A 115,343-nucleotide genomic window follows, 5' to 3' on the forward strand; every position below is an offset into this window, starting at 1 on the left:
CTGGACGGTAGCGACTTCACCGTCGAAGGCTATGAAAATGGCAACTGGGTTGGCCCAACCATGTTTACCAATGTGACCACAGACATGAGCATCTACAAGGAAGAGATCTTCGGCCCTGTGCTCTGCTGCATGGAAGTCGAGTCGCTGGAAGAGGCGATCGAACTGGTGAACAACAGCCCATATGGTAACGGCACCTCTATCTTTACCGCTTGCGGCGCCGCGGCCCGTAAGTATCAGCACAACATCGAAGTGGGTCAGGTAGGGATCAACGTGCCAATTCCTGTGCCACTGCCATTCTTCTCGTTCACTGGTTGGAAGGGCAGCTTCTACGGCGATCAACACGCCTATGGTAAGCAGGCGGTGCGTTTCTACACAGAGACCAAGACGATTACCGCTCGTTGGTTCGAGACAGATATCGTCGAGGCGGAGCACCATGCGCCTAACATGACGATTGCCCTGAAATAAGGGATAGCAAGAGACCTTGCAAGGTAAAAGCGATAAGGCCGGGGCCGAATCGCTTTTATCATTACTAGCCTTCAACAAGTTAAGCGCCGCCATAAATAAGCCGGGTACTGGAGTCAAATAAAAAGGGCCAAGGCAAATACAAAGGCGCGAAAGGAGAGATCAGATGGATTTTAATCTGAATGAAGACCAACGTCAGTTCGCCGAACTGGCCACTCAATTTGCCCAGGAAGAGCTGGCACCCTTTGCCGCCAAGTGGGACGAAGAACATCATTTCCCTAAAGACGTGATCCAAAAAGCCGGTGAGCTGGGTTTCTGCTCACTCTACTCGCCCGAGTCGGAAGGCGGCATGGGCCTGTCACGTCTGGATTCATCCATTATTTTCGAGCAGCTCGCTATGGGCTGTACCGCTACCACAGCCATGCTGACCATTCACAACATGGCCACCTGGATGGTGACCAGCTTTGGCTCTCAGACCCTGCGCGATGAGTGGTCTGAGGCGCTGACCACAGGTAACAAGCTGGCCTCATACTGTCTGACCGAGGCGGGTGCGGGTAGTGACGCGGCGTCACTCAAGACCAAGGCGGTACGTGAAGGCGATGAGTATGTGATCTCAGGCGCCAAGATGTTTATCTCGGGTGCAGGCTCTACCGAGCTGTTAGTGGTGATGTGCCGCACAGGCGACGCCGGCCCTAAGGGGATCTCGGCCATCGCCATCCCGGCCGATGCCGCAGGGATCACTTATGGTAAGGCGGAAGACAAGATGGGCTGGAACGCCCAGCCGACCCGCGAGATCACCTTTGACAAGGTGCGTGTGCCTGTGACTAACCTACTGGGTGAAGAGGGCCAGGGTTTTACCTTCGCCATGAAGGGCCTGGACGGCGGTCGTATCAACATCGCCACCTGCTCAGTGGGTACCGCCCAGGCGGCGCTGGAACGCGCCCAGCAATATATGAACGAGCGTCAGCAGTTTGGTAAGCCGATTGCCGCCTTCCAGGCGCTGCAATTCAAGCTGGCCGACATGGCGACAGAATTGGTGGCCGCCCGTCAGATGGTGCGTCTGGCTGCCTTTAAACTCGACTCTGGCGACCCAGAGGCGACCGCCTACTGCGCCATGGCGAAACGCTTTGCTACCGACGTGGGCTTTAACGTGTGTGACAGCGCGCTGCAGCTACACGGCGGCTATGGTTATATCCGCGAATATCCTTTGGAGCGCCACTTCCGCGACGTACGCGTGCACCAAATCCTAGAGGGCACCAACGAGATCATGCGTCTCATCATTGCCCGTCGTCTACTCGACGAAAACGCCAGCCAAATCTTATAGTCAGGGAGAAGAGAGATGACAGCGATAGTTGAACAGATCATCGGCCATACTGCCGTACTGACCATGAACAACCCACCGGCCAACACTTGGACGGCCGACAGCCTGGCGCTGCTTAAGCAGAAGGTGACCGAGCTGAACGCGAACAAGGAGATCTACGCCCTGGTGCTGACCGGCGAAGGCGAGAAATTTTTCAGCGCCGGCGCCGACCTCAAGCTATTTGCCGATGGCGACAAGGGTAACGCCGCCACCATGGCAAAACACTTTGGCGAGGCCTTCGAGGCCCTGAGCGGTTTTCGCGGCGTCTCTATCGCCGCCATCAACGGCTACGCCATGGGCGGTGGCCTGGAAGTTGCGCTGGCCTGTGATATCCGTATCGCCGAGGCCCAGGCCGTGATGGCACTGCCAGAAGCCACAGTCGGCCTGCTGCCATGTGCCGGCGGCACCCAGAACCTGACGGCCCTGGTGGGCGAGGGCTGGGCTAAGCGCATGATCCTCTGCGGCGAGCGTGTAGGCGCCGACAAGGCGCTGAGTATTGGTCTTATCGAAGAGGTGGTCGACAAGGGAGCAGCCCTTGATGCCGCCATGGCGCTGGCCGAGAAGGTGGCTAACCAGAGCCCAAGCAGCGTGACCGTGTGTAAGCAGCTGATCCAATCGGGCCGCGCCATGCCGCGCACTCAGGCGCTGCCACTAGAGCGTGAGCTGTTTGTGGGCCTGTTCGATACCGAAGATCAGGCCGAAGGGGTTAACGCCTTCCTGGAGAAGCGCAAAGCAAACTGGAAGAACCGCTAATGACTGAGCAGACTAATTGTGTGGTCTTTCAGACCCTAGGCACGCTATCGGGTAAGCTGGTGGGCGTTGCAACCCTCAACATGGAGAAGGCACTTAACGCCCTCAACATGGAGATGGTGCGTGCGCTGACTGCTCAGCTCACCGCCTGGGCGGACGATGACGCCATCGCCATTGTGGTACTGGACGGCGCGGGCGAGAAGGCCTTCTGCGCCGGCGGTGACGTACGCGCCCTCTATCAGGCGGCCCGCGAGTTGCCGGGCGAGATCCCCGAGGTGACTCAGGACTTCTTCACCCGAGAATATTTTCTCGATCACCTACTGCACACCTTCGACAAGCCAGTGCTTGTGTGGGGTGATGGCATCGTAATGGGCGGCGGTCTCGGCCTGATGGCCGGCGCCAGCCACCGCGTGGTGACCGAGCGTTCACGTATCGCCATGCCAGAGGTGACTATCGGCCTCTATCCCGATGTGGGTGGCAGCTATTTCCTCAACCGTATGCCGGGCCATGTCGGCCGTTTTCTGGGCATGACCGCCTATAATATGGATGGCGTCGACGCCTTCTATGTGGGCCTGGGTAATCACTACCTGAATTCAAGTGACAAGCAGCCGCTGTTCGATGCGCTTTCAAGCATCGATTGGGAAAGCGATGTCTGCGCTAACCACGGCAAGCTCAATGCGCTGCTTGAGGCGATGTCGAGCCGCTGCGCCCAGCCAATGGGCGAGAGTATCCTAGAGCAGCATCAGGCACAGATCGATGCCCTGATGGACGGTGACCTCAATGAGATAATGACCAGAGTGAAGGCGGTTGAAGACGCCGAGCCTTGGCTTTCGCGCGCCCTAAGCACCATGCTAGCCGGCAGCCCGTTGAGCCTGCACCTGGTCTATCAGCAGTCGCTGCTAGGCACCGAGCTGAGCCTGAGTCAGGTATTCCAGCTGGAGCTGGGACTGAGCTGTAACTGCTGCTCAATCGGTGATTTTGCCGAAGGGGTGAGGGCACTGCTTATCGATAAGGACCGTCAGCCCAAGTGGCTGTATGAGACCGTCGAAGCGGTTCCACAAGAGATGGTCAAGTCACTGATGACCTCGCCATGGGATCCGCAAAACGATCCACTGCGTACCTTAGGCCAATAATTTTTCAGGCAAAGCCTGAGGAAAAGGAGCAAAACATGAATACAGTTGCATTTATCGGATTAGGTAACATGGGTGGCCCGATGGCGGTCAACCTGGTGAAGGCTGGCTACACGGTTAAGGCCTTCGATCTCTCGCAGGCGGCCCTGAGCCATGTGGTCGAGGAGGGCGCCATGCAGGCGCCGAGTGCCTGCGCGGCAGCGGCGGCGGCCGATGTGGTGATCACCATGTTGCCTGCGGGCAAGCATGTGCGCAGTCTCTATCTGGGAGACGAGCAGAACAAAGGCATCATAGATGTGGTGGCCGACGGCACCCTGCTCATCGACTGTTCTACCATAGACGCCGAGAGCGCGCGCTTTGTCGCCGAGCAGGCCAAGGCCAAGGGGCTCGAGTTTATCGACGCGCCGGTATCGGGCGGCACAGCCGGTGCGGCGGCTGGTACCCTGACCTTCATCTGTGGCGGCAGCGATACCGCATTCGAGCAGGCCCAGGGCGTGCTGAATGTGATGGGGGCCAATATCTTCCACGCTGGTGGTCCGGGCGCCGGTCAGGTGGCCAAGATCTGTAACAACATGCTGCTGTCTGTTTTGATGGTTGGCACCAGCGAGTCGATTCAGATGGGGATCGACCACGGACTGGATCCTAAGGTGCTCTCAGAGATCATGAAGGTCAGTAGTGGTGGTAATTGGACGCTAGATAAATATAATCCTTGTCCAGATGTGATGGAAAACGTGCCATCATCAAATGGTTACCAGGGTGGATTCATGGTTGATCTTATGGTGAAAGACTTAGGTCTGTCGCAGGAGGCGGCCTTGCTCTCTAACTCGAGCACCCCAATGGGCGCCTTGGCCCGTAGCCTGTACGTGAATCATGCCCGCCAGGGCAATGGTAAACGTGATTTCTCCAGTATTTTTGAGCAGTTTAATAAAAAAGGGTAAGTTGATGGATTTAAAAGATAAGGTTGTTGTCATCACAGGTGGTGCCGGTGGTTTAGGTTTTGCGATGGCCCAAGAACTTGCCGCTGCTGGTGCCAAGCTGGCACTTATCGATGTGGATCAGGAGAAGCTAGAGCGCGCCTGTGCCGATATCGGCGATACCACTGAGGTGCAAGGTTACGCCTTCGATATTACCGATGAAGAAGATGTGGTGGCCGGTTTCGGTTATATCCTCGAAGATTTCGGCCAGGTCAACGTGCTGGTCAACAACGCGGGTATTTTGCTCGACGGCATGCTGGTGAAGGCCAAAGAGGGTGAGGTAACAGATCGTATGTCGCTGGCGCAGTTCCAGGCGGTGATCAATGTTAACCTGACCGGCTCTTTCCTCTGCGGACGCGAAGCCGCCGCGGCGATGATCACCTCTAAGCAGCAAGGTGTTATCGTTAACATCTCTAGCCTGGCGAAGGCCGGTAACATTGGCCAGACCAACTACGCGGCCTCTAAGGCGGGCGTTGCCGCCATGTCTGTGGGCTGGGCGAAAGAGCTGGCACGCTACAATATCCGTAGCGCGGCGGTGGCGCCGGGTGTTATCGAGACTGAGATGACGGCGGCCATGAAGCCTGAGGCACTTGAGCGTCTCGAGAAGATGGTGCCGGTTGGACGCTTAGGCCAAGCAAGCGAAATCGCCGCTACCGTTAAGTTCATCATCGAAAACGACTATGTTAACGGTCGCGTGTTCGAAATAGACGGTGGTATCCGCATCTAAGTCGTTCATTCTAGTTGTGCGAAACGGGCCCAGTGCCCGTTTTTTTATGGCGACGCCTATCCTTGGTAAAGGCGCCATGTTCTAAGGCGTGCCACTTGATGTAATCTAAGGAAGGTGCGAATAAGTCCCGTGCTTGCTCTGCGTGTGCTTAAAGTGGATAGATGCAAGGCACAGTTTGCAGCGAATGGCCCTAGTCCTTCGCAAGAACTGTAACGCAGAAAATACCGCTGTAAGCCTCGCCCTGCGGGGCTTTGATAGCAACACCATTTCGGCGTTATTCAACTTCAGCAGGCCTCGGCATGCCCTCAGTTGAATGCCTTGAACTGTCGCTGCTATCAAAGCCAGAGCTGTGCGACGACTTGTTCGCACCTTCCCTAATACCAATCAGGGTAAGTATGTGATCAGAAATAGCGCGGGAAAAACGGTCGATAACAAGGCAGGATTTTCGATAAGTAGTTATTCTACAATCAAAAAGCGTAACGCCGTTATCGGAGGTTTTAACAAGCTAGCATGATCAGTTATTTACCACGATTGGTATAACCTTATGAGTAATAAAAGAAAGATGATATGGTTTGAACAAGCAACCAAGACGCTGATGCTAATCGTGGGTGTCATTGGGGTGGTGGTGATCTATGCTGGTTTCTTCTTTCTGCTGATAACCCAGTCTACGGCCAGCTTCTTGCCCTGGTATATTCTGATCTCCCCCTGGCTCTGCATCTACTTTGGCCTGAGCGGTGAGAAGCAGAGGCTCACTCTCCTGTGGTTGCGACGTAAGTTATTCTTTTGGCGTAAATTCAAGTGAAGTAAGACTATGGCGCGACGGTTCAAAAACCTGACTCTGGTGCTGATCATGGTGGCCGTGGCCGCCGTGCTCTCGATGCGCCTTTTTCAGGTCGAGCCTCCCGAGCAGCCCCGCGACAAGCGTAGTGGTCGGCTGATCGCCGACTACGGCAGCTGGCACTCGGTGCTCTCCGCTAAGCAGGTCTACGCCCCCTCGGATAGCTTCGGCGTCCTCAGGCCCATGGGGGGCGGGCTCTATTTCACCCAGGCCGATGCAGAACGCGGCGGCAAGGTGGGGGTCAATAAGATCACACCAAAGGGTGAGGTGGCGAGCATCATAGATCCCGAATTCGATGTGAAGAGCCGGGTGCACGAGTATGGCGGCGCCCCCGTGCTGGCCATAGGTAACAGCCTGTTTGCGGTGAAAAGTGACGATCAGCGCTTCTACCGTATCGCCCCCAATCAGGCCCCCGTGGCCCTAACGCCAGCAGATACGCGTCATGCCGATTGCGTCTCTTACCCTAAAGGTTCGCGTATTATCTGTGTGCGCGAAGATCACCGCCTGGCAGGGGATCCCACCGCCAGTATAGTGGCGTTAAACCTTAATTTTGAAAACGAAGGTGAGACTTTGGTCAGCGGTAGTGATTTTTACGCCGCGCCCCGCGTCTCACCAGATAATCGCCAGCTGGCCTGGATAAGCTGGCAGCAACCTAACATGCCCTGGGACAATACTGAGCTCTGGGTGGCCGATCTCGATCCCAAGGGCGGCATTAAGAATCCAAGGCGCCTGCTAGCCAATCTTCAAGGCGCCATCACTCAGCCGCTCTACAGCCCCGGCGGTGAGCTCTATGTGGTGGCCGATTTCAACAACTGGTGGAACCTCTATCGCATCACGCCTGAGGGCGATGCTCAGCCTGTGCTCGAATTGGCGGGTGAGTTTGCCCGGCCCGACTGGTTGCTGGGCAACCACAGCTATGCCTTCGAGTCTGAGGAGCAGCTGATCGCCAGCGTGCAGACAGAGGGCAGGACATACCTGCTTAGGCTGCATACCCAGCTTGGGATCAGTGAGTCGATTGCCGCCGAGTTTGCCGAGGTTAAACAGGTGGTTAAGGGACCGGACGGCGTCTATTTCATCGGCAGTAAGATAACTCCGGAGAAGGGGATCTATCGCATTCGGGGTCGGGGCGTCGAGTGGGTATATGGGCCCAGGGTGACGCCCCTCGACCCTCGCTACATCTCACGTGCCGAGCCTATCCAGTTCACCTCCGACATCAGTGGGCTGCCCGTCTATGGCTACTTCTACGGCCCCATGAACCCAGATTATATCGCGCCGGACGATCAACGCCCGCCGCTGATCGTCATGCTACATGGCGGGCCTACCTGGCGAGCCAGCCTGAGTTTTCGCCGGGACATCCAGTTTTGGACCAGTCGCGGTTTCGCCGTGCTGGATGTCAACTATCGTGGTAGCTCAGGCTTTGGTCGTGACTATCGTCAGAGCCTCTATGGCCTGTGGGGCAGGGCCGAGGTGGAAGATGCCATCGAGGCGGCCGATTATGTGATGGACAAAGGCTGGGTCGACGCCGACAAGGTAGCCATTCGCGGCATGAGCGCCGGCGGCTTCAGTGTGCTCTCGGCGATGGCCTTCTATCACACCTTCAAGGCCGGCGTGGTCTACTCGGGGATCAGCGATCTCGAGGCCCTTGATCGAGAGACCCATAGATTCGAACAGGGCTATCTGCATCACTTGGTCGGCGAGCTCAAACCTAACTCGCCCCTCTACCGTCAGCGCTCGCCACTGTATCACTTAGACGATCTCAAGGCGCCGCTGCTGCTGGTGCAGGGGGCCAAGGATCCTATCGTGCCCGCGAGGCAGTCAGAAGCCATCTACGCCGCGCTGAAACGCCGGGGCGTACCCGTGGCCTACTTGCAATTTGACGATGAGGGCCACGGGGTGAAGAAGCCGTTGAATCGCATTGCCGCGCTTAACGCCGAATTATCCTTTTATGGTCAGGTGTTTGGCTTTACGCCAGCCGATAAGCTGAGTCCACTTGCCATAGATAACGCGCTCGCCCTGGGCCATTAAAGACTACACAGAATCTAGACGGAAAAGCGGCGGAAAATCGCCCGCTTAAGTTGCTAAAATCCCCCAAAGTGGCTATAGTAGCGCGCTTTAAAATATCCCTTTAGCGCAGTTTTTCATCAGCTTGTCATCGGCAGCCGATAGGGTGTTTGTTGAGTAAGCTACTAGACTCAAACAGGCGTCACTTCGCTTAACTACTATTTTCGGAATTTCACATTGATCACGACAGCTAACATTACCATGCAGTTTGGCTCTAAGCCGCTGTTTGAAAACATCTCAGTAAAATTTGGCGGCGGTAACCGTTACGGCCTTATCGGTGCCAACGGTTGTGGTAAATCAACCTTCATGAAGATCCTCGGCGGCGAACTCGAGCCAACATCGGGCAACGTCTCTCTGGATGTGAACGAGCGTCTGGGTAAGCTGAGCCAGAACCAGTTTGGTTACGAAGAGTTTAACGTGGTCGATACCGTGATCATGGGCCACACCGAGCTGTGGAAGGTGAAACAAGAACGTGACCGCATCTATTCGCTACCTGAGATGAGCGAAGAAGATGGCATCAAGGTGGCCGAGCTGGAGATGGAATTTGCCGAGATGGACGGTTACACCGCAGAAAGCCGCGCCGGCGAGCTGCTGCTGGGGGTGGGTATTCCACTGGAGCAACACTTCGGTCTGATGAGCGAAATCGCTCCAGGTTTCAAGCTGCGTGTGCTGCTGGCCCAGGCGCTGTTTAGCGATCCAGATGTACTGTTGCTCGACGAACCCACCAACAACTTGGATATCGACACCATCCGCTGGTTGCAAGAGATGCTTAACCAGCGTAACAGCACAATGATCATCATCTCACACGACAGATACTTCCTCAACTCTGTCTGTACCCATATGGCGGATCTCGACTATGGTGAGCTGCGTGTTTATCCGGGTAACTATGATGAATACATGACGGCAGCGAGCCAGGCGCGTGAGCGTCTACTGTCTGATAACGCCAAGAAGAAGGCGCAGATCGCCGAGCTACAAGGCTTCGTGGCGCGTTTCTCGGCCAACGCCTCTAAGGCGAAGCAGGCGACCTCTCGTGCCAAGCAGATCGAGAAGATCAAGCTGGAAGAGGTTAAGGCCTCAAGCCGCGTCAACCCCTTCATCCGTTTCGAGCAGGAGAAGAAGCTGTTCCGTAACGCCTTGGTGGTTGAGGAGCTGTCTAAGGGTTATGACGACGGCCCACTGTTCAAAGACTTTAACCTGATCGCCGAAGTGGGCGAGCGCATTGCGGTACTGGGTGAGAACGGTGTGGGTAAGACCACCATGCTGCGTACCCTGATCCACGATATCCCGCAAGATACAGGGACTATCCAGTGGTCTGAAAACTCGGCCATCGGCTACTACGCACAGGATCATGAATCAGATTTCGAAAACGACATGACACTGTTTGATTGGATGAGTCAGTGGCGTAAACCTGAAGATGACGATCAGAGCGTGCGTGGTTACCTCGGTCGTATGCTGTTCAGCTCTGACGACATCAAAAAGTCGGTACGTGTACTCTCGGGTGGTGAGAAGGGCCGTATGCTGTTTGGTAAGCTGATCATGCAAAAGCCTAACATTCTGGTGATGGATGAGCCGACCAACCACTTGGATATGGAATCTATTGAGTCGCTCAACAACGCGCTGGAGATGTATGAAGGCACCCTGATCTTCGTCAGTCACGACCGCGCCTTCGTATCGTCACTGGCCACCCGCATCATAGAGATCACCCCACAGGGTGTGAATGACTTCAAGGGCACCTATGATGAATTCCTACGCAGCAAAGGCGTAGAGGAATAAGCGATTAGGTATCTTGCCTAATAAAAAGCCCAAGTGTTTAAACACTTGGGCTTTTTTTATCGCCTGACTTTTTTATCGCCTGACTTTTTTAACGTCTAACTCTCGTTTAACGAAACCGCCGTTACTTGGCGAAGCGATTTGCCAGATAGTCGAACACGGCGCGAATGCCGAAGGCTTCGCCGCCGATAGGGCGACCCGGTAGCTTGCGGGTATTCCAGGCCATGACGTCGAAGTGGGTCCAGCTGATCTCCTCATCGACGAAGGCTTCCAGATAGAGGGCCGCCGTGATGGCGCCGCCGAAGGGCACCTTGCCACAGTTGGCTAAGTCGGCGATATCGCTGCCGGTCAGGTCAAAGTAAGGCTTGTGCAGTGGCATGCGCCACACGGGATCTTCAACGTTCAGGCCAGAAGCCGTGATGCCCGCGGCAACTTCGTCGTCGTTGCTGAAGAAGCCTGGCAGCTCAGTGCCCAGGGCGATGCGCATGGCACCTGTAAGGGTAGCGAAATCGATCAGCAGCTCAGGCTTGTCGCTGTTGGCTTCGGCCAAGGCATCACACAGCACCAGACGGCCTTCGGCGTCCGTGTTGTCAATCTCAACCGTGAGGCCCTTGCGGGTGGTGATCACATCACCCGGGCGGAAGGCATTGGCCGAAACGGCGTTTTCCACCGCTGGCACCAATACGCGCAGGCGTACCGGCAGCTCGGCGGCCATGATCTGATGGGCCAGGCCGATAACATGAGCGGCGCCGCCCATATCTTTCTTCATCAGGCGCATGCCGGCGCCAGGCTTAAGATCCAGTCCGCCCGAGTCGAAACAGACCCCTTTACCCACCAGGGTGACCTTAGGCGCGTCTTCATCGCCCCAGGTGAGATCGATCAGGCGCGGCGCATTATGGCTGGCGCGGCCAACCATGTGAATAGTGGGGTAGTTGTGGGTCAGCAGGTCGTCACCGACGATCTGAGTGACCTTGGCGCCGAATTCTACTGCCAGTGACTCCATGGTCTCGCCCAAGTGCTGAGGCATCATGTCAGCGGCAGGGGTGTTGACCAGATCGCGCACGATAGAGACAGAGCGCGCCATCTTGAGAGTCTGCTCAACCAGCTCGGCATCGCGGAGCACCAGCTGAGGGTAGACCTTGTCATTGGCCTTATAACGGTCAAACTTGTAGGCACCTAAGGCCCAGCTAAAGGCCGCCAGCTTACAGGTCTGGGCATCGGCCTCCAGCAGGTATTGGCCGGCCGGTAGTTCGTTAACCAGATCGCCACACACCCAGTGGGAGTCTTTGTCGTCGCTCACATAAAGCACCTGGCTGAGGCTGCCGTCAGTGCCTGGGATCAGGCTGAGGCCCTTGCCCTTGTATTGGGTGCTGCCTAGCCAGTTTTGAACCGGTTTATCCTGGCCGTTTAGCCAATCGTTATAGTCATTTGCCGCGAGTAGCGTCAGTGGGATCCCTTCGGAACCAGAGAGGAGTAGTTGAGTCATTGGGCATCATCTTGTTGAGGTCAAAATTCAACTTAGATTAGCATGTCAGCCCCTCGGGGTGAAAGCGGCGCATCATTCATTGCTGGCTTTTTCGACAGCGTCCAGGGCGCGCTTATTGGCACGGGCTTCACGGCTCAGCTGGGCCTTGCGCTCGGAGAGATTATTGAAGGAGCTGGGCAGCACCTCGACGCCGACCAACTTACCCAGTTTCACCACCACAGGAATGGTGATGGGGGCAAAGGGCAGCACGGCAAACACCCCAAGGCCCAGGCCTTTGATCAGATCCGCCAGCTGCTGGTTTGCCAGCCGTAGCTCTTCCTTGCTGGCCTGCTTGCGGGTGTAACGACCATAGGCGACCAGCATATCCTTGGTCTCCTGTTTCTCCTGGGCCAGGGCATCTTTGAGCACCAACATGTCACGTTTTAAACGTAGACCGAAGCGGCGACGACTGATGCGCAGCACCCTGAAGGGGGCCTTATGTAATTTACGATAAATTTTCATGGCGCGATTGTCTCATAAGCCCAGCGCAAGACCTATCTTTTCCTGATACTCTTTTTGCCTTAGATGAGGCTGGGTGCAAGACGTTGCAGCAGGGTCTGGCTGCGAAGGGCGGCGCCCTTATCCTGGCTCACCATGGCCGAAACGATGGCGCCCTCTTTCATCAGGCAGATAAGGTCTAACAGGGCTTCGTTTGGCTGATGGAGGTGCTTGCCAATCAAGTCTCGAACCGCCTGTTTATGGAACTTGGCGAAGCGCGATACTTGACAGCGGCAGTCGCCACATTCGATGGCGGAGTTGATAAACAGGCAACCGTGAAACTGACTCAGCTCGGGTACCCGGTCGTTAAACCAGTCATCCAGCGCGCTAAACAGTGCATCGATCACGCCGAGATCGTCCTGAGCTGGCTTAAGGCGCTCCTCCAGCCAGTGGATGAAGATCTGGTGACGGGTTTCGAGCACCGCCACTATCAGGGCTTCCTTGCTGCTGAAGTGATGATACAGGGTCTTCTTGGCGACTCCGGAGACCTTAAGCACCTCGTTGATCCCCACAAGATTGATGCCCCGCTCGGTAAAGAGGGAGAGGGCGGTATCGATTAGCAACTGTCTCTTATCTGTCATCTTAGCCTCGCTTTTTTTATATCTTGACATCGGTAGACCAAGTTGTCTACTCTTGCGGGTAGACAGACTTGTCTACACAAGGCTTGCCAACATCAGGCTTGTCTATAAAAGGGAGTTAAGAGATCAAGATGAATAAACTGGCATTTGCGTTAATCTCTGGCCTGGGGGCCGCCTTGGCCATCGGCCTGTTATCCTTTGCAGAAACCCTGCAGTCGGACATAGTGCTGCTCATGGTGCCTTTCGGCGCTACCGCGGTATTGGTGTTTGGGGTCCCGGACAGCCCCTTGGCCCAGCCGAAGAACGTGATCTTCGGTCATCTGCTGACCTGCGCGATCGGCCTCTATTTCGTTCACTATGTCGGGGTGAGCCCGTTGACCCTGGCGATTGCGACCGGGCTCGCGGTCAGCGGCATGCTGCTCACCAAGACGACCCATCCACCGGCGGGCGCCACTCCGCTGTTGGTGATGTTAACGGGGCAGGATTGGAGTTTTCTGGTTTCCCCCGTGTTGTCCGGCGCCCTGATCATAGTGCTTGTGGGTAAACTGATCGCCCTGATGCACAAACGCCTGGAGCGGCAGCAGCGCGCGGCGCTGGATTAGATCATCCTTTATGGCTAGGGCAAGATACAACTTTTGTGCGTAATTTCAGTAGGCTAGATTGGTATAGGCTATACTTTTGATTTGGTCACGGGTGAGCGATTTGGCATAAAGGTCTATAGCTGGACTTTAACTGGACTTGGTTGAAGTCGCCCCTTACCCATGGGCTCGTCAGCGCAGGCCGCTCGGCAAAAGGATGAAGAGTGAATGCACCACCCATTTAAGCCGTTCAAAATCTATAGTCTGGCCATCTTATATGTCGTCTTTCTGGTGGGGGCCTTCTCTATCCTGATGGCCAGCATAGATCAGTCTCAGCGCGACTGGAAACGCCATACCTATGAGGCGCTGGAGAAGACCGCCTATTTCAACGACGCCATGGTAGCCCTAGGTTACGGCGGCTTTATCCACGACTTTAAGAATGCGGTGATCCGCCAGGATTTGAGCTATCTCAGGCGGGCGGAAACCGAGATAGAGCTGGGGTTGGACTCGCTGCAGAAATACCTGCAACGAGCGCCCGAACATACCGCCGAGGTGCGTGCGATCCAGTCTGTGGTCAGCCAATATCGCCATAACCTGCCTAAGCTTAGGCAGATGCTGGAGGAGAAGCAGTCGGTGGCGGATATCGACCGGGTGGTTCGCGTCGATGATACCCCAGCCATCGAGGCGATAGAGGCCATACTTTCAAGCCATGCCCAGAGCCCTAACAGCCTGTTCGAGCAGGCAGGCAGCGCCCATCAGCGGGTGAATCATATGCTGCTGGTGATCCTCTGCGCCCTGGTGCTGGTCAGCATCTTAGTATTTAGCTTTATCCGTTATGTGAATAAGCGCCTGGCGATCAAGCTTAAGGATCTCGAGGTGATCTTCCGCTGCGCCCCCAACGCCATCTTCTCGGTGAACGAACACGGCACCATCATCTCCGCCAATCGTGAGACCATGCGCCTATTTGGCTTCTCCGAGCGGGCGCTCAACAAGATCAATGTCGACGACCTGGTGCCCAGCGCCACCAAGGAGAAGCACAAGAAGCTGCGCCTCGAGTTTCAAAAATCCGATCGGGTGCAGCCCATGTCTCAGCGCAACACCATCTTCTATGGCAAGAAGCTTAACGGCGACGTGTTTCCCGCCAGCATCTCTATTGCCACCTATGGGGTGGGGGATGAGAAGCACAGCATAGTGGTGATCAAAGATCTCAGCGACGAGATGCAGTACAAGTCCCAGGCCAATACCGATCCCCTGACAAAGGTCGCCAACCGGCGCGCCATCAACCGCCAGCTGGCGGCGGCCATCAGCCGCAGCAATCGTCAGCAGACCCCGCTTGCGGTGTGTATCTTCGATATCGATCACTTCAAGGCGGTCAACGATAAACATGGCCATCTGGTGGGCGACGATGTGTTGCAGCGGGTGGCTAAGATCTTCAGCGACGCCATACGTAAGACAGACTTCGTTGGCCGCTGGGGAGGCGAGGAGTTTGTGATCATCCTGGAAGATACAGACAAAGAGGGCGCCAAGCATTTTGCCGACAAGCTGAGGCAAGAGGTGAAGCGCCGCAGCCAAGGGATAGATTTCCCCGTGGCCATAACTTTAAGCGCCGGTGTGTCAGTCTATTGTCAGGACGACAAGCAAGATTGCCTGTTCAACCACGCCGATCAGGCCCTCTACCGCGCCAAGGAGAGCGGCCGCGACTGCGTGATAGTGATTTAACGCGGCTAATCTAACTCTCTGTATAAAAGTGATGGTAAAAGTTTATCCTGCCCGCATCGCCAACAGGGCAGGAACATCCAACGGCTGCTGATAGCGGCTAAAGCGGGTTTCCTTGCTCTCTATGGTGTAGATAGACATGCGATCGGCCAGCTCGTTGCCCTCAATTCCAACATGCGCCGCCACATGGCTGAGTTTTAGCTTATCCTTCAGGCTATCGTACAGCTCATGGGCCTCCTGGATCACGCTTAAGTTCGCTATCTCCCCCGTCTTACGGCGCCAGCCATTAGCCTTCCATCCATAGGACCATAGGGAGATACACTTGATGGCATATTGGGAGTCGCTGTGAATATGCACGCTAAGCCCCTGCTCAAGGTATTGCCCCGCCATCAAGAGCGCCTGATGTAGGGCATTTAACTCGGCTGTGTTGTTGGTGCCATTGGGGTTGTAGAGCCCGTACCAGAGCTCGGCCAACTCGCCTCTTTTATAGAGCGCCAGGCCAGAACCCGCCTCACCTGGGTTAGGCTCGCAGCCGCCATCGGTATAGATATCGATATCGCTGTCTGGCTGCTCACTAACGGCGGGCTTGTTTGGCTTCGATGGCGCCGGCTTAGCCTTGCTGCTAGCGATTTTGCCTGTTTTGCCAGCGCCAAAGGCGGCCTCGGCTTCGGCCTGGGTCTTAAACGATTTATAACGCGCGCCGGCAAAGCCATCGACCAGAGCCTTGGTCTGGGGCCAACTGGTAAAGATGCCGGTCTCGCGTCCTGCCCACACCACATAATATTTGCTTGCCATCTGTCTCTCCCTCTTGTTTTTTGCGCTTGGGTCAGTCGTCTTGCTTGCAGTTTTGCAACAGCTTGACGAAGAAGGCCTCACCCTTACGCTCGGCAAAGGCGATGTTGCGCTCGGGGATCGACTCGGGATCCTCATAGTCGGTTAAGGCGCGCTCCATGCTTGCTTCACGTATGATGTGCAAGGTGGGATAGGGGGCGCGATTGGTGTAGTTGGCGGCGCTGTCTTGTGGCTCGCCCTCGAAGCAGTAGTCGGGGTGGAAGCTGGCCAGTTGAAACACCCCCTCAAAGCCTTGATCGATCAGCAGCGCGTTGGCGATATCCACCAGATCCAGATAGTGATAAAAGCCTTCGAAACCTCGCGGCAGGATAAACAGGGTAGTCTCGGTTTGCGGGTGCTCCTCGAGGTAGTGGCACTCGTCGATCAGCGCGTTTAATACGGCTTCCAACTGATGTTGCTCCACCACCCTGTAGCGTATGCTGTTGCGCTCCACTTCCCGGCGGGCGAAGGGGCAGATGTTGTACTTCATGATCACCTTCTCGACCCAATTCTGGGTGGCTAAGGCGATGCCTCTTTCTTCGGCGTTGTGATTGCGCTCAGTCGCTGCCACGGCTGCTCCCTATGATGCGGTTTTTGTGTGGGTTATTGAGGAGCGATCATAGGGATGATGGAGGCCACAAGCAAGAGCGCCATGGCGATGTTAAAGGCTTTTTGCTGACCCTGATGCTTAAGTAGCCGCTTGAGCGCCACGCCGAAGCCGAGCCACACTAGGGCGCAGGGCAGGGCGACGCTGAAGAAGACGCTGGCGATGGTGAGCACCTGAGGCGTTAGCGGCTTGTCCATCACGGTAAAGGTGGCAATGGCGCCGACGGCCATGATCCAGCCCTTAGGGTTGACCCACTGAAAGGCCGCGGCCTGTAGGAAGGAGAGAGGTTTTGCCGTCTGTTTGCCCTCCATGCGGCTGCTGCTGTTGGCAATCAACCAGGCCAGGTAGAGCAGGTAGGCGATGCCGACATACTTGATGATAAGGTGCAGCAGGGGATAGGCCTGAAACACGGCGCTCAGCCCAAGTCCTATCGCCAGTACCATGCAGGGAAAGCCGATACAGATCCCTGCCAGATGGGGCAGGCTCAGGCGGATGCCAAAGTTTACCCCAGAGGTCATCAACATGATGTTGTTGGGCCCGGGGGTGATCCCCGAGGAAAAGGCAAATAGGGCGATGGCGAAAACCAGTTCCATGAACGGCGTGTCTCTAAGGTGTTTAGTCGAGGTGCTATGATCTCAAGGCTTGTCTCTGCTGACCAGCAAATTTTTTCATTTCCAAAACTTCGCTATAACTTACTGTAAAAATTAATTTTGTTAGATTATCTCTGTGGTAATTTGCACATTCCTAATGTAAATCTCCTGCCGAGCACTTGCAATAATATATTGTATAAAATATAACAGTGTTGCCATAAATTGTTAACTCTGGGTTAACAAGGATGTGCTAAACGCTCGATATAACGCCTCAGAGAAGGCGAACCGGGCTAATTCAACCTGAGTAATGAGCGGCCTTTAATGGTCGTTCGGTCTGGAGACCAATATGACAAATAAAACATTAGGCGGCGCTCGCCGCTTCACCCCAACAGTGCTGGCCCTGGCCTGCTCGCTACTGGCCACTCCGCTGGTGCTGCACGCTCAAGCTGTTCAGGCACAAGGCATGCCGGCAAAGGATGTAAAGGGCCCACTCTCGCTAAAAGCCGCGCCGCCAACCCAGCTGGCACCTGCCCAGAAGATGAAGCCGTCTGCCGACAAGGCCGCAGCGAGTTCTCGATTCGACAAGTCTGCGCGCAAGCCCATAGGGGCACGTGATGCGCAAGAGGGCGAAGGCGTGAGGCCTGAGAAGCGTGGTAGCAAATTGGAGAAGGGGAGCAAGGGGCAATCGGCGCTGCCGGGCATGAAGGGCAATCAAGGTGCGACCGGGCCTGCGGCCGAGGCGGATGCCTGTAACGGTTACAGCCAGTTCGACAGCCTCAGTGGCCAGGCGCTGTACGATTTCGTTCGCCAGGCTGAGTTTTCCTGTATCTCCGAGCTCTATTCTCGCAACGATGCCACCGCGGTCAAGGTGTATCAGGCCGACAACGTGGTGGCCGTGGCGAATCTGGCCAAGGCAACGGCTGCAAGTTACGACAGCAGTACCGGCGGCGAGCTGTTTAACCTGTTCTACTTCCTGCGCGGCGCCTTCTACATAGAGTATTACAACGATGATCTCAGCTATGGTGACAGCCGTGCCAGCGATGCCATGCGTGAGCTGCTACTGGAATATGCCAAGAACCCGACCTTTAACAGCCTGAGCGACATGCAGGGCAACACACTGCAGGAGTATTTCATCGCCTGGGACAGCTCCTACAACTACTATGATTCGGTGGCCGTGATAACCGATTATCTGAATCAGTTTAGCGAGCAGCATCTGTCCTCCTGGTACCACAGAAGTGCGCTGACCAAGGCGCTGACCACCCTGTATCGCGGCAACTGGGATGAAAAATATACCAAGGCGTCGATGGAGTATGATGCCCTGCGCGCCGCCTTGCTTAAGGTGGCGACCTCGGACTACATCATCAACTCAGAGTATGCCTTCGAGTCCTCGGATGCCTTTCACGAGTTTGGCCGTTTCTACGAGTATCAGGCCTACTGGAAATTGCCGGACAGCCTGAAAACGGCCCTCAACGGCGGCGTGCAGCAATATATGGCCAAGTTTAACCGTCTGTCTAAGCAGTGGGTGGATGCGGCCGGTTATCTGGATTACTACAACCCTGGCCAGTGCGACAGCTTCGGCATCTGCGGCTGGGAAGATGAGGTGGAAGCCAGCGTGCTTGCTATTCACTACAGCTGCTCGGACACCATAAAGATCCGCGCTCAGCAGCTGACGGATCAGGAGCTGCAGGCCTCTTGCGATCTCATGGGTGAGGAAGAGGGGCTGTTCCATCAGATACTGGCAACCGGCGGCGAGCCAGTGGCGGACGACTACAACGAAGATCTGCAGGTCAATATCTTCGATAGCTATGACGACTATGACGTCTACGCCGGTATCATCTTCGGTATCAACACAGACAACGGCGGCATGTACCTGGAAGGCACGCCGTCGGCTCCCGACAACCAGGCACGTTTCATCGCCCACGAGGCCACTTGGACCGACGACATCCTGGTGTGGAACCTGAGACACGAATATGTGCACTACTTAGATGGTCGCTTCAATCTTTACGGCGCCTTTAACTACTTCGATGTCGACACGGGTAAGTCTGTGTGGTGGGCCGAGGGCCTCGCCGAATATATCTCCCATCAGAATCGCTACGATGAGGCGGTCGATATCGGCCGCAGCCAGGAATTTAGCCTGAGCGAGATCTTGTCTAACACCTATGACAGCGGTACCGACAGGGTCTATCGCTGGGGCTATCTGGCGGTGCGCTTCCTGTTCGAGCAGCACAGAAGCGATGTGGACGCGCTGTTAGTTCACGCCCGCGCCGGTGATACCTCGGCCTGGCTCAGCTATATAAATAACACTATCGGCACAAACTATGACGCAGAGTGGAACAGCTGGCTGCTGACGGTGAGTAGTAACGATACGCCGCTCGATGGTGGCATAGTCACCCCGGTCGACAGCGATGGCGACGGCGTGATCGACAGCGAAGATGCCTTCCCCAACGATCCGACCGAGTGGGCGGACGAGAATGGTAACGGTATCGGCGATAACGCCGATGCGGCCAATGGTGGTGGGCAGACGGGGAACTGCGGCGCCGCAACCATCAGCGACGGCAATATAACCCAGGAGCAGGCCGAGTGTGTGGCAGGCACGGGGCTGAACTACTACTACACCTATGTCGAGCAGGACAATACTCAGCTCTATATCACCACTACGGGCGGTGAGGGCGATCTGGATATCTACTTTAACCAGCAGACTTGGGCGAGCCCGAGCGACTATGAGGTGAAGTCGCAAAACAGCGGTAACGAGGAGTCAATCAGCGTGGTCGCCAACCGCGGTTGGGTCTATCTCTCGACGGTAGCCGTGACGCCATTTGAGGGCGTGAGCCTCAAGATCAGCCAGAGCGCCGGCACTGCGCCGGATAACGGTTCGCCTCAGGTAGCGGATGCCTGCCTAAGCCAAAGCCCTTATAGCTATGGCGGGGTGGAGTTTGGTCAGGCGGTGTGTGTGGCCGACGGCCATTCCAGCTACTACTTCTATGTGCCGGCCAATACAGCGGCCATAGAGATCAACACGGCCCATGGTAGCGGTGACCTGAATCTCTACGCCAACGCGGTGACTTGGGCGAGCCCGACGGCTTATCAGTTCAAGTCGGAAAACGTCGGTAACGGTGAGCAGATCCGCGTCGTTTCACCTGCCGAAGGCTGGTTCTATGTCAGCGCCGATGGCGCGCCCTCAAGCAGTGGCGCCAGTTTGGTGGTTACCCTGGAGAGCAACTAGGCACTTAGCGTTTTACTAAGTTGTACTAAGTTGCCCTCAGTGTCTTTAAGCTAAAAACGTCGGTATCTTGCCGGCGTTTTTTTATCTGTCTCGCTCAGGTTCTTATTCGCTCATCTTCTCTCATCATCTCTCATCTTTTCTTATGGCTGCGGGCTTTGGTCATTGGTTTTGGCCGTCGTCGTATCACCTAGCAAGATGATTGTTAAGGTTTTGTCAGGCTAGGTTCATGATCTTTCGCTTATACTTTGTCCAATCCGATACTTGGTCCAATCCGACTATCTCTGTGAAGGACGATTCCTAATAAGGACGAGGAGCCGTAATGAAATCTAGCTTGTTAAAACTGAGGCTGAACTTGGGCCTGAACTTGGGGCTAAAAATGGGCTTGGGCCTGTTGCTGTTAACCAGCGTGACCGCCTGCAGCGTGACTCAGGAGGAGCCGCTGCAACTGTCGATGGCGCCCGAGGATCGTCTGACCCTGGTGGCCAGCGGTGATTTAAGCTTCATCCAGGGGCAAGCTACCCAAGATGGACAGGCGTTTGCCCTGCACCCAGATTTCGAGCTACTCAATGTGGGGGAAGAGGTGAAGCCTGAACAGCTAAAATCCCGCATGCGCGGCGCAATCACCGCCGTGATGCAGGCCAAGGGCTATCGACAGGTGCCTGCATCGGATTCGCCAGATCTCTTGATCGGCTATGGCGTGGCCCTCGGCGATACCATGAGCGATGGTGAGATCCTGCAGAAAGTCGGGCTAGTGCCGGGTGTCTCGGCCCAAGGGGTGGACATGCGCCGCTTCGAGAAAGGCTCTGTGTTGCTTCTGGTGTTCGACCCTAGATTGATTGAGCCTAGCTGGCGGGTGTTAGCCCAGGGATTTACCCCGTTAAATCAAGACAGCACCCTGGCGGCGCAGCAGGCCGACGAGAGGCTTACTCGGGTGATCAATAAGATGCTCAGCGAGTTGCCGCAAACCCCTTAATCAGTCTTAGCCAGAATCTTGTTAGCCAGAAGCTCGTTAGGCAGTGTTCGCACACCCTTATAGTCATCTGATTGGCCGAAGCCGATAGGATTTACTAAGGTTTTTTAGGGTTAATGGGGCTTAGTAGGAAGGATTAAGCTTTACTAGAAGATTAAGCTTTACTAGAAGATTAAGCTTTACCCGAAGTTAGTTGGATTATTACCGGCCTGCGTGTTCACTAAATCGAGTGCAGTAAACGTGAACGCACCAAGCAGCGGTGAAGTTGGTCCCAGGCCTCATAGCAGGTCATTTATCAGATAAGGAGTATCGCCATGTCGTCATCTTTTAAACATCATCTCTCACGGGTTATCGGCAGTAAGCCGTTGCCCTTGCTAGGCTCGCTCTTGATGGGCCTGGTGCTGCTAACGCCGCTGACGGCCAACCGGGCGCTGGCGTCCGAGTGGCGTGAGTTAGCCCAGAAGACGGTCGATTATAAGGCCGAGGTGGATAAGGTGAAGCTGGGGCGCAAGGAGCAGAACCTAGCCAGTATCAAGCTCAGGTGCGATCAGGGCACGGTTAACCTAAAACAGATCGAGCTCTTCATGAGCGATGGCGAGTCGAAGAAGGTGGATAATCTCGGTGTCTTGACCAAAGGACTGTCGAGCCGCGCCATCACAGTGCCTAAGAGCGAGGGGCATCTTGAGCGTATCGAGCTGGCTTATGACAGTGTTGGCAGTCAAGCGCTGGGGTTGGCCGGGGTTGCCAAGAAGGGCAAGATCACTGTGCTAGGCAAGGAAAAAGCGAGCGATAAAGAGCAAGCGAGCGACAAAGACTAGTGTTGTGAGCAAGCTAAGCTACTAACACTAAGCTACTAACACGTAAGGAAATACAGACATTAGCGTACGCTCTCATATGTTCACTAACACACTCTTGCTAACACATTCTTACTAACTCTCTAACGCACGAGTCGGAAAAAAGCGCCGCCGGGTAACTGGGCGGCGCTCTTGTATCGGTTAGAAACGTGTCTTCACGCCAAGGTTGATGGTGGTGCCAAGGCCCTTGGTGTTGTAGCCCGCATAGGTAAAGGCCTGTGAACGCGCCGAGTAGTAATCTTCATTCAACAGGTTCTCGACCCCTAGGCTGAACTGCCAGTTATCCAATTGATAGCTGCTGCTGAGGTTCACCAGGTTGTAGTGACTCACCGGCCCTTGGGCGCCCACATACTGGCCATCGACCGTCTCGAAGCGCTTACGATCGCCCACATACAGGTAGTTGATGGCGATGTTGGCATCGTCGATCGGCTGCCAGTTGATAGAGGCGGTAAACTTAGGCGCCGAGATCACCTGGCCATCCAGGTAGATATCCTTCTCAGTGTCTTTACCCTCGACCCAGCTGTAGCTCATGTCTGTGGCCAGATTATCCTGCCATTGGTAGGCCAGCTGCGCCTCATAGCCCCAGATCTTCTGCGGCGCGCGCACCGGCATGTAAACCCCGGTCGCGGCGTCATAGGCGTTGCTGGTGCCTAGCTCTGAGGTGCTGCGATACGCCGCCAGCTCATAGCTTAGCTTGTCATAGTGGCCCGAGAAGCCCACCTCATAGTTGTCGACGATCGACGCCTCTGTCTGGATCAGCGAGATATCATTAACCGTGGCGGTACGCAGCAGGCGGCCAAGATCTGAGATGTCTGCCCCCTGCGAGAAGCTGGCAAACGGGCTAAAGGCTTCATCTAGCTGATAGCGCAGGCCCAGGTTATAGGTGGTGGAGGTGAAGTTAAGCTCGCCGCCCTTAACGTCGAACGGCACAGAGCAGGTGTCGGCGCTGCGGCACACCTTGAGGGTCTTGTAATCGTCTATGGCGATATCGACTCTGTCGTGGCGCACGCCGGCTTTGACAATCCAGTCATCATGAATGGTCAACTTGGTTTGTAGATAACCCGCCAGGTTGCTCATGTCCATCTCGGGCACCCAGATGCGGCCATCGTTTAGCGGCTGCGAGCTGACATCGTTCAGGGCATCGATACCATAGATGAAGCTGGCCGACACATTGTCCCAATCGGCGTAGCTGTTGAGGTTAACTCGCAGGCCGCGCTTCTCTGAGCGGATCAGCGATTGGCCGCCATCATAGCCTTCGCTGGGGTTGGCCAGCGCGGCAGAGTAGAAGAACATGTTTTCGATCTTCTGGTAGTAGGCGTCCAAGGTGAGCTGCGTCTGGTTGAAGATCTCCTGATCTGTGTATTTCAGCATCAGGTTGTGGTTGCCTCGCGGCCCCTGTGGTACGCCCGGCTTAGGCTCGCTGCTCTTGATGGCGTAGGTTTTCTCGCCGCTGTTGACGCTGCCGGTAACATCCATGAGATCTGCGTTTTGTTGCGCCTCATAGTAGTTGTAGGTCAGCTGCACCTGCTTCTCGCTGTCAAACTCATAGGCCAGCTTAGTGAACAGGTTTTGCGACTTGGTTTCCGACAGGCCGTAGATCAAGCCTATGATATCGCCCTCGGCGTCATATTCGAGCCCTGTCTCCTCCTCGGCGGCGCTGACCACATAGCTGAACTTATCCAGGGTACCGTCCACGCTGGCGTGGTAGCGGTAACCTGCGCTGTCTTCAAATTTGACCGCACTGAATTTACTCGAGGCGCCCAGCTCTACGCTGGCCTTGGCATCGCTGCTTGGGGTCTTGGTGATGTAGTTGATGATCCCGCCCGAGGCGCCGTTGCCATAGATAGAAGTTGCACCCTTGATCACCTCGATACGCTCAATCGCGCTGGGATCGATAGAGCGAATGCCCAGGCTGCCGTTTCTCAGCGGGGTAGACTGAGGTACGGCGTCGATCATCACCAGCGCCTTTCGGCCACGCAGTGTCTGACCGGCATTACTCGAGGTGCCTGTGCTGGGGGCCATGCCCGGCACGCGAAACGCCAGCATGTTCTGCAGTTCAGAGGTGATCAACATATCCTGCGCCAGGGTCTTGTTGTCGATCAGGGTCACCGAAGAGGGTACTTCCTCTATGCTTTCGGCGCTGCGGCTACCCGTGACAATAATGCGTTCTATGCTGGCATCGGCGGCAACGGCCGTTTGACTCATCAGCCCTAGACAGAAGAGGCTGGTGTAGAGGGCCAAAGGTGATCTCTTTAAAGGAAGGTGAGCGGGCATCAAATTATCCTAAGGTTAAGTACGAAAAAAGGCTGAACAATAATTTGATGCGAATGATATAGATTATCATTTAAGTTTGCTCGGGATTTACATATGTTACATTTTTGTGTCGGCTAGGCTCGTGTTTGGAATCACGTTTGCCGTCGCGATTTGATTTGGCTGTTTGCTGTTGCTTTGGCGGAAGTGTTAGCTGTGGGAAAGGGGACGGCAGTGCTCAAAATGACTTTGTTTCAAGCGGCGCTTTAACCCCCTGAATTTGCGTGAAGAAACTGCATTACAGCTTATAGCAAAATTTACATTAGTTGGCGATGAAAATGCCTGCATAACTTAGATATGCAGGCGAGGATATGCTGGCGCGGGCATCTTAGTCACGAAATCTCAGGTCATTCGGCCTCGAAGCTGACCTCGTAGGCGGTAAATTTACGCAGGTTGATCACTCCTGTGTCGAAGATCAGGTATTGTCCCTTGATCCCCAAGAGGGTGCCGCTTACAACCGGATCCTTATCGAAGTTGTGAGAGGCTATCTTGGTGGGGAACTCGCTCACCGGATAGTCGATGGCGACTATCTCTTCATTCAACCGCTCGATGGCGTATTCGCCATGGGCCATCGCCAGGCTGTGAATGTGCTGCTCAATCTGCGGCAGCAGTTCTTGGGCGTGTTGCTTGAGCGGTAAAGGCTCGGCATTACCTTTCAGCATGGCGCGCCAGTTGGTCTTATCGGCGATCATCTTGGCCAGCTCTACCTCGATAAGGCCTGAGAGTTGACGGCTGGAGACCTTAAGGATAGGCAGGCCTTGGGTGGCGCCCTGATCTATCCAGCGGGTCGGCAGCTGGGTATGACGGGTGATCCCCACCTTGAGTCCCGAGGTGTTGGAGAGGTAGACATAATGGGGCACGAAACAGTTGGCCTCGCCCCACTCTGGCTCGCGGCAGGTGCCCTCGGCAAAATGGCAGGTCTCGGGTTTCATGATGCACATGTCACAGCTCGCTAGCTTCTTCATACAGACGAAGCAGTGGCCCTGGGAGTAGCTCTTCTTGGTCTTCTTGCCGCAATTACAGCAGAAAATATTACCGGTATGGACCAGTTTGATACTGCTACCGATTAAAGGGTTAAGTTCGACTTCATTGTCGCCCACTAGCAGGTGATAACTGGCCAGGCCCTGCTCATCGAGCCTGGTGCGCATTTTTCTCAAGGTTCCTTGCATGACACTCTCAATTGCGTTGGAGTCATACGCCGCAGCGCCGACTCTTCGTGAATTTGTGACGAGTGTATCAGTTAACGGGGGGAAGATAAAAAGGGAGGGGCTTAACTGAATGCCCGTTAATCAAGGTTGTTGTCAGATGTGATAGAGCGACCAACGGTGCAGATTCTAAATAGTTATGATTCCAACCTAGGAATGAGTTTGATAGGTTGTTGATGGTCAATCCATTACTGTTACTAATAGCCTGCGGCTCGCTTATGTGCAGATACATCTGCTACACGCAGTGCATCCGTCCGTGGAGGCTCGACGATGGCATCCCTGCCATCGACGTCCGCAGATGCATCTACACCCGTATCGATGTCTCTTCGATTTGGCCGTGTTTGGTGTTGCAGAGGGAATGAAAAAGCTGATTTGATTTTGCCCCATCGCGCGTTTGTACACCTGATGTTTCATATAACTTATTTTTATCAATCAGTTATGTATTCACGATTTGAGATAATAGGTTTGGAAAACGCGCATGCGCGTTTTTCTAGATGGTATATTTAGCAAAATGCTGATAAGTTCATTGTATACAGATAGTTAACTGTGCGCGTTTTCACTGGTCCAACGAGGTAAATGCGCATGCGCACTAATAAAATGTTATGAGTCACCAAGAAATGAATGACGAAGAATTCCAAACATATATCGACACCTGCTTCGATGAGCTAGAAAGAAAGCAGCAGCACCTTATCGATACATTTGGCTTCGGCTCTTTCGACAAGTTCGAGCACGACTTCGAGAAAGAAGAGTTATATCTCATAAAGAACGATAAGGTATTGGTAAAAGCCAAGATTATCCCGATTGGTAGCTTTAACACTGAAAACGGAACGTGGATGTGGGGCTGGGCCAACGAAGCTTTTCCTCAAGGCCTTAGAGGTAAAGCCGCAAAGTTAAAAGAATTAGAAGCTATCACTGGCTTCGAAATGTTCGGCAATGATATGGCCGAAATTGATGAAGATATGGCTTGGGAAATTTCTGGGATGTCGCTTAACCTCCTTGGCTTCGAGGGTGTCTATCGCGGTCCCGCAAATAAAACCCACTATTTCTATGCAATGGAGCAAGTCGCAAGTGTCAACTCATAACAAGCGCATGTTGCATCAGCCACTGCGTGGCTTGGACGGTTTTTCCGCTCGTACCTCGCTACAAAACCGCCGCAAATGCGGGCGTTATAAGTCTCTGAGGGAACTATGACCACTACATACTATGAGCACGATTTTGATAATCTTATTTTGATGTATGACGAAGTTTGTAATTGGTTTAGTGGGTTAGGATTTGAATATTCAAAAAACAGATATGGTATTTATAAGAGATGTTTTCAAAAGTTTATTGACGTAGCAGAAGGGAAAATAGTTGAAAATGATCTTGTTGGCTTTAAAAGGTCCTTTGATAATGCATATATTGAAGTGAATGAAATAATTAGAATTAAAAACTGTCTAAGCAATGTTGAGGTATCAGAGTTTCTTGATCAGGTTAAAAAAGTAACTTCAGGGCAAGAGTTCAGAGGTAATACTGACAACGACCAAGCGAGAGACTTTCTCTTCGAATTATCTATTGCTAGTAGGTTTATTCATGCAGGTTACTCCGTAACTCTCAATGGAATTTGTGATGTTGTAGTTGATTTGGTTGATGATGGAATGCTTTTTGTTGAGTGCAAGCGAGTTAAGTCTGAAGCTCAGATAGAGAAGAATGTAAAAAGGGCTAACAAACAAGTTTTGAAAAGAATTAGCTCAGAAAAATCAAGCAAAGTTCATGGGTTGGTGGCGGTGAACATCACTGATTTACTACCTAAAACAAATATGCTTTATCCTGACTCACAATTCGCAGCGACAGCAATCCATAGGGGGGTCTCAAACAATTATGTGAAAGCCAGGTTGGATCGGTTTAGTGCGGGGTCGAAAAAGAAGTGTTTTGGTGTAATGGTTGAAAGCGCAATAATGAACTATTTATCGGATAAATCAATAAAAAATGGATTTGTTTATTCTAGGCATACTGAGTATTTGCCGTACACTGAAAATTCTGTATTTAAGCGGCTGGCTCCAAAGCTCAGCAATCAAGATATAATAAGGTAACATATAACAAAGCATTGCAGCGAACAAGCCGTTGAATGCGGCGTTATGCGTAAAAGGAAGTCATGAATATTATTCAAGAAATCAAAGAATCTTGGGGTTGGGTTGGTATCGATCCTATTGAGGTCGTAGGTGAAAATGACTTCGGTAACCTAATGATCAAAGATTCTTCTGGTTGTTATTGGCGCCTATGCCCTGAAGATGTTTACTGCGAAATTGTCGCAACAAATCGCGAAGAACTAGATAACCTATCTACCGATCAAGAGTTCCTAGAAGATTGGTACATGCAAGCTTTAGTTGAGCAAGCAAGTGAGCATCTTGGGCCATTAACCGAAGATCAAAAATACTGTTTAGTCACCCCTAGTGCTCTTGGTGGTGAGTACGCAAATTCAAATATTAATACCGCACCGTTGCATGAGCTTATTAGGTTTTCGGGTCATGTTGCAAAACAAATCAAGGACCTACCTGATGGTGCACAAGTTCAACTGCGAGTCACCGAGTAAACTCGCATAACAAGGCGCTCAAGCAAGGACGCAGCAGAGCTTGGCGTTATGTTCACAAGGAGATGCCGATGGGCACGTTTTACGAAGACGACGAAACCCAAATAACTCTACACGCAGCAGAAAGGTACCCAACTCACAAAGACGATCTGCGCGCAATGACCTTAGCGGGCTTGCGAATCATTCAAAATTCAAGGCAGTTGGATAACAGAGCGATGAGAACGGATGCGTTTAAATTCTTGCTCAGCCCGACGGCATTGAGTTATTGGAAGAAACAAGGATGGCTCGAGCCGAGAGGTCGGACAGAAACTGTACGCCTAACTGAAAGTGGTCTATCCAATTGCTCAGGTAGCATGCATAACGAGGCCGCTACTAACACTTCAGAGTCGCTGATCACAGAATGGGAGCAGCGGTTACTGGAGGGTGATTCCCTCGCCACTCAAGAGGCCACTTTTGAACTGCCGCTCTCAAGAACATAACAAAGGTTTCAAGTCGTTCGCTTCGCTCACTGGGACATCCCACCGCTGCGTGGCGTGCCGCCCCTTAAACCGGCGTTATACAGCATGGAGAGTTATGGAGGAAGTATGACAGAATCTGAATTTAGAGAGTCTATAAAAGATAAAGATCTAATAGGAATAGACTCTGAATTTACATATTCAACTCGAAAGTTAGTTCGTGATTTTAATGCTGACGGAGCGCATTTAAATAAATGGTGGGTAATGACGCCTGTAGGCTGGCAATGTCCTTGCTGTAAACGTAGTAAGGGTGAAATCGTTCGACTTAATAAAAATAACTATTTAACTTGTCAGCTTCATGAACATCATGATCATATGAAAGATGTAGTGAAAGAGCTCTTCGAGAGCTTTTCAATCAAGCAAAACATCATCGTTGCAGATGAGCTATCAGAAAAATTTGCCGTTAAAACAGCGTTTTCACTTTCGGCCTATGACAACACAGTTGTGTGCTTTGATTGCAATAAAGCTGATGCCGAAGCAAAGAAAATTGTAAATGCCCATAAGAGTTTTTCTTTCTCTCCAAAACAGATCAGTGAATTTTTAATAGTTACTGCGAACAAAGAGCACCAGATTGACGTACTTAAAGCACAGTGTACGTGGCAGGAGGCCAAGCCCATTTTTGAGCTACGTATGCAAATGGCTGAAAATTTTGCTCGGATTGCGGCCGAAAAAAAAGATTGGTATCAGCCATCTGACAATACTGCGAGAAATATAGAAAGAAAGGCGCGGTGGCAGTTTGGAGTGAACGGGGTTACAGAAATTAATAAATATGACCCAGAAAGAGTGCTATATACTCCAGAACCTTTCAAAGGAAAGAACTCTTCTTGGCGTGAAAAAGTTAATCCACATACTCGTACAAGGCCGTCGAACAAGCAATTAGAGCATCTTGCTTCGACTAGAGGTAAATATTGGAACAGGTATGATGAAAATTGGCGTTGTCCTTGCTGTTCAAGAGATAAATTAACTTGTGTCCGTCCTTCTAAAAAGAACCCGTGGGTTCTCGAAGTAAAATCGGGCTCTATGTTTCAAGAAGCTACTTTTGAAGTAAATCATCAGGCCGAACCTATGTGTGCAGATTGTCTTGATACAGCACTAAACTGGGGTAGAGAGATCATAAAAGAAACTGGAATCGAAATATCTTTCCCAAGTTCAGTTATTAGTCTCGAAGAGTTAAAGGGTATAATTATCACACGTCCACACTCAAAGCATAATCATCTCAACGATAAAATTAATGCGATGATGCCTTACCTTATGCAGCGAGCGAAAAAAATAGCATCTTTAGAAAAAGCTAAACATGAAGCAATGATGGAAGATGCTCGTAAACAATATGAAGAGTTCCAACGTTTGCGCAGTAAAAATGCTGTATAACAAGTGACTGTGGTGTTTAGTCAATATATTTATCCGTTTTTTGCGCACCACAGCTCCTCGCTTTTAAGCATGGTATTCAAGATCACGATGAGCTTTCGCATGCAGGCGATCAGTGCTACTTTCGGCATTTTGCCAGCCGCTTTGAGATGCTGGTAATAGCGCTTAAAGACAGGATTACACTGTATGGCTGACATCATCGCCATAAACATGACTGTACGTATCCTGTGGCGACCACCACGGATCCTGCGTTTACCCTTGTAAGAACCACTTTCGCGGTTCATGGGAGCGACACCAACTAGGGCGGCAATTTCTTTTCGGTTTAGTTTTCCTAACTCTGGCATTTCACTAAGCAGAGTGTAGGAAAGCACTTTCCCCACCCCAGGAACACTCGTCAATATTTCCGATTTGACGCGCCATTCTTTGACCTGGGCTACGAGCTTATCGAGTTTTTCCGTAAGTTTATCTATTTGCAGGTTAAGTGATTTAAGCAAAGTATTAATTGATTTATGAAGCTCTTTAGGCATGATTTGGAGACGATTTTTTTCCATCGTTGCCATTTCAAGTAGCTGAGTTCGTCTGATTAGTAAGTCTTTGATTATTTGTGACTGTTCATCCGGAAGCTGCTTTATCTCAGGTTTAATGATTGCCGCAAATTGAGCGATGACTGAAGCATCAATTCTGTCTGTTTTCGCCATAACACCGATAGCTTGGGCAAAGCGACGAACTTTGATTGGATTGACGATAACAACGGGTAAATTAGCTTTATCGCAGGCAAAGACAAAGGCATGCTCATAACGACCTGTCGCCTCAGTGACGATACGTTTTACCGGATGCTTCTTAAGTACCTGAATGACTTTCTGGATATGTTCAGGGTCATTTGGGATAGATAAATGTAGGTCGAGTGGATGTAGAACGATATCGAGCTGTGACTTACCGACATCAACGCCGACATTGATTTCAGTTTGGTTTTTATGGTTGTTCATTATAAGCTTACTCTGCCTTGCTATACGGGCTCGAGGCCCCAATGACTGTTCGAGTTATTGCTAGGAGTTATGCAGCGCTACCCACTTGTTACCGGTCTCTCGTAAGAGGAGCCGCCATTCAATCGAGCTACTGCATAAAGACCCTCAACGGCCATTGAGGGTGGGCCTCCAATTTACCCTAAAATGGAACAGGATTAACCATACAAGCCAATTAAGTGCGGGACTGCTAAAGCTTGGCTCAGTTTCGCTCCGCTACACGAGTTTAGCCAAGCATTATCAGCCCCTTATTGGGGCGTTAACTCTCTTGACAAAGTAAGGTGTAATTTCTAAATGGATTTTATTCTCGCAACCCTTTATGTATTAATCCCATTAGCTCTAGCAAGATCATCATTAGGGCTCAAACCTCAGTACCAAGAAAAAATTCTGATTGTTGATGAATCATTTAGCAAACAATTTGTGAAATTGACCAGATTGAAAACAATCGATGGGGTTGATTACTTAGCAAACCTTTTAGGGATAACGGCTGTCATATTACTCGCAGCCACAATTATTTCGAAATACGTATTTAGCTATGAATTGGCTCAGAACATTATGTTTGCTAAAGCTTTTATTTATTCATTTATAGGGTTTTTCTCAATAAAATGGTACACAAAACCACATAAATTTTCCTTGTCATTCCTAAAGGATATGGCTCAAATATCAGCTTTAGCCTTGGCTATGCCATTAATTGATATTTTTCTTGGCATTGATTATACCGCCTTGCCTTATCAATACATTTATATGCACTCATCACTGATGGGTTTTCCACTACCAGAAAGTCCTCACGTGATCATTATGGGTGTAATCATTAGTGTTTATATGCTCATTGCTATGACGATATTTTGGGCAGTCACAAGTTTGTTAATGGCATTATATTTTATTCCTGTTTTTTCAGTTTCTTATGGCGTTCTTAAATTTTGTAATGCATTAGAAAAAATGTGGGGTAAAAATACGTTAAATGCTGTGCTAATTCTACTGGTTGTAGTCACTCAATATTATTCGTGGTACAAGAGTTAACAAGTTGCTCAAGCGGACAAAAAACAGCTGGATTTTGCTCGTTCCTCGCTAAGTTTAGCCAGCTATTTTATTGCCGTTTAGCAAAGCGTTATCCCATAGAAATTTTTATCCGAAACTGACAGGTTAGAGTTAAGGCTTTAACTCGAAAATGTCCAAAAACGAGTTCGGTTGAGGGTGGTTCTTTACCATTAAGTTGTCATTCGATTGGTGTAAGCTGATGAGGTGTTTAACGCTGCTCTATCTCATGTCATGTCGATTTTGAGACGTTAGCGTCAGTCATCTGCCTAGTTTGGATGCGAGACTTGATTGCTGTCGATGCAGATAAAAAAAGCCGCGGCGGGCGCCGCGGCAATGACCTCATCCAGGGGCGTTTGCCCGGGACTTTCTTCTTACCTCAATCGATAGCCTTAGAAGCTATAACGTGCGCCGATGGAGTAACGGGCGGCGTTTTGCTGTGCTAGCAGCATCTGCTCTTCGTAACGACCGTAGACGCGTTTCTCCTCACCCAGAATATTGATGCCTTCGGCGAAGATAGACAGGTTGTCGGTGAGCTGATAGCTCACGCTCATGTCTAGCTGACCATAAGCTTCGGTGAACTGAGGGGCTGGGCCACCGGCTTCGGCCTGACCCATACCAGAGAGGAAGGTGTCACGCCAGTTGTAAGCCAGACGTGCCTGCACGCCGTAGTTCTCATAGAATACCGAGAAGTTGGCCGAGTCCGATAGTCCGGGTAGAGCGAACTGCTCATCGACGCGCTCCACGTCGTATTCTGTATCACCGTCAACCAGAGTGTAGTTGGCGGCAAAGCCAAAGCCTGTGTCCCAGAACCAGTGCTGCCACGCAAACTCAAAGCCGTTGATGTTGAGATCTTCGACGTTGTTGGGCTTGCTGATGTTCCACTCGGCCACAGGATCGCTGCCTGACTGAGGCACGCGGCCGTTGGCATCGCCATAACCGTTGTCGATCAGCCACTGGAACACGGCCTCATCGCTTGGGGTCTCATTATTGGCAATGAGCTCTGCACGGGCTTGCTCTGCGGCGGCACCAATGTATGGGTCGCGCAGATGATCGTATTCCACCGTCTCTATGGTGTTCATCAGGAAGTTTTCCACTTCCTTGTTGAAGTAACCCACAGACACATAGCTGGCATCGTCATAGTAGTATTCCAGTGACAGATCGATGTTTTGCGAGCTGAACGGCTTAAGCGACGTGTTACCGGCAAAACCGGTACGCGAACCTACCTTAGGAATAGGCGTCAAGGCTGTGGTTGCGCGCATCGAGGCCAGGGTAGGACGTGTGATGGTGCGGCTGTAACTGAAGCGCGCGATCACGTTTTCCACCATCTCCAGGTTGATATCCAGGTTTGGCAGAAACTCTTTGTAGTCATGGGATTCATGGCTGTAAGAGAAGTCGTCGGCATAGACGGTCTGCCACTCGGTTGGGTTGAGCCACACCAGCTGCTGCGCCTCTTGCTGCATCGAACTGGCGGTGACATCGGTTTGCTCGTAGCGTAGACCCGCCACGATATTCAGCGGCATGTTGTTAAATTCGCTGTCGATGTTGATCTGGATATACGCAGCTGTGGTGTCTTCCTTGATCAGGTGGTCATCTTGCCACGGCGCTGACACATACTCCACATCGTACAGTTCCTGTGCCTTATCCATGGCTGCCTGCTGATCATAGCTGTAGTAGTAGGGGATCAACATATCGCTGCCGCCACCGCTAAAGTCAGACAGGAAGTCTGAGCCCAGGCCGACGTAGCTGACATCGTCTTTCCACAGCCCCATGTTGCCATACCAGCCGGCGCTGATCGGGCCTGTGTAAGAGCCCTGGGCGTGGGTTTCCATCGAGGTGAAAGAGACACCAAAGTCAATGGAGGATAGGGCGTCGTTGTTCTCATTTACCCATCGGCCGTCAAACTGATACTGATTGACGTCGGTTTCATTGCGACCGGCGCGTACTCCGGCAAACAAGGAGGCATAGTGCTCGGGCAGCAGGTGCGGCTCGCCGTTAGGATTCAGCGTGCCGTAGTTGGCGCCAAGCAGCGGGATCTCTGTGCTGGTGGCATCATAGGTCTTATCGGCGATGTTTAGCGCGCCCAGGATGAAGAACTTGTTATCGGCGTTGTCACCCAGGGTGCCTTCGGCGGTGGCGTTAGAGTCGTGGGCATCGAAGCTCAGCGTCAGGTTGTCGCTCGCTTGCCACTTGATGTTGAAGCCCAGGGACTTGTTGATGTTGTCCGAGGCGTTTTGCTGCATGGTGCCAGAGTAGTCGCCGCCCACTTCGGTCACATAGTCGAAGGTGCCGTTTTCATTGATATGGGCGTAGGTGGCATTGCCTGGACCCGAGAACCACAGACCCCAAGTGTCGGCATTGGAGACATCTGAGAGCTTGGAGTAGGTGTAATCCAGCGTCATCTCTATGTCATCGCTCGGGGCGTACTGGAATACCAACTGGGCATTGGTACGCTCTCGCTCGGTATCCTGGCTGGCAAAGCCTATGTTACGGGCATAGAAGGTGTTGCCGTAGGGATTTTGGTTTTCGTTAACGACCACGGCGTTAGGGTTCAGCTCGCCATCTATGTTCTGACGCCAGCCATCTATGGTGGCGCGTTTGGTGTTGCTGTCACGCTTCTGATAAGAGGCCGTTAAGCCCAGGCCCAGGGAGTCATCCATAAAGGTGTTGCTGAAAATGCCTGAGATCTCAGGGGTGACAGAGCTGCCATCTTCCACACTGGTGTCATGATGGGCTTTAACCCCAACGCTGGCCACCAGATCCCGCGTATCGAAGGGGCGGGCGGTGCGGATGTTAATAGTCGAGCCAATGCCACCCGAGCTGATGTCGGCTTTGCCAGTCTTGTAGATCTCTACGCTGCTTACCGCATCGGAGGCAAGGTTGGCAAATTCGAATGAACGGGTAGACTCACCGGCCACCTGAGCGGTGGGCATGGTGCGATTGTTTAGCAACACCAGGTTAAAGTCGGGGCCAAAGCCGCGTACCGTTACCTTGCTGCCTTCGCCGTTGACACGGTCGATAGACACACCCGTGATACGTTGCAGCGATTCGGCCAGGTTAGTGTCGGGGAATTTACCGATATCTTCGGCGGAGATGGCATCCACAACACCGGCGGATTGACGTTTAAGTTCCATGGCCTTGGCCTGTGAACCGCGTACGCCGGTGACTTGGATAACTTCAATATCGCCGTCAACCGCAGGGGCTTCTTCGGCAATGGCGGGTAGGGCAGACAGCAAGCCCAGCACCAGGGATACACTGGTGGCTAGCTTTGATTTTTTGAATTCTAATTGTTGCATCAGGTTCCTCTCCCAGAGACCCTCGGCTGCGATGCAGCTCGGGACGCTATTGTTGTAAAGCTTACAGGTTTGCATACCACTTCGCCTGCAAGTATAAATGTAAGCGCTTACATAAATTAAGATGATGACGTTTTCATGTCAACCATTTGTGGGGTAAATGTTTAAAAAATGTTTACATTGGCGGTTTGAGATGCTTTGAATGGAGGATTTTAACTCTCTGTATTTTAATCAAAATCTTTCATTTTTGGCGGTTGTTAAGATTTACTAAAAATAATGTAAGCGCTTTCATTGTTGTTACCGTTAAGGCGTTTTTTCGGTGTGTTTGTTTGGCGCTAATTTAGAGTGTGTCGACTTGAGGACCAATCTTTCGAGTGGGATTAGCCTTTAGGCTTACCTTAGTGAGGTAAGCCTTCTGAGGAGAGTTCTGTGTGTTGGGTTTTATCTGGTTAAGCTATCAATTCGCTAACGACGTAAATCTATCTTGTCTCTAGGCGCTGAACAGATTCACGCACAACCAATTCGGGTTCGAAACGGTGGCTGAAGCTGACCTCGCGATTGTCATACACCTCTTTTAACACCCAATTGGCGGCCATGCGACCCATGTCCTGTATCGGGTTGCACACTGTGGTGAGCTTGGGGGAGATGTAACGGGGGAAGGGGATATTATCGAATCCCACGAAGGAGATATCCTGCGGTACCCTTAATCCGCGCTCCAGACAGAGGGCGATGGCTCCCGATGCCATCTGATCGTTGGCGCACACCACGGCGCTGAATGAGCTGCCACGTTCGAGCAGTGCCGCCATTCCCTCGTAGCCGCCTTCTTCGGTAAAGTCGCCCTCGAAAAACAGGCTATCGTCGAAGCTCAGCCCTTGCTCTGCCAGCGCCTGCTTATGGCCCTCGAGGCGCTCCCTGGCATCGAGCTTAAATAGTGGGCCCGAGATGTAGGCGATCTGTTTATGGCCATGTTCGACCACATGACGACTGGCGAGCAGCCCGCCCTGGAGGTTATTCAGGTGTACGCAGCGATCTTCGATGCCGTCCACATGGCGGTTGATCAGCACCACTGGAGTCGAACCGCGGCAGAGCTCCTGCAGGTACTCATTAGAGAGGATCTCGGCGTCCACGATCAGGGCATCACAGCCACGGGAGAGCAGAAACTCAACCGCGTCTTTTTCCTGGGCGGCGTCGCTGTGGCCGGCGGCAATGATCACATGCTTGTTGGCCGAGCGCAGCGCCGATTCGACTTCCCGCATCATGGGACCATAGAAGGGACCATCGAGCTGAGACACTAGCACTCCGACGCTGTTAGAGCGATTAGATGCCAGTGACTGGGCGATGCTGTTTGGGCGGTAGCCCAGCTGCGCCATGGCATCGTGGACTTTCTGACAGGTCTTCTCGCTAACCTTGCCTGTGTTGTTGACTACCCGGGAGACGGTCGCTAGTGACACGCCTGCCAGGATGGAAACGTCATAAATTGTGGCCATAAGAGCTGGCTTTCCTTGAACTGCTATGTGCCTGAATGTTTTTGTTCCAGCGCCAGACTGATCTGTGCAACCCGGTGACTGTCTAGTGTATAGCGTCGCATGATAAAGGCAACCGCGATCGACGCCAGCGCCGGATACAGGGTAAAGCAGAGCACCATGCCATCCAGGGTCTCCTGGGATTGAACGGCATCGGCCTGATAACCGTAGGCGGCCAGCAGCCAACCGGCTAAGGCGCCGCCTATGGCCAGCCCCAGCTTGATAAAGAAGATCACCGAGGAGTAGACCAAGCCCGTGGTGCGTACTCCAGTCTTATACTGGCCATAATCCACGGTATCGGCCATCTTGGCCCACAGCAGCGGCGTGCCCATGTTGATGGTGAAGTTCCAGGCGATATAGAGCACCAGCGCCAGCAGGTACTGATCGCTGGGCACAAACCAGGCGAGCAGACACAGCGCCGCAGCAATCAGCTGCAGCCGGATATAGGCCTTGACCTTACACACCCTGTCGGCGAGCTTCTTGGCCAGCCCAACCCCGAAGATGTTGCCTATCACGCCACTGGTGACGAACAGGCTGATCATCTCTTCGCGGCCGAGCACATATTTCACGTAGTAGATGGCGAGGGTGGATTTCAGCACCAAGCCGGTTAACAGGAAGATGGCGGCGGCGGAGAGCACCCGCCACTGATCGTTGGCCCATAGCGCCTTGGTAGCGGCCTTTAGGTTGTCGCGGTTGTCATCTGTGGTGAAATCACGCTCCTTGGTGCCTGCAAAACAGAGTAAGAACATCAGGGTACCTAGAATGCTCATGGCCAGTATGGTGAGCTGATAGCCCTTGGCCTTATCGCCCGCGCCAAAAAAGTCCACCAGAGGCAGGGTGAGGGCGCTGACCATGAGTCCACCCAACATGGCGAACACGAAGCGATAGGATTGTACCGACACCCGTTCGGCCGGATTGGTGGTCATCGCCGCGCCCAGTGCGCAGTAGGGGATATTGATGGCGGTGTAGGCCAGCATCAACAGGGCATAGGTGATGAGGGCGTAGATCTCCTTGCCACTCTCGCTCAGATCAGGTGTGGTGAAAGCCAACACGCTGATGGCGGCGAAGGGAAAGGCAAACCATAACAAATAGGGGCGGTAGCGCCCCCAGCGGGTGTTGGTGCGATCCGCCAGATAGCCCATCAGGGGATCGGTCACCGCATCCATGATACGCACGGCCAAAAACATGGTGCCGACGAAGGCGGCGGAGATCCCAAATATGTCGGTGTAGAAAAACGTCAAAAACAGCATGACGGTTTGAAATACGATGTTGCTGGCGGTATCGCCGAGCCCATAGGCAATTTTTTCTCTGACGCTCAACATGGCGACCTCCTTTATTATTTTTGGCTCATCGCGCGCCTGTGTGCAAGCATTCTCTGATATGCCTTGGCACTGGATTTGAGGGTGCGCTGCTGGGTGTCGTAGTCCACATATACCAGACCGAAGCGTTTGCGGTAGCCTTCGGCCCACTCAAAATTATCCATCAGACTCCAGGCAAAATAGCCTCTAACGTCTGCGCCGTCGTCGATGGCCTTGTGTACCGCCAGCAGGTGAGACTGCAGGTAATCGAGTCGCATCGGGTCGTGCACCTCGCCATCGCGAAGGCAATCGTCCTCGGCGGCGCCATTTTCTGTGATGTAGATGGGCGGTAGGGCGAATTCGCGCGACAGGTCTTTCAGGAGCTCGGTAAAGGCGCCGGGGCAGATCTCCCAGTCCATGGCGGTACGGGGCACGTTGGCAATGCGCACATCCTCAAAGCCCAGCTCACCGCCGGCCTGATAGACGTTACGGGTGTAATAGTTGATGCCCAGGTAATCCATGCTGGCCTGAATGATCGCCATGTCACCGTCTTGTACGGGGGGGTGTTCGTCGCCATCCAGCGCGGCCAGAATATCGGGATAACGCCCCTGCATCAGTGGCATCAGATACCAGAGGTTGTGATACTCATGGGCTAGTTGCGCGGCGCGCACGTCCGCTTCGCTCGGGCTGTTGGCGTAGGCGGGACTGAAGTTCAGCACTATGCCGGCTTTAGCACGCGGCGCCCCTTGGCGGATCTCCGCCATGGCCAGGCCATGGGCCAGCAACAAGTGATGAGCGGCTGCCCGGCCTTGCTTGCGGCTGTTATGCCCCGGGGCGTGAATGCCAGCCTCATAGCCAAGATAGGCGCTGCAAAATGGCTCGTTCAGGGTCGAGTAGGCATAGACACGCTCGCCGAATGCCTGCACCACCACCCGGGTGTAATCGGCGAAGGCGAGGGCGGTCTCCCGGTTGAGCCAGCCACCTTTGTCTTCGAGGTGTTGGGGAAGATCCCAGTGATACAGGGTCACAAATACCTTGATGTTGCGAAGGTTTAGCGCGTCGATTAGGCCAGTGTAGAAGGCGATGCCTTCACGATTGACGCTGCCATTTGGGTGCAGCACCCGACCCCAGGAGATAGAGAGGCGATAGGCATCCACGCCGAGAGAGGCGATCAGGCTGACATCTTCGCGCCAAAGGTTGACATGATCGCAGGCCACCTCGCCATTGGACCCATCGGCAATCTTACCCGGCTGGGCACAGAAGGTGTCCCAGATACAGGGCTGACGGTGGGCGATGTCGCCCTCAATTTGAAAAGAAGCGGTTGCTACCCCGAACAAAAAATCCTGCTGCATCATGGCGGAATCACCGGGCAGGGTGAAAGCTGGTATCTGTGTCATTGTTGTTCTTGTCCTGAATCTACCCCTTGTTTTTACCGTCTTGCCCGCCATCGATGTCAGTGCATTCAATGATTGAGAGGGCAAAATAGGTTGACAAGGGTTAACGTAATGTTAAAAATGAAAGCGCTTACATTAATCTAGTGGCAGAACCCAAAAAGGTCAACAACCAATCAGGTTCACACTGCTCAAAGCAAGAATTTAGAGGGGAGAGAAGATGGCAACCACACCTAGCCAAAGCGTTGCGGCCACGGGGACCGACGGTGGAGCGGCAAATTACCGTTTCGCTCTGGGTTCATTAACCACCTTGTTTTTTATGTGGGGCTTTATTACCTGCCTAAATGACATTTTGATCCCGCATCTCAAGGCGGTCTTTAGTCTAAATTACACCCAGGCGATGCTGATCCAGTTCTGCTTCTTCGGCGCCTACTTCTTGGTGTCTGTGCCCGCGGGAGTCTTGGTGAAACGCCTGGGTTATCAAAAGGGAATAGTCGTTGGGCTGCTGACGGCGGCGCTCGGCTGCGGTCTCTTTTATCCCGCGGCAGTCTCGGCAAGTTATGGGGTATTTCTTGGTGCACTCTTTGTGCTTGCCAGTGGCATTACCCTGTTGCAGGTGGCGGCAAATCCTTATGTCACGGCCCTCGGCGCTGCCGAGACAGCGTCGAGCCGTCTGACCTTGACTCAGGCGTTTAACTCTCTGGGTACCACAGTCGCGCCAGCCTTTGGCGCCATGCTGATCCTGTCGGTTGCAGCCGGCGCCTCGGTAGAAGCCGAGGCGGAAGCGGTGAAACTGCCTTATCTGCTGCTTTGTGGCATGTTGCTGCTACTGGCAGTGGTGTTTGCGCTGCTGAAGCTGCCTCATATTCATGACCAGGAAGATGAAGCACTTGGGGGAGATGCAAAGCCAGCCTCTGCTCTTCATCATCGTCATCTGGTGCTGGGCGCCATAGGGATCTTCGTCTATGTGGGCGGCGAGGTGGCCATCGGCAGTCTGTTGGTGAGTTTTCTTGGGCAAACTCATGTGGCAGGCATGGCCGAAGCCGAGGCGGCCCACTATATCGCCTTCTACTGGGGCGGTGCCATGGTCGGGCGCTTCATCGGCGCGGCCGTGATGCAGAAGGTGCCGGCGGGTAAGGTGTTAGGTTTTAATGCGGCCATGGCGGCGATATTGGTCGTGGTGGCCGTGATGAGTCAGGGCGCCTTGGCCATGTGGGCGATTCTGGCGGTGGGGCTATTTAATTCCATCATGTTCCCGACCATCTTTAGCCTGGCGCTGAAAAATCTTGGCCCTGTGACGGCTCAGGGGAGCGGTATTCTGTGTCTCGCCATCGTGGGCGGCGCCGTGGTGCCACTGGCCCAGGGGGCGATCGCCGATGTTGCTGGCCTGTCTATCTCCTTCCTGCTGCCCGTGCTCTGCTACGCCTACATTCTTTTCTATGGCCTGAGTGGCTCTAATCCTTCTAAGGAGCGCCCATGAAACTGAGGTTATCACGCACCGCGGCTCTTATCTGTGGTGTGCTGGGGTTGAGTAGTGTTGCTACCCCAAATTTGCTCGCCTCCACAAACAATCAAGCTGAAACTGCGGGCAATAAGGCATCAGCGGCAACAAGAAACATAAGCCTTTGGCCACAGGGCGTGTATCGAGCGCCCGTGGATGCCGCACTGGAGGCCAGGGTCGATGCGCTGCTGGCCAAGATGAGTCTTGAGCAGAAGGTGGCGCAGGTGATTCAGCCCGAGATCCGCGATTTTAATGTCGAGGATATGCGTCGGGTCGGCTTTGGTTCCTACTTAAATGGCGGCGGCTCTTTTCCCGCCAATAACAGCCATGCGACAGCGGGGGATTGGGTAGCACTTGCCGATGCCATGTATCAGGCGGCCATGGATACCCAATTAGATGGCATTGCTATCCCGCCACTGTGGGGCACTGATGCGGTGCACGGCCATGGCAATGTGTTGGGGGCTACCCTGTTTCCCCACAATATCGGCTTAGGTGCGACCCACAATCCGGCGCTCATCAAAGCGATTGCCGCGGCGACCGCCAAAGAGGTGCGCGCCACAGGTATAGACTGGGTGTTTGCCCCTACGGTGGCACTGGTGGACAATCTGCGCTGGGGCCGTAGCTATGAAGGCTATGCCAGGGACCCAGAATTGATCGAGCGCTATGCCCAGGCGTTTGTTGCGGGCATGCAGGGGGAGGGTGATGCCTGGCTTGATGGCGCCCATACCCTGGCAACCGCTAAACACTTCATTGGCGATGGCGGCACAGAAAATGGCGATGACAGGGGCGATACCAAGGTGGATGAACAGACCCTGATCACGCGTCACGCCCAAGGCTATGTGGGCGCGCTGGCTGAAGGAGTACAGACGGTGATGGCCTCTTTCAACAGCTGGAAGGGGGAAAAGCTTCATGGCAGTCACTACCTCCTCACAGAGGTTTTGAAACAACGCCTTGGTTTCGATGGTGTGGTGGTCGGCGATTGGCTGGGCCATGGCTTCGTGCCCGGATGCAGCTATGAGCAATGCGCCGCGGCCATCAACGCCGGGGTGGATATTTTGATGGCGCCCGGTGACAGCTGGAAGGCGCTCTATCCCAACACCATCGCCGACGTTAAATCGGGCGCCCTGCCGCAGAGCCGTCTCGATGATGCGGTGAAACGTATTTTGCGGGTGAAGCTGCGTGCAGGGCTGTTTGACGGCATATCACCGTCGAAGAGGCCACTCGCCGGCGATGCCAGCTGGATTGGCCATCCGGATCACAGGGCCCTTGCCAGAAAGGCGGTGGCCGAGTCTTTGGTGCTGCTGAAGAACAATCCCGTAGATGGCAAGCCTTTGCTCCCCATCAAGGCATCGGCCAAGCTGCTGGTGATAGGCGAGGGCGCCGACGATATCTCCATGCAGGCCGGCGGCTGGAGCATGACCTGGCAGGGCACGGAAGTCACCAATGCCGACTTCCCCGGCGCCACCACTATTTTTGCCGGCATCGCCAGCGCCCTCAAAGCAGCCGGCGGTGAGGCGCGCCTCAGTGTCGATGGCCATGTCCCCGATGATTTCGAGCCGGATCTTGTTTTGGCAGTATATGGTGAGTCGCCCTACGCCGAGGGCAATGGCGATCTGGACAATCTCGAGTATCAGCGCGGTGATAAGCAGGACCTGGCCATGCTTAAAAGGGTTAAGGCCGCGGGGCTACCTCTGGTGTCTGTGTTTCTGTCGGGGAGACCGCTGTGGACCAATCCTGAGCTGAACGCATCGGATGCCTTCGTCGCCGCCTGGTTGCCGGGTAGCGAGGGGGCTGGCGTGGCGGATGTGCTGATAGGCGATACGAATGCCAAACCCAGGCAGGATTTTGTGGGTCGGCTGCCATTTCCTTGGCCGGCTGCGCCTGGCGATGACGGCTGGCCGCTCGCTAACGACGGTGAGAATGGCGCCGTAGGTCAGTCAAAAACGCCGCTGTTTGCACTCTGGCAAGGCATGAGTTACCAGCGCATCGAGGCGCTTGCCAAGCTCGATGAGTCCATTGGTCTGGATGACGCTCCCCTGAGCCTGGCGATTTTCGATAAGGCGATCAAGGCGCCCTGGCACCTGGCGGTTGGCGATGAGACCGGCATGCACAGGGTTGGGGCGGGTCTGTGGCAAGCGGGCGCCTGGTCGGTGAGAAGCATTAACCGTGAGGTGCAGGAAGATGCACGCCGCTTCAGTTTCGGCGCGCCGGGGAGTTTAAGTTTTCGCGACGACTTCTCTATGGATCTTCGCCGGTTTAACCACAAGAGCGCCGTGATAGGGTTTGACGTCGCGCTGGAGAAGAAACCAGCGAAAGCCGAGCTGTCGATGCAGTGCGAGGGGGCCTGTGGTAAGACATTGAACCTTGCCGACACTCTGGTGGCCGATGGTCAGTGGCGGCGTTATCAGGTGCCTATTGCCTGTTTTGCACTGGATGTGAACGCCCTTGGGCGTGTGTTTAGTCCCATGGTGCTCGCCATGGGCGCTGGCGATAGCCTGGAGCTGTCCAACGTGGCCATCGAAGAGGTTCAGGAGCGAGGCAGCGACCTTGCGCCATCATCCATTTTACTGTCTGACTGCGGTCAGGATGCATTCTAACTAAGTTATCTGTATTGGGAGAGCGGTATGTATCGCAGCGGAATCGATCTGGGGGGCACCAAGATAGAGTTGGTGACCCTGAACGAAAATGGCGAAGAGGTGTTTCGACAGCGCGTCCCCACGCCCAAGGACTATCTGGCTACCTTGGAGGCGGTCGCCGCTCTGGTTCACGCCTCTGAAATCGAGACGGGCCAGGTATCTAGCATAGGTATAGGCATTCCGGGTGTGGTCTCCTCGGTTACTGGTCGGGTAAAAAACTCTAACGCCGTGTGGCTCAACGGTCAGCCTATGGATAAGGATCTGGGGGCCATGCTACAGCGTGAGGTGCGTATCGCCAACGATGCTAACTGTTTTGCGCTCTCCGAGGCGGTAGATGGCGGCGGCGTCGGTAAGGCGGTGGTGTTTGGCGTCATTCTCGGCACCGGCTGCGGTGGCGGGATAGCCATCCACCACAAGGTACACGGCGGCGGTAATGGCATAGGCGGTGAGTGGGGCCACAACCCCTTACCCTGGATGACGCCAGAGGAGTTCAACTCCACTCAATGCTTCTGCGGCAATGCCGACTGTATCGAGACCTTCGTCTCCGGCACCGGCTTTGTGCGGGATTTTCGCGCCCATGGCGGTGAGGCGACTAGCGGTATCGAAATTGTCTCCTTGATGGCGCAGGGCGATCCGGCCGCCGAGGCGGCCTTTGGTCGTTTCATCGATCGTTTGGCTCGGGCACTGGCGCATATGATCAACGCCTTAGATCCCGATGTGATCGTGCTGGGGGGCGGTGTGTCGAATATTGACCTTATCTATGAGTACCTGCCAGCGCTACTACCCAAGTATGTGCTCGGCGGCGAGTGCGCCACGCCCGTGGTGAAAAACCGCCATGGCGCCTCATCTGGGGTTCGGGGCGCCGCCTGGTTGTGGGCGCCGGGTGAAGATACTCGCTTGCCCTCGTTGGCGGCGAGCTGAAAGCGGCTTTGTCTGTGTAAGGTTAGTACTACGTAACTGACCATCATTTTTCTGTCTGTCTCACCTCAAGGATGAGGGGCTTTTGTACTTGTGTTTTTGGCGCTCAGTCTGATTGTGGCGCCTTTTTTTTATGCCTCATGAATCCACTTTTCTATTATCTGCACCGCTTGCTAATCGTGGCTTGACGGCCCACTTTCCTTTCTAGCGTCTTGACTGTTCTGTTTTTTATGTTGAACGAAGCGTTGTAAATGTTTAGGCCGCTCGGCAGAATAACGGATTGCCTTTGGCGTAATGGAATGGGGGATGTGTGGCAAATTTGATGTTATTGGTGGCGGCAGCCATTTGGGGCCTAGGCTTTGTCGCGCAGCGTTTGGGGATGGATCATATCGAGCCATTTGCCTTCAACGGCCTGCGCTTCGTGATTGGCGCGCTGAGTCTGCTGCCACTCATCTGGATGATTAAACGTAAGGGCAGATTAAAGGGCGTTGCCGATAAAGATTTTTTACGCCGGGTCCTGATTGGCTCCCTCGCTTGTGGTGGCATCTTGTTTATCGCCGCTTCCTTTCAGCAGGTGGGCTTGCTGCACACCACGGCGGCTAACGCGGGTTTTATTACCGGGCTCTATATCGTGTTGGTGCCTGTGCTCGGCCTGCTGCTGAAACACAGCACTGGCACCAATACCTGGGTTGGCTGCGCCGTGGCGGCGGTAGGACTCTATTTCCTGAGTGTGGGCGATGATTTCAGCATCTCTTATGGCGATGGCTTACAGCTGATTGGCGCCATCTTTTGGGCCATGCATATCCTGGCGGTGGACCATTTCACCAATAAAGTCGCGCCAGTAGTGCTGGCCTGTGGTCAGTTTTTGGTGTGCGCCCTGGCAAGCTTTGTGGTGTCGCTGGCGCTGGAAACCACCACAGTGGCAGGCGTTCAGCAGGCTTGGGCGGCGCTGGCCTACTCGGGGCTGGTCTCGGTCGGCGTAGCCTATACCCTGCAGGTGCTGGCGCAAAAGCACGCCCATCCAGCCCATGCGGCCATCATCTTGAGTCTAGAGACGGTGTTTGCCGCCATAGGTGGCATGATGTTTCTGGGGGAGAGCCTCTCCGGCCGGGCGCTGTTTGGCTGTGGCTTGATGCTGCTGGGCATGCTAATCAGCCAGTTGCCGCTGCGCTATCTGGTGAAATCCAGGCACGAAAAAGCGGCATGACTGCCGCTTTTTTCTTGAACTATTCTTACACTAATAACAATTACACTCTGACTAATCGACGATATCCAGCACCACGTCGTCACCTATGGTGTAGAGGGCTTGGGTGAGGCGCTGCTCGGCGGCCTCATCTTTAACGCTCAGACTAAAGTTGGCGCGAAACAGGGCAACACCCGTGTGACTGGCCGTCTCGTAATGGGTGGACAGACGCTCGATGTTGGCGCCCAGTTCATTGATCTTGTTAGAGATATCATGTACCAGGCCGGGTCTGTCGTAGGCGACCAGAGAGTAGCGACGTATGGTCTGCGGCGCCTGAGTCTTACGGGTCTTGGCGTAGGTGAGGGTGAGGCCTTCGATGCATTCCAGATTTTCCAGCAGTGTGTCCCAGTTGGCGGCGGGGACTTCCAGTAGCAAGATGGCGGCGAAGATGCCGTCGATGTGGCGCAGCTCAGAGTCGAGCCAGTTACCGCCGTGGCGGCTGACGCTGTGGGCTATCTGTTCGACCAATCCTGGTTTATCGGCGACTTGCAGGGTGACTAAATATCGTAACATTTCGCATAGGCTCCATCAGTTGGTTGAGTGCGGTATCGCCACGCACCCCGAACAGGGCGCGGTTGAATCAATTTCCGGCATTAACAATATGAAAAGCGGCTGAAAAAGTTTAACAAGCTCCTATAATGATGACATTTTCTGGCTGTAACATTAGTGTCATCTTTGCGTCATATAATCCCGACTGTCAGAAAAGGGCTTGCCTCGATTCACTATAGTTAACATAGCAGAAACGACAATCCCAGCGAAAACTCTACTGAACAAAAATTAACGAGGTTCTTAATGGAAACTCAGGTCATTCAACCTGGTTCTACTGCAACAGATTTGTTGATGGGCAAGGGCTCCAGCAAGCGAGCATTTAAGGATAAGCTCACCCAGATAGGGGTGACGATGGGCGGCACCATGGTCTTTGTGGCGCTCTTGCTGATCTTTTTCTACCTACTCTATGTTGTAAAGCCGATTTTCGATGGGGCAGATGTCACGCCAGTGATAAATGTCGAACTGCAAGATGCCAAATCGCCAGCACTTATGGTGGGCAGCGACGAGCAAAATGAGATCCTCTACCGCGTGTCGCAGGATGGCGGGGTCAGCTTCTATAGCGCCCTGAGTGCCAGCCTGGTCAAGCAGGAGCAGATAAATGTGCCTCAGGACGCAGAGATCGTCAGCAGCGTCGCCGGTGTACCGAGCGAGCAGCGCTTTGCCTTCGGCCTCTCTAACGGTCAGGTGATCATAGGTGGCGTTAACTTCGCCGTGACCTATCCTGGCAACAAGCGTCTGATCACCCCAAGCCTGCGTTATCCGCTGGGCGCATCGCCGCTACAGGTATCCGAGTCGGGCACGCCGCTTTATCAGCTGGCCTTCGCCTCGGCTTCTGACAAGCTCAGCTTCGCCTACCATGATGCCAATGGTCGCTGGTTCCTGACCCGCCACAACGGTGAAGAGAACATGATGACCGAAGAGGTGGAGTGGGAAGCCACTACCAGTCAGATCCAGGAGGCGCCTGCTCAGGTCGATCAGCAGTTGATGACCCCAGATCAGCGCCAGCTGCTGCTGCGCTCTGGCAATCGCCTGTACGTTTACGATATCCGCTATGTGGATGAGATAGCCCTGAGTCAGGTGATCGAGCTTGAACGTGCCAAGACCAAGGTGACAGACGTTGCCCTGCTGGCCGGCGCCAGTTCTCTGCTGGTGAGCTATGACAATGGCCAAATCTTCCAATATTTCCAGGTGAATGGCGATAAGGGTCGTCAGTATCAGGAGATCCGCGACTTTAAGAACAAGGCGGGCGTGAAGCGCATCGCCGGTGAGTTCTACCGTAAGAGCTTCGCCACCGTGAGCGAGTCTGGCGAGCTGGACCTGCTTTATACCACGAGTCAACGCAAACTCTTCACCGAAACCTTCGATCTGGCCCATGCCACTCAGATGGGCTTTAGCCCACGCGCCAACGCCCTGGTGGTCGAGGCGGGCAACAAGCTTCACCTGTTTGCGGTGGAAAACAGCCACCCAGAGGTCTCTTGGAGCGCAATGTGGAGCAAAGTATGGTACGAAGGTTACCCTGAGCCGCAATATGTGTGGCAGTCGACCTCAGGGTCGGATGACTTCGAAGCCAAGCTCAGCCTGATGCCGCTGGCCTTCGGCACTATGAAGGCTGCGCTGTACGCCATGCTATTCGCGACGCCTTTGGCGATTGCTGGCGCCGTCTATACCGCCTACTTCATGTCGCCAAAAGTGCGCGCCGTGGTGAAGCCGACCATCGAGATCATGGAAGCCTTGCCGACGGTTATTCTCGGCTTCTTGGCCGGTCTCTGGTTGGCGCCTCTGATTGAGGATCACCTGCCGGGGATCATCATGTTGCTGGTGCTCCTGCCTATCAGTATTTTGTTGACGGCGCTGGGCTGGTACAAACTGCCGGGTCGCTGGAAGCAGCGCCTGCCTGAGACTTACCAAGAGCTGATGCTGGTACCTGTTATCTGTTTCGTGGGCTGGTTTGCCTTCTATATCAGCCCGAGTATCGAAGTGGCCTTCTTCGGCGGCGATACCCGCCTGTTTATCACCAACGAGTTGGGGATCACCTTCGACCAACGTAACGCGCTGGTAGTGGGCATCGCCATGGGCTTTGCGGTTATTCCGACCATCTTCTCTATCGCCGAAGACGCCGTGTTCTCAGTACCGCGTCACCTGTCCAACGGCAGCCTGGCGTTGGGCGCAACTAACTGGCAGACGCTAACCCGCGTGGTACTGCTTACCGCGAGCCCGGGGATCTTCTCTGCCGTCATGATGGGCCTTGGCCGCGCCGTGGGTGAGACTATGATCGTGCTTATGGCTACCGGTAACACCGCCATCATGGAGTGGAGCGTGTTCGAGGGGATGCGTACCCTGGCGGCCAACATCGCCGTGGAGATGCCTGAATCGGCTATCGGCAGCTCGCACTACCGCGTGCTGTTCTTGGCGGCCTTCGTACTGTTTATCTTCACCTTCCTGTTTAACACCATCGCCGAGGTGGTGAGACAGCGTCTGCGTGAACGCTACAGTTCACTCTAAGGGAGGCTGGCATGTTATCGATTTTTAATTTTTCGCCTGTGACGTTAAGAGGCCAATGTAATGGGTAAGTGGTTTAAGTCGGGCTCCCCCTGGATCTGGATGACAGGTGGCGCCGTGAGTATCAGTTTGATCGCCGTGTTGGGCTTGTTGCTGTTGATCGCCTGGCGAGGATTGAGCTACTTCTGGCCAGCAGATATCTACCAGTGGGAAGTGGTGGATCAGCATGGCAAGCGCTCAACCATTATCGGTGAGATCTACGATAAGGAAGAGGTGCCAACCGAGCGCCTGATCTCTGCCGGACACAAGTTTAGTGAAGACCCAGGTGAGCTGGTGACCCGCTACCTTATTAAGACGGGTAACCGTGAGTTCGTCGGCCTGGATTTTCGCTGGGTGCTGGAGACAGACATACTGTCACGCACCATGCCAACCGATCTGGCAAAGCTTGAGCGTAGCAAGAACGGTGACTTCTTCGGCTATCCTATCGCCATCATAGAAGACGGTAAGCGCCTGGCGCTGGACGATGTGGAAGCCTCGTTTGAAGAACATATCGAGCGCGCAGTCGCCCTGAGCGACAAGGCCACTACGCTGCAAAAGCGTGAAATTGGCGCGGTGAACTATGCGCTGGAAAACCTGCGTCTGAAAGAGCGTCGCTATGAGCTGGACAACGCCCTGACCGACAGCCGCAAGGCAGAGCTGGCGGCGGAGCGTGACAAGCTGCAAGCCGAGTACAAGGTACTCGAAAAATCCTTCTTCGATCTGCGTGAAGAGGCGGGCCGCGATGCGGTGATCGTCCGTGACATGCGCGGCGAAGAGGTGACCCTTAAGCTCGATAGCATCTTAGGTGTTACTTACTCTAATCGCCTTGGCATCATGGGTAAGATTGGCCACTGGTTTAGCGGCGTGGGTAACTTCGTCAGCGCCGATCCCCGTGAGGCCAACACAGAGGGTGGTGTGTTCCCGGCAATCTTCGGTACCGTCTTCATGGTGCTACTGATGGCGGTGATTGTGACCCCATTTGGCGTGGTCGCGGCTATCTATCTGCATGAATATGCGAAGAAAGGCCCAATTACTAAGATGATCCGCATCGCGGTGATCAACCTAGCGGGTGTACCGTCAATCGTGTACGGCGTATTTGGTCTTGGCTTCTTCGTCTACATGCTGGGTGGCTCAATCGACCAACTCTTCTTCCCAGAAGCATTGCCGGCACCGACATTTGGTTCGCCCGGGGTGATCTGGTCGGCATTGACCCTGGCAATTCTGACCCTGCCTGTGGTGATCGTTTCGACCGAAGAGGGCCTGAGCCGCATTCCTAGCTCTGTCCGTCAAGGCAGCTTGGCACTGGGCGCGACCAAGGCAGAGACCCTGTGGCGCATCATCATCCCTATGGCGAGCCCGGCGATCATGACAGGTCTTATCCTGGCGGTTGCCCGCGCGGCCGGTGAGGTAGCGCCTCTGATGCTGGTGGGTGTGGTGAAGCTGGCACCGACCCTGCCGATCGATATGAACTTCCCCTTCGTGCACCTGGAACGTAAGTTCATGCACCTAGGTTTCCATATTTATGATGTGGGCTTCCAGAGCCCCAACGTTGAGGCGGCGCGTCCATTGGTTTATGCGACCTCCTTCCTGTTAGTGTCTGTGATCGTGAGTCTTAACCTGACCGCCATCGCCGTGCGTAATCACCTGCGTGAGAAGTATCGCTCGCTGGAACACTAACCTAAAACCCGAATTAATCGCGCCTGGGCTAGGCTAGGGCGCGAATAACCTTTATCCTGAAGTGATTAGGAACAGATATGATTTCGATAGATCAGTCGGTAATGAAAACAGAGACTTTAGACTTAAATAATTTAAGCAGCGAGCAGACCGCACTTGAGATCCGTAACTTAGATCTAAAATATGGCGACAAGCAGGCCCTGTTTGACGTATCGATGAAGATCCCTAAGAAGAAGGTGACCGCCTTCATCGGCCCCAGTGGTTGTGGTAAGTCAACCTTGCTGCGCTGCATCAACCGCATGAACGACCTGGTCGATAACTGTAATATCGACGGTGAGATCTTGCTGCACGGCCAAAACATCTACGACAAGAAGGTAGATGTGGCATCCTTGCGCCGCAACGTCGGCATGGTGTTCCAGCGTCCAAACCCTTTCCCTAAGTCAATCTATGAGAACGTGGTTTACGGTCTGCGCCTGCAGGGCATCAACAACCGTCGTCAATTGGATGAAGCCGCCGAGCGCTCGCTACGCGGCGCCGCGATTTGGGATGAAGTGAAAGATCGTCTGCATGACAACGCCTTCGGCCTGTCAGGTGGTCAGCAACAGCGTCTGGTGATTGCCCGCGCCATCGCCATCGAACCCGAAGTCTTGCTGCTCGATGAGCCGACCTCGGCACTGGATCCTATCTCGACCCTGACCATCGAAGAGCTGATCACTGAGCTAAAGTCTAAATATACTGTGGTGATCGTGACCCACAACATGCAACAGGCGGCGCGTGTGTCGGATCAGACCGCCTTCATGTACATGGGCGAGCTGGTGGAATATGCCGACACTAACACCATCTTCACCACGCCGAAGAAGAAAAAGACCGAAGATTACATCACGGGTCGTTACGGTTAATTGGGCCGCTGCCAACTGAATTGCAAGAATTGATAAGGTTGAATGTCAATGGAAAACATGAACTTAAATAAACATATCTCGGGTCAGTTTAATGCCGAGCTCGACGATATTCGTAACCGCGTATTGGCGATGGGTGGCCTGGTTGAGCGTCAACTGGAGCAGGCACTGGACGCCTTAGGTAACCTGGATGCCGATCTGGCACAGAAGGTGATTGACGGTGACCACAGCGTCAATGGTATGGAGGTCTCTATCGATGAAGAGTGTACCCGTATCATCGCCAAGCGTCAGCCTGCCGCCAGCGACTTGCGTCTGATCATCGCCATCTCTAAGACGATTGCCGACCTTGAACGTATCGGTGATGCTTGTGTGAAGATCGCCGCCGCGGCGCTGGACAAGCGTCTTAAGAACCAGCAGCCTCTGCTGGTGAGCATAGAGCATATGGGCCGTCACGCGACCCGCACTCTGCACTCGACCCTGGATGCGCTGGCACGTATGGACGCCGACGTGGCCATCGAGCTGCATAAAGAAGATAGCAAGCTAGATAGCGAATACGAGGGTATTATCCGCCAGCTGATGACCTACATGATGGAAGATCCTCGCTCTATCCCAGAAGTGCTCGACGTACTCTGGGCAGCGCGAGCGGTCGAGCGCGTGGGCGACAGATGCCAGAACATCTGCGAATACATCATCTACTATGTTAAGGGTAAGGACGTACGTCACACCTCTTATGAAGAGATGAAGCAGATCTAAGCTCTGTACTGAGTCTTAATTAAAGAAAAGCAGCCTAAGGGCTGCTTTTTTTGTGTCTGGTGATCACCTGTTTCTCTATCAACTAATTGAGTCAATTTTCACTCAAGCTTACAAAGCAGTGGGGGCATTGGCTCATGGCGGCGATTGGAATGGCGCCATCTCTTTGGCGAGGGATCTTGTTGCATGCAGGGCAACGGCTCCAGTAATTGATACCAATAAGCCCCACGAGAAAACCGACAAGACCAGCTCCTAACACGACGAAGAACCAAGGCTCTGTTCTTAGTTCGGATATAAATGCTAATGACGCTATGGAGATGACAAATAGCAGCAATCCGGAATAACCATATGTACGCCTAAGTGTTAGTTGATGTTTATACTGCTGCTTCAGATCTCGCTGTTTGTTCATTGTGTCTCACTCTAGACGTTATTTATTCGCTCGGTTTCGCGATAATTGCAGACTCTCATCTTATCGCAGCTTATCGCCGCTTATCGCATAGTATCGATTCTACTATCAATTTAACCGATTTTGTCTAAGCACGTTTGGTCGTTGCTACATCGGGGGAGTGGTGTCGGTTGCTCACCCCTCGAATATCGCTTCACGGCTTATTTTTGCGGGGATTCGTAAGAAGAATAAGGCAATGTCTCTAGATAAGACATTGCCTCGTAAATCTCTCAGCCATGAATGTGAAAGCCCTATCTCGAAGCGCAACAGAGTCTCGATTTCGGTGGCCTTGTTAGTGTCTTGCTTTAAGCCTATTTAGTGGAAGTGATAGCGCTTTTATCGTAACTGCTTGATGCGCTTTCTTATTTGCGTTAGTGTCCTTAGCCAGAACGGATTTCGAACGAGAGAAAGGCGCCGATGAATAGAGCGAAAGGCGTTTAAGCGGTTATGGCATGGACCTGTCATCAATGCGGCTGGAAAGATAAATCCAGTCAGCACAAATATTATGCGTCGAAAGGCTTGGCCCGGCCCAGCTGTGAAGTGTGCAATCCCTCATTTAAGCAGAGACTTCCAGGCCTATGGCGAGACCTTATTATCGGCTCATTTTCAAATACTTATATGGGCTATGGCCCCTTGGCCTCCTTACCCTATATTCCCCTGGTGATGCTGTTGCCGGTCACCGTTCTCTTTTGGGTTCACGGGACTGCGGCCATAGTGTTAAGCCTGCTTTTATTCATCGCAGGATGGCTTAGCAATGCTTATATCGCCACCAAGGTCGGGGAATTGATTCGCCAACGCCTGCAGCGAGGTAGGTCTATTTATGGCCTTGTGCTTGGCTATTACGCGCCTTTGCTGCTGGTGCTGGTAGCGGCGCTGATATTGGCGCTATTTTTTATTTAACAGGGAGATGTTATGGATATATACGATATTTTTCAAAACTTCAGAATCAACGATTTAGCAAGGGAAGCGGGGCAGGCGAAGTCTCACGCCAGAGCCAATGAGGTCAGCTTGCAGGGCCTTCAAGATCAGATCGATCACCTCTCCATGGTTTGTCTGGCCATGTCTGAGTTACTGGAGGAGATAGGCTTTAACAAGGAGATGCTGGTTGCCAAGATCCAGGAGATCGATCTGCGCGATGGTAAGCTCGATGGAAAATTTACCCCGGCCATTCATTGCTCAGGTTGTGGTAGAAAACTGGCGCCGCGCCATGTTACCTGTCTCTATTGCGGCGCCAAGGTGAAGAGTGACTCGGTGGTGCAATCACAACATGGTCGTTAATTTTTTATTGAGAACAAACGTCTTGGAAGCTTAGACGATGGCTAGCAACTTAAGCGCTAGCAATTTAAGCACTAGAAACTAGGCGCTATCAAACTAAGCGTTAGCGAGGAGAGAACACGATGAAACGAGTCGGTAACACCGAGATTTTGCCTGTGCACAAGGCGAGTTGTCATTGCGGCGCGGTGGAGTTGGCCTTGAGTCTACCCAATGGCATACAGAAGCCCAGGCGCTGTGATTGCTCTATCTGTCGCCGCAAGGGGGCTATCGTAGTCTCGGTGACGCTAGACGGACTAAGCGTCGTTAAGGGGCAAGAGCAGCTTAAGCTGTACCAGTTTAATATCCATACCGCGAAGCATTATTTCTGCGGGATTTGCGGCATCTATACCCATCATCAGCGCCGTTCTAACCCGAATGAGTATGGTGTTAATTTGGGATGTCTCGAAGGCGTGAATCCTTATGATATCGGCGAGGTGGTTACTAGTGACGGGGTGAACCATCCTGCCGATAACTAGCCGACTCTGGAAGCTAGCCGGCGCTGTCAAGGTCTCCTTATCCTGCAGTGGCCTCGCCTCGATTATCTAGGCCGTTCCCAGAGCAGGTATCTCATTGGGGCCTAGTTTGTTGATGAGTTCCATTATTTTTCAGTTAGTTAGCTTTCAATCTTTCTAGGTGAGATCTACACTAGGGCGTCTCTAATTTGGCAGGCAATATTTAGCGGGTTATGTCTAGCTGGCAATGTCTGGCTGGCTCAGTTATGACTGTGGATACTTTGCGCCTGCGACCGAATATCGATTTATGAGAGGGATTTTGAGTGCTTGGGATATTAAAAAAGGGCGAAGGCAATAAGATGAGGGCGGGCCTTGGCCTATTGATTTTGTTGCTCTTGGGGTTAACCCTTGCCAAGGGGGGTTATCTGTATCTCAAGGATATTGCCCTGACCAAACCGTTTTTTACTTTTACCAACCCCGCGTGGGGGCTCTGGCTGATCCTGGTATTGGGTGTCCGCCCCAGTGTGAATCTGCTGGTGAGTGTGATAATGCTCTTTTCCCTGCCACTCTATGCGGCGTGTTTGCTCTTTGTTGGTTATTGGCCTGTTGTCACCTATCTCATAGGTGGTCAGGTGCCCAGCCTGTTAGAGCTGAGTAATTGGTTGTTAAGCATAGCTTATGGCCCATTCGCGGCGCAGATGGACTTTTTTACCATTGCCAATCGCTTGGCTCAGTTTTCCGATCTGCGTTATTTCATCATGCTGGTTACTCTCTCTGGTGGTCTGGCGATGGCGGTTATCTTACCTATGGCGCATCTACCTATTGCCGGGGGAGTCGCTAATCGGCGGGGGCTAGATCTCGATGCTGGAGCTGAAACACCCATTTGGCTTAGCCTACTCGGGCGACTCCTATTGGGGATTCTTTTTTACAATGTCGCCTATCCCTTGTTGGCCTTTGCCAGCATCTTGCCCCTTGGGCTTAACTATCTTGCGGTATGGACGGTGCTGTTGATGCCTATTTTAGGTTTTGGGCTGGCGTTGATTAATTGGCATCGGCCACATGATGAGAAGTTGGGCGCCGGGTTAATTCGTTACTTTTCCCTCGCGCTGTTGGCGTTGCTGGCAGGTTATATCTGGCATAATTTCGACGATCTATTTGGGGCGCTTCTTAAGGTTACACAAGGTGATCTGACCCAGGCGCTGGTATTTCTATTTCTGTTATCCGGCTTATTTGTTCTATTTATGCTGGCGAGCCTGGTAAGAGCATGCGAGGGTAGCAAACGTTAGTGGAGGGCCAACCTTGCAAGGTTAGCGCGAGACTATCTTGTGACGCGTTAGTTGATTTGTCTCTCTTGCATTTGTTTATTAGCCCATCAGCCCAATTAAAGAGGAGAGAAGAGATGGCGCGCAGCATAGTGGTGATCGACCATCAGATGAGTTGGCACCAGGCGTTTAAGGTTGAGAAGGCGCAGCTGCTAACGGCGCTGGGGAAGTGTGTCGTCAGCCTAGAGCATATCGGTAGTACCTCTGTGCCTGGGCTGGCGGCCAAGCCGATAATCGATATGTTGCTAGAGGTCGACAGCTTGGCGGCGCTGGATGCACAGGGCGAGCATCTAAGGGCCTTAAGCTATATCGCCCGTGGTGAAAATGGCATTATCGGGCGGCGCTACTTTTGCAAAAGCGAAGAAAGTAAAAGCGAAGAAGATAAGAGTGATGAAGGTAAGAGTGAAGAAGGGAAAAGGGATGAATACAAAGTTGGCCCGCAACGCACCCATCATCTGCATGCTTTTCAAAGCGGCAGCCAGCAACTGATCGCCCACCGCGCCTTTCGTGACTATTTGATAGCGCATCCAGATAAGGCGGATGAATATGCCGAGTTAAAGCGTATTGCGGCGAAAGCCTGCCATCATGACAGCGAGGCTTATATGGCGGCAAAGGCCGGGTTTATGAAAGAGACTCTGGCCTTGGCACTTTGCTGGTATGGCAAGGTCTAATCTTTATTCAAGCTGTTCTTTACTTCAAATTGATATATACGATGTAAAGCAACACATCTTAGTACGATTTGTGCCTTAGATTCCCTTTTGCGGCGACTATGGGTATATTGCCAGTAAATCGAGTCGCCCCATGGGGGCAAGAACAGAGACGAGCTTATGTCTACCCATCAAGGTCAAAGTAAATTAGATAAAGTGCTGGCAGAGGCCCGCGAATATAAGGCCAAGCGTGAGTCTGGCTATCGCGAAAAGGCGCTTAAACTTTATCCCTGGATCTGCGGACGTTGTACCCGCGAATTTACCCACTCCAATCTCAGGGAACTGACGGTCCATCACAGGGATCATAATCATGACAATAACCCCAGCGACGGTTCCAACTGGGAGCTACTCTGCCTCTATTGCCATGACAACGAACATGCCAAGTATGAAGAGTTGATCCAGTACGGACCGACGAGTGAGACTCAGGTTGAAGCGGCGACCTACAATCCCTTCGCCGATCTTAAGAATATGATGAACAAGAAGTAAGTCTTAGGATCTACTCATTATCGGCGTCTTGCGCTGCGAGACGCTGCTCCGCCTCTAGCCACTTCTGACGGCTGATGATCTGCTGGTTTTCACCGCTTCTTCCTTGCTGTTTACGCCTGTTCACATTGTCCCAAATCTCTGCCTGCCGAGCCTCGTCTGCCAGGCTCCAACCGACAATCTCGTCAATATGGCGAAAACAACCCATACAGATATCTGCTTCGTTTAAGCCGCAGCGGGCTACGCAGGGTGATTGCATCTTAACTGTTTATACTCAAGTTGTGATCTTGGCGGCATTCTAAAGTAGCTAAGGTGAGGGTTCAACCAGGGGGCATGCTGGTGCGCCTTGGTTAATGGTGCTAGCATCTGGTTATTAGTCATTTAAATTCAAATGGTTGTGAATTTTAACGGGGTATTGTTATGGGGCTGAAATACAGATCTGTCCTCTTGGTGATCGGCATGTTGAGTTTGTCTGCCTGTTCGTTACTGGAAATTAAACTCGAGAGCGGCATAGAGCCGCTGCCGCAGGCACAGCTCAACATGCGTGTCTTTAGTCGCGACTTTAGCCACACCTTCTATGCCAAGGTGGAGCAGGGGGCGGATCAGATTGCACTAAACCAAGGCGATGATCTGGCGATTAAATCCAACGTCTTGATGTGGAAGATCAACAGCGAACAGGCGCTGCAGAGGGCGATCTTTCAGGCATCCCCTGTCGCGGCCATGGTGGATACCTGGACGCTGACGGCGCAGATGAGCGCGTTTTTCGAGAGCGGTGCCGGTCAGACGCTTTTTGGCGAGCAGCAAAGAATCGCCATTGAGGTCAGCAAGGTGTTGCAGGCAGATTTCGAGCGTTCCATAAAAGGCTTCGTAAAGCCAAACGAGTTCACCCAGTATCAGGCCTTTATCTTAGATTATGTGGCGAAGAACCCCATTACCGATCTCAGCTTCGCCCGTCACTCGGCCTTTAACGACTGGCTGGCCTATCGCAATATCAGCGAGTTTGAGGCCGTCACTACCTTTGGCACCGTCCCCGAGGTGATGAGCGACGTGTCCGATCGCATGGCGATGATCGCCGAGCAGACGCCTAAGATCCTGGGATGGAAGGCGGAGCTGTATGCCCTGCATGCCAACATCAACCCTGAGACGGTGCAGCAGACACTGCAGAGCATCAGCGATACCTCGGCTAAGTTTCAGCAGTTGATGGCCCAGAGCCCAGAGATGATGCAGACCCTGGCGGTGGATCTGCGCCGCGAGCTGACGCCGCTTCTGGCACAGCTGAGCGAGTCCACCGATGACAAGCTGGCCAAGCTCTCCGTCGAGCGAGAGGCGCTGGAGCAGATGGTGAAGCAGGAGCGTCTGGCCCTGGAGGAGATGGTGAACCGGCAGCGAGTAGCGGCCGCGGCGGAACTCGATACCATCAGCCAGCATGCGGTCGAGCGCGCCTTTAGCGAGCTGACCAAGACCCTAAAGAGCCTGATCCTCTATCTGGTGCTCTTTTTCGTGGTCTGCTTCTTCGCCCCCCTGGGGCTAGGGGTCTGGCTGGGTAAACGCATGGCGCTTAAAAAGTTGCAGGCTTAAGATGCATGTCGCTATCGCTGTAACCTAAGTCGCAACCTAAGTCGCAGCCTAAGTTGGTTGACAATTAACGCCCGGCGGTCGATCATCGCCGGCGTTTGTTTTTAGCCTTATATTTTGTTGAAGAGTGCCGCAGAAAGTGTCGAGGAGCCAGATGTCCTATGCCAAGCAGTTTACTTCCTTAGATGACCTGCTAAGTAGCAGCCGCGCGCTGTGGCAGGTTAAGGCCTTCGAGGCGGAGGCCTTGCCCTGGCAGGAGGAGTTTCCAAGACTCGCCGAGCTACTCTGGCAGCTTGATGACGAAGAACTCGATAGTCTGGATAGCGACAGCATAGTGCTGCACGCGCGCCTCGCGCCCGCACTCGAGGCGGATCTCGCCGCTAGGGGCATAATCTGGCCCTTGTCTTTACTTAAAACCCTCGTCGCAGGGCTCGCGCCCTCTGATCTAGCACCTGCAAATTTAGCAGAGCATAGCGCCGATGAGGCCTGTGCGGGGCTGTCCGAGAGTGAACTTGGGCATTTTAGCGCCCACATCAAGGGGCGCAAATGGCAGCAGATCCTCGCCTTTGCCGCGAGGGTCACACCAGGCGATGATGAGATCTTGGAGTGGTGCGCCGGTAAGGGGCACCTGGGGCGTTTGTTGGCCAAGGGGCAGTCGCGCACTGTTGTGAGCCTCGAGTGGCAGCAGGGGTTGTGTGAGGCAGGTTCGCAGTTTGCCCAACAGTGGCAATTGCCCCAGTGTTTTGTCTGCGGCGATGCCCTGTCAGAATCTGCCCAGCAACTGCTTAAACGCGATCAGCAGGCGGTCGCCCTCCATGCCTGCGGCGAGCTGCATCTCAGTTTGCTGCGCGGCGCGGCCAAGGCGAGAACCCGCGCCTTAGCGGTGGCGCCCTGTTGTTATCATCTGATAAGTGACAGTCATTACCAGCCGCTGTCGAGCCTCGCCCATAAGAGCCCGCTGTTGCTGAGTAAACATGACCTGCAGCTGCCCCTGCAACGCTCTGTCATCGCCAATGCTAAGGCGCGGGCGCTGCGCCTTAAAGAGGTGGCCTGGCGCCTGGGGTTCGATAGCCTGCAACGGGATGTGACCGGCAGCTCACACTACCTGCCGATACCGGCGGTGAAGCAGAGCCAACTGAGCGGCAGCTTCAGGGAATTTTGTGCCTGGGCAGCAGAGCAGAAACAGGTCAAACTGCCCGAGCAGTGGGACGATCAAGGCTATTTGGCAAAAGGGTTCGAGCGTCAGCGCCTGACCCGGCGTATCGATCTGGCTGCGCACCTGTTTCGTGAGGCCTTAGAGCTCTGGCTGCTGCTCGACAGAGTCTGTTTCCTGCAGGAGCAGGGCTATGAGGTGAGCCTCGGCGCCTTTTGCGATATCGAGGTGACGCCGAGAAACGGATTGATCCTGGCTCGCCTGCCAAGCTGTTCATTGCCAGAGTAGAGTTTGCCTGATTAGCGACTATCAGACTCACGCCCGCAAGATTGGTGCTTGTCTGATTAGTACAGCAGAGTCGCTTTTTTAGCCACTTAACGGGCCTAATATCGGCAGATAAGCTTTTCAGGCAATTAGCTCCTAGAGAAGAATCCAGCGGGCGCTGTCATAAATTTGCCGATTGATGTCGAAAAAAGCCGCCCTATGGCGGTTTTTTATTGAATCATTCGCCGTTTCTTGCTCAAATGGCGGGTTAACACTGAAAGATAAAAATTGGCCGAATAAGTGCCGATATAATGAGCGAAACAGAACGGTTTCATGAAATATTCTCGCGTTTTTATAAATAGTCTGGCCTATGAGCTGGCACCTGAAGTGGTTTCGACTTCAGAGTTAGAGTCTCGATTAGCTCCCTTGTATCAGAAATTCAGGATCCCTATGGGGCAGCTCGCCGCATTGACAGGGATCCACGAGCGTCGCTGGTGGCCGAAAGGGCATAGATTGTCCGATGGCGCTTTGGCGGCGGCGCACAAGTCTATCGAGGAGACGGGGATAGATGTGGCCGATCTAGGCGCCGTGATCTATACCGGTGTCTGCCGCGATCAGCACGAGCCAGCGACCGCCTGTCGTATCGCCGCCGAGCTTGGGGTGTCTAAGGACACCGCCATCTATGACATCAGTAACGCCTGCTTGGGTGTGCTGTCCGGCATTCTGGATATCGCCAACCGTATCGAGCTGGGTCAGATCAAGGCCGGCCTGGTGGTTTCCTGCGAGTCGGCGCGTCATATCGTGGATATCACCATAGATAACATGCTGGCCGAGCCCACCATGCAGAATTATGCCCAGTCGCTGGCGACCCTGACCGGTGGCTCTGGCGCCGTGGCTGTGCTGCTTACCGATGGCAGCCTGCCGCTTAAGAGTGAGCGTCAGCATCAGCTGCTCGGGGCGAGTCACCTTTCGGCGCCCGAACATCATAATCTCTGTCAATGGGGATTACAGGAAGCCGGCACCCAGCTATACCGCGAGTTTATGCGCACCGACGGCGTGGCCCTGCTTAAAGAAGGGGTAGAGCTGGCTCGCCATACCTGGGCGCACTTCCTCGAGCAGCGTAACTGGCTGGTGGAGCAGGTCGATAAGGTGATCTGTCATCAGGTGGGGGCCTCGAACCGTAAGCAGGTGCTGAGCGCGCTCAATATCCCTCAGGAGAAAGAGTTCCCTACCTATCAGCTACTCGGCAACATGGGCACAGTCTCGCTGCCTGTGACGGCAGCTATGGCTCACGACCAAGGTTTCCTGCGCAAGGGCGATCAGGTCAGTTTCCTCGGCATAGGCAGCGGCCTCAACTGCATGATGCTCGGACTCAAGTGGTAGAGCGTCCTTCATCTTCTTACTGACAGCACAGCATAGGGGCGACGCCGAGGGGCGGCGCCCACTTAACGCATAATCATAACAGGTACCCCCATGCTCGATTCGTTATTTCCTTTTAAACGCAATTACTTAGATCGTAATGGTCACAAGTTGCAATATGTGAATGAAGGCCAGGGTGAGCCCGTGGTCATGGTGCATGGCAACCCGAGCTGGTCTTTCTATTATCGAAATCTGGTGACGGCGTTGAGCCCGAATCATCAGTGCATAGTGCCGGATCATATCGGCTGCGGTCTGTCGGATAAACCAGACGATGCCGGTTACGACTATACCCTGAAGAATCGTATCGACGATCTGGAAGCCTTGCTGGATCACCTCGAGGTGAAAGAGAAGATCACCCTGATCGTTCACGACTGGGGCGGAATGATAGGCATGGGCTATGCGGCCCGTCATCCCGAGCGGATCAAGAAAATCGTGGTGCTCAACACTGGCGCCTTTCATCTGCCAGAGGCCAAGCCATTTCCTTGGGCGCTGTGGATCTGTCGTAACACCCTACTGGGCACAGTATTAGTGCGCGGCTTTAATGCCTTCTCCTCTATCGCCTCCTATGTAGGGGTGAAGCGAGCGCCTATGCCAAAGGCGATACGCGAGGCCTATGTGGCGCCCTTTAACTCTTGGGCGAATCGTATCTCGACCCTGCGCTTCGTGCAGGATATTCCGCTCAAGCCTGGCGATCGCAACTATGAACTGGTGAGTGAGATCAGTGAAAAGCTGAGCCAGTTTAACCAACTGCCTATGATGATCTGCTGGGGACTCAAAGACTTTGTATTTGACAAACACTTCCTCGATGAGTGGAAGCGTCGATTCCCCGAGGCCGAGGTGCATGAGTTTGCCGACTGTGGTCACTATATCCTGGAAGATGCCAGCGATGAGGTGGTAGCCCAGGTGCAGCAATTTATGGCGCGCTAACTCACGTACTAACGTAAAAAAGGTCACGCATTAACGTTATAAAGGGATAAGGCGGATGTCAGAGACGATTCAAGTCGGCGCCAATTTGTGTCGTCATCTCAACCGGGCGGCCAAAGAGGCCCCCAATGAGCTGGCGGTGGCGGTGCAAAAGGCCAGTGGCGTCTTGAGCAAACAGCTTGAGTACCAAGAGCTGAATTTTGCCGAGCTTGATGCCATGAGCGACACTCTGGCCCACGGCCTGTATGCCTATGGCATCAAACGCGGCGCCAAGGCGGTGTTGATGGTGACGCCGAGCCTTGAGTTTTTTGCCTTAACCTTCGCTCTGTTCAAGGCAGGGATAATCCCTATCTTGGTGGATCCAGGCATGGGGGTGAAAAACCTCAAGCAATGTTTTCAAGAGGCCGAGCCCGATGCCTTTATCGGGATCCCCAAGGCCCACCTGGCCAGACGCCTGTTTGGCTGGGGTAAGTCAAGCCTGACTCACCTGGTGACCGTCGGCGGCAGCAAATTGTGGGGCGGTGCGAGCCTGGAGCAGCTTAAGCAACTGGGGCAAGGCAAGGGACCTTTCTCTATGGCTCAGCTCGATTGTGACGAGATGTGCGCCATCTTGTTTACCAGTGGCAGCACGGGCACCCCTAAGGGCGTAGTCTATTCCCATCGCATGTTCGAGGCGCAGATCAGCGCACTCAAGCATGATTATCAGATAGCGCCCGGTGAGCGGGATCTCGCCACCTTCCCGCTGTTTTCCCTGTTTGGCCCGGCGCTGGGCATGGCCTCGATCGTGCCTGATATGGACGCCAGCAAGCCGATCACCGCCAATCCAGATTACATCTTTGCGGCCATCGAGCGTTATGCCTGCACTAACATGTTTGTCAATCCGGCGCTTATCGAGCGTTTGGGGCAGGCGGGCACTTCACGGGAGCAAAAGGTAAAACTTGGCAGCCTGAAACGGGTGATCTCGGCGGGCGCCCCGGCGACCATAGCGTCTATTAAGCGTTTCAGTGAGATGCTAACGAGTGATGCGCCGGTGCTTAACTCCTACGGGGCCACCGAGTCTCTGCCGCTCAGCATGATAACCAGTCACGAGCTGTTTGATACTACCGAAGTTACAGACAATGGCGGCGGCATCTGTGTCGGCAAGCCGATAGACGGCGTCAGCATGCATATCATCGACATAGATGAGGCCGAGATCCCAACTTGGTCGGCGGTTCTCTGCCTGCCAAGGGAGCAGATAGGCGAGATAGTGGTACAGGGCCCCATGGTGAGTGCCAGCTATTATCGGCGCGATAAGGCTACAGCCCAGGCGAAGATCTTCGATGACCAGGGTCAGCATTATCACCGCATGGGGGATCTGGGTTATCTCGATAATCAGGGACGCCTGTGGATGTGCGGTCGCAAGGCCCACAGGGTGGATTGCCGGGTCGATGGTCAGCCGCGGCGTTATTTCTCTATCCCCTGCGAGCGTATTTACAACACTCACAGCGACATCAAGCGTTCCGCCTTGGTGGGCATAAAGGTAAAAGGGGAGATGCAGCCCTTAATTTGTCTCGAGCTGGAGCAGGGGCTGAGCTGTAGCAACGCCGCCGCCCTCTATACCGAGCTTAGGCTGCTGGGCGAGGCCCATAGCCAGACTCAGGGGATCACCCGCTTTCTGATCCATCCGGGCTTTCCCGTCGATATTCGCCATAACGCTAAGATCTTCAGAGAGAAGTTGGCGGTCTGGGCGCAGTCCACCTATAAGGAGTGATCGTCCGTGAGCATCACCAAGCATTCTAATCACACAGACAACGTAAATCTGCTCCCTGAAGAGCTTGAAACGCTGACTCAGCTGGCGGGCCTTAGCCGCCATGCCTTGGTAACCGGCGCCGGCGGCTTTCTGGGTAAGGCGATTTGTCAGCGACTCATAGCGGCGGGCATCGCCGTGACAGGCTTTGCCAGGGGGCATTATCCCGAGCTCGAGGCCATGGGCGTTAACATGGTGAGCGGCGATATCTGCGATCTCGAGTCCGTAACCAATGCCATGGCGGGCTGCGACCTGGTGTTCCATGTGGCCTCTAAGGCCGGGGTGTGGGGTAGCAAGGAGAGCTATTTTTCCCCTAACGTGCTGGGCTGTGACAACCTGCTTAAGGCCGCTGTCGCCCATGGTATAGACAGTTTCGTCTATACCAGTACCCCGAGCGTGACCTTTGCAGGTGAAGATGAATCTGGCATAGACGAGCGCGCGCCCTATGCCAGTCGTTTCCTTAACTATTATGGCGAGTCCAAGGCGATCGCCGAGCAGAGAGTGACGGCCGCAAACGGCACCTCATTATCGAGTGCAATTTCTCCCTCTAACCGCAAGCTAAATACCGTATCCCTTAGGCCCCATCTCATCTGGGGGCCGGAAGATCCTCATCTGGTGCCTAGGGTGATCGCCCGCGCCCGAGCCGGTAAGCTCAAGTTGGTGGGTAAGGTCGATAAGCTGGTGGATACCATCTATGTCGGCAACGCGGCCTATGCCCATATTCTGGCGGCCCTGACCCTCAAGCAAAACCCGCAGCAGTGCGCCGGAAAGTGTTACTTTTTGAGTAACGATGAGCCGATCACCATGAAGGCCATGCTCAACAAGATCTTGGCCTGTGCCGAGCTGCCCAAGGTCGAGAAGCGGGTACCCGCCAGCGTCGCCTATCTGGCCGGCACCCTGTTAGAAGGGGTCTACGGCCTGCTGGGTAAGCGCGATGAGCCCATCATGACACGCTTCGTGGCCAGACAGCTCTCTACCAGTCACTATTTCGACATCTCCGCGGCCAAGCGTGACCTCAACTATCGCCCCTTGGTATCGATCGATGAGGGAATGGTACAGTTAAGCGACTGGCTGAAGCGGGAAAAAGTATAAGATTAAGATAGGTGAGATGCTGGCAGCCTGATCAGGATGCCGCCTCCTGCATGGCGGCAACCATCACCTTGGCAATCTCATCGTAATAGCATGACCAGGCCTGCTCGATAGCCGGGCTGGATGCATCTCGCAGACAATCCTGAATCGACAGCAACAAGGCGGCGCGCACCACCTCAAATTGGCTGACATTGACGCCGTAATCCAAATGCTTTCGTCCCAGCTCCTCTAGCTTAGGCTTGACCTCGTTAAATTGATGCACCTTGGCGACGGCCGTGGTGATGAGCTCGTTGAAATGATACTCGAATACCGGCCGCTCGCTCTGGAACATGGGACGGATCAAGGGCGCCATGGCGAACAGGCAATCGTAGAAGTGCGAAGCGAAGTTACTGTTTTGCCGATTGATCTCGGCAAAGGATTTTTGAATAAGCTGTTTTTGCTCGTCGGTGAGAGGCATAGCTTTCCCGGTTTTCTGAGTTGAGCCTGTCGAGTGCGATTCGCTGGAGCGCCAATCAGCGCGCTGAGACTTAAGCGAATCAGTGCGCCTTGGCTAACTATAGCTCAGCGGGAGTTCAAGGGCGCAATTTTGCGCCCGCAAAAAAGAATAGGGGCTGGATTATCCGTGGCTGATAAAGCCCGCCTCATCGTCGCTCGATGCTTTCGCATTAGCCCCCGCAATGGCGGCGACCTCCAGCATCGCCTGGGTTAGGCGGCTAAGCTGCGGCGCGCTAATGGTGTAAGGCGGCATGATATAGATATAGCTCGAGAAGGGGCGCACCCAGACGCCGCGATCCACAAACGCCTGTTGCAATGCTGCGGTATTGACGCTGCGCGTCATCTCTATCACGCCAACGGCGCCCAAACAGCGCACCGCTTTCACCCCCTCGATTGAACTGGCCGGCGCTAACTCCAGCTTCATCTGCTGTTCGATGGCGGCTACCTGCTCGGGCCACTGGTGTTGATTGATCAGATCCAGACTGGCGCTGGCGGCGGCGCAGGCCAGCGGGTTACCCATAAAGGTGGGGCCATGCATAAAGACGCCGGAGGGGGAGTCGCTGATCCCTAAGGCCACCTCGTCACTGCACAGGGTCGCAGCCAGAGAGATATAACCGCCGGTGAGCGCCTTACCCAAGCAGAGAATATCCGCCTCAATACCTGCATGCTGGTAGGCAAACAGCTTACCGGTGCGGCCAAAGCCTGTGGCTATCTCATCTAAGATCAACAACACCTTGTAGCGATCGCACAGCGCACGTAGCCCTTTCAGATAGTCGGCGCTGTAGAAATGCATGGCGCCGGCGCCCTGCATGATAGGCTCTATGATAACCGCCGCTATCGATTGGTGATGGGCGTCCAGTAGGGCCTCCATCGCCTCGAGATCGTCTGCGATCAAGGTTTCGCCGAAGGGGGTCTTGGGGGCGGGGGCAAACAGCTGTTGAGTCACCGCCTCGCCAAACATGGTGTGCATGCCGCCTTCGGGATCGCACACGCTCATCGCGGCAAACGTATCGCCATGGTAGCCGTGCTTTACCGTGAGTATTCGCTGCTTGTTTGGCGCACCGCGTCCCTGCCAATATTGCAGTGCCATCTTCATCGCCACCTCGACGGCAATCGAGCCAGAATCGGCCAAAAACACCTTGGTAAGATTATCGCTGGTCATGGCCACTAACTTCTTGCTCACCGCGATGGCGCTAGGGTGGGTGATGCCGCCAAACATCACATGGCTGAGGGTCGAGAGCTGTTTCTGCATCGCCTCCAGGATATAGGGGTGGCCGTATCCGTGCACACAGGCCCACCAGGAGCTGGTGCCATCGATCAGCCGTCTGCCATCTTCCAGGATCAACTCACATCCGTCGGCCGACACCACCCCATAGGCCGGAAGGGCCTGGGTCATGGAGGTGTAGGGGTGCCAGATATGTTGTCGGTCGAATTGATGGTCGATCTGGGTTATCGCAGACATAAAAAATCCTGATTAATTTTTAACCGCTAGTAAACCGGCTTAACTGGTTGGCGTTGACAGATTAAGGCCTAAGGGTATGCTAAGCAAGATAAATGTCGCCGGAAATCAAGCATTCCGGCTAAAAATAGCAACTTGAAGGTTGGTAATCAATGTCCGAATTAGCCTTACGTCACGATTGGCAACGTGATGAAATTGAAGCGCTTTTTGCGCTACCTATGAATGACCTGCTGTTTAAGGCCCATAGCATTCATCGCCAGCATTTCGACCCTAACGAGGTGCAGATCTCACGCCTATTGTCGATCAAGACCGGTGCCTGCCCAGAGGATTGCAAGTACTGTCCTCAGAGTGCCCGCTACGATACCGGCCTTGAGAAAGAGCGACTGATCGAGATTGAGAAGGTGCTGACCGAGGCCCGCGCCGCCAAGGCTGCCGGCGCGTCACGCTTCTGCATGGGCGCCGCCTGGCGTAATCCTCACGAGCGTGACATGCCGTATCTGAAGGATATGGTCAGCGAAGTGAAGGCCATGGGCATGGAGACCTGCATGACCCTGGGGATGCTTAGCGAATCTCAGGCGAAAGATCTGGCCGACGCAGGACTGGATTACTACAACCACAACCTGGATACCTCGCCAGAATACTATGGCGATATCATCTCCACACGTACCTATCAGGACAGGCTCAACACCCTGGATAACGTGCGCGCCGCCGGCATGAAGGTGTGCTCGGGCGGTATCGTCGGCATGGGTGAGCAGGCGAGCGATCGCGCCGGCCTGTTGCAGCAGCTGGCCAACATGGCCAAGCATCCCGAGTCTGTGCCCATCAACATGTTGGTGAAGGTTGCCGGTACCCCATTTGAAAACTTAGACGATCTGGATCCGCTGGAATTTGTACGCACCATCGCCGTGGCGCGTATCGTGATGCCACTGTCACGGGTCCGCCTGTCGGCTGGACGCGAGAAGATGACAGATGAGCTACAGGCCATGTGTTTCTTTGCCGGCGCGAACTCTATCTTCTACGGCTGCAAGTTGTTGACCACGAGTAATCCGGAAGAGAATGAAGACATGACGCTGTTTAAGCGCCTTGGGCTTCATCCCGAGCAGGGTAAGGCGGGCACGGTCGAAGAGGATAAAGCGGTATTTGCCAAGGCGCAGGCCGTTAAAGACAAGGCCTCGCAGCCTTTCTATGATGCGGCGGCGCTCTAACTCGTCCAGCGAGTAAGTTGATATGAGCCGGCTTCAGCAGAAAATCGATGACAAGATGCAGCGCGCAGAACAAAGCGGGCTGCTCAGACGTCGTCAGCAGCTCACGCAGACGGTTGGCGGTGCTAACCGTTTAGTACATCAGGGAAGCATCAAGCATAACTTTGCCAGCAACGATTATCTGGGCCTGAGTCAATCGCCTGAGCTTATCGAGGCGCTGGGTGAGGGTGCGAGATTATACGGCGTCGGCAGCGGGGCCTCGCCCTTGGTCACTGGCTATAGCGATGCTCATGCGGCGCTAGAGCAGGCACTGTGCGAGGCTACCGGCCATGAGGCGGCCTTGCTCTTTAGCAGCGGCTTTAGCGCTAACTCTGCCTTGATGAAGACCTTGCTGGACAAGGAGAGTGTGGTGGTGGCCGATAAGCTGATCCACGCCTCCCTGATCGACGGTCTGCTGGAAAGCGGCGCACAGTTAAAACGCTTTGCCCATAACGATTTGGGTGCGGCCAAGCGACTGGTGGAAAAGCATCAGCCGCTGACGGTGGTGACAGAGAGCGTCTTCAGCATGGATGGTGATCTGGCGCCCATAGATGAGCTCTATACGCTTGCACAGGCAAATGATGCCTGGTTGATCGTCGATGATGCCCACGGTTTCGGGGTCCTGCCACTGGGCGGGCACAGAAAGGTAGATGCCATCTGCTGTGATATTCAAATCGTTACCTTCGGTAAGGCCCTTGGCTGCCAAGGCGCGGCGATTTTAGGCTCAAATACCTGTATCGATTTTCTGGTGGCCCATGCTAGGGATTATATCTATTCCACTGCCTTGTCGCCGGCCAGTGCCCATGTGGCCCTCAAGGCGGTGAATTTGATTAAAAACGGTGATCGCAGAGCCAGATTGGCTCAGGTGATTGAGACATTTAAACAGGCCGCGAAGGCGAGGGGGCTTAGGCTGCATGGCAGTCATACCCCGATACAGCCGCTGGTGGTGGGGGATATCGATAAGCTTGCCAAGGTCGATTGTGAACTAAAGGCCGCGGGTTTCTGGGTGGGAGCGATTCGGCCCCCGACCGTGCCACAGGGAAGCGCCAGGCTCAGGATCACCTTAAATGTGAATCATACCCAGGCAGAACTCGAGGCCCTAGCCGATCAGCTGCAGCAAGCCTTGCAAGATTAAGTGGTAGAAAGCATTTTATTTTTCCAGAGGAAGTCTGATTCTGTGTGTAGTGAATTAGCTCATGATGTACCTACGAATATGCCAAGCCTAATGCCCAGTTCAGAGCCAAGACAAATGCCAACACAAGCGCCTAAAGTGCAAGGTAAAGACTGTATGAACGAGGCGATTGGTGCAGACAAGATAGCGCGCCAGTTCTCCCTGGCGGCTAAGCACTATCAGGAGCATGACAAGGTGCAGCGTCTTAGCGCGCAGAGGCTGAGGGCCAAAGTGGCGCCCGTTGGACGTTTGTTAGATATAGGTTGTGGCCCGGGTACAGATTTTTTAGCAGCGCCGGCTCTTAATGAGGTGCTGGGGCTGGATATTGCCCCCGGCATGCTATCGCAAATGCGCGCAAGTTTTCCTAGCTACAAGGCGCTGTGCGGCGATGCCCAGGCGTTGCCCCTTGTCGACGCCAGCATAGACACCCTCTACTCAAACCTAGCGCTACAGTGGTGCAGCGATATTAATACTGCCATAGGTGAGCTTGCCAGGGTGCTTAAGCCCGGCGGTCAATGCCATCTCGCCATCGTCGTCGATGGCAGTCTTTCTGAACTCGACGCGCTCGGGCTAAGGGTCAACGCATTCGAGCAAGCCCAGACGCTGCTTGATGGCTTTAGTGATTCCCATTGGCAAATTGAGCACCAATCGGTAGAACCGCTGCGGGTGCATTTCGACGATCTTAAGACGCTGCTCTATTCCATCAAGGGGGTTGGCGCCTCTGCCGCCATGGGCAGGGCTGTTTCCCAAGGCTCAGATGGCAATCAAGACTCAGATGAAACTCTGGGCTCAAATGGAACAGAGGGCTCAGTGAGTAAGCCGCTACCTAGGCTTCGTGGGCGTCAGGATTGGTTGGCCCTCTGTGAGCGCGCCGAGGCTCAGCGGCAGCCAGAGGGACTTCCTTTGACCTATCAAATCTTATTTATTCATGCGAGCCGCAGAGGCTAGTTAAGGAAAGGGTTCATGCGTTATTTCATCGCCGGCACAGATACCGACAGCGGTAAGACCCTGGTGGCTTCCTCACTCCTCTATCTGGCGAGCAAGCAAGGTAGTACCTTAGGGGTAAAACCCATCGCCTCAGGTTGCGAGCAGACGTCTGAAGGGCTGAGAAACAGCGACGCCCTGGCATTGATGGCCCAGTCTAATGTGAAGCTTGCCTATGAAAGAGTGAACCCCTTTGCTTTTAAGCCTGCCATCGCGCCGCATATCGCCGCCAAGCAGGTAGGCATGACTCTTAATGCTGATCTGGTCACGGCTCACCTTAAGACATTGCCATTCGATGAGGTGGATTTTGCCTTGGTAGAGGGGGCGGGTGGCTGGTGGCTGCCGCTTAACCATGCGCTTCGCGTTCAGGGTAAGCTTAATCCACAGGCCTTTCTGTCCACTGTGGCAATCGATTTGCAGCTGCCGGTGATCTTGGTGGTCGGGGTTAAACTCGGTTGCCTCAACCACGCACTGCTGACTCAAGAGGCGATTCAGGCCGATGGGGTAAAGATAGCTGGCTGGGTAGCAAACTGCGTCGATCCCGATATGCAGGTGACTGACGAGAACCTCTTGACGCTTACTGCCTTGATGGACGCCCCATGTCTCGGGGTCATCCCACATCTTACTGAATGTTCTAGCCAAAACGCCGCGCAATACTTAGATCTTACCAAGCTGGCACCAGGTCAAGGCTAGTCAACTCTCGCATCAATAGCGCCTGTTGAATGAGAGCCTTTGATTAACAAAACGCCACTCTCTGATTGCTGGAGTAATTATTAATAAAGATTAACGGCTTATCCCGCCAAAGCCGATAAATTTAAGATTGGCTTAATATAGGGCTTCTAGACTCCACGCCAAGGTCTACACTTTTTGGCGTGGCTGCGCACTCAATCGTACCCACCAAAAATATTTTTATGTTCAACCCTTGAACTCTGACTTATCGGACATATTATGTCGTTAAGAGAGGCTGATGACACATAGGGTGTCTCATACAGGGCTTATAGGAGCTTACATGAAGCGTATTTTCTTATTGATCGCGACAAACATGGCAATCTTGCTGGTCGCTTCAATTGTGATGTCTATTTTAGGGGTTAACACCTCGACCATGGGCGGACTATTGGTCTTTGCCGCCATCTTCGGTTTCGGCGGCGCCTTTATCAGCTTGGCGATCTCTAAGTGGATGGCGAAGAAGACCATGGGCTGTGAAGTGATCACTACACCGCGTGACAACATGGAGCGTTGGTTGGTCGATACCGTTGCACGTCAGGCTGAGCAGGCAGGTATCAAGATGCCTGAGGTGGCCATTTACCAGTCACCCGAGCTGAACGCCTTTGCCACAGGCCCCAGCAAGGACAACTCGCTGGTCGCCGTCAGTAGCGGACTGCTTTACGGCATGACGCAAGATGAGATCGAAGGCGTATTGGCCCACGAGGTGAGCCATGTGGCCAACGGCGACATGGTGACACTGACCCTGATCCAGGGCGTGGTGAACACCTTCGTGATCTTTGCGGCCCGGGTGGTGGCGAGCATTATCAATAACTTCGTTGCCAGCAACGACGAAGATGGCGAAGGCCTGGGCATGTTTGCCTACATGGCTGTGGTCTTCGTGTTGGATATGCTGTTTGGTATCCTGGCGTCTATGATAGTGGCTTACTTCTCACGTGTTCGTGAGTTCAAGGCCGATGCCGGCGGCGCTCAGCTTGCAGGCAAGCATAAGATGATTGCGGCGCTCGACAGATTGCGTCAAGGCCCTGAAACTGGTGCCATGCCAGCACAGATGGCGGCTTTCGGTATCAACGGTAAGAAGTCGATGGCCGAACTGATGATGAGCCATCCACCACTTGAAAAGCGTATCGAAGCACTGCGCGCACAATAATCGATTGTCGATTGATAAAACGGGAGCCTAGGCTCCCGTTTTTTGTATCTTTTCTTTGCAATTACGATTTTTGTTTTTCTGAGTGGCAATGATAAATGCTCATTTGCATAGCAGTAGTGTGATGCAGATCATGTTTATCTGTGAGTATGAGGCTTGCGGCATAGATATTTGATTAAGTGCACATTTTTAAGCAGTTGCTATTGTTAGTATGCCCGCAAGAGAAATTTGCCTATTTGCAAAACCTTAGCTATTTTAAGCTAAGTTGTGCAATTAGGAACAAGGCACGATGGGATATAACAACTACACCCACATCGCCAAACATAAGAGAGGAAATTATCGTGAGCAATAAAATTCTAAGTGCGTTATTTGGTGCTGGTTTGGCGGCGCTAGCCTTGTCTCCAGCGGCAATGGCTGAGCCTCAAGAACTTGCAGAGATGCATGCTGAGATGGAAGGCTGTGAAGCGTGTCACGCCAATGGTGAACCATCTGCCGATGGTGCTCACGAATTTGAGCAGTGCCAAAGCTGTCACGGTACGCTAGCCGAGATGGACGCAGTGCATAAGCCACACGACGGTAATCTGATGTGCGCCGACTGTCACGCGCCGCACGATTCAAACGTGGGCGATCGCCCAGCCTGTGATAGCTGCCACGACGATGGCCGTACCGCAGACTCTGTATTGAAGAAATAAGATTTTCATTACAGGATAATCGACAAACACCGGCAGCTTGCTGGTGTTTTTGTATCTGTCATCGCCAACCTTATAGCTGTCCCACCACTCGTGGCTGGAATATTAGCCAGATCTGCGAGTTCAACTCTCCATTTATCATTAATCGATTCCATTAGCCCATGCCAACGGTGCACAGTTTCTGCCAAAAGGCGGGTGGCTGATAAGCCTTCACTAGCCTGCGGGCTTTATCACCGCCCTCATCTCTAGATCCAATTTTGTTCGATTTTCCATTAGTAGAAAAGTATTAGTCTTGTGTCCTGAATAGATACTTTGTCTAGCGGGACTTCATACTCTTTGTGGACGTAAGTCCTTCGTCTTAGATAGATAATCTTGGCCATAAAAACAGATAGGTGCGCCATGGATGGAAACAAAATTGATGCAAGCAGTCTTTAAGGCCGGGCATGTTGCCTGGCGCCGGGCAATCAGCCGATTGTTCTTGTTAGCGATGCTTTTTGCTGGCTTGCCTGTGTGGGCAGATGATCTCAGTAGTCTTGATGAGTTGGCTCAGGGGGATAATGCTAGCATCATGCAGCTTGGGGATGCGCTGCAGGCCGACATCACCCAAAGTGGCGAGGCGAACCGCGCCTTGTTTACCCAATTTGGGGTGGCCAACAGCGCCGAGTTGCAACAGCAGGGGATCGGCAATCAGGCGTATCTGCTACAGCAGGGGGAGGCGATAGAGGCCAGACTGTTGCAGGTGGGGGTCAACAACAGCCTGATCGCCAGTCAACTTGGAGCGAACCTGTCTCTGGTAGCAGAGCAGCGGGGCAGCGATAACCAGGCCTATGTGCAACAGAGCGGTTATGACAATGAGGTCAGCATCTATCAAAACGGTTCGGGTCATGGGGTGATTGTGACTCAATGGGGGAATGCACAGCGGGCAAGTGTGACTCAGGGATATCGTTAGGGAAGGTGCGAACAAGTCGTCGCAAAGCCCCGCAGGGCGAGGCTTACAGCGGTATTTGCTGCGTTACAGTTCATGCGAAGGACTAGGGCCATTCGCTGCAAACTGTGCCTTGCATCTATCCACTTTAAGCACACGCAGAGCAAGCACGGGACTTATTCGCACCTTCCTTAGCAGTAAGGCGATGAAAGATAAGGTGAAGGGAGCTCGCCTCAAACAGATATTCTGGTAGGGCTTGATAAAATTGGCGCAATTAAGATGTTATTTTTAATTCTATAGTTGTTATTATATGTGTCGGTTTAATGGAATACGCTTATAACTAGCGACATGGAGTGAGCAGGATGTTCAAAGTGATAAATTGGGTAGTGGTATCGCGATCGCAACTGTTGATTGATCTGTTGGAGACGCGTTGGCCCCAGGAGTTTCTGGTTAAACTGGCTAAGGTCACCCCCGAGAGTGTTGAAGTGACTATGAGTGAAGGGAATTACTCTTTGGTCGTTATCGATCTCGCCACCATAGATGTGCAGCGTGCCTACCAGGTACAAAAGCAGATCGAGAAGCGCCACAGCGCCCGCGTGGTATTCTTGCACTATCCGAAACAGATAGATGCAAGATTCTTAATTTCCCCCATTACCGCCGCCGTCTTTTATGGCGATGCTTCCCTTGAGCATATAGGCAAGGCCTTAGCCAATGTGCTACGCGGCCAAACGGTGATCCCACATGCTTTGTTGTCGGCTTCTGCGGATCAGGAGCAACTCGACGGCGCCGATAACCTGACGATTCGTGAGCGAGAGGTGCTGCAGGCATTACTCTCGGGTAGCACCAACGTGGATATCGCCAATCAGTTGTTTGTTAGCGAGAGCACCATCAAGACGCATCTCTATCGTGTGTTTAGAAAGATTGGTGTCTCAAGTCGTGGACAGGCTATTGCCTGGGCACAGACTCATCTGCATGAGGTTCAGCAGTGAAATACCTGGGCCGCTTGCTCCTGTTAGCGGCCTTTTCGGCTCCTGTTTATTGTCAGGGGCCCGATGTCGATGAAGGCAGCAAGCTGGCGGCGCAGAGCACGAGTGACGCACCGCCTAGGCGGGAGTCTGATCTCATCGATGGACTGATCCTCAACCGCGCGATGACCCGCGTCGGACACAGATTTTATCGTGAATTTGTCGCCGCCTATCGAGATATCGGCGGCATGACGGAGCACGGTGGACTGAGTATTGTCGAGCTGGCCACTGCGCGAAGTGGTAGCAAGATCAGCGTGTTACACAATCGCAAACCTATCTTTGTGACTGTGGTGTCACCGGCGAGCCGGCAGTTGGATAAGCTGGCGGAGCAGGTGGCCAGGCGCGTCGACAGTATATTGAAGCAAAACAAGAAACAGGCTAGCTGGGCTCAGTGGTTGGATCCCGATTTAGCGCCTGATGAATTCTAATAGGGACATTTTCAATGAATCAAGCTAAGTCTTTTCGACCGATAGCCCTGCTATTGGCAGGTGCGTTCAGCCTGAGCTCTCAGGCGACGCAGCTTATCTATACCCCAGTGAATCCCAATTTTGGTGGCAGTTATCTCAATGGCTCCTACCTGTTGGCGAACGCCTCGGCGCAGAACGATCACAAGGGTGGATCAGGTTATACGCCCCCCAGTGCCCTCGAGCGCATGGCTAGTTCCCTTGAGTCTCGTCTGATGAGCCAACTCTTTAACGATGCGGCCAATGGCGGTGAGGGCTATCTCAAGACCACGGACTTTGAGATACAAGTGGTCAACGAAGATGGCATGCTGCTGGTGCATATCACCGACCTGTTAACCGGCGAAACCACTGTGATCGAAGTTGGTGGGTTGAGCGACAGTTCGAGTGTGGGTGGCTAACGATGAAACCTTTGTTGATGGCCGCTGGCCTGTTATTTCTCTCGGCCTGTTCTAGCACAAGTGATCTCGAACAGGTACAAGCCTCTTCGAGTCTAATGCCTAAGGGCGAGAGCTACTATGATCTCATTAATCTGCCTGCGCCCCAGGGGGTGATGCTGGCAGCCGTGTATGATTTTCGCGATCAGACAGGTCAATATAAGCCAATTCCGTCGAGTAACTTTTCTACCGCCGTGCCCCAGAGTGGCACAGCTTTTCTCGCTCAGGCGTTGAATGATTCCAGTTGGTTTATTCCCGTCGAGCGTGAGGGGCTACAGAATCTACTTACAGAACGTAAGATCGTCAGGGCCGGCCTTAACGGCGATGCCAACAAGCTGCCTCAGCTCAATTCGGCGCAGATCCTGATGGAAGGTGGCATAGTCGCCTATGATACCAATGTCAGAACCGGCGGTGCCGGTGCCCGCTACCTGGGCATTGGGGCGGCAACTCAGTTTCGTGTCGATACAGTGACAGTCAACCTGAGGGCGGTGGATATTCGCACCGGACGTTTACTGAGTAGCGTGACCACTACTAAGTCTATCTTGTCCAAAGAGATCACCGCCGGGGTGTTTAAGTTTATCGATGCCCAGGAGCTGCTTGAGTCTGAGCTTGGCTATACCTCAAATGAGCCCGTGAGTCTGTGTGTAGCATCTGCCATCGAAAGTGCCGTAGTGCATATGATTGCCGATGGGATCTGGAAAGGTGCTTGGAATTTAGCCGATCAGCCCAGTGGTCTGCGCAGTCCAGTGTTACAAAAATATTGGTTAGAAGCCCATTCCGAGGCCAGGGTGCGAGCAAAAATCAATCAAAGCTAAGGCTGTTTTTGCTTTGTGTCATACTTTGCTATGCATGTATGCATAGCGCTTAGCACTTTTGTATGATGCCGGCGAGTTCAAATTTAACATCTATATTACCTAAGGTTAACTTTGGTTAACCTTTTATTTTTTATAGGTTTTTAATTGTGTTTGGTTTCGTGTCGCAGCCCAATAGGGTAGAATTCGTCAAGTTTTTGACTTGCTGAATAGGTACGATGAAGAAGTTAGCATTGTTAGTAGTGTTAGCGCCGCTTTATGCACATGGAATGGCGCCTTTTGGGCTGAACTGGGGTGAAGGCGTCAGCCAGTATGGCGAGGTCAAACGCCAGGGAGATGAGCTTCGGGTTGAAACCCATGTATTACCTAAGTCTTTGTCTCTAGCCAATGACTATGTGCTCTATGCCGACAAGCAACATGGGCTGTTAAAAGTCACCATGACGAGTAAGAAGTATGGCTTGTATGATGATGACTATAAAGAAGATTTCAATTTTATTAAGCAATCACTGCTCGATACCGGCTATCAAACCACAGAGTTCATTGGTAGTGAGATGAGTTCTTACAGATGTGTGTTGCAGGGAAGCTGCTACGGCAAGCGCTGGTATGGCTTTACCGACGATGGCACCAATGTGTCATTGGAGCAGGTGGCCAAGACCCGCCAAGATGCCTATATAAAGTTAACCTTCAAGGCGCCCAAGTTATTGCAGATCGAAGCCGAGCGCGAGGATCTCAAGCAGCTTAAACAGCAAGATAAGATGAACAGCGATAGATTAGCATTCGATTAAATAGTCGCTAACATCGATGGGGTGGTCGGCCGTGTTCAGCGCCGTGCTGCTAATTACGCTGCCGCCTAATTTCATAGCGCCCACTTTTCATAGCCCCGCTTTTTATAGGGTCCACTTGGTTATCCAGGTGGGCTCTTCCATTCTCCGAGCTAAAAAATCATCACTCGTTGATTGAGTTAACTCCTTTATTTATATGATGGATCACAAACAGCTTATTTGTGAGTATACTGACAGGATTAACGTCATATCGAGGATAGTGCAATGGCCGAAGAGACCATTTTCAGTAAAATTATTAGACGCGAAATTCCCGCCGATATCCTGTACCAAGATGAATTGGTCACCGCCTTTCGTGACATTCAGCCTAAGGCGCCAACCCATATTCTGATCATCCCCAATCACCTGATCCCGACGGTTAACGATGTCAAGGCATCGGACGAGAAGGCTCTGGGGCGCATGATGACGGTAGCGGCCAAGCTGGCCGATGAAGCCGGCATCGCAGAGGATGGGTATCGTCTCATCATGAACTGCAACAAGCATGGCGGCCAGGAAGTCTTCCATATCCATATGCACCTGTTAGGCGGTGATTTCCTGGGGCCGCTAGTGTCGCGTTAATCCCAGACTATTCTTGGACTGTGTAGAGTAATGAAGACAAACCCTGATTTTTTCCCGCTGACCGACTTGGCGACCCGCTTCGTCGGTCAGCTAGTGCAGTGTCGCAGACTTGGGCTCAGTGTGCTCGAAGCCAGCGAGCAGCATGTGCTGATCGAGCTGCCCTACAGCAGTGAGCTTATCGGTTACCCAGACACAGGCGTGATACATGGCGGGGTGATCACCACCCTGATGGACACCGCCTGCGGCACAGCCGTGGTCTGCAATATCTTCGATAAGTACAAGTCGCTGGAGTTGTCGCCGACGCTGGATCTGCGGGTCGACTATATGAAACCTGCCGAACCCAACAAGAGCGTCTATGGCTTTGCCGAGTGTTACAAGCTCTCTTCGAGCGTGGCCTTTACCCGCGCCATCGCCTATCAGGATTCTATCGATGATCCTATTGCCCATGCGGTGGGTTCTTTCATGCGTATCAGCCCCGAGATGGTGGGTGACGCCTTCAGACAGGCCTTGATGGGAGAGGGGAAATGACTATGGTCACGCCAGAAGCCAATCAGGCATTAAACGTCAAAGATATCGTCAAGAAGGCCACGGAGCTGAACGATTTTGGTCACCTGCTGGCGCATGTTCCATATGCTAAGTTTATCGGCATGCAGGTGGCGCGCTTCGGTGACGAGCTGGTGTTTCACTTGCCGAAGAAAGATGAAAATATCGGTAATCCAACCCTGCCAGCCATTCATGGCGGTGTGATCGCAGGATTCATGGAGATGTCGGCGATCGTGCAGCTTATGGTGTTTATGCAGACCACCAAGGTGCCAAAAATCGTCGATTTCTCAATCGATTACCTGAGAGCGGGCCATCACAGAGATAGCTTCGCCGAGTGTAAGATCACCCGTCAGGGACGCCGTGTGGCGAACGTAAACATCAACTGCTGGCAAACCAACCGTAAGGCCTTGATTGCCACCGCCCGTGCCCATTTTCTTATCGAATAGATGTTAAGGTGTAGCGTAAGGAGAATAGTGATGAACAAAGGATTAGTGTTAGGCTGCTTGTTGCTGGGACTGAGCGCCTGTGCGCCCCATACCGGCGGCATCATGACCAGCTCCACCGGTGAGGTTCGGGTCGATAACGGCTCCTTCCAGTCAGATGTGGATGTCAGCGCGGTGACCGCCCAAGCCGAGGCGGGTTTCTTGAGAGCACGAGGCACCATCATCAGTAAGTCGCCAAAGGATCAGCGCCTGCAATATAAGTTCACCTGGTACGATATCAATGGCGCGACGGTAGAGGATGAGGGGGTGAGTTGGAAGTCCCTTAAGCTTCATGGCAAGCAGCAGATGCAAGTGACGGCGCTGTCGCCCAATGCCACCGCGGTACGTTGTGAACTCTATGTGCGAGAGGCCATTTCCAATTAAAAATCGCTTTCAGGAATGAGTCGAGCGAATGATTTGATGAAAACGTCAGCAATGCTGGCGTTTTTTTATGGATCACGCGCAAATATTGCGTTAAAAATGTCAACTCTTTGTATGAGTCATGTATAATCGGCCTCGCCAAGGGGTGTTAACGCCAAGCCATAGCTTAGCGATTGACTGAGATGTCCGCGGGACGAACCCTTAGAACCTGATCCGGCTAATACCGGCGTAGGAATGGGCCACATCACTAGATTTAACACAATCTGTCTGTGCATTCTTTCTCGCTTTCTTAAGTGCCGGATCTCAATATTGATTTGAGGTCCTATGTTTACATTAAAATCTTATTCACCCATCGCCCTTGCCGTCGCGGCGGCGTTAACTCATACCAGCCTGATGGCGAGCGATACGCCGCCAGCCAACGACGAGATGGAAGTGATTGTCGTCACCTCCGATTTTCGCCAGTCTAGCCTGGACAAGATGCCCTCTAGCATCAGCGTCATAGATCAACAGCAAATTGAGGATGAGGGCGCCCAGCACTTTGAAGACGTACTCAACGGCATCGCCAACTTCAACTGGTCTGGCGGCAGCTCGCGGGCGAAATATTTCCAGATCCGTGGTGTGGGCGAGCAGGAGGAGTATCAGGGCGCACCTAACTCTTCGGTTGGCTACATCATAGACGACATCGACATGTCGGGCCTTGGGATGATCTCCAGCATGTATGATCTGCAGCAGGTCGAGGTGCTTCGCGGTCCACAGGGCACGCGTTATGGCGCCAACGCCTTAGCCGGTCTTATCTACCTTAAGAGTAACGATCCTACCTCGGTATTTGAGCATGGCGCCGAGCTGCAACTGGGTGACGATAACCTGCGCACTTATAGCGGCTTCAGCTCAGGTCCGTTGAGTGATTCGGGCAAGCTTTTGTATCGCGTATCGCTGCAGCAACATGAGCAGAACGGCTATCGCGACAACCTTTACCTGGGCCGAGATGACACCAACGGCAGAGATGAATTTACCGGTCGCATTAAGCTGCGCTGGTATGCCACTGACGATTTGGTGGCCGATCTCAGCCTGATGCACGCCGACTTTAACAACGGCTACGATGCCTGGACATTGGACAACAACGGTTTCGATACCCTCACAGATGAGCCGGGTGTCGACAAGCAGCGCACCACGGGTGGCTCGCTTAAGTTGACTTACTCAGGCGCCGACAGCTTCGAGCTGGTCTCACTAAGCTCAATGGCTCAGAGTGATACTCACCACGGCTACGACGGCGACTGGGCCAACCCAGAGTTTTGGGCGGCCCGCAGCTGCGAAGGTGAACCTTGTCAGTACGACTACACCTGGAACAAGCTGGGTGACAGAACCACGCTGTCTCAGGAGTTTCGTCTGAGCTCTACCGAGGCGGGACGTATCTTCAATGGCAGCACCGATTGGTTGGTGGGCGTCTATGGTCTGAGACTCACAGAAGACAACGACACTCTCGAAGTCTATAACGGCTGGGAAGACAGACTTCTGGCCGAATATGAAGCGACTAACTTGGCAGTTTTCGCCCAGTTAGACAGCGACTTAGGCAATGGCTACGCGTTGTCAGTGGGTGCCCGTCTGGAGCGCCGCGAGAGCGATTACAGCGACTCGGACAAAGATGCCTTCGAGCCCTCAGAGAACATGTGGGGCGGTCATATTGCCCTGAGCAAGACCCTCAGTCCAGGCCAACAAGCCTATGCCCGTATCGCCCGTGGCTACAAGGCGGGTGGCTTTAACATGTCGCTGCCGGCTTCCCTGAGCGATAAGAAGGAGTTCCAGGCCGAGACTCTGTACAACTATGAGCTGGGCCTCAAGTCGGAGTGGCTAGATGGCGACGCGACCACTCACTTCTCGCTGTTTTACATGGACAGACGCGATCAGCAGGTCTCTGCCTCGCAGCAAAACCCTGACGAACCACAGAAGTTTATCCTCTACGTCGAAAACGCCGGTAGCTCACACAACTACGGCGCCGAGCTGGAAGCCAATTGGTATGCCACTGATAATCTTAAGTTATACGGCACGCTAGGCTGGCTAGAGACCGCCTACGGCGATTACGCCTATCAGGATAAATACGGTGGGTTGGTGGATCTCACTGGCCGCGAACTGGCTCACTCACCTAATCTTACCTATAGCGCCGGGGCGACCTATCGCAGCGATCTGGGTTGGTTTGCCAATCTGACTACCAGTGGTAAGAGCGAGTTCTACTACTCAGACAGCAACGACTCTAAGTCAGAACCCTATACTATCTTCAATGCCCGTGTCGGCTACGAGACAGAGACCTGGTCGGCTTATCTCTGGGGTCGTAACCTGTTTGATGAGAAGTATGGCGTGCGCGGCTTCTATTTCGGTAACGAGCCGGATAATGGCTGGGCCGATAAGCAATATATCCGCTACGGCGATCCTCGCCAGTTAGGTGTCACTGTCAACGTCAAGTTTATGTAATTGGCGCTTTGCTGTTGCTAATCGTTGTAGGGGCGGGCAGGGCTCGCCCCCTTAAGGAGTTAAGATGAAATTAACCGCTGAAATCAGCATGTATCCCCTCAAGGATAGCTATATCGATCCCATCAAGTGGTTCATCGGCCGCGTTGACACTTACACCAATATCGAGCGCCGCACCAATGCCATGGCCACTCAGGTGTGCGGCGAATATGGCGAAGTGATGCAGATGTTGGCCACCGAGATGGAAGCCGCTCACGAGAAGTGGGGCAAGGCGGTCTTCGTGGTCAAGTTTATCGGTGGCGAGCTGGACCTGTCCCATCAGGAATAGGGCCTTAAGGCGCAATTAGGGAGCGACACACATCCTATGATAGATTTCTGGTCCGCATTGGTCAGCACCTTGACCCAGGCCTTCGAGCAGGCCAATGCCATGACGGCGTGGGAGGCTGTTGCCGTGGTCTTGGCACTGGCCTATCTGGCGCTGGCGATGCGCGGCAACATCTGGTGCTGGGCGGCTGCCTTTGTCAGCACCGCCATCTACACCTTGCTGTTTTGGGAGGTCTCCCTGCTGATGGAGTCGCTGCTCAACGTCTACTACATGGCGATGGCTGGCTACGGTTTCTGGCTGTGGCGCTATGGCGGCGGTGAAGATCACGGGGTCGAGGTGGTCAGCTGGTCGCTTGGGCGGCATCTCTACCTGATCGTCGCGACAACCGTGGTTTCCCTGGTGGTCGGCCATTTGATGGCAACCCACACTCAGGCATCGTACCCCTATCTTGACGCGGCAACCAGCTGCTTTGCGGTGATGACCACCTATCTGGTGGCGCGCAAGGTACTGGAGAACTGGCTCTACTGGGTGGTTATCGATTTTGTGTCCATCTACCTCTATCTTAACAAGGGACTGATGCTCACCTCTATGCTGTTCATCTTGTATGTGGGCATGGCGATAGGGGGCTATTTCCTATGGCGCACCAGCATGCAGCAGCCAAGTCAGGGTGACTACTCCTATGACTAGGGCGAGTCTTGCCGTTCTGTTCGTCGAGGCTGAGATCTGATGTCGGCTGACGGTAGTGCTGACGCGAATAGCACCTTGCTAGCGCGCCTGAGCGTTAGCCTTCCCGAGGCGGTTAAGTTGCAGCTCTCCGAGCTTGGCTGTCCACTGAATGAGAGCACACAGATACAGGTGCTCTCGCGGGGACTGAGCAACCAAAACTATCATCTAAGCCGCGATAACCAGCAGCTGGTGCTGCGGGTCAACAGTCAGGCCAGCAGCCAGATCAGCGCCCGCGACCATGAGGTGGCCAACTGGCGCCTAGCAGAAGAGCAAGGCCTAGCGCCAGCGCTCTTGTATGTGGCGCAGGGCAACAGTTGCTATCTCAGCCATTTTATCGACACAGGCGAAGATTGGAGCCGTTTGATGACGGCCAACCCCGCCCATCCGCTGCAGGATGAGTGCGTCACCCGGCCAGATGCCGAGGGGTTGCTGCTCGAGCTGCTCAAGGGGCTAGCTCAATTGCCGTTGCCCAAGAATCCCATTTCGGTGACAGAGCAGTGGCAGAGCTACATTGGCCAGCTAGAGATGATTGCCGAAAGCCTAGATGCGGCGAGCACAGATAAAGCCAGTCTTGATGCGGTAGGGAGCACGGATCTGCCCATATCCTATCTCGAGCCTTGGAAGACGCGATGGCAAGCGCTTAAGGCGCACCAGGAGCGAGTCGATGCCGTGCTAGAGCAACTTAATGCCTGTGAGTTAGCGCCACAGTATAGCCATAGGGATCTTAACCCCCACAACCTTCTGATGAGCCAGGGAAAGCTCTGGTGTATCGATTATGAATACGCCTGTAGCTCCCACCCTTTGGTGGATCTTGCCAGTGTGCTGGCAACCCACAGACTCTCTAGTGAGCAGCGCCACTGGCTGATCCTCGGCTACCTGAATGGCCATCCTAAGCTCAACGACAAGGCGCTCGCGGCCATTCCCAGTGCCTTGGCGCTTTACTGGTACTTCGCCGCCTGCTGGGCACTGTTGATGGCAAGTCAGGGCGAGGGCATATTGAAGCAGACAGTGCAGAAGGCAGTGCTGCAGTCAGTGGAGAACGCAGAGCCGCAGAAGCAGGGCGAGTCAGATGCCAGCCTGCCACATAGCGTGAGCGACTACCTGCAATGTTTCGATGATTTCATGGTGCTGGTGGGTTAACGAGCCGTTTTTCGTCCGATTCTGTTTCCGAGTCTGTTAATCCGTCAGGGTTAACGCATTCCAACAATTTTGTCTCTCTTCTATCCTTCTTTATTTCAAGTTAACTGTTTCGTTTCGCTTGTCTCATCTCGCCTGTTCATCTCCTCCAGGACATAGCTTTTTTTACCTTTGTTGATCCTTGCTGAAATTTAAATGATTAGCTAAGGGTCTATTAGGTAATGACAAAATAATGAGAGAGTGAGGTTATGCAGAAACTGTACGCTAAATTTACCCAGGGGATCGCCCAGCTCGACGGTGTCGCCGCCTTGGCACTTAGGCTCTATTTGGCGCCCGTGCTGATGCAGGCGGGTTACAACAAGCTGTCGCACTTTAGCGACACGGCGGCCTGGTTTGGTAACGCCGAGTGGGGCCTGGGTCTGCCCATGCCTGAGGTGATGGTGGCCCTGGCGGCCGGCAGCGAGTTTGTCGGTGGCTTCTTGCTGATCCTGGGCTTGGCCACCCGGTTGATCTCTATTCCCTTAATGGTCACCATGGCGGTGGCTGCCTTTAGCGTGCATTGGAAAAACGGCTGGTTGGCCATCGCCGATCCCAGCTCCTGGCTGGCCAACGAGCAGGTGATGGCCTCGGCGGAGAAGCTCGCAGCGGCTAAATCTTTGCTACAAGAACATGGTCACTATGAGTGGCTGACCTCCTCGGGTAACTTTGTGATCCTTAACAACGGTATCGAGTTTGCCGTTACCTATCTGTTTATGCTGTTTGCCTTGTTGATCATCGGCGGCGGACGCTATACCAGCTTGGATTATTGGATTGCCCGCAAGTATCAGCCCAAGGTTTAACCCGGCGTCATCAAGTGTAAATCCCACTGTTTTAGTGGGATTTTTTTTGCCAATTTGCTACCCTCGAGTTCGGTATTAATGACAGGATAATCTTTGTGGATGCGATCGAACTTCTGTTGACACGGCAGTCTTGCCCCAGACTAGTCGCCCCGGCGCCCGATGCGGCGCAGCTTACACAGATCTTAAACGCCGCGGTGCGAGTGCCGGACCATGCAGGCCTCACCCCGTGGGAATTTATCGTCGCCGAGGGCGATGGCCTAACGCGCCTGGCTGACCATTTTGTCGAGGCGATGGAAAAAGAGGGTGGCGATGAGGCTGCGGTCGCTAAGGCCGCCAACATGCCGATGCGCGCCCCCATGGTGGTCACGGTAGTGGCCAAGGTAACCGAGCATCCTAAGGTGCCGGTACTCGAGCAGCATATCGCTGCGGGCTGCGCCTGTATGGCGATGCAGCAGGCCGCCTTTGCTCTTGGACTGGGCGGCATCTGGCGCACCGGCCCCTTGGCCTTTAATCGTCATCTGCATCAGGCCTTGGGTCTGGGCGAGCAAGATCAGATAGTGGGCTTCCTCTACCTGGGTACGCCCGCGGTGAAGGCGCCGTTAAAGCCGCAGAAATCGGCCGACTCTGCGGTGCGTTACCTCTGATAAGGGTGATAGCAAACGAAATTGTGAAGCCAGGTACTATAGCTTCGACTTTGGTCGGGTTTACAGGGCAGTAAAAACTGGCAAAGTGAGGGGAGCCTGCATCCTACCTATGCAAGGTTTTCACCCTAAGTGATTGTGTTGCCCGCTTGCTGCGGGCATTTTTTTGTCTGTCAAAAGAGGGGAGCCAGATGTTGCCGCTAACCCCCATCCTGAACGCCTTTTCTATACTCTTATCCTACTCTTACCCATATTCTTATCTATACCCCAACACCCACATTCAGGTTCTCGAACCAGTCGAGGAACTGCTTTACCTGGGGACCGCGGAAGATCCGACCGTGCTGAGGGCAGAGGTATTGAATATCCAGCTTGCGTACCCGCTTTATCCAATCATTCTTGGCACGGTTTGATGGCATCCACCTCTGATGAAAGTAGGCCATCTTGGCGCAGTGTTGCTCGAAATCGTCCACATAGATATCGGCCTGGGGATCCTCCAGCGCCGCGCCGATATCGCCGCTCATCAAGACCTTAGTCACAGGGTCGTAAACATGAAAGTTACCCGAGGCATGCAGGTAGTGAGCTGGAATAAATTGCAGCTCAACTTGATCAAGGCTCACGCTACCGCCGTTGTCGGCGATGGGTTCGTAGCTGATGTTATTCATGCCGAAGTGGCGGATGAACCCCTCCCATAGCCAGGGAGAGTAGAGCTTGGCCTTGGGCAGGGTCTGATCCCACAGGCCGAGTGACGAGATGATGTCTGGGTCCTGGTGGGAGGCAAACAGATGGGTCAGCTGGCTCAGGGGGATATGCTTGACGATATTGGCCAGCATGGCCGCAAACAGCTCTATGCCGCCGGGATCCATCAACAGGGCGTGATGGCCGCTCACCACCATGTATTGGTTGGTGTCGATGATCTTATCGGGTTTCTCGGGGTCGCGACCGAAGTAGAGCCATTTGTGGGTCGGGGTTTCGATGATCAGCTCACTCTTCATGGTGCGACTCCTTGTCGTTAGCTTTTCGGTAAAAGGGGGATCAGGGGGCTGTGTTGCCAAACAGGGTAATGGCATGGTCGACCCGGCGACGGATCAACTGCGCCACATCATCCACCCGGTTGGCCACGTCGTTAAATATGGTCTGGTTGGCGGTATCGACCCGGCATGCCTCGATGCGGCAGATGGAGGCCAGTATGTTGGCGGTGCGCAGGTTACGTTTCAACTCAAACAGCTGGTTTTCCATCTTGTCGATGAGACGATCAAACTCCTGTTGTAACTTGCTGTGGTGGGCCTGAGTCGCGGCGACGGCCGGGTTGATGGTGTCGCCATAGGGCGCGCCATTGGCCTTGAGCTTTGCCTGCTGAAAATGATTCAGCGCAACCGCCGCCCGGGCTGTCTCTGTGGCGAGACGACTGGCCTGGTGGGCCAGTTGATTGATGTCGGTGGCCGCTTTCATAGTGTAGGAGGCCAGATCGTCGATGAAGCCGGTTAACGCCTTGAAACCGAGCGCCGCATTGCCCACCCGCGCCGAGGCTGCCTGGGCGTTGCTGGCGGTAAGATTTATCTGTTTGCAGTAGCTAAGTGTCTGATTGAGCTCGGCGGCGACCACTGCCGCAATGACATGATATTGACTGATTTTCGGCGCGTGTTGTGTCATTAGAACCACTTCCTATGTAGAACCAATCACAGTATAGTCGAGATCACCCAATGCGAAAGTAACCTAGGAGAATGAATTGCTTACCCTAGAAACAGAGCGTCTCGTCTTACGTGAAATGACAGTAAAAGACGCCCCCTTTATGCTGACCCTGCTCAACAGTCAGGGCTTTCTCGACAACATAGGTGATCGCGGCGTGCGCACCCTGGCGCAGGCGGAAAACCACCTCATCGAAGGGCCGATCAACAGCTATCAGGAACATGGCTATGGCATGTATTGCATCGAGCTCAGGCAAAGTGGCGAGCCTGTCGGCGTGGCCGGCCTGGTGAACCGCGAGCAGCTGCCCGGTATCGACCTTGGCTATGCCCTGTTGCCGGAATTTTTAGGTAAGGGCTATGCGGTCGAGGCCAGCCGCGCCGTGTTAGCCCATGCTAAGGCGCTCAGACTCAGCAGCCTGCTGGCGATAGTGAAAGAACGCAATGGTCCCTCACGGGCGCTGCTTGAGAAGCTCGGCTTCGAGTGTCAGGAGCTTATCGCCTGGGGCGAGGGCGACGAAGTATTACTTTACAAGATAACACTTTAATTAAATTGGCTATTTTGTTAGCGTGTGTATTAGCAATCTTGTGATCTAGCTTGTAACCAAACTCAGAAACTACCTGGTCACAGTCTTGTAAAAAGCAGTCTTGTACAAAAGTCATCGCGAGTAAACAGGGCCACAGGCTAGGCAGGCAATTTCATCTATCGGTCATATGGCTTTGTTATAACAAACCCATTGGAGCATCAACATGAGTCAGGACGCATTGAGAGGCTGTTTAAGTGGTGAGCGTGTGGTGTTAGAGCCGCTGCAGGAGGAGCATATTCCTGCCCTGTCCATCGCGGTCAGCGACGGCGAGCTGTGGAACCTCTGGTACACCTCGGCGCCCCATCCCGATGAGATGAAGACCTATGTCGAGCAGGCCCTGGCCAGCGAGCAACGCGGTGAGGCCTTGGCCTTTGCCGTCAGAGATAGGCACTCGGGGCAGATTGTCGGCTGTACCCGCCTGATGTCATGGGATCAGACCCACAGACGCATAGAGATAGGCCATACCTGGTATGCCAAGAGCGCCCAGCGCACTGGGGTCAATAGCGAGTGTAAACTCCTGCTGCTCACCTACGCCTTCGAGACCTTAGATGTGATTGCGGTGGAATTTCGCACCCACTGGCACAATCAGCGTTCCCGCGAAGCGATCACCCGCCTGGGGGCCAAGCAAGATGGCGTGCTGCGCAATCACCGCATTCTGAAAGACGGCACCATAAGAGACACTGTGGTCTACTCCATCATCGCCTCAGAGTGGCCAAGCGTGAAGCAAAACCTTAAGTTTCGAATGCGTCAGTATCTAGAAAACCAATAAGTTAACCAAAATATCAGGGAGGATAAATGTCGGGAGAATTACGCAGGGCTAGTTTGGAAGATGCGGCCGTTGTCGCGGGTCTGTTTAACGAATATCGTCAGTTCTATGGTCAGGCAAGCGATATCGACCTGGCCAACAAGTTTATCAATGCCCGACTGGCTCGCAAGGATGCGGTGATCTTCTTGATGTTAGATGCTCAGGGCAATGGCCTGGGCTTTTGTCAGCTTTATCCCAGTTTCAGCTCTATCCATGCCCGCGCCAACCTTATCCTGAGTGACCTCTATGTCACCCAGCATGCCCGCTGTGTCGGGGTAGGGCGGCGATTGATGACGACCGCCATCGATTATGCCAAGGCCAAGGGGATCGCCTCGATCTTTCTCGAAACCCATAAAGATAACCATCAGGCCCAGGCCCTGTATGAGTCACTCGGCTTCCAGCTGGAGCAAGAATTTTTAGGCTATAACCTTGATATTCAGTGACATCTAAAGTAGAAATGGTTCAAACTCATTGCTCAAGGACAGTATTGATGCGCAAGACTCTCACACTTTCGCTATTCGCCCTCATGGCCAATAGCGCCGTTGCCGCCCCATCAGAAGCCGAATTGGCATTTAACAAAGAGGTGCTGGAGTGCGCCGCCTATTACCAAATTGCCTCAGAGACCATTTCAGGCATGAATGCGCCGCAGATGAAACCAGTGGGCGAAAGGCTTAAGCAATCTGGCGAAGATGCCGTGACACTGGCGAAGAAGTATCAGGAAGCCGATAAGGTGGAGCAGCAGCTAGCGGCAACCGTCGCCGAGCAGAAGGCCAGCCTGCCGAGCAATCACAACCTGGGTAGCCTGATGAACCGCTACAAAGGCCCTTGTCAGAAGCTGATGGCCAACCCGCAGGAGCGTCTGGACTACTGGATCATGGCGACCATGTAAGCGCCTCTGTCACAGACAAAATTTCAAGAAAAGAGTGCGCTGGCGCACTCTTTTTCGATCATGCATGAAACAGGGAATCGACTAGACTGGTCTAGATAAGGGTGATCTTTACTCGCCCGTTTTCATGGAGACTCGATGAACATCTATTTTCTCATCGCCGGCATCATCGCCATCTTGACCTGCGTCGGCCATTTTACCCTGGGGAAAAAACGTTTCTTAACCCCTATGCTTGAGGCGGATTTCGACCCCATCGCCAAATCTGTCATGCACTGCGTGTTTCACTACATCTCGGTGTTTCTGGTGCTCTCGGCGCTGGTGTTGTTGGCCTGTTCCTTCTCCATGGTGTCAAACATGCAAAGTTATGGGCTGCTGCTGTTTATCGCGCTGAACTTCGTGCTGTTTGCGGTCTGGCAGATCTACATAGGATACTTTGCCGAGATAAAGGGGGCATTTCGCTCCCTGTTTCAGTGGATCTTCTTCGCCCTAGTGAGCGCCTTTACCCTGGCGGGAATTTTTCTGGGTTGATCCTGAGAGTGCTTCTGGGAGAGTGCTAAGGTTTAGAACTAGAGTTTAGAGCTAAGGTTTAGAGCTAAGGTTTAAAACTTAGATTTAGAACTGGGATTTAGAACTGGGTGTGGCTGAAGTTATGAACTGGGCTTTAAATCTGGCTATGAATCTGGGAATCTGGCTTATAATCCAAAAGCAGACATCTTGGGGTGACTCTGGCATGAGCCAAAGGGTGAAATAGTGTCACCCCAAGATGTAATGGCAAGGCGAAACTTAGTGCGTGTTAGGCTGAGGTTGTTCACCGGTTTGTCGCTTTAAGTTCTTCGCTTGAGTTTATTCGCCCAGTGGCTCACTCGGCTCATAGCAAGAGTTGCTGGCCTGACAATCAGAAGCCTGGCTGCTGAGATAGTTAGCGTTCAGTGGCGGCTCATCATTTTTAAAGCTGGCCCACTCGCTCTTGATGGTGGACAGCCAGCCATCTTCTTCCTCCGCACCCAAATAGTTGGATACGTCGACAAAGGTCAGCCAGAAGGCATAGGCCACGATGGAATAAATTGTAAAGCGGAACATGATTTTCACCCTGGTGTCACTAAATTAGAAACGCACTATACGCCGCTTTTTTTAGGAAATAAACTGTCAATGTTTTGCCGCTTTTCAGTGTATCACTCTGCTGTGTAACCATTTGTATTACATGGCTTAAAATTTATTAAGCGCTTGCTTATGTATGTAAAAATGACGCTGTCATTTTATTAGCAAAGGATCTATTTTTTGACTCTGTTTGAATGGGAAGTGGGGGAGTTGGCATTGTTTTTGACGTGGGGGGGGGAGGCTGAGATGGGATTTTTAGGTGGTGATTTAGTGAGCGATTTCGGCGCTCATTTCGTTAGTTGTTAGTCCAGCGTATGCCTGTATTCGTGTCTACACATTGGAGTTGGAGGCCGTACCTTCATAGTAATCAATCGCCTGGTCGGCCGGTGTCGTACATGGAAGCACTAATGTCCTGATCAGAGGGATGTGAACATAGGAATGCGAAAGAGCAGAAGTGTACATATGTTGCAATTTTGTTTTCATTGGCGGTGAATTCGTGGTATTCAGTTTGCCTGTGCTCCAAGGTTATGCGTTCGTCCTTGATGAAATCCAAGGAAAACTCTGTATTTCGCACATTTATTATCAATCAAATTATTGACTTACACTGGGGCTTTTTAGTTAGTCGCACAAAAGGAACTTGAATTGACTCATATTTTGGCAAAAAAGCCATTTGTGGAAATGAAATGATCAAATCAATCCTTCCTTGCGGATGCTGAATCGTTACAACGCCCAGGAAAAAGGAAGATCAAGGGGAAACCGAATGTCTTTATCACCAGCTTTTTTAAGCCGGATCCATCGTCTGTACACAGGGGTGAGGAATTTCGCCCATTCATCGAAACCGGCATTCATAGTGCTGGCCTGCTCCATGGGCGCACTGCAGGGCTGTGACGGTAGTGAAAACGCTCCGACTGCGCGACTTACGGCAATGGAATCGTCTAACGTGCCCGGTCGAATGGAACTCGATGGAAGTTTTTCCGTTGCAGGCGGTGAGAGAAAACTGGTTGCTCATACTTACACAGTAAAAAACCTGGATACGGGCGAAACCGTCTATGGGCCGGTTACCATTGAGGGTGGGCCTAACCGGGGGCCGCTGAAAGTCCACCCCTACGCCGATACCGCCTCAACCAATGGTGTCAAAGACGTTTCGGGGAACTACCAGGCGACGCTCACCGTCATGGACGATGTGGGCCAGATGCACACCGCAGTGACAAATTTCGAACTGGGTGGAGCGGTTTCGTACGCTATCGAGGACTGTGATGCAACCTGTTCTGTTGCCCCCGGCAATTCAAACCAGGTGATTTGCAGCCTAAATACCAGCTGTAATCAAGCGGTTTTCTGGACCAACATTGCAACCCAGGCAAGTCCCCTCAACAGCGCCATAGACGAGAATACAACCTTATGGATACAGGCAATCGGCGCCGGAGGAGGTAACGGCACTAACAATTCAGTAGGCGGCGGGTCGGGAGAAGGCGGCAAAGGAGGCTTTGCCCAGATGGTAACCACAGGCACAGAGTATGGAAATATTTTCGGAAATGCGATTTTCTACTACTACTTGGGGCAAGCGGGAAGTCACGATAGCAGCGGAGGGGCCGGAGGCGCTGCCACGATCGTGACAAGCTTTGAGCCGAACGGCTCCCTGCCGCACAACGAGATAGTTCTGATCGCCGGCGGCGGTGGTGGTGGTGGCGAGGGCAGCGCCTTCTACAGCGGTTCTATGCAAGGCGGCGGCGGTGGCAACGGCGGCTTCGCGTATTCAAGCCAGGTTGGCAAATCGGCAACCGGCGTAGGCGCAAACGCGTTTTACGATGGCCTGCCTTCTTTAGATGGGTCTTGGTTCACCAATACCAACGGCATGGGCGGGGGCGGAACCGATTGCACGGAAGGCGTGGCCTGCGGGGGCGATGGCCATAATGGCGGGTATCAGGGATTCGGCGGAGCGTCGGGAGGTTCGGGTTCTGAAGGTTCAAAGGGCTGGATAAACGCTGGCCCCAATCTGGCGGTTAATGCCGGCAAAGGTGGCGAGGGCGGTAACCCGGCCACCTGCGGCGGTGGCGGCGGTGGCGGCGGCTATGGTGGCGGCGGCAGCGGTACCGTATATGGTACGGACGCTTCTGGTGGGGACGATTACCGATGCTATGGCGGTGGCGGTGGCGGTAGTTACGCGATGCCTTCAACCAGGACGGACAGCAAGGCCCCGACTTCCTATGCAGGAAACGCCGGAAACGGTGAAGTCCTTTTCATCTTCAACATCGATCCCTCATAGAAGGTGCCAGATAGGTGCTTGGCTTGAAAAGACATCAAGACTAGCAAGTCGACTCAAATCGTTTGAGTCTTTTGTCAAAAGCAACTAATAAATAAAGTGTCGCCTAGCCGACACTTTATTTGGCTGCTTAACAAGCCCGTCGCTTTAGTAAGTAAATTGCTCGGATGCGCACTATAGGAGATTTGAAGGTCGCACCTTCATGGCTATCTAACGCCTGCCCGGCGGGGGGATGTGCAGATACATCTGCTACACGCCGTGAATACTTCCTTGTAGGCTCGACGATGGCATCTGACCTACATGGATGTAGGAAATGCCAATAAATGTAGGGATCATTTTTGGTCCAGCCATCGACGTCCGCAGATGCATCTACACTCGGTATCTAACGTCTCTTTGATTTGGCGTCATTGGGTGCCCATTGGGGAGGAACATATGGCCACATTTGTATTTACAGGAAATTTGAAAGTCGCACCTCCATTGCAGTCTATCACCTGCGGTGGGCTTATGTGCAGATACATCTGCTACACGCCGTAAATCCATCCTTGGAGGCTCGACGATGGCATCCCTGCCATCGACGTCCGCAGATGCATCTACACTCGGTATCTAACGTCTCTTCGATTTGGCTTTATCTGTTACTCGCTGATACAAGCCATTATTTTTAAGGAGGAAACGCATTAAAATGTGACTATACGTGTTGAATGCCAACTATAAAATAGATTAAAGTATCACCAATTAAGGACAGAGCTAGGCCAACTCGAATCAAAGATCGACTACGCCATTCAGGGAATGAAAAAGCCATTCAACACGCTTCATTCGAATCCCTTAACAAGTTAACTCTGACCCCATTTATTTCAAAAAGTTAACTCTGACCCCCATTTATTTCCAAAAAGAAGATAAGAAACTTTTAGAGTAAAAAGCCACCTTCTGAAGAAGGGGCTTTGTATTAGCCCCCTCAAAGGGGGCCAAAAGCGTCTATTTATTTACCCAATCTATTTTTGGCTCTATTTAGCCTGCTTATAGCATTAGTAAAGTGATTACACCGCAACGTTCGATGGGTAACTGCATCTATCCATCAATGCGAATTACAGGCTAAGCCTAACTGATGATAACCACCTACTGAAGTAGGTGGTTTAGGGCTGAAAACAAAATTAATTTGTTAATCTCACCACTCAAGTCCAAAATCTGTAGAGTAAGCATAATGATCACTACCAAAGTGATCTGAGGAATCGTAATGTTCCGCCTCATAAAAGTGGGTGTTATCCTGCTTTAGATGGTCAAGCAGATATTTCATGTTCTCTTTCTTATTAGGACTCAAAACATCACACATTGCGTATAATGTTGTAAATGCTTCTTCAGGGATGATTTTATCAGCTCTAGTGAGTTCCTCTATAGTAGATTCAATATCATCAACGCTTTGCGCAAATAAACTGAACGCTCCTCTCCACCAATCTCGAACAATAATCGTACTAAGGTCAATTGTTCTATTGTCTCTCAATTCCAGTGATGCAAGGTGCTCTTGAAATCTAAAGTGACCAAATGATAGCTTTCCTGAAACTTTATCTCTAACTAAAACTGTACATGGTTCTTCTAACTCTTTTACACACTTTAAAATAAGCCCTGTTGTATATTTTGAACCAATTTTAACTTTTAGATTTTTAATGGCTTCCTCTTGGCTTATGGTTCGAATACCATGCGAATGCATTATCCAAGCAAGAGCTTTAGCGCACGAGAGCAGCTCATCGCTACCTAATTCTTGTCTTCGTATTTTTTTATTTGCATCGTACTTCCCAAGCAAAAGGCTTAAGCGTTCATTGTATATTTCAGATTCATTTGAAGGTGCTTTTATTCCTTTTTCAACCAATGCGCAAAGAATTGTTGCAACTAAAGGTGTTAATAAGTTTTCATGAAGTTTTGATTTTGAGATTTCATTCCAAAGATTTAATCCTTTGGTTTTGTTGTTAAACCAGCCGCAAATAAAACTCTTCAGCTGTTCAGGTGTGAATGGTAACAGCGTGATCCCTAAGAAATCAATTTCCTTTAGATAGCTGACGCAATCTCTGCTTGAAATAATCCATTGTGTTTTCTTATATTTGCTCTTGAAACTATTCATGGCATCTAAAACAATGGGGTAGTCAGTAACTATCTCATCTAACCCATCAAAAACAAGAGCAACTCCATCGTTTAAGTATGGTTTTATTCTGTCGGCATTATCAGAGTTAACACCTAGCCCATATGATAGCAGGATAATTGCATAAATTACTTCATTTAAATATTTAGAATCGGTTGATTTTGTTTTTTTTCTTTCCACACCAAGATCGGATAAACTTTGAACAACCCTGTTCAAACTACAAAATATTATTTTTCTCCCATTGATGGTTTCTTCGTAAGATCTAAAAAACATTTCAAGTGTTGTAGTCTTACCGACACCTGCTCCACCATAAATAGCAACGTCTTTTCCAGTGTAAAATATGTCGTGAGCAGATATTGAAACCCTGTCGGAATAACTATCCACCTCTTTTAGATAAATTATAGAGCTAAGAATTGATTCTTTCGTATAAATGCATTCGAAAAATTTAAGGCTAATTTCAACAGAGTCAAGTAGTCGACGAATCTCTGCCATGCTTGGGCGGATTTCACTATTTAGAGAACTGACACAAAGCCGATATTCATCTACACGTTGTGATATTTCATTTTCGAGTTGAGATGAGTTTAAACACACATAGTAGTATGGTTCAGGTATGATCTTCCCTTCTATTGATTTTACATATTCCTTTTGTTCCACAATGCTTTTTAACGACTCATGCATGAAGTCATATGTGTTTTTAATTAAATCTGCTGATTCTCTGTTTAGTTGAGAAAAGTCTATTTTATAATTTGATGCACATGACTTTATGTCGTCAATTTTTAATTTTGCACGAACTTTCTTTAAATTGATCGCTGCAATCTCAAGCATTTTTCTATTATGACTAGACTGTTTTTTTACTTCTGATTCTAGCCTGCCTAAAAGTAGATAGGACCTTGATTCAAAATCTTTAGTGATAGAAGATAAATGTTCAATTGATGAATGGTAAGCTAATTGGTTATCTTTGTTACTTTTTGAGTTGTATTTGACATCGTGTTCCTTGTATCTGTCTTCGATAGTTTGTATATCTTCATTTAGTATATCTAAATTAACCAAGCTAAGAATTTTTTTACGTTCTAATTTGAGATTTTCCCATTGTTCGCTACTTATAAGTTTAAAGTGTTTTTTCGTTACATTTGCTTTGTATGTAATAAGTACTCTACTATCAATTGAACCTACAAAAAATGATAGGTCACTGTAAAAATTACTAATATCGATAGAGTCACGCACAGAGCAAAGTGCTCCTAATAGTTCATGATTTCTATCGGTAGTACTTTTACTATTCGTATTCCAAATTTTATCTTCAAATGGTTCAAGCTTTTCTAAAAGGTCTGGATTGAACTCTTCAATATCTTTCAAAATCCGTACACAATCGTATAACTCCAACCAGCCCTTGTAATCATCATCAAAAAGCTCATCTTCCAGATCTTCTATGAACCGTTGAGTGATTTCATGCGGCGTTGCCATATAGATGTGATCGGGTTTAACTCGCTCTCCTGTTCCTTTTGTAAAACCTTTTGATTTTGCTTGTTGTAACTGTCTACAAAGCCGGGACAAATCATTTTGAGCTAAGGTTTTATTCTTGTTTAACTTTTTAGCTTGGACGTAGACAACATATTCACCTCGTTTTGGGGGCGGTAATATAGCTGTAGCAATCAAATCTCTACCACGCTCACTGGGCCCTCCATGAAACTCTACGCGGTCATAACCCATGGACTTAAATAAAGGAACTAAAACTTCTTTTGTAAAGTCATCTTCTTTGTATGACTGCATTGCCACAAAGTATTTTTCTTTCTGATTTCTTTCCATAGCCAGATCCAGATGAAAGTTTTTAAAAATTGTAACTAACTCACTAACTTACGTCCATAGGAAAGTAGAAACAAGTTAGATAATTCAGATAGATACTACTATCAAAGGATTTTTGCTCGATTAGTTTAAAATTCTGCAATTTGGAGAAAAGGGGTCATTGCGAATTTAGGTAGCAAAGATACTTTTTTATTTGATGTCTGGTTTACTATTCCAATTTTTCCAGAAGACTTCCTGTCCAAAGGTATCCAAAAGGATCATAGTTACACGCTGTTTAGAATGATAGATATGTAAAAGGTTTGTGTTTGAGTTGTTTAAGCCTTAATCATGTCATTAGTAGGATAGGCGCAGGTTGCCAATTTGCTGGGGAGTGAAGAGATAATAGTTTGTTCAATACTGCTGGCTAAGTCTCAGTGAGATAATCCAAAGTAATCCTATTGAACCTAGCGAAATTAAGGTGAGCTTTGGCTAGACGCATAGAGACGGCGCTAGACTCTGGGGAGTCTAACGCTGTCGATACGCTTAGGGTAACGCTTGGATTAAGAGCGTTTCTTCCACAGCATCACGCCGGCGACGATGATCACTAGCGCTATGATGGGGAGTAGGTCGTTTAGGTGGTGGAACAGACCTATGCCGTTGTGCCCTGGGTGTGCCCAGGCCGCCGCAGGAAGAAGGCTAGCGAGTAGTAGTGAGGCTTTTTTCATTGTAATACTCCATATATGTTTGGTTATATTCATCGGTTTCCAGCTCTAGTTGCATCAGCAGCAATTCTTCCCCTTCGATGATGCGGGTCTCATAGCTGTGACAACTAGGACAAATGACACTTCGTTCTTTAATGGTATGAGTGCTTTGGCAAGCCTGGCACTCGAGCACCAATTCTTGATGTAGAATCTCCAGCTCCGCCTCTCTGGCGCGCCCCTCCAGCTTGAAGGTTTCAAACGCGGTCGCCAGTAGGGCGGGCTCGACGCCGCTAAGGACGCCGATCTTTATCACCACCTTAGTGATCCTGCTCGCCTGATTGGCGATGGCGTGCTGTTCACACTGTTCCAGCAGGGCGGTGACAATCGAATACTCGTGCATTAACAGATCCTTGGCAGCAGTTCACCCTGGGGCAGATCGAGGTAGCGGCTGCTGCCCCATGGGGTCTTGAGCACCACCTTACCCGGATGAGTCCCTTCCACATGACCTATGATGGCCGCCTGCTGGCAGTGGCCGTAGCGCTGGATGATCTCCAGTGCGCCGTCGGCGATTTCACCCGGCACCGCCAGGATGAAGGTGCCTTCGTTGGCAAGATCATGAGGCTCGAAGCCATAGAGCTCACATAAGCCTTTTACCTCGTCACATACGGGGATCTTGCTCTCCTCGACATTGATGCCGACATTGGAGGCGCTGGCCCATTCGTTGAGTACCGCCGCCAGACCGCCACGGGTGGCGTCGCGCATGGCGTGTACCTCTATGTTGCAGGCGATCAACTGTTCGACCACGGGCCAGAGGTTGGCGCAGTCGCTGACCAGCTCAGATTCCAGGGTGAGTCCCTCGCGGGCCATCAGGATGGCGGCGCCGTGACGGCCGATATCGCCAGAGACCAGGATGGCATCACCGGCTTGCAGATTTTTCACCGAGATCTGTGGCTTCAACACACGGCCGACCCCGGAGGTGTTGATAAACAGGCCATCGGCGCAGCCCTTAGGCACGACTTTGGTATCGCCGCAGACGATGCGGGTGCCGCTCTTGTGCAGCTCCTCGGCCATGCTGGTGACAATTTCCTTGAGGGCGCTGATGGCAAAGCCTTCTTCTATGATGAAGCTGCAGCTCAGGTATTGGGGTTCGGCGCCCATCATGGCCAGATCGTTGACCGTGCCCGCGATGGCGAGCTTGCCTATGTTGCCACCGGCAAAAAACAGCGGCGATACGGTGAAGGAGTCTGTGGTAAAGGCGGCCTGACCCTCGAAGTGGAGCAGGGCGGCGTCTTCTTCGCTTGCCAAAATCGGGTTGTTGAAGGCCTTGAAGAAGATCGACTTGATCAGTCGGTTCATCTCCTTGCCGCCACCGCCGTGACTGAGTTGTACGGTTTTTTCGTTGTCGGCCATGATTAGACTCCGTTATAGCGGTAATAGGCGTTGCAGGCGCCTTCCGAGCTGACCATGCAGCTGCCGAGGGGCGTCTCTGGGGTGCAGCCGCGGCCAAAGACCTTACAGTCTTTCGGCTTGGCGATGCCTCTTAAGATGTCGCCGCACTGGCAGGCCTTGTGATCGTCGATATCGGCCACGTTCAGCTTGTCGCGATAGATCACCTCGGCGTCGCGGAGGGCAAATTCGGGTCTTAGCATCAGCGCCGACTCATTCAGCGGTCCCAGACCGCGCCAACGGAAATGCGGCCTGACGGTGAGGTACTGATTGACCTTCTGCTGGGCATGGACGTTACCTTCCTCGCTCACGGCGCGGCTATATTGCACGTCCAGTTCGGCGACGCCATCGACCTTCTGCTTGACGATGCGCAGGATAGATTCCATCACATCCACAGGCTCAAACCCAGATACCACCACTGGGGTGCCGTATTGAGTCACGGCGGGGCGGTAGAGCTTGGCACCGGCGATCACGCTCACGTGAGCCGGGCCGATAAAGGCATTCACCTTGGCTTGGGGATCGGCCATCACGGCGTCTATGGCCGGTGGCACCAGCACATGGTTGATGTGGAACAGCAGGTTATCAAGCCCTTGTTGCTCAGCCTGCTCGATAAGCACCGCCGTCATGGGGGTTGAGGTTTCGAACCCTATGGCGAAGAAGATCACCTGCTTATCTGGGTTCTCCTTGGCAATGGTCAGGGCGTCCATGGGATCGTAGAGCGGGCGGATATCGCAGCCCTTGGCCCTGAATTCGGCCAGGCTGCCTTTTGAGCCGGGCACGCGGATCATATCCCCCAGGGTCACCAAAATCACGTCGGGCTGAGAGGCCAGGATGGCGGCGTGATCGATGCGCTCCTTGGGCATGACACACACGGGGCAGCCAGGGCCGTGGACAAATTCGATGTTGTCAGGCAGCAGCTGATTTAGGCCATATTTCATGATGGTGTGGGTATGACCGCCGCACACCTCCATGATGTAGATGTTGCCCTCATGCTTGGCGGCGTGCAGGGCGATCTCCTTAGCCAGATTGTGTATGGTTTCAGGATCTCTAAAGCCCTGATACAGCTGTTTTAGCTCTATCATGCCTGGGCCTCCTGCTCATTCATCTTGGCGACGATCTCCTGATACAGGGCCAGGCTTTGCTCGGCGTCTGCCTTGTCTATCTTGTTCATCACGAAGCCGATATGGATCAGCACATAGTCGTCGAGGGCCAGTGGCTCCTCCATCAGATGGCTGCTGACCTTGCGCTTCACCCCCAGGGTCTCGACCGTCACGGCCTGCTCCTCGGGGTGGAGTGCTACAATTCTTGAGGGGATGGATAGGCACATGGTTACTGGCTCCTGTGGGCGTTTAGCCAGTCGACCACGGCGCGCATGCTGTCGCCATCCTTGATGGAGGTGGTGATCACCTGGGCATCAGGGTTGAGGCGTTTCACCTGGGCCTTGGCTTCCTCAACGCTGAAATCGAAGTGGGGCAGCAGGTCGGCCTTGGTGATCAACACCAGATCTGCCTTGCGGAACATCACAGGGTATTTCTCTATCTTGTCATCGCCTTCGGGTACAGACACCAGCACTATGTTGAAGTGGGTGCCTACATCGTAGGAGGCGGGGCAGACCAGGTTACCGACGTTCTCCACGAAGCAGATATCCAGGGCCGCCAGATCCACATGATGCAGGGCATCGTGCACCATGAAAGCGTCCAGGTGACAGGCGGAGCCGGTCTGGATTTGGAAGGCGGGAATGCCCTTGGCGGTGAGGCGGTCGGCGTCGCGGGAGGTCTCAAGATCGCCTTCGACCACGCCATAGTTAAGATCTGTGTACTCCTTGAGGTGCTCGAGCAGTGTGGTCTTGCCGCTGCCCGGGCTGCTCATCAAGTTGAAGGCGGTAATATTGTGGGCCTCGAAGTGGGCACGGTTGTGGGCCGCTTCGTGGTCGTTCTTGTCGAGGATCTTATGGATGACAGACAGTGTCTTCTTGTCGTTGAGCTGGGGATTGCTACGCAGGGTGCCGTGGTCGTGATGATGCCCGTGGCTGTACTCATGACCGTGCGCGTGGCTGTGCTCATGGCTGTGTTCGTGATGATTATCATGCTCATGGCTGTGGTGATGGTCATGATCATGGTGATCATGATCCCGAGTGATAGAGCAGCCGCAGTCTTTACACATAATGAACTCCAAAAAATCTAAGGCGTTAATGCCATTTTGCGCTAGGGGCCCGGTGACTTCATTGACCCGGGTCAGTTTTAGGCAAAATCCTGTTAATCAAATTGGCTCAAGCGCTTATCGCAGGGCGATTTAGGGCGCGGCTTAAGCCGAGTTAATGTTTGTGTATGGCGTACCAGAGTTGCCCCAGGGCAATGCCGCCATCGTTAACCGGTACCTGGTGCGAATCGAGCACCTTAATCTTAGCCATCTCTAGGCGTTTACGTGTCTCGCTGAGCAGATAGCGGTTTTGAAACACGCCGCCGCAAAGCGTCACATCTAAGCCGCTAAGCTTGATGGCGCAGTCGGTGACCGCCTGGGCCAGCGCGTTCATGAAGCCGCGGGCGATAAGGCTTATGCCTTCGGGCTTGTGCTGCCATTTGAGCAGGGCATTGACCATCTGCGGCCAGAGGGCTTCTAGCTGCCATACGCCATCTTTCTCACTCAGGCCAAAGGCCAGATCCGCCGCCGCGAGCTCGCTTTCTAACTGCGCCTCGCTGACCTCATTGGCCTTGGCCTCGATCAACATGCCGGCCTGACCCTCAAACTGGGTGGTCTGCATCAGGCCGAGCAGGCAGGCGGTGGCATCAAACAGACGGCCGATGGAGCTGGTCATCTGGGTCGCGACGCCTTTCTGCCACAGGGTATGCAGGTTGCCGATGAGGCTGGCTGGCAGTCCCTCAAGCGATGCCAGTGGCAGCGCCTTTATCTGTTCAGGCGAGTAGCGCGCGAACAGCAGCGCCAGCATGATGCGGCGGGGATCCTTAATCGCCTGCTCGCCGCCGATCAGCGCCATTGGGCTAAGGTGGGCGACGCGCTGGAAACCTGAGATATCGGCTAGCATGGCTTCGCCGCCCCAGAGCTGGCGTTCATCCCCGAGACCCGTGCCATCGAAGCTGAAACCCAATACCTTGTCGACTCTCTGATTGACGGCCATGACGCTGAGGATATGGGCGTAGTGGTGCTGCACCTGAGTGTAGGCTATGCCTTGCGCATCCTTTTGCCGCTGGGCCCAGATGGTCGAGGCGTAATCGGGGTGCTTGTCGCTCACCAGGTGTTTGGGGCTGAACTGATACAGGCGCTTAAAGGTCGCCAGGGTGTCGATGAAGTATTGCTCCGCCTCCAGGCTGAAAAGGTCACCTATGTGCGGGCTAAGCACCAGGTTGTGATCGAAGCCGAAGGCGATGCTGTTCTTCTGCTGGGCGCCCACGGCCAGCGTCTCTTGGGGGACTTCCTCTGGTAGCGCCAGGGTCAGCGGCGCATAGCCCCGCGCCAGACGGATCACCTGCAACTTGTCATCCACCATCTGCACCACGCTGTCGTCACAGCCGTTAAGGATCTCGCGGTTATGATCCAGCACGGCATCGACCACCTCACCCAGACGCTCGAAGATCTGCTCGCCGTGCGTGATGATGGGCTCGCCGCTGCGGTTGGCACTGGTGGCCACGAGCGGACGGTTTAGCCTGCTGAGCAGCAGTTGATGCAGCGGCGTGTAGGGCAGAAACAGCCCGAGTCTGTCGATGCCGGGGGCCACGGCCGGACTTAGGGTGTCGCTGCTCAGCGCATCGCTACTGGATTCATCTTTGTTGAGCGCCTTTTGCAGCAGGGTGATGGGCCGCTCGGCGCTTTGCAGTAGTTGCCACTCGGCATCGCTGCCGCAGGCCAGTGTCTTGGCCATGTCGAGCGAGGCGCACATCACGGCGAAGGGCTTGGCCGGGCGCTGCTTACGGGATCTCAGCTGCATCACCGCCTCATCATTGGTGGCATCGCACACCAGATGAAAACCACCTAGTCCCTTGATGGCCAGGGTCTTGCCCTTTGCCAGCAGCTCTACGGCCAGGTCCAGCGCGGCGTTACGCTCACCAAGCAGACGCTTATCTTGTGCCAGCAGACTGAGCTGTGGGCCGCATTTGGGGCAGCTCACCGGCTGGGCGTGGTAGCGCCTGTCGAGCGGATTCTGATAGGCCGCCGCGCAGGCATCACACATGACGAACTCGGCCATGGCGGTGTTGGGCCTGTCATAGGGCAGGGCGCGGATCAGGGTATACCTGGGGCCGCAGTTAGTGCAGTTGGTAAAAGGGTACTGATAGTGACGGTTGCCGGGATCCATGATCTCATCGAGACACTCCTGGCAACTGCTCTTGTCGCTGGAGACGGCCACCACCGCCTTGGCATCCGCCTGGCTGTGCACTATCTCGAAGCTGTTGCACTCTTCAAGCGGCAGCTCAGTCTCACTCAGGCTGTCGATGCGGGCAAGTGACGGCGGCGTCTGGGTCAGGGCCTCGACGAAGGCGTTAATCGCAGCATCGCTGCCCTGCAGCTCCACCGTCACGCCTTTACTGTGGTTGAAGGTCAGGCCCAGCAGACCAAGCTCAGTCGCCCAGCGGTAGACGAAGGGGCGAAAACCAACCCCTTGGACGATACCCGTTACCGCCAGTCGTACGCGCTTGGTCGATGCCATGGACCTTTGTAACCCGCTCGACATGCTACAGCCTGCGTTTCTTCAGCAGCAGGGCGCCGATAGCATGGTTGTTGCCATCGATCTCCAGCAGCTGGTTGTGTTTGAGGGGGAAGTTCTTGCCGACCCGCAGGGCGACCCGCTGACACAGCAGGGGGTTTACCCACTCGCTGCCGGCCAGGGCCACCGATTTGACCCCAAGGTTGAGATCCAGATGCTCAATCCAGTTTGCCAGGTAGTCGGCGAAGGAGTCGTGCATGCCAAAGGCCAGTTTCTGGCTGTCTCTGTCGTCGGCCAGACGGAAGCTGATCAGGCTGCCCAGCGTCTTGCACCAGTTGAGGCTGCGATAGGCTTCGCCGCGGGTGAGCGGGTAGTCGATGCGCGGCGAGTTACTGCCGCGATGGGCCATGGCAGCGGCCATCAGGGCGTCGTTGAGATCGCCAACGCTCAAGGAACGGCTCTCGAGACCCAGGATCACCGCGCCCACCGCCCATAGGGCGCTTAAACTGTGGCGCTCATTGGGAAGCTTAAGGTCCAGTAGCCTGAGATAATCTTCGGGGTAGCGCTGCTTAAACTTCTCCAGCACCTTGCGCTGGGGGCTCTGCTCCAATTGATGATAGATCTCATAGCCGTTTTCCGGCAGCTCGGGCAGGGCAAAGAAACGCTCGGCCTCGCACTTGCCATCTAAGGTGTAGATCTGCCCGCCATGGTCACGGCTGAGGTAGATGATGGCGCTGTTCTTATCAAGGCCATGCTCGAGATTCACGCTGTGCAGGGCGCACAGGGCAAGGTCATCATCGCCCAAGATAGCAGGCGTCATGGCGCCGTGGCGGCTCTTGACGTCACTGCCTTGTTCCAGCAGGTAGTGGCCGCCCTGTTTATCGCTGTGGCTGGCGTAGTAATAGGTGTCCTTGCCCGCCAGCAGCACAGTGTCATGTAGTGGCTGCTTGGGCGAGTCGATGCGCAGGGCGTTTGGCGCATTCGTGTGGATCTCGGCCCATTGGCCATCGATATAGGCAAGTGCCTCGCCCTGGGTGGGATCGGTTAAATAGACCCAGTCTGTGCCGTGCTGGCGCAGATGCTCGGCCAGGATCACCAAGAGGCGGTTGTAGGCGAAGCAGAGATCGTACAGCGGCTGGGCGAGCTTTGGATGATCTTTGATGGGCCGTACGCAGATGAGTGGCTTCTCTATGCTCGACAGCGCCAACACCTGAGGATCGCTGAGGTGGAACTGGGCATTTAAAGTGTTGGGATTACAGATAAGCAGGCGAGGGCGCTGACTCTTTTTATGGGTACTTCCATTGGGATTGTTGTCAACCGGGCTCAGGCTTAGCCGAATGCCGCCTGCCAGCTCGAGTTCGCCCTGGGTCATCAGGCGCTGATACATGGCCTGAATGTCGCCAGCGGTCAGGCCGCGATAATCCTGATGGATGCGGCGCTCGCCGTGGCAACAGTCGCAGGCAAGAGCCAGCTGGCCAAACTCTGGCGCCTGATTATCACCAAAGTGGGGCGCGCACTGCTGACAAAACTCCTGCACCAGTGGCTGGGTGGCCAAAGGGGCTTTGCTGCCGGTCGGCGCGTCGATCAGGGCGATGCGGGAATCGGTGAGCCATACGGAGATCAGAAAATCCTGGGCGATATCATCGGCCAGGGCTTCCAGCTCGCTCTGTTTGCCCTCGGCCTCGATAAAATAGGCGCCGCCCTGGTAACCGACATGGATATTTAGTTCACCATAATTTAGGTATCGGTTACATAAATGCGCGTAAAGCGGCACCTGCCGTGAGCAGGTAAATTCAAATTTGATTGTCTTCATCTAGGGTTACACCGCGCTTATAAGAATCTGGAATGAGCGTTTCAATAGCCAAGTCGTTGATCCGTTCGATCTCGAATCCGAGGGACTTGAAATGGGTGAGTATTGTCGTTTCCATCAGGGGAACGGCGGCGGCGACACGCGGGGTGAGCCCCAGTGTCATAGGTTCGAGTACGGTTGGCGTGCAGCCAAGTACGAAAGTTTTTGGTCTGTCTCCGACCATCTCCATCATGGTCAATGTCTGTAACATCTCCACCTCGTGTGCGCTTCCTTGCCAATCGATCTCGCTGGGAGCCTTGTCGAAATCGAAAAAATAGACCTCTCCTGGTCCGACGCCGTGGGCGTTGACCGTATCTACCACCACAAGATAGTCGTATTTACAGATAATGGGAATTAGCCCTTGGGCTAAGGTGCCACCATCCATCACATCGAGTTGATGCGACGGATGGCTAAAGCGATAGTTTTCTTGCAGGTAATTGACAAAATGTACGCCGATCCCTTCATCGGCGTACAGCACATTACCAATACCGAGTAACAGTATTTTCATGGCGCCCTTATTTAGTGCTTCTTAGGATGGTAGTCATAGCCAGAGACGATGGAATCTACCGAATTATGTTTAAATCTTATGCCGGTCCAAACCGCCATATAGACGTGGATCACCACAAAGATAATAAACACCCAAGTAAAGTAATGGTGCCAGATCCTCAGCTGGGCCAGGCCGCCCATTGCGCCGGTCAACCAGGCCGCGAAGTCGCCTAACATGCCGCCAAGGCCGAGATGATAGACGTTGGCGTACAGTGCCAGGCCTGTGATGCAGATAAGCGCTGCGATCACTGACACGGCAAAGTAGGTGACAAATTGCAAGGGACCATACACACCTTTCTTATCCAGGTGTCCCATCCAGAGATAGGACTTAAGCTGCACTATCCAGCTGTTGACGCTGGCGACATCCTTAAAGGAGCGCCGCTCTATGTCGCTCTTGCTGAAGAAGAACAGGTAGGCCCTGGCAAGCGTGATGGCACACAGCACGAAGCCGAAGATCAGGTGGGCAAATCTAACCCATCCCTGTACCAACACATCCGTGCTGCTCGGCGCCACCAAAAACGGCCAGGCAATATAGAAGCCTGTTATGACAAGAACCAGTATGGAGAGCGCTCGCAACCAGTGGAAAATCCTGATCGCGGCGCTGAAGATAAAGGCTCTCTCATAGGGTACATTGGTTGTAGCCATGAGTTGCTCCTTAGTTATTGCCGTTTGGGTCGATACGGAACTCACCCAGATTTTGGCCCTTATAGTCCATCACGTGTACCGAACAGGCCATACATGGGTCGAACGAGTGAATGATACGTATCACTTCCAGGGGTTTGGTTGGGTCTTCCAGCTTGAGGCCCAATAGGGATGCCTCATAGGGACCTACCTTACCGGCGGCGTCCACAGGGCCTGCGTTCCAGGTCGTAGGTACCACAGCCTGATAGTTCTCCACCAGACCGTTCTTGATGCGGATCCAGTGGCTGAGCATGCCGCGCGGCGCCTCAATCATGGCGTGACCCACATACTCTTTGCTTGGGTCGATCTCTGGCTTCACATAGGTCGCCTCATCCACAAGCAGGTTGTTGATCAGGGCATCGAAGGTCTTAAGACCCTGCTCGGCCACGATAACGGTTTGCAGCATGCGCGCCGCGGTGCGGCCAAGCGTGGTAAACAGGGCTTCAACCGGCAGGCCAGTGGCTTCCAGCAGACCGTTCACCGCATCGACCACCACCTTGTTACCGCGGGCATAGCTGACCAGCAGGCTAGAGAGTGGACCTACCTCGACAGGCTCGCCCTGGTAGCGGGGTGATTTCACCCAGCTGTACTTGCCGTCGCCATCCAGTGTCGGCAGTTTGCCGTAGACTGTGTCGCGCTCCACGAAGCCTGTGTAGTTTGGGATTGTGGTGCCGTCATATGGATGCTGTGGTTCGCTTGCGTCATACCAGGCGTGGCTCACATCTTCCTTGATCAGATCTGGGTTGATGTCGGTGACATTAGCCAGATCGCCATTCATGATCACACCTTGGTCGAACATGTACTGACCGTCGGCGAGGACAAAGTCGTTGGTCGCCAGGAAGTTCTTCACGTTGACGCCGCCCAGCACGCTAGGCTCGCCGCCGAAAGCTTCGGCCGCCATGACGATATCCGCCTTATAGGCGCGGTTGATAAAGTCGGCCACGATGGCGTGTTTCTGTTTCCACTCCTGCAGACGGGCAGGGCTTAACATGTCACGCACCGAGGTAACACCACCGACCACCAGTGACTGAGGATGCGGCTGCTTACCACCGAAGATGGCCAGCATCTCGGCCGCAACGCGCTGTACTTCCAGTGCCTTGAGGTAGTGAGACAGGGCGATTAGGTTTTGCTCAGGGGTAAACTTATAGGTGCCGTTGCCCCAGTAAGCGTTGGCGAAGGGGCCAAGTTTACCGGTTTCGACGAAGCCCTTGACGCGCTCTTGTACCGCGCGCAGCTCACCTTCGCCGGCGGCGATTGGGTTGTGGGTATATTTCAGGGCCACCTGTGCGGCGGCGGCCGGATCGGCACTCAGCGCAGAGACCACATCCACCCAGTCCAGGCCGTGGAGGTGATAGAAGTGTACTATGTGGTCATGCATATAGAGCGAGGTCTGCATGAGCGAGCGCAGATACTTGGCGTTCAGTGGAATCTTCACCCCTAAGGCGTTTTCCACCGCCTCGGTACCACAGCGATAGTGTGAATAGGTACAGACACCACAGATACGTTGAACGATAAGGCCCACATCCATCGGAGTGCGTCCCTTGAGGATCACTTCGATGCCACGCCATAGGGTGGAGGAGGACCAGGCTTTTTGAACAACATTATTTTCGTCGACTTCGACCTCGATGCGCAGATGGCCTTCGATTCGAGTGATAGGGTCGATAACTACACGTTTGCTCATTGAATTAGTCCTCCTTCGAATTGGCAAATACGCTGGCAACAGCATGAGCGCCGATACCTACAGCTGTGGCACCCAAGATCACTGCGCCGACGGTATCGGCCGTTGCGTCCAGTCCGTGAAGGAGCTGTCTGCCAAGGGGTTTTTCAAAGTCGGCCATGTCGTCCCAGAAGTTAGGCTCGGAGCAGCCCATACATCCGTGACCCGCAAGTACCGGCCAACTGGTGTGGTGATTGAATCTTTCTGTGGGGCAGTTGTTATAGGTATAAGGCCCTTTACATCCCACTTTATAGAGGCAGTAACCCTCTTTCGCGCCTTCATCGCCGAACTGTTCGACAAATTCGCCCGCATCGAAGCGGCCGCGACGTTCACAGTTATCGTGTACCCGTGCGCCGTAGGCCCACTTAGGACGGTTAAACATATCCAGCGCAGGCAGTTTGCCGAACATGATGAAATACATCAGGGTGCCGACAATGTTCTTCTCACTCGGTGGGCAGCCACCTAAGTTAACCACTGTCTTATTCACTACCTTATCGACGCCCTTGGCACCGGTTGGGTTAGGAGCTGCGGCCTGCACGCCACCGAAGGAGGCGCAGGTACCGACAGAGATGATCGCCGCGGCGCCTTCGGCCGCATGCTTGATGATCTCAAGGCCGGTGTGACCCTTACAGCCAACGGTGAGGAAGGCACCATTGTTGGCGGTAGGGATAGCCCCCTCGACGGCCAGCAGGTAGTTACCTTTGTAGGTTTCCAGTGCGTGTTCCAGGTTTTCTTCGGCTTGCCAACCGGCGGCGGCCATCAGGGTTTCATGGTATTCCAATGAAACATGGTCGAAGATCAGTGAGTCGAGGTTAGGGGTGTCTGCACGCACCAGAGATTCGGAGCAGCCGGTACATTCGGCCATGTGCAACCAGATCAGTGGTACGCGGTCCGCCAACTCGGCGGCTTCAGCAACCAGTGTGCTAAAGGGAAGCGGCAATGCCAGCATAGCGGTGACGGCGGCGCTCCATTTCATAAAGTCTCGGCGGGTGATTCCATGCTCTTCCATCTTGTCTTGCAATGTCTGAGCATGACGAGGCGCCAAGCGACGTAACTCTTCGAGGCGTGCTTGGCCTTGTTGATATAAGGCGGCATGTGTGTCCATGGTTAACCCTTTGTTTTCATTTTGATGCGAAAATGTAGTGGCACGATTCAGTAACTTAGTTTAGGCCTCAAATTCCGTGCGAATGTTGATGTATGTCAACATTTATAAACCTTGTGATCCGCAAGGGCATTCCACCTTCTATAGCTATGAGCTGGATCAAGTTTATTTAAAAACATGGGTCAAAATGTCCCACTTTTTGGCGGCATTTGATCCGCTTCAAACTTTATGCCTGTTGCATAAATGTTTGTTTTGTATGCTTATAAATAAAGTTGGTTAAAACTTCGGCTTTTTAGACCAACCTTAATTACACTTAAGGTGCGGACACGATTAAGGAGTCAGAATATGGAATCGATGAAAGTCGTTGATTATATGGATCGCCAGCCGGTGTTATTACAGGCAGACATGACACTGGCGGCCGCGGTCGAGAAGCTGCTCTCACAAAAAAAACTAGGCGCAGCCGTGGTCGATGCACAGGGTCATTTGGTGGGGTTTTTGTCGCAACAAGATTGTTTAGCCGTGATGTTAAAGAGTACCTATCACTGCGATCTCACCGCGAACGTGAGTGACTGCATGCGCACCGATGTACTTACCGTCAGCAAGGATGAGCCCATCATCAGTTTGGCGGAGCAGATGCTGCTGCCCAAGCCTAAGATCTATCCTGTGATCGACCAGGGCAGGGTGGTCGGCATCATAGACAGAAATGCCGTATTGAGGGCGATCAACACCTCCATGCAGGAGTGTTATCTTAAACCTGCCTAAGTCGATGCTTATGTTCACCTTTTTATCGGCAAGTACCACACGGCAAAACCGATAATCAGGTGAACAAATTCGCCCGCTAGAGGCGATTTTCCATATCAAAATGGCGCGTTCCTTGGTAGGATCCCTGCTTTGTGTTTTGCTATATGGGTTTTTCCTTTGAATTCGCCACGTCACCCCCTGTCTCATGCCTTCCTCAACCAGTGTTTTCAGGCCGATGCCTCTCGCATCAAGCGCCGCCTTCATAGACTGAAAAAACAAGCCGACGGCGAGCAGAAAGATGAGGCGCTGGCCCAGCTAGAAGAGCAGGCCATTGCCGCCGCTGCTAAGGTTGAGAGCCGCAGGCAGAATCGCCCCGAGATCAACTATCCCGACGCCTTGCCCGTGTCGCAAAAGCGCGGCGAGATAGCCGAGGCGATCGCCAATAACCAGGTGGTGATAGTGGCCGGTGAAACCGGCTCGGGTAAGACGACTCAGCTGCCGAAGATCTGTCTCGAGCTTGGCCTGGGCACCCGCGGCCTGATAGGCCACACCCAGCCAAGACGACTGGCCGCTCGCAGCGTGGCGACCCGTGTGGCCGAGGAACTCAATAGCCCACTGGGCGAGGTGGTGGGTTTTAAGGTGCGTTTCGCCGATGCCATCAAGCCGACCTCTTACATCAAGCTGATGACAGACGGTATCTTGCTGGCAGAGCTGAGTTCAGACAAATACCTGGATCAGTACGACACCATCATTATCGATGAGGCCCACGAGCGAAGCCTGAATATCGACTTCATCCTGGGTTACCTCAAGAGCGTGCTCAAGCGCCGTCCGGATCTTAAGGTGATCATCACCTCGGCCACCATAGACGTGGAGCGTTTCTCTAAGCATTTCAATAATGCGCCTGTGATCGAGGTGTCGGGTCGAACCTATCCGGTGGAGACCCGCTACCGTCCGCTGGTCGGCGAGCAGGATGAAGACTTAGATCTCACTGATGGCATCTTCGCTGCGGTAGAGGAGCTGATGGCCGAGGGACCGGGGGATATCCTCATCTTCCTCAACGGCGAGCGCGAGATCCGTGACCTGGCGGACCAGCTCAACAAACAGCAGTACCGAGATACCGAGGTGTTACCCCTGTATGCGCGTCTCTCTTATGGTGAGCAGTCCAAGGTGTTCAAGAGTCATTGCGGACGCCGTATCGTGCTAGCCACCAACGTGGCGGAAACCTCCTTGACGGTTCCCGGCATCAAGTATGTGATCGACCCAGGCACGGCTCGCATCAGCCGTTACAGCTATCGCACTAAGGTGCAGCGTCTGCCTATTGAGCCTATCTCTCAGGCGAGCGCCAACCAGCGTCAGGGCCGTTGTGGCCGTGTGGCGCCGGGGATCTGTATTCGTCTCTACGATGAGGCGGACTTTAACAACCGCCCCGAGTTTACCGATCCCGAGATCCTAAGGACCAACCTGGCCTCTGTCATTTTGCAGATGCTCTCCATCGGCCTTGGCGACATCGAAGGTTTCCCCTTTATCCAGCCGCCTGATGCCAGATATATCCGTGATGGTTTCCTGCTGCTGGAAGAGCTGCAGTCGGTGCGCAAACACAAGGGGCAGTTGCAACTCACGCCACTTGGACGTCAATTGGCGAGTATCCCTGTGGATCCGCGACTGGCGCGCATGGTGGTGCAGGCCAAGGAATATGGCTGCCTGCATGAGACTCTGGTGATCACCGCAGGCTTGTCGATCCAAGATCCCCGCGAGCGCCCAATGGATAAGAAGCAGGCCGCCGATGAGGCACACAGACGCTTCAACGATAAGGACTCTGATTTCATCGCCTGGGTCAAGCTGTGGGATCACATCAAGGAGCAGCAGAAAGCTCTGTCCGCCAGTCAGTTCCGCAAGCTGTGTAAGCAGGAGTTTCTGGCGTACCTACGGGTGCGAGAATGGCAGGATCTCTATACTCAGCTTCGACAAGCGGTGCACGACCTTAAGTGGAAGCTCAACAGCGAGCCCGCCGACTATGAGCTGCTGCATAAATCTTTGCTGACCGGTCTGCTGAGTCATATCGGCTTCAAGGATAAGGACAACGAGTATCTGGGGGCGCGCAACCGCAAGTTCTTCGTCTTCCCCGGCTCGCCGCTGGCCAAGAAGGGGCCTAAGTGGATCATGGCCGCCGAGATGACCGAGACCTCGCGACTGTTTGCCCGCTGCTGCGCCAAGATCCAGCCGGAATGGGTCGAGCCTCTGGCCGGTCATCTGGTGAAGAAAAGCTATGTTGAGCCCCATTTCGAGGCCAAGCAGGGCAGTGTGGTGGCGCTGGAGAACCAACTGCTCTACGGCCTGACCATAGTCAATCGCCGCCGGGTGCAATATGGCCCGGTGGAGCCGGTTGAGGCCCGCGAGATCTTCATTCGCAGCGCCCTGGCAGAAGGGGAGCTGCGCACCAAGGAAGCCTTCTTTGTTAAGAACCGCGCCCTGATCGACGATATCGAGGCGCTGGAGCACAAGTCCCGCCGCCGCGACATCTTGGTGGACGAGCAGGCGCTGGTGGATTTCTATGAGGCGCGCATCCCGGAAGGGATCTACAACGCGCCAAAGCTGCTGACCTGGTGGAAGCAGGAGAAGAAGCGCCAGCCGCATCTGCTGGACTTTGAACGTGAGCAGCTGATGAAGCGCAGCGACGAGCATGTCTCGGCGCTGGACTTCCCCGACAGCTGGCATCAGGGCAACTTTAACCTGCCGCTGAGTTATCACTTCGAGCCGGCGGATGTAGATGACGGCGTCTCTGTGCATCTTCCCGTCGCGCTGCTTAATCAGATAGAGGCCCAGGGCTTCGACTGGTTGGTGCCTGGACTCAGGGAAGAAAAGATCACCGCGCTGATCAAGTCCCTGCCTAAGACGCTGAGACGTAACTTCGTACCGGCGCCGGATTATGCCAGGGCCTGCTTACAGGCGATGGCTAATACGAACAGCAGCAGTGAGATGAGTCTGCTGGAGGCCATGTGTAAGCAGCTGCTGCGCATGAGCGGCGTGCGTATCTCGGTTGATGATTTCGACCTCTCGCAGCTCGCCCCCCATCTGCTGATCAACTTCAAGGTGGAAGATGACAAGGGCAAGTTAATCGCACAGGGCAGGGAGCTTGAGCAGCTAAAAGATACGCTTCAGGGCAGGGTAACCCAGGCGATTCGCAACGTCGCCGAGAGCGGTATAGAGCAAAGCGAGCTGACTCAGTGGAGCTTTGGCGACCTGCCCAAACAGTATGAGAAGAAGCGGGGTAACTTCCAGGTGAAGGCCTTCCCCGCGCTGGTGGACAACAAAGACAGCGTGGCCATCAAGCTGTTTGATGATGAGCACGAGGCCGGCCGCTGTCATAAGGCGGGTCTGCAGCGTCTCTTGCTGCTCAACATGCCATCTCCGGTGAAGCACCTGCAGAACACCCTGCCCAACAAGGCCAAGTTGGCCATGTACTTCAACCCCTTTGGCCAGGTGCAGTATCTGATCGACGATATCCTGTCGGCGGCGGTGCAGCAGCTACTGGATGAGAAGGGCTTAGATGTGCGCAGCGCCGAGCAGTTCGACCAGGCCAAAGATCTGGTGCGTCAGGATCTCAACCCCACGGCGGCCAAGATCGCCCTGCAGGTGGAGGAGATCTTGACCCTTTATCAGAAGGTGAAGAAGCGCCTCAAGGGCAAGATCAGCCTGGATATCGCCTTCGCCATGAGTGACATTCAGACCCAGTTGGATAACCTGGTATTCAAGGGCTTTGTCGAGCAGTGCGGTTGGCAGCGACTTTCTGATTTAATCAGGTATATCAAGGCGATAGATAATCGTTTAGATAAACTTCCCGTGGATCCTAACCGTGACCGCCTGCATCTGCATAGCATCAACAATGTGCAACAGACCCTGGCAACCCAGCTGGCCAAGGTGCCCCGCAGCGCGGCTGTGCCCGAGGCGCTGCAAGAGGCTCGCTGGATGATAGAGGAGTATCGCGTCTCCTGTTTCGCCCAGGTGTTAGGTACCGCCTATCCCATCTCGGAGAAGCGCATCCTCAACCGCATCGCCGAGGCCTGATTATTGTCATAAAGACTGGAGAAGCACCCGCAACGGGTGCTTTTTTTTACCCCACTAAATCCCCCTCTACCCCCATCGATATATTTTTACGATTTAGATCACATTTTGACTTACGAAATCGCCATTTTGTGACTATGTTTTAGTTGTTTATGAATAGCTAATTTATTCATTTTGTTGCTTTCTCAATCGAAATACGTGTCTAGGAGAGGTGATCTGGGTTTTATCTGCGACAAAAGGATGATCCAGATCAAACCTGCATAGAATTTACCGATTTAGGGGTATACAGAATGTTAAGAAGTTATTGATACCATAAATAACAGGAAGAAAAGTATGGTTTTATCGTTTGATTGGTCCACACCAACCACTGGCTAGCCTGCTTTATCTGCTATGAAAACCGGCATGACCCGTTGGAGGATGCATGAGTTCCACACCTAATGAAGAGAAAAGTTTAGAGCTAAAAATATTTGTGTTTCTAACCGTTTTTCTTGCTCCCCTGCTGTCAGTGTTACTCGTTTCTGGTTTGGGCTTCGCTATCTGGTTTAGCCAGATATTTACCGGCCCGCCAGGTGCAGGTTAACCCACTGTATTCGAACAATTATTAAGAGTGTAAATGTCAATGAGCAATGAACTTCACGTCACCAGTTTAGTGGTTCAGGTTAAGCCTGAATTTATGTCGAGTGTCAGACAGACAATCATGAAGATGGAAAATGCTGAGTTGTCTGTAAACGATGAGGTCAAGCTGGTCGTTGTGCTGGAAGGCATGACCCAGAAGGGCCTGATGGCTGACATCGAGGCGATCAACAAGATTGAGGGCGTGCTGTCCGCAGCCATGGTGTATCACCAGAGTGAAGTGCTTGAAGAGGTTGAAAAATGAAGATGAATCGACGCGAATTTATGAAGGCAAATG

The 115,343-nt window shown here is 53.3% G+C and carries 106 protein-coding genes and 1 riboswitch (2 of these 107 only partly in view); of the genes, 73 read left to right on the forward strand and 33 right to left on the reverse strand.

The annotated features are described in order from the left end of the window. From K0I63_RS08540 to K0I63_RS08580, 9 genes are all read left to right on the forward strand, one after another. Positions 1 to 465 carry the end of a CoA-acylating methylmalonate-semialdehyde dehydrogenase gene (locus tag K0I63_RS08540; RefSeq protein ID WP_220083140.1) on the forward strand. 1,041 nt of this gene lie to the left of the window's left edge, so the window shows 465 of its 1,506 coding nt (coding positions 1,042–1,506); its start codon lies off the left edge, out of view; its stop codon occupies positions 463 to 465. Between the two features lie 163 nt (positions 466 to 628). Then, complete coding sequence (locus tag K0I63_RS08545; RefSeq protein ID WP_220058418.1) at positions 629 to 1,786, forward strand: acyl-CoA dehydrogenase family protein; 1,158 nt, start codon at positions 629 to 631, stop codon at positions 1,784 to 1,786. Between the two features lie 15 nt (positions 1,787 to 1,801). Continuing rightward, complete coding sequence (locus K0I63_RS08550; protein WP_220058417.1) at positions 1,802 to 2,575, forward strand: enoyl-CoA hydratase; 774 nt, start codon at positions 1,802 to 1,804, stop codon at positions 2,573 to 2,575. Further along, entirely contained in the window at positions 2,575 to 3,705 is a 1,131-nt protein-coding gene (locus tag K0I63_RS08555) for an enoyl-CoA hydratase/isomerase family protein (RefSeq protein WP_220083141.1), read from the forward strand. Before K0I63_RS08550 ends, K0I63_RS08555 begins: the two co-directional genes overlap by 1 nt. A gap of 35 nt (positions 3,706 to 3,740) precedes the next feature. Next, positions 3,741 to 4,640 (forward strand): 3-hydroxyisobutyrate dehydrogenase, encoded by a 900-nt coding sequence (mmsB, locus tag K0I63_RS08560; RefSeq protein ID WP_144198853.1) that lies wholly within the window; start codon positions 3,741 to 3,743, stop codon positions 4,638 to 4,640. 4 nt (positions 4,641 to 4,644) lie between these two features. Next, the gene (locus K0I63_RS08565; protein WP_220083142.1) at positions 4,645 to 5,403 is read left to right on the forward strand and encodes an SDR family oxidoreductase; all 759 of its coding nucleotides are present in this window, start codon (positions 4,645 to 4,647) and stop codon (positions 5,401 to 5,403) included. A 544-nt stretch (positions 5,404 to 5,947) separates the two neighbouring features. Continuing rightward, positions 5,948 to 6,205 (forward strand): hypothetical protein, encoded by a 258-nt coding sequence (locus K0I63_RS08570; protein WP_220044966.1) that lies wholly within the window; start codon positions 5,948 to 5,950, stop codon positions 6,203 to 6,205. A gap of 9 nt (positions 6,206 to 6,214) precedes the next feature. Further along, positions 6,215 to 8,266, forward strand: a complete 2,052-nt coding sequence (locus K0I63_RS08575) for a S9 family peptidase (protein ID WP_220083143.1) — start codon at positions 6,215 to 6,217, stop codon at positions 8,264 to 8,266. A 213-nt stretch (positions 8,267 to 8,479) separates the two neighbouring features. Next, entirely contained in the window at positions 8,480 to 10,075 is a 1,596-nt protein-coding gene (locus K0I63_RS08580) for an ABC-F family ATPase (protein WP_011865475.1), read from the forward strand. 121 nt (positions 10,076 to 10,196) lie between these two features. On the opposite strand, the gene K0I63_RS08585 is transcribed toward K0I63_RS08580, so the two are convergent. The 3 genes from K0I63_RS08585 to K0I63_RS08595 form a co-directional block, all read right to left on the reverse strand. Beyond that, positions 10,197 to 11,558, reverse strand: a complete 1,362-nt coding sequence (locus K0I63_RS08585) for a leucyl aminopeptidase family protein (RefSeq protein WP_220083144.1) — start codon at positions 11,556 to 11,558, stop codon at positions 10,197 to 10,199. Between the two features lie 72 nt (positions 11,559 to 11,630). Next, entirely contained in the window at positions 11,631 to 12,059 is a 429-nt protein-coding gene (locus K0I63_RS08590; RefSeq protein ID WP_011865477.1) for an LETM1 domain-containing protein, read from the reverse strand. Between the two features lie 59 nt (positions 12,060 to 12,118). Next, on the reverse strand, positions 12,119 to 12,676 hold the full coding sequence (locus K0I63_RS08595) for a TetR/AcrR family transcriptional regulator (RefSeq protein ID WP_220083145.1): 558 nt from the start codon (positions 12,674 to 12,676) through the stop codon (positions 12,119 to 12,121). Positions 12,677 to 12,804: 128 nt separating this feature from the next. Here K0I63_RS08595 and K0I63_RS08600 point away from each other — a divergent pair, with 128 nt between their 5' ends. Both K0I63_RS08600 and K0I63_RS08605 read left to right on the forward strand, forming a co-directional pair. Then, entirely contained in the window at positions 12,805 to 13,275 is a 471-nt protein-coding gene (locus K0I63_RS08600) for an HPP family protein (protein ID WP_011865479.1), read from the forward strand. 204 nt (positions 13,276 to 13,479) lie between these two features. Continuing rightward, entirely contained in the window at positions 13,480 to 14,970 is a 1,491-nt protein-coding gene (locus K0I63_RS08605; RefSeq protein ID WP_220083146.1) for a sensor domain-containing diguanylate cyclase, read from the forward strand. A gap of 42 nt (positions 14,971 to 15,012) precedes the next feature. Here K0I63_RS08605 and K0I63_RS08610 read toward each other — a convergent pair whose 3' ends face one another. Genes K0I63_RS08610 through K0I63_RS08620 form a run of 3 tightly spaced genes read right to left on the reverse strand, consistent with a single transcriptional unit; the run spans position 15,013 to position 16,998 of the window. Next, positions 15,013 to 15,762, reverse strand: a complete 750-nt coding sequence (locus K0I63_RS08610; RefSeq protein WP_220083147.1) for a ribonuclease H family protein — start codon at positions 15,760 to 15,762, stop codon at positions 15,013 to 15,015. Between the two features lie 31 nt (positions 15,763 to 15,793). Continuing rightward, complete coding sequence (locus tag K0I63_RS08615; protein ID WP_220083148.1) at positions 15,794 to 16,369, reverse strand: DUF1415 domain-containing protein; 576 nt, start codon at positions 16,367 to 16,369, stop codon at positions 15,794 to 15,796. 32 nt (positions 16,370 to 16,401) lie between these two features. Next, a complete protein-coding gene (locus K0I63_RS08620) occupies positions 16,402 to 16,998 on the reverse strand; it encodes a LysE family translocator (protein WP_220058409.1) in 597 nt (198 codons plus the stop codon). A gap of 343 nt (positions 16,999 to 17,341) precedes the next feature. Here K0I63_RS08620 and K0I63_RS08625 point away from each other — a divergent pair, with 343 nt between their 5' ends. The 3 genes from K0I63_RS08625 to K0I63_RS08635 all read left to right on the forward strand — a co-directional run bounded on the left by K0I63_RS08625 (position 17,342) and on the right by K0I63_RS08635 (position 22,006). Next, positions 17,342 to 20,218 (forward strand): M9 family metallopeptidase, encoded by a 2,877-nt coding sequence (locus K0I63_RS08625; RefSeq protein WP_258406974.1) that lies wholly within the window; start codon positions 17,342 to 17,344, stop codon positions 20,216 to 20,218. 319 nt (positions 20,219 to 20,537) lie between these two features. Further along, positions 20,538 to 21,191 carry a DUF4136 domain-containing protein gene (locus tag K0I63_RS08630; protein WP_220083149.1) on the forward strand — a complete coding sequence of 218 codons (654 nt, stop codon included), beginning with the start codon at positions 20,538 to 20,540 and terminating at the stop codon, positions 21,189 to 21,191. Positions 21,192 to 21,502: 311 nt separating this feature from the next. Then, positions 21,503 to 22,006 (forward strand): DUF2541 family protein, encoded by a 504-nt coding sequence (locus K0I63_RS08635; RefSeq protein WP_220083150.1) that lies wholly within the window; start codon positions 21,503 to 21,505, stop codon positions 22,004 to 22,006. Between the two features lie 177 nt (positions 22,007 to 22,183). Here K0I63_RS08635 and K0I63_RS08640 read toward each other — a convergent pair whose 3' ends face one another. Together K0I63_RS08640 and K0I63_RS08645 are read right to left on the reverse strand one after the other, a co-directional pair. Further along, positions 22,184 to 24,316, reverse strand: coding sequence for a TonB-dependent receptor (locus K0I63_RS08640; RefSeq protein ID WP_220083151.1), 2,133 nt, complete (start codon positions 24,314 to 24,316; stop codon positions 22,184 to 22,186). Between the two features lie 383 nt (positions 24,317 to 24,699). Then, complete coding sequence (locus K0I63_RS08645; RefSeq protein WP_220083152.1) at positions 24,700 to 25,521, reverse strand: DUF2797 domain-containing protein; 822 nt, start codon at positions 25,519 to 25,521, stop codon at positions 24,700 to 24,702. A 653-nt stretch (positions 25,522 to 26,174) separates the two neighbouring features. On the opposite strand from K0I63_RS08645, the gene K0I63_RS08650 reads away from it, so the two are divergent. From K0I63_RS08650 to K0I63_RS08670, 5 genes are all read left to right on the forward strand, one after another. Then, the gene (locus tag K0I63_RS08650) at positions 26,175 to 26,639 is read left to right on the forward strand and encodes a DUF6882 domain-containing protein (RefSeq protein ID WP_220083153.1); all 465 of its coding nucleotides are present in this window, start codon (positions 26,175 to 26,177) and stop codon (positions 26,637 to 26,639) included. A gap of 105 nt (positions 26,640 to 26,744) precedes the next feature. Next, entirely contained in the window at positions 26,745 to 27,626 is an 882-nt protein-coding gene (locus tag K0I63_RS08655) for a hypothetical protein (protein WP_220083154.1), read from the forward strand. Positions 27,627 to 27,688: 62 nt separating this feature from the next. Beyond that, complete coding sequence (locus K0I63_RS08660) at positions 27,689 to 28,126, forward strand: T6SS immunity protein Tdi1 domain-containing protein (protein WP_220083155.1); 438 nt, start codon at positions 27,689 to 27,691, stop codon at positions 28,124 to 28,126. A gap of 68 nt (positions 28,127 to 28,194) precedes the next feature. Next, the gene (locus tag K0I63_RS08665) at positions 28,195 to 28,602 is read left to right on the forward strand and encodes a hypothetical protein (RefSeq protein ID WP_220083156.1); all 408 of its coding nucleotides are present in this window, start codon (positions 28,195 to 28,197) and stop codon (positions 28,600 to 28,602) included. A gap of 105 nt (positions 28,603 to 28,707) precedes the next feature. Further along, entirely contained in the window at positions 28,708 to 30,006 is a 1,299-nt protein-coding gene (locus tag K0I63_RS08670; RefSeq protein ID WP_220083157.1) for a hypothetical protein, read from the forward strand. A gap of 29 nt (positions 30,007 to 30,035) precedes the next feature. On the opposite strand, the gene K0I63_RS08675 is transcribed toward K0I63_RS08670, so the two are convergent. Then, positions 30,036 to 30,989, reverse strand: a complete 954-nt coding sequence (locus tag K0I63_RS08675; RefSeq protein WP_220081754.1) for an IS110 family RNA-guided transposase — start codon at positions 30,987 to 30,989, stop codon at positions 30,036 to 30,038. Between the two features lie 330 nt (positions 30,990 to 31,319). Between K0I63_RS08675 and K0I63_RS08680 the strand changes: the two genes are divergently transcribed. After that, positions 31,320 to 32,045, forward strand: coding sequence for a hypothetical protein (locus tag K0I63_RS08680; protein WP_220083158.1), 726 nt, complete (start codon positions 31,320 to 31,322; stop codon positions 32,043 to 32,045). Between the two features lie 407 nt (positions 32,046 to 32,452). Here K0I63_RS08680 and K0I63_RS08685 read toward each other — a convergent pair whose 3' ends face one another. The 4 genes from K0I63_RS08685 to K0I63_RS08700 form a co-directional block, all read right to left on the reverse strand. Next, complete coding sequence (locus K0I63_RS08685) at positions 32,453 to 35,356, reverse strand: TonB-dependent receptor (protein ID WP_258406975.1); 2,904 nt, start codon at positions 35,354 to 35,356, stop codon at positions 32,453 to 32,455. A gap of 476 nt (positions 35,357 to 35,832) precedes the next feature. Next, positions 35,833 to 36,840 (reverse strand): LacI family DNA-binding transcriptional regulator, encoded by a 1,008-nt coding sequence (locus K0I63_RS08690; protein WP_220083159.1) that lies wholly within the window; start codon positions 36,838 to 36,840, stop codon positions 35,833 to 35,835. Between the two features lie 23 nt (positions 36,841 to 36,863). Next, positions 36,864 to 38,198 carry a glycoside-pentoside-hexuronide (GPH):cation symporter gene (locus K0I63_RS08695; protein WP_220083160.1) on the reverse strand — a complete coding sequence of 445 codons (1,335 nt, stop codon included), beginning with the start codon at positions 38,196 to 38,198 and terminating at the stop codon, positions 36,864 to 36,866. 14 nt (positions 38,199 to 38,212) lie between these two features. Beyond that, complete coding sequence (locus tag K0I63_RS08700) at positions 38,213 to 39,571, reverse strand: GH1 family beta-glucosidase (RefSeq protein ID WP_220083161.1); 1,359 nt, start codon at positions 39,569 to 39,571, stop codon at positions 38,213 to 38,215. Between the two features lie 214 nt (positions 39,572 to 39,785). Here K0I63_RS08700 and K0I63_RS08705 point away from each other — a divergent pair, with 214 nt between their 5' ends. From K0I63_RS08705 to K0I63_RS08720, 4 genes are all read left to right on the forward strand, one after another. Further along, positions 39,786 to 41,045, forward strand: a complete 1,260-nt coding sequence (locus tag K0I63_RS08705) for a sugar MFS transporter (protein ID WP_220083162.1) — start codon at positions 39,786 to 39,788, stop codon at positions 41,043 to 41,045. Further along, on the forward strand, positions 41,042 to 43,663 hold the full coding sequence (locus K0I63_RS08710) for a glycoside hydrolase family 3 protein (protein WP_220083163.1): 2,622 nt from the start codon (positions 41,042 to 41,044) through the stop codon (positions 43,661 to 43,663). The genes K0I63_RS08705 and K0I63_RS08710 overlap by 4 nt, the downstream gene beginning before the upstream one ends. Positions 43,664 to 43,690: 27 nt before the next feature. Then, positions 43,691 to 44,623, forward strand: coding sequence for a fructokinase (mak, locus tag K0I63_RS08715; protein WP_220083164.1), 933 nt, complete (start codon positions 43,691 to 43,693; stop codon positions 44,621 to 44,623). 319 nt (positions 44,624 to 44,942) lie between these two features. After that, the gene (locus tag K0I63_RS08720) at positions 44,943 to 45,827 is read left to right on the forward strand and encodes a DMT family transporter (RefSeq protein ID WP_220083406.1); all 885 of its coding nucleotides are present in this window, start codon (positions 44,943 to 44,945) and stop codon (positions 45,825 to 45,827) included. A 51-nt stretch (positions 45,828 to 45,878) separates the two neighbouring features. Here the strand turns inward: K0I63_RS08720 and K0I63_RS08725 are convergent, their stop codons facing one another. Next, positions 45,879 to 46,376: a glycine cleavage system transcriptional repressor gene (locus K0I63_RS08725; protein WP_011865496.1), complete on the reverse strand. Its 498-nt coding sequence runs from the start codon at positions 46,374 to 46,376 to the stop codon at positions 45,879 to 45,881. 279 nt (positions 46,377 to 46,655) lie between these two features. Here K0I63_RS08725 and K0I63_RS08730 point away from each other — a divergent pair, with 279 nt between their 5' ends. From K0I63_RS08730 to K0I63_RS08775, 10 genes are all read left to right on the forward strand, one after another. Beyond that, positions 46,656 to 48,914, forward strand: coding sequence for an ABC transporter permease subunit (locus tag K0I63_RS08730; protein WP_220044981.1), 2,259 nt, complete (start codon positions 46,656 to 46,658; stop codon positions 48,912 to 48,914). Positions 48,915 to 48,974: 60 nt separating this feature from the next. Next, complete coding sequence (pstA, locus tag K0I63_RS08735) at positions 48,975 to 50,627, forward strand: phosphate ABC transporter permease PstA (protein WP_220044982.1); 1,653 nt, start codon at positions 48,975 to 48,977, stop codon at positions 50,625 to 50,627. Positions 50,628 to 50,704: 77 nt separating this feature from the next. Beyond that, positions 50,705 to 51,523 (forward strand): phosphate ABC transporter ATP-binding protein PstB, encoded by an 819-nt coding sequence (gene pstB, locus K0I63_RS08740; RefSeq protein ID WP_220073711.1) that lies wholly within the window; start codon positions 50,705 to 50,707, stop codon positions 51,521 to 51,523. Between the two features lie 48 nt (positions 51,524 to 51,571). Next, entirely contained in the window at positions 51,572 to 52,273 is a 702-nt protein-coding gene (gene phoU, locus K0I63_RS08745; RefSeq protein WP_011865500.1) for a phosphate signaling complex protein PhoU, read from the forward strand. Positions 52,274 to 53,162: 889 nt separating this feature from the next. Next, positions 53,163 to 53,615, forward strand: a complete 453-nt coding sequence (locus tag K0I63_RS08750; RefSeq protein WP_220083165.1) for a hypothetical protein — start codon at positions 53,163 to 53,165, stop codon at positions 53,613 to 53,615. Positions 53,616 to 53,627: 12 nt separating this feature from the next. Continuing rightward, positions 53,628 to 53,993 (forward strand): hypothetical protein, encoded by a 366-nt coding sequence (locus tag K0I63_RS08755; protein WP_011865504.1) that lies wholly within the window; start codon positions 53,628 to 53,630, stop codon positions 53,991 to 53,993. Positions 53,994 to 54,112: 119 nt separating this feature from the next. Beyond that, positions 54,113 to 54,505 carry a GFA family protein gene (locus K0I63_RS08760; RefSeq protein WP_220083166.1) on the forward strand — a complete coding sequence of 131 codons (393 nt, stop codon included), beginning with the start codon at positions 54,113 to 54,115 and terminating at the stop codon, positions 54,503 to 54,505. A 299-nt stretch (positions 54,506 to 54,804) separates the two neighbouring features. Then, positions 54,805 to 55,767, forward strand: coding sequence for a hypothetical protein (locus K0I63_RS08765; protein WP_220083167.1), 963 nt, complete (start codon positions 54,805 to 54,807; stop codon positions 55,765 to 55,767). Positions 55,768 to 55,880: 113 nt separating this feature from the next. Then, complete coding sequence (locus tag K0I63_RS08770; protein WP_220083168.1) at positions 55,881 to 56,474, forward strand: GrpB family protein; 594 nt, start codon at positions 55,881 to 55,883, stop codon at positions 56,472 to 56,474. 156 nt (positions 56,475 to 56,630) lie between these two features. Beyond that, a complete protein-coding gene (locus K0I63_RS08775) occupies positions 56,631 to 56,996 on the forward strand; it encodes a YajD family HNH nuclease (RefSeq protein WP_011865508.1) in 366 nt (121 codons plus the stop codon). Positions 56,997 to 57,006: 10 nt separating this feature from the next. Here K0I63_RS08775 and K0I63_RS08780 read toward each other — a convergent pair whose 3' ends face one another. Then, positions 57,007 to 57,252 carry a DUF1289 domain-containing protein gene (locus K0I63_RS08780; RefSeq protein WP_220083169.1) on the reverse strand — a complete coding sequence of 82 codons (246 nt, stop codon included), beginning with the start codon at positions 57,250 to 57,252 and terminating at the stop codon, positions 57,007 to 57,009. A 161-nt stretch (positions 57,253 to 57,413) separates the two neighbouring features. On the opposite strand from K0I63_RS08780, the gene K0I63_RS08785 reads away from it, so the two are divergent. From K0I63_RS08785 to oleD, 6 genes are all read left to right on the forward strand, one after another. Then, on the forward strand, positions 57,414 to 58,571 hold the full coding sequence (locus tag K0I63_RS08785; RefSeq protein WP_220083170.1) for a chemotaxis protein: 1,158 nt from the start codon (positions 57,414 to 57,416) through the stop codon (positions 58,569 to 58,571). A gap of 151 nt (positions 58,572 to 58,722) precedes the next feature. Continuing rightward, a complete protein-coding gene (locus K0I63_RS08790) occupies positions 58,723 to 60,009 on the forward strand; it encodes a methyltransferase (RefSeq protein ID WP_220083171.1) in 1,287 nt (428 codons plus the stop codon). A gap of 309 nt (positions 60,010 to 60,318) precedes the next feature. Beyond that, entirely contained in the window at positions 60,319 to 61,368 is a 1,050-nt protein-coding gene (locus tag K0I63_RS08795) for a 3-oxoacyl-ACP synthase III (RefSeq protein WP_011865512.1), read from the forward strand. A 90-nt stretch (positions 61,369 to 61,458) separates the two neighbouring features. Beyond that, positions 61,459 to 62,331 carry an alpha/beta fold hydrolase gene (locus K0I63_RS08800; protein WP_220083172.1) on the forward strand — a complete coding sequence of 291 codons (873 nt, stop codon included), beginning with the start codon at positions 61,459 to 61,461 and terminating at the stop codon, positions 62,329 to 62,331. Positions 62,332 to 62,386: 55 nt separating this feature from the next. Next, positions 62,387 to 64,078, forward strand: coding sequence for an olefin beta-lactone synthetase (oleC, locus tag K0I63_RS08805; RefSeq protein WP_220083173.1), 1,692 nt, complete (start codon positions 62,387 to 62,389; stop codon positions 64,076 to 64,078). Between the two features lie 6 nt (positions 64,079 to 64,084). Beyond that, positions 64,085 to 65,206: a 2-alkyl-3-oxoalkanoate reductase gene (gene oleD, locus K0I63_RS08810; protein ID WP_220083174.1), complete on the forward strand. Its 1,122-nt coding sequence runs from the start codon at positions 64,085 to 64,087 to the stop codon at positions 65,204 to 65,206. Between the two features lie 31 nt (positions 65,207 to 65,237). Here the strand turns inward: oleD and K0I63_RS08815 are convergent, their stop codons facing one another. After that, positions 65,238 to 65,660, reverse strand: coding sequence for a globin domain-containing protein (locus tag K0I63_RS08815; protein ID WP_220083175.1), 423 nt, complete (start codon positions 65,658 to 65,660; stop codon positions 65,238 to 65,240). Between the two features lie 159 nt (positions 65,661 to 65,819). Next, positions 65,820 to 67,160, reverse strand: a complete 1,341-nt coding sequence (bioA, locus tag K0I63_RS08820; RefSeq protein WP_220083176.1) for an adenosylmethionine--8-amino-7-oxononanoate transaminase — start codon at positions 67,158 to 67,160, stop codon at positions 65,820 to 65,822. Between the two features lie 149 nt (positions 67,161 to 67,309). Between bioA and bioB the strand changes: the two genes are divergently transcribed. The 22 genes from bioB to K0I63_RS08930 all read left to right on the forward strand — a co-directional run bounded on the left by bioB (position 67,310) and on the right by K0I63_RS08930 (position 85,709). Continuing rightward, a complete protein-coding gene (gene bioB, locus K0I63_RS08825; RefSeq protein WP_220083177.1) occupies positions 67,310 to 68,362 on the forward strand; it encodes a biotin synthase BioB in 1,053 nt (350 codons plus the stop codon). Between the two features lie 22 nt (positions 68,363 to 68,384). After that, positions 68,385 to 69,533: an 8-amino-7-oxononanoate synthase gene (locus K0I63_RS08830; protein ID WP_220083178.1), complete on the forward strand. Its 1,149-nt coding sequence runs from the start codon at positions 68,385 to 68,387 to the stop codon at positions 69,531 to 69,533. A 153-nt stretch (positions 69,534 to 69,686) separates the two neighbouring features. Next, entirely contained in the window at positions 69,687 to 70,517 is an 831-nt protein-coding gene (locus K0I63_RS08835; protein WP_220083179.1) for a methyltransferase domain-containing protein, read from the forward strand. Between the two features lie 15 nt (positions 70,518 to 70,532). Continuing rightward, positions 70,533 to 71,246 (forward strand): dethiobiotin synthase, encoded by a 714-nt coding sequence (bioD, locus tag K0I63_RS08840; RefSeq protein ID WP_220083180.1) that lies wholly within the window; start codon positions 70,533 to 70,535, stop codon positions 71,244 to 71,246. Between the two features lie 316 nt (positions 71,247 to 71,562). Then, positions 71,563 to 72,426, forward strand: a complete 864-nt coding sequence (gene htpX / locus K0I63_RS08845) for a protease HtpX (RefSeq protein ID WP_220083181.1) — start codon at positions 71,563 to 71,565, stop codon at positions 72,424 to 72,426. Positions 72,427 to 72,764: 338 nt separating this feature from the next. Further along, positions 72,765 to 73,115, forward strand: a complete 351-nt coding sequence (gene cctA, locus K0I63_RS08850; RefSeq protein WP_011865523.1) for a tetraheme c-type cytochrome CctA — start codon at positions 72,765 to 72,767, stop codon at positions 73,113 to 73,115. Positions 73,116 to 73,530: 415 nt separating this feature from the next. Then, positions 73,531 to 74,061 carry a curlin gene (locus tag K0I63_RS08855; protein WP_220083182.1) on the forward strand — a complete coding sequence of 177 codons (531 nt, stop codon included), beginning with the start codon at positions 73,531 to 73,533 and terminating at the stop codon, positions 74,059 to 74,061. A 338-nt stretch (positions 74,062 to 74,399) separates the two neighbouring features. Next, complete coding sequence (locus K0I63_RS08860; protein WP_144198940.1) at positions 74,400 to 75,026, forward strand: LuxR C-terminal-related transcriptional regulator; 627 nt, start codon at positions 74,400 to 74,402, stop codon at positions 75,024 to 75,026. After that, the gene (locus K0I63_RS08865) at positions 75,023 to 75,490 is read left to right on the forward strand and encodes a curli production assembly/transport protein CsgE (protein WP_220083183.1); all 468 of its coding nucleotides are present in this window, start codon (positions 75,023 to 75,025) and stop codon (positions 75,488 to 75,490) included. The genes K0I63_RS08860 and K0I63_RS08865 overlap by 4 nt, the downstream gene beginning before the upstream one ends. A 14-nt stretch (positions 75,491 to 75,504) precedes the next feature. Beyond that, entirely contained in the window at positions 75,505 to 75,924 is a 420-nt protein-coding gene (locus tag K0I63_RS08870) for a curli assembly protein CsgF (protein WP_220058368.1), read from the forward strand. Between the two features lie 2 nt (positions 75,925 to 75,926). Then, positions 75,927 to 76,775, forward strand: coding sequence for a CsgG/HfaB family protein (locus tag K0I63_RS08875; RefSeq protein ID WP_220058367.1), 849 nt, complete (start codon positions 75,927 to 75,929; stop codon positions 76,773 to 76,775). Positions 76,776 to 77,005: 230 nt separating this feature from the next. Beyond that, entirely contained in the window at positions 77,006 to 77,557 is a 552-nt protein-coding gene (locus K0I63_RS08880) for a hypothetical protein (RefSeq protein WP_220083184.1), read from the forward strand. Between the two features lie 261 nt (positions 77,558 to 77,818). After that, positions 77,819 to 78,169, forward strand: a complete 351-nt coding sequence (gene hinT, locus K0I63_RS08885) for a purine nucleoside phosphoramidase (protein ID WP_011865530.1) — start codon at positions 77,819 to 77,821, stop codon at positions 78,167 to 78,169. A gap of 30 nt (positions 78,170 to 78,199) precedes the next feature. Then, positions 78,200 to 78,697, forward strand: a complete 498-nt coding sequence (locus K0I63_RS08890) for a PaaI family thioesterase (protein WP_011865531.1) — start codon at positions 78,200 to 78,202, stop codon at positions 78,695 to 78,697. Beyond that, the gene (locus K0I63_RS08895) at positions 78,694 to 79,158 is read left to right on the forward strand and encodes a PaaI family thioesterase (RefSeq protein ID WP_220083185.1); all 465 of its coding nucleotides are present in this window, start codon (positions 78,694 to 78,696) and stop codon (positions 79,156 to 79,158) included. The genes K0I63_RS08890 and K0I63_RS08895 overlap by 4 nt, the downstream gene beginning before the upstream one ends. A 30-nt stretch (positions 79,159 to 79,188) precedes the next feature. Then, a complete protein-coding gene (locus tag K0I63_RS08900) occupies positions 79,189 to 79,578 on the forward strand; it encodes a YcfL family putative periplasmic lipoprotein (RefSeq protein ID WP_220083186.1) in 390 nt (129 codons plus the stop codon). 128 nt (positions 79,579 to 79,706) lie between these two features. Further along, positions 79,707 to 79,827: riboswitch (TPP riboswitch) on the forward strand. A gap of 72 nt (positions 79,828 to 79,899) precedes the next feature. Next, entirely contained in the window at positions 79,900 to 82,041 is a 2,142-nt protein-coding gene (locus tag K0I63_RS08905; protein ID WP_220083187.1) for a TonB-dependent receptor, read from the forward strand. Positions 82,042 to 82,105: 64 nt separating this feature from the next. Beyond that, positions 82,106 to 82,366, forward strand: a complete 261-nt coding sequence (locus K0I63_RS08910; RefSeq protein ID WP_220073734.1) for a YkoF family thiamine/hydroxymethylpyrimidine-binding protein — start codon at positions 82,106 to 82,108, stop codon at positions 82,364 to 82,366. Positions 82,367 to 82,402: 36 nt separating this feature from the next. After that, positions 82,403 to 83,050 carry a nicotinamide riboside transporter PnuC gene (pnuC, locus tag K0I63_RS08915; RefSeq protein ID WP_144198952.1) on the forward strand — a complete coding sequence of 216 codons (648 nt, stop codon included), beginning with the start codon at positions 82,403 to 82,405 and terminating at the stop codon, positions 83,048 to 83,050. A 39-nt stretch (positions 83,051 to 83,089) separates the two neighbouring features. Continuing rightward, positions 83,090 to 84,229: a phosphotransferase gene (locus K0I63_RS08920; protein ID WP_220083188.1), complete on the forward strand. Its 1,140-nt coding sequence runs from the start codon at positions 83,090 to 83,092 to the stop codon at positions 84,227 to 84,229. A gap of 245 nt (positions 84,230 to 84,474) precedes the next feature. Then, the gene (locus tag K0I63_RS08925) at positions 84,475 to 85,065 is read left to right on the forward strand and encodes an HvfX family Cu-binding RiPP maturation protein (RefSeq protein WP_220083189.1); all 591 of its coding nucleotides are present in this window, start codon (positions 84,475 to 84,477) and stop codon (positions 85,063 to 85,065) included. A gap of 95 nt (positions 85,066 to 85,160) precedes the next feature. Then, positions 85,161 to 85,709, forward strand: a complete 549-nt coding sequence (locus K0I63_RS08930; protein ID WP_220073736.1) for an NAD(P)H nitroreductase — start codon at positions 85,161 to 85,163, stop codon at positions 85,707 to 85,709. Between the two features lie 257 nt (positions 85,710 to 85,966). On the opposite strand, the gene K0I63_RS08935 is transcribed toward K0I63_RS08930, so the two are convergent. Continuing rightward, positions 85,967 to 86,698, reverse strand: coding sequence for an oxygen-binding di-iron domain-containing protein (locus tag K0I63_RS08935; RefSeq protein ID WP_220083190.1), 732 nt, complete (start codon positions 86,696 to 86,698; stop codon positions 85,967 to 85,969). A 40-nt stretch (positions 86,699 to 86,738) separates the two neighbouring features. Further along, positions 86,739 to 87,356, reverse strand: coding sequence for a hypothetical protein (locus K0I63_RS08940; protein WP_011865541.1), 618 nt, complete (start codon positions 87,354 to 87,356; stop codon positions 86,739 to 86,741). Positions 87,357 to 87,432: 76 nt separating this feature from the next. On the opposite strand from K0I63_RS08940, the gene K0I63_RS08945 reads away from it, so the two are divergent. The 5 genes from K0I63_RS08945 (at position 87,433) to K0I63_RS08965 (ending at position 90,194) form a co-directional block, all read left to right on the forward strand. Continuing rightward, positions 87,433 to 87,936 (forward strand): GNAT family N-acetyltransferase, encoded by a 504-nt coding sequence (locus tag K0I63_RS08945; protein WP_220058358.1) that lies wholly within the window; start codon positions 87,433 to 87,435, stop codon positions 87,934 to 87,936. 202 nt (positions 87,937 to 88,138) lie between these two features. Further along, positions 88,139 to 88,744 (forward strand): GNAT family N-acetyltransferase, encoded by a 606-nt coding sequence (locus tag K0I63_RS08950; protein ID WP_144198964.1) that lies wholly within the window; start codon positions 88,139 to 88,141, stop codon positions 88,742 to 88,744. A 26-nt stretch (positions 88,745 to 88,770) separates the two neighbouring features. Then, complete coding sequence (locus tag K0I63_RS08955; RefSeq protein ID WP_011865544.1) at positions 88,771 to 89,223, forward strand: GNAT family N-acetyltransferase; 453 nt, start codon at positions 88,771 to 88,773, stop codon at positions 89,221 to 89,223. Positions 89,224 to 89,270: 47 nt separating this feature from the next. Then, entirely contained in the window at positions 89,271 to 89,669 is a 399-nt protein-coding gene (locus K0I63_RS08960; RefSeq protein ID WP_220083191.1) for a hypothetical protein, read from the forward strand. Positions 89,670 to 89,804: 135 nt separating this feature from the next. Then, complete coding sequence (locus tag K0I63_RS08965) at positions 89,805 to 90,194, forward strand: hypothetical protein (protein WP_220058355.1); 390 nt, start codon at positions 89,805 to 89,807, stop codon at positions 90,192 to 90,194. 315 nt (positions 90,195 to 90,509) lie between these two features. Here the strand turns inward: K0I63_RS08965 and K0I63_RS08970 are convergent, their stop codons facing one another. Further along, positions 90,510 to 90,746, reverse strand: coding sequence for a hypothetical protein (locus tag K0I63_RS08970; protein ID WP_220045009.1), 237 nt, complete (start codon positions 90,744 to 90,746; stop codon positions 90,510 to 90,512). A gap of 970 nt (positions 90,747 to 91,716) precedes the next feature. Here K0I63_RS08970 and K0I63_RS08975 point away from each other — a divergent pair. Beyond that, entirely contained in the window at positions 91,717 to 93,027 is a 1,311-nt protein-coding gene (locus K0I63_RS08975) for a hypothetical protein (protein ID WP_220083192.1), read from the forward strand. Between the two features lie 1,159 nt (positions 93,028 to 94,186). Here K0I63_RS08975 and K0I63_RS08980 read toward each other — a convergent pair. From K0I63_RS08980 to hyaA, 13 genes are all read right to left on the reverse strand, one after another. Next, complete coding sequence (locus K0I63_RS08980; protein WP_220083193.1) at positions 94,187 to 96,955, reverse strand: hypothetical protein; 2,769 nt, start codon at positions 96,953 to 96,955, stop codon at positions 94,187 to 94,189. Between the two features lie 536 nt (positions 96,956 to 97,491). Next, the gene (locus tag K0I63_RS08985; protein ID WP_181006099.1) at positions 97,492 to 97,656 is read right to left on the reverse strand and encodes a hypothetical protein; all 165 of its coding nucleotides are present in this window, start codon (positions 97,654 to 97,656) and stop codon (positions 97,492 to 97,494) included. Beyond that, complete coding sequence (locus K0I63_RS08990; RefSeq protein WP_220083194.1) at positions 97,628 to 98,032, reverse strand: hydrogenase maturation nickel metallochaperone HypA/HybF; 405 nt, start codon at positions 98,030 to 98,032, stop codon at positions 97,628 to 97,630. Before K0I63_RS08990 ends, K0I63_RS08985 begins: the two co-directional genes overlap by 29 nt. Continuing rightward, positions 98,032 to 99,042, reverse strand: coding sequence for a hydrogenase expression/formation protein HypE (gene hypE / locus K0I63_RS08995; protein WP_220083195.1), 1,011 nt, complete (start codon positions 99,040 to 99,042; stop codon positions 98,032 to 98,034). Before hypE ends, K0I63_RS08990 begins: the two co-directional genes overlap by 1 nt. Positions 99,043 to 99,044: 2 nt before the next feature. Next, positions 99,045 to 100,160: a hydrogenase formation protein HypD gene (gene hypD / locus K0I63_RS09000; RefSeq protein ID WP_220083196.1), complete on the reverse strand. Its 1,116-nt coding sequence runs from the start codon at positions 100,158 to 100,160 to the stop codon at positions 99,045 to 99,047. Then, positions 100,157 to 100,405, reverse strand: coding sequence for a HypC/HybG/HupF family hydrogenase formation chaperone (locus tag K0I63_RS09005; protein ID WP_144198986.1), 249 nt, complete (start codon positions 100,403 to 100,405; stop codon positions 100,157 to 100,159). The genes hypD and K0I63_RS09005 overlap by 4 nt, the downstream gene beginning before the upstream one ends. Before the next feature lie 2 nt (positions 100,406 to 100,407). Then, positions 100,408 to 101,241 carry a hydrogenase nickel incorporation protein HypB gene (hypB, locus tag K0I63_RS09010; protein WP_220083197.1) on the reverse strand — a complete coding sequence of 278 codons (834 nt, stop codon included), beginning with the start codon at positions 101,239 to 101,241 and terminating at the stop codon, positions 100,408 to 100,410. 151 nt (positions 101,242 to 101,392) lie between these two features. Beyond that, positions 101,393 to 103,762, reverse strand: coding sequence for a carbamoyltransferase HypF (gene hypF / locus K0I63_RS09015; RefSeq protein WP_258406976.1), 2,370 nt, complete (start codon positions 103,760 to 103,762; stop codon positions 101,393 to 101,395). Between the two features lies 1 nt (position 103,763). After that, positions 103,764 to 105,548, reverse strand: a complete 1,785-nt coding sequence (locus K0I63_RS09020) for a NiFe hydrogenase (protein WP_220083198.1) — start codon at positions 105,546 to 105,548, stop codon at positions 103,764 to 103,766. Next, positions 105,529 to 106,092, reverse strand: coding sequence for a HyaD/HybD family hydrogenase maturation endopeptidase (locus tag K0I63_RS09025; protein ID WP_144198992.1), 564 nt, complete (start codon positions 106,090 to 106,092; stop codon positions 105,529 to 105,531). Before K0I63_RS09025 ends, K0I63_RS09020 begins: the two co-directional genes overlap by 20 nt. An 11-nt stretch (positions 106,093 to 106,103) precedes the next feature. Next, positions 106,104 to 106,775: a Ni/Fe-hydrogenase, b-type cytochrome subunit gene (gene cybH / locus K0I63_RS09030; protein WP_220080602.1), complete on the reverse strand. Its 672-nt coding sequence runs from the start codon at positions 106,773 to 106,775 to the stop codon at positions 106,104 to 106,106. A gap of 10 nt (positions 106,776 to 106,785) precedes the next feature. Then, positions 106,786 to 108,492 (reverse strand): nickel-dependent hydrogenase large subunit, encoded by a 1,707-nt coding sequence (gene hyaB, locus K0I63_RS09035; RefSeq protein WP_220083199.1) that lies wholly within the window; start codon positions 108,490 to 108,492, stop codon positions 106,786 to 106,788. Positions 108,493 to 108,496: 4 nt separating this feature from the next. Beyond that, positions 108,497 to 109,633, reverse strand: coding sequence for a nickel-dependent hydrogenase small subunit (gene hyaA / locus K0I63_RS09040; protein ID WP_011865563.1), 1,137 nt, complete (start codon positions 109,631 to 109,633; stop codon positions 108,497 to 108,499). A 342-nt stretch (positions 109,634 to 109,975) separates the two neighbouring features. Between hyaA and K0I63_RS09045 the strand changes: the two genes are divergently transcribed. The 5 genes from K0I63_RS09045 to napA form a co-directional block, all read left to right on the forward strand. Beyond that, complete coding sequence (locus tag K0I63_RS09045; protein WP_011865564.1) at positions 109,976 to 110,392, forward strand: CBS domain-containing protein; 417 nt, start codon at positions 109,976 to 109,978, stop codon at positions 110,390 to 110,392. Positions 110,393 to 110,548: 156 nt separating this feature from the next. Further along, positions 110,549 to 114,436: an ATP-dependent RNA helicase HrpA gene (gene hrpA / locus K0I63_RS09050; RefSeq protein WP_220083200.1), complete on the forward strand. Its 3,888-nt coding sequence runs from the start codon at positions 110,549 to 110,551 to the stop codon at positions 114,434 to 114,436. Positions 114,437 to 114,854: 418 nt separating this feature from the next. After that, a complete protein-coding gene (locus K0I63_RS09055; protein ID WP_011865566.1) occupies positions 114,855 to 115,013 on the forward strand; it encodes a nitrate reductase in 159 nt (52 codons plus the stop codon). Positions 115,014 to 115,052: 39 nt separating this feature from the next. Beyond that, a complete protein-coding gene (locus K0I63_RS09060) occupies positions 115,053 to 115,310 on the forward strand; it encodes a chaperone NapD (protein ID WP_041406610.1) in 258 nt (85 codons plus the stop codon). Between the two features lie 2 nt (positions 115,311 to 115,312). Continuing rightward, positions 115,313 to 115,343, forward strand: the beginning of a protein-coding gene (gene napA, locus K0I63_RS09065; RefSeq protein ID WP_220080810.1) for a nitrate reductase catalytic subunit NapA. Its footprint extends 2,459 nt past the window's final position; only the first 31 of its 2,490 coding nucleotides appear in the window; the start codon lies at positions 115,313 to 115,315; the stop codon falls past the right edge of the window.

It is taken from the genome of Shewanella rhizosphaerae (assembly GCF_019457655.1).
GTDB lineage: Bacteria > Pseudomonadota > Gammaproteobacteria > Enterobacterales > Shewanellaceae > Shewanella > Shewanella loihica.

Excerpts from the sequence above, each read along its gene's own strand:
- K0I63_RS08545 (WP_220058418.1), top strand. The coding sequence starts at position 629 with ATGGATTTTAATCTGAATGAAGACCAACGTCAGTTCGCCGAACTGGCC.
- K0I63_RS08550 (WP_220058417.1), top strand. The coding sequence starts at position 1,802 with ATGACAGCGATAGTTGAACAGATCATCGGCCATACTGCCGTACTGACC.
- K0I63_RS08555 (WP_220083141.1), top strand. The coding sequence starts at position 2,575 with ATGACTGAGCAGACTAATTGTGTGGTCTTTCAGACCCTAGGCACGCTA.
- mmsB (WP_144198853.1), top strand. The coding sequence starts at position 3,741 with ATGAATACAGTTGCATTTATCGGATTAGGTAACATGGGTGGCCCGATG.
- K0I63_RS08565 (WP_220083142.1), top strand. The coding sequence starts at position 4,645 with ATGGATTTAAAAGATAAGGTTGTTGTCATCACAGGTGGTGCCGGTGGT.
- K0I63_RS08570 (WP_220044966.1), top strand. The coding sequence starts at position 5,948 with ATGAGTAATAAAAGAAAGATGATATGGTTTGAACAAGCAACCAAGACG.
- K0I63_RS08575 (WP_220083143.1), top strand. The coding sequence starts at position 6,215 with ATGGCGCGACGGTTCAAAAACCTGACTCTGGTGCTGATCATGGTGGCC.
- K0I63_RS08585 (WP_220083144.1), bottom strand. The coding sequence starts at position 11,558 with ATGACTCAACTACTCCTCTCTGGTTCCGAAGGGATCCCACTGACGCTA.
- K0I63_RS08590 (WP_011865477.1), bottom strand. The coding sequence starts at position 12,059 with ATGAAAATTTATCGTAAATTACATAAGGCCCCCTTCAGGGTGCTGCGC.
- K0I63_RS08595 (WP_220083145.1), bottom strand. The coding sequence starts at position 12,676 with ATGACAGATAAGAGACAGTTGCTAATCGATACCGCCCTCTCCCTCTTT.
- K0I63_RS08600 (WP_011865479.1), top strand. The coding sequence starts at position 12,805 with ATGAATAAACTGGCATTTGCGTTAATCTCTGGCCTGGGGGCCGCCTTG.
- K0I63_RS08605 (WP_220083146.1), top strand. The coding sequence starts at position 13,480 with ATGCACCACCCATTTAAGCCGTTCAAAATCTATAGTCTGGCCATCTTA.
- K0I63_RS08610 (WP_220083147.1), bottom strand. The coding sequence starts at position 15,762 with ATGGCAAGCAAATATTATGTGGTGTGGGCAGGACGCGAGACCGGCATC.
- K0I63_RS08620 (WP_220058409.1), bottom strand. The coding sequence starts at position 16,998 with ATGGAACTGGTTTTCGCCATCGCCCTATTTGCCTTTTCCTCGGGGATC.
- K0I63_RS08625 (WP_258406974.1), top strand. The coding sequence starts at position 17,342 with ATGACAAATAAAACATTAGGCGGCGCTCGCCGCTTCACCCCAACAGTG.
- K0I63_RS08630 (WP_220083149.1), top strand. The coding sequence starts at position 20,538 with ATGAAATCTAGCTTGTTAAAACTGAGGCTGAACTTGGGCCTGAACTTG.
- K0I63_RS08635 (WP_220083150.1), top strand. The coding sequence starts at position 21,503 with ATGTCGTCATCTTTTAAACATCATCTCTCACGGGTTATCGGCAGTAAG.
- K0I63_RS08640 (WP_220083151.1), bottom strand. The coding sequence starts at position 24,316 with ATGCCCGCTCACCTTCCTTTAAAGAGATCACCTTTGGCCCTCTACACC.
- K0I63_RS08645 (WP_220083152.1), bottom strand. The coding sequence starts at position 25,521 with ATGCAAGGAACCTTGAGAAAAATGCGCACCAGGCTCGATGAGCAGGGC.
- K0I63_RS08650 (WP_220083153.1), top strand. The coding sequence starts at position 26,175 with ATGAATGACGAAGAATTCCAAACATATATCGACACCTGCTTCGATGAG.
- K0I63_RS08655 (WP_220083154.1), top strand. The coding sequence starts at position 26,745 with ATGACCACTACATACTATGAGCACGATTTTGATAATCTTATTTTGATG.
- K0I63_RS08660 (WP_220083155.1), top strand. The coding sequence starts at position 27,689 with ATGAATATTATTCAAGAAATCAAAGAATCTTGGGGTTGGGTTGGTATC.
- K0I63_RS08665 (WP_220083156.1), top strand. The coding sequence starts at position 28,195 with ATGGGCACGTTTTACGAAGACGACGAAACCCAAATAACTCTACACGCA.
- K0I63_RS08670 (WP_220083157.1), top strand. The coding sequence starts at position 28,708 with ATGACAGAATCTGAATTTAGAGAGTCTATAAAAGATAAAGATCTAATA.
- K0I63_RS08675 (WP_220081754.1), bottom strand. The coding sequence starts at position 30,989 with ATGAACAACCATAAAAACCAAACTGAAATCAATGTCGGCGTTGATGTC.
- K0I63_RS08680 (WP_220083158.1), top strand. The coding sequence starts at position 31,320 with ATGGATTTTATTCTCGCAACCCTTTATGTATTAATCCCATTAGCTCTA.
- K0I63_RS08685 (WP_258406975.1), bottom strand. The coding sequence starts at position 35,356 with ATGCAACAATTAGAATTCAAAAAATCAAAGCTAGCCACCAGTGTATCC.
- K0I63_RS08690 (WP_220083159.1), bottom strand. The coding sequence starts at position 36,840 with ATGGCCACAATTTATGACGTTTCCATCCTGGCAGGCGTGTCACTAGCG.
- K0I63_RS08695 (WP_220083160.1), bottom strand. The coding sequence starts at position 38,198 with ATGTTGAGCGTCAGAGAAAAAATTGCCTATGGGCTCGGCGATACCGCC.
- K0I63_RS08700 (WP_220083161.1), bottom strand. The coding sequence starts at position 39,571 with ATGACACAGATACCAGCTTTCACCCTGCCCGGTGATTCCGCCATGATG.
- K0I63_RS08705 (WP_220083162.1), top strand. The coding sequence starts at position 39,786 with ATGGCAACCACACCTAGCCAAAGCGTTGCGGCCACGGGGACCGACGGT.
- K0I63_RS08710 (WP_220083163.1), top strand. The coding sequence starts at position 41,042 with ATGAAACTGAGGTTATCACGCACCGCGGCTCTTATCTGTGGTGTGCTG.
- mak (WP_220083164.1), top strand. The coding sequence starts at position 43,691 with ATGTATCGCAGCGGAATCGATCTGGGGGGCACCAAGATAGAGTTGGTG.
- K0I63_RS08720 (WP_220083406.1), top strand. The coding sequence starts at position 44,943 with ATGTTATTGGTGGCGGCAGCCATTTGGGGCCTAGGCTTTGTCGCGCAG.
- K0I63_RS08725 (WP_011865496.1), bottom strand. The coding sequence starts at position 46,376 with ATGTTACGATATTTAGTCACCCTGCAAGTCGCCGATAAACCAGGATTG.
- K0I63_RS08730 (WP_220044981.1), top strand. The coding sequence starts at position 46,656 with ATGGAAACTCAGGTCATTCAACCTGGTTCTACTGCAACAGATTTGTTG.
- pstA (WP_220044982.1), top strand. The coding sequence starts at position 48,975 with ATGGGTAAGTGGTTTAAGTCGGGCTCCCCCTGGATCTGGATGACAGGT.
- pstB (WP_220073711.1), top strand. The coding sequence starts at position 50,705 with ATGATTTCGATAGATCAGTCGGTAATGAAAACAGAGACTTTAGACTTA.
- phoU (WP_011865500.1), top strand. The coding sequence starts at position 51,572 with ATGGAAAACATGAACTTAAATAAACATATCTCGGGTCAGTTTAATGCC.
- K0I63_RS08750 (WP_220083165.1), top strand. The coding sequence starts at position 53,163 with ATGGCATGGACCTGTCATCAATGCGGCTGGAAAGATAAATCCAGTCAG.
- K0I63_RS08755 (WP_011865504.1), top strand. The coding sequence starts at position 53,628 with ATGGATATATACGATATTTTTCAAAACTTCAGAATCAACGATTTAGCA.
- K0I63_RS08760 (WP_220083166.1), top strand. The coding sequence starts at position 54,113 with ATGAAACGAGTCGGTAACACCGAGATTTTGCCTGTGCACAAGGCGAGT.
- K0I63_RS08770 (WP_220083168.1), top strand. The coding sequence starts at position 55,881 with ATGGCGCGCAGCATAGTGGTGATCGACCATCAGATGAGTTGGCACCAG.
- K0I63_RS08775 (WP_011865508.1), top strand. The coding sequence starts at position 56,631 with ATGTCTACCCATCAAGGTCAAAGTAAATTAGATAAAGTGCTGGCAGAG.
- K0I63_RS08780 (WP_220083169.1), bottom strand. The coding sequence starts at position 57,252 with ATGCAATCACCCTGCGTAGCCCGCTGCGGCTTAAACGAAGCAGATATC.
- K0I63_RS08785 (WP_220083170.1), top strand. The coding sequence starts at position 57,414 with ATGGGGCTGAAATACAGATCTGTCCTCTTGGTGATCGGCATGTTGAGT.
- K0I63_RS08790 (WP_220083171.1), top strand. The coding sequence starts at position 58,723 with ATGTCCTATGCCAAGCAGTTTACTTCCTTAGATGACCTGCTAAGTAGC.
- K0I63_RS08795 (WP_011865512.1), top strand. The coding sequence starts at position 60,319 with ATGAAATATTCTCGCGTTTTTATAAATAGTCTGGCCTATGAGCTGGCA.
- K0I63_RS08800 (WP_220083172.1), top strand. The coding sequence starts at position 61,459 with ATGCTCGATTCGTTATTTCCTTTTAAACGCAATTACTTAGATCGTAAT.
- oleC (WP_220083173.1), top strand. The coding sequence starts at position 62,387 with ATGTCAGAGACGATTCAAGTCGGCGCCAATTTGTGTCGTCATCTCAAC.
- K0I63_RS08815 (WP_220083175.1), bottom strand. The coding sequence starts at position 65,660 with ATGCCTCTCACCGACGAGCAAAAACAGCTTATTCAAAAATCCTTTGCC.
- bioA (WP_220083176.1), bottom strand. The coding sequence starts at position 67,160 with ATGTCTGCGATAACCCAGATCGACCATCAATTCGACCGACAACATATC.
- bioB (WP_220083177.1), top strand. The coding sequence starts at position 67,310 with ATGTCCGAATTAGCCTTACGTCACGATTGGCAACGTGATGAAATTGAA.
- K0I63_RS08830 (WP_220083178.1), top strand. The coding sequence starts at position 68,385 with ATGAGCCGGCTTCAGCAGAAAATCGATGACAAGATGCAGCGCGCAGAA.
- K0I63_RS08835 (WP_220083179.1), top strand. The coding sequence starts at position 69,687 with ATGAACGAGGCGATTGGTGCAGACAAGATAGCGCGCCAGTTCTCCCTG.
- bioD (WP_220083180.1), top strand. The coding sequence starts at position 70,533 with ATGCGTTATTTCATCGCCGGCACAGATACCGACAGCGGTAAGACCCTG.
- htpX (WP_220083181.1), top strand. The coding sequence starts at position 71,563 with ATGAAGCGTATTTTCTTATTGATCGCGACAAACATGGCAATCTTGCTG.
- K0I63_RS08855 (WP_220083182.1), top strand. The coding sequence starts at position 73,531 with ATGCAAGCAGTCTTTAAGGCCGGGCATGTTGCCTGGCGCCGGGCAATC.
- K0I63_RS08860 (WP_144198940.1), top strand. The coding sequence starts at position 74,400 with ATGTTCAAAGTGATAAATTGGGTAGTGGTATCGCGATCGCAACTGTTG.
- K0I63_RS08870 (WP_220058368.1), top strand. The coding sequence starts at position 75,505 with ATGAATCAAGCTAAGTCTTTTCGACCGATAGCCCTGCTATTGGCAGGT.
- K0I63_RS08875 (WP_220058367.1), top strand. The coding sequence starts at position 75,927 with ATGAAACCTTTGTTGATGGCCGCTGGCCTGTTATTTCTCTCGGCCTGT.
- hinT (WP_011865530.1), top strand. The coding sequence starts at position 77,819 with ATGGCCGAAGAGACCATTTTCAGTAAAATTATTAGACGCGAAATTCCC.
- K0I63_RS08890 (WP_011865531.1), top strand. The coding sequence starts at position 78,200 with ATGAAGACAAACCCTGATTTTTTCCCGCTGACCGACTTGGCGACCCGC.
- K0I63_RS08895 (WP_220083185.1), top strand. The coding sequence starts at position 78,694 with ATGACTATGGTCACGCCAGAAGCCAATCAGGCATTAAACGTCAAAGAT.
- K0I63_RS08900 (WP_220083186.1), top strand. The coding sequence starts at position 79,189 with ATGAACAAAGGATTAGTGTTAGGCTGCTTGTTGCTGGGACTGAGCGCC.
- K0I63_RS08905 (WP_220083187.1), top strand. The coding sequence starts at position 79,900 with ATGTTTACATTAAAATCTTATTCACCCATCGCCCTTGCCGTCGCGGCG.
- K0I63_RS08910 (WP_220073734.1), top strand. The coding sequence starts at position 82,106 with ATGAAATTAACCGCTGAAATCAGCATGTATCCCCTCAAGGATAGCTAT.
- pnuC (WP_144198952.1), top strand. The coding sequence starts at position 82,403 with ATGATAGATTTCTGGTCCGCATTGGTCAGCACCTTGACCCAGGCCTTC.
- K0I63_RS08920 (WP_220083188.1), top strand. The coding sequence starts at position 83,090 with ATGTCGGCTGACGGTAGTGCTGACGCGAATAGCACCTTGCTAGCGCGC.
- K0I63_RS08925 (WP_220083189.1), top strand. The coding sequence starts at position 84,475 with ATGCAGAAACTGTACGCTAAATTTACCCAGGGGATCGCCCAGCTCGAC.
- K0I63_RS08935 (WP_220083190.1), bottom strand. The coding sequence starts at position 86,698 with ATGAAGAGTGAGCTGATCATCGAAACCCCGACCCACAAATGGCTCTAC.
- K0I63_RS08940 (WP_011865541.1), bottom strand. The coding sequence starts at position 87,356 with ATGACACAACACGCGCCGAAAATCAGTCAATATCATGTCATTGCGGCA.
- K0I63_RS08950 (WP_144198964.1), top strand. The coding sequence starts at position 88,139 with ATGAGTCAGGACGCATTGAGAGGCTGTTTAAGTGGTGAGCGTGTGGTG.
- K0I63_RS08955 (WP_011865544.1), top strand. The coding sequence starts at position 88,771 with ATGTCGGGAGAATTACGCAGGGCTAGTTTGGAAGATGCGGCCGTTGTC.
- K0I63_RS08960 (WP_220083191.1), top strand. The coding sequence starts at position 89,271 with ATGCGCAAGACTCTCACACTTTCGCTATTCGCCCTCATGGCCAATAGC.
- K0I63_RS08965 (WP_220058355.1), top strand. The coding sequence starts at position 89,805 with ATGAACATCTATTTTCTCATCGCCGGCATCATCGCCATCTTGACCTGC.
- K0I63_RS08970 (WP_220045009.1), bottom strand. The coding sequence starts at position 90,746 with ATGTTCCGCTTTACAATTTATTCCATCGTGGCCTATGCCTTCTGGCTG.
- K0I63_RS08975 (WP_220083192.1), top strand. The coding sequence starts at position 91,717 with ATGGAACTCGATGGAAGTTTTTCCGTTGCAGGCGGTGAGAGAAAACTG.
- K0I63_RS08980 (WP_220083193.1), bottom strand. The coding sequence starts at position 96,955 with ATGGAAAGAAATCAGAAAGAAAAATACTTTGTGGCAATGCAGTCATAC.
- K0I63_RS08985 (WP_181006099.1), bottom strand. The coding sequence starts at position 97,656 with ATGAAAAAAGCCTCACTACTACTCGCTAGCCTTCTTCCTGCGGCGGCC.
- K0I63_RS08990 (WP_220083194.1), bottom strand. The coding sequence starts at position 98,032 with ATGCACGAGTATTCGATTGTCACCGCCCTGCTGGAACAGTGTGAACAG.
- hypE (WP_220083195.1), bottom strand. The coding sequence starts at position 99,042 with ATGGCCGACAACGAAAAAACCGTACAACTCAGTCACGGCGGTGGCGGC.
- hypD (WP_220083196.1), bottom strand. The coding sequence starts at position 100,160 with ATGATAGAGCTAAAACAGCTGTATCAGGGCTTTAGAGATCCTGAAACC.
- K0I63_RS09005 (WP_144198986.1), bottom strand. The coding sequence starts at position 100,405 with ATGTGCCTATCCATCCCCTCAAGAATTGTAGCACTCCACCCCGAGGAG.
- hypB (WP_220083197.1), bottom strand. The coding sequence starts at position 101,241 with ATGTGTAAAGACTGCGGCTGCTCTATCACTCGGGATCATGATCACCAT.
- hypF (WP_258406976.1), bottom strand. The coding sequence starts at position 103,762 with ATGTCGAGCGGGTTACAAAGGTCCATGGCATCGACCAAGCGCGTACGA.
- K0I63_RS09020 (WP_220083198.1), bottom strand. The coding sequence starts at position 105,548 with ATGAAGACAATCAAATTTGAATTTACCTGCTCACGGCAGGTGCCGCTT.
- K0I63_RS09025 (WP_144198992.1), bottom strand. The coding sequence starts at position 106,092 with ATGAAAATACTGTTACTCGGTATTGGTAATGTGCTGTACGCCGATGAA.
- cybH (WP_220080602.1), bottom strand. The coding sequence starts at position 106,775 with ATGGCTACAACCAATGTACCCTATGAGAGAGCCTTTATCTTCAGCGCC.
- hyaB (WP_220083199.1), bottom strand. The coding sequence starts at position 108,492 with ATGAGCAAACGTGTAGTTATCGACCCTATCACTCGAATCGAAGGCCAT.
- hyaA (WP_011865563.1), bottom strand. The coding sequence starts at position 109,633 with ATGGACACACATGCCGCCTTATATCAACAAGGCCAAGCACGCCTCGAA.
- K0I63_RS09045 (WP_011865564.1), top strand. The coding sequence starts at position 109,976 with ATGGAATCGATGAAAGTCGTTGATTATATGGATCGCCAGCCGGTGTTA.
- K0I63_RS09055 (WP_011865566.1), top strand. The coding sequence starts at position 114,855 with ATGAGTTCCACACCTAATGAAGAGAAAAGTTTAGAGCTAAAAATATTT.
- K0I63_RS09060 (WP_041406610.1), top strand. The coding sequence starts at position 115,053 with ATGAGCAATGAACTTCACGTCACCAGTTTAGTGGTTCAGGTTAAGCCT.